The 115,343-nt window shown below is 68.6% G+C and carries 100 protein-coding genes and 3 pseudogenes (2 of these 103 cut by a window edge); 70 read left to right on the forward strand and 33 right to left on the reverse strand.

From position 1 onward, the window contains the following. From CKW28_RS00515 to CKW28_RS00550, 9 genes and pseudogenes are all read left to right on the forward strand, one after another. Positions 1–97 (forward strand): annotated as a pseudogene (locus CKW28_RS00515) (IS256 family transposase); it begins 1,260 nt to the left of the window's first position. 58 nt (positions 98–155) lie between these two features. Next, positions 156–617: pseudogene (locus CKW28_RS00520) on the forward strand (IS21 family transposase); the annotation flags it as partial. 1 nt (position 618) lies between these two features. Further along, the gene (gene istB / locus CKW28_RS00525) at positions 619–1,419 is read left to right on the forward strand and encodes an IS21-like element helper ATPase IstB (protein ID WP_003924592.1); all 801 of its coding nucleotides are present in this window, start codon (positions 619–621) and stop codon (positions 1,417–1,419) included. A 196-nt stretch (positions 1,420–1,615) separates the two neighbouring features. Then, on the forward strand, positions 1,616–1,915 hold the full coding sequence (locus CKW28_RS00530; protein WP_003924591.1) for a PE domain-containing protein: 300 nt from the start codon (positions 1,616–1,618) through the stop codon (positions 1,913–1,915). Positions 1,916–2,359: 444 nt separating this feature from the next. Beyond that, positions 2,360–3,484: an ESX-1 system-associated protein gene (locus CKW28_RS24540; protein WP_494337699.1), complete on the forward strand. Its 1,125-nt coding sequence runs from the start codon at positions 2,360–2,362 to the stop codon at positions 3,482–3,484. A 3-nt stretch (positions 3,485–3,487) separates the two neighbouring features. Continuing rightward, complete coding sequence (locus tag CKW28_RS23995) at positions 3,488–5,824, forward strand: EspK C-terminal domain-containing protein (protein WP_234784975.1); 2,337 nt, start codon at positions 3,488–3,490, stop codon at positions 5,822–5,824. Positions 5,825–5,845: 21 nt separating this feature from the next. Continuing rightward, entirely contained in the window at positions 5,846–6,616 is a 771-nt protein-coding gene (locus tag CKW28_RS00540; RefSeq protein ID WP_003924589.1) for a hypothetical protein, read from the forward strand. A gap of 162 nt (positions 6,617–6,778) precedes the next feature. Next, entirely contained in the window at positions 6,779–7,438 is a 660-nt protein-coding gene (locus CKW28_RS00545; protein ID WP_131588013.1) for an EspA/EspE family type VII secretion system effector, read from the forward strand. A 35-nt stretch (positions 7,439–7,473) separates the two neighbouring features. Then, positions 7,474–7,791 (forward strand): ESX-1 secretion-associated protein, encoded by a 318-nt coding sequence (locus tag CKW28_RS00550; protein WP_040546260.1) that lies wholly within the window; start codon positions 7,474–7,476, stop codon positions 7,789–7,791. Positions 7,792–7,813: 22 nt separating this feature from the next. Here the strand turns inward: CKW28_RS00550 and CKW28_RS00555 are convergent, their stop codons facing one another. Genes CKW28_RS00555 through mycP form a run of 4 tightly spaced genes read right to left on the reverse strand, consistent with a single transcriptional unit; the run spans position 7,814 to position 12,460 of the window. Beyond that, a complete protein-coding gene (locus CKW28_RS00555) occupies positions 7,814–8,155 on the reverse strand; it encodes a YbaB/EbfC family nucleoid-associated protein (protein ID WP_003924588.1) in 342 nt (113 codons plus the stop codon). Next, positions 8,152–9,720: a PPE domain-containing protein gene (locus tag CKW28_RS24285; RefSeq protein ID WP_040546259.1), complete on the reverse strand. Its 1,569-nt coding sequence runs from the start codon at positions 9,718–9,720 to the stop codon at positions 8,152–8,154. Before CKW28_RS24285 ends, CKW28_RS00555 begins: the two co-directional genes overlap by 4 nt. After that, the gene (eccE, locus tag CKW28_RS00565) at positions 9,720–11,117 is read right to left on the reverse strand and encodes a type VII secretion protein EccE (protein ID WP_003924585.1); all 1,398 of its coding nucleotides are present in this window, start codon (positions 11,115–11,117) and stop codon (positions 9,720–9,722) included. Before eccE ends, CKW28_RS24285 begins: the two co-directional genes overlap by 1 nt. Continuing rightward, positions 11,114–12,460, reverse strand: coding sequence for a type VII secretion-associated serine protease mycosin (gene mycP / locus CKW28_RS00570; RefSeq protein ID WP_040546258.1), 1,347 nt, complete (start codon positions 12,458–12,460; stop codon positions 11,114–11,116). The genes eccE and mycP overlap by 4 nt, the downstream gene beginning before the upstream one ends. A gap of 271 nt (positions 12,461–12,731) precedes the next feature. On the opposite strand from mycP, the gene CKW28_RS00575 reads away from it, so the two are divergent. Beyond that, entirely contained in the window at positions 12,732–13,706 is a 975-nt protein-coding gene (locus CKW28_RS00575; RefSeq protein WP_003924583.1) for a pirin family protein, read from the forward strand. Here CKW28_RS00575 and CKW28_RS00580 read toward each other — a convergent pair whose 3' ends face one another. Then, positions 13,707–14,273: a TetR/AcrR family transcriptional regulator gene (locus CKW28_RS00580; RefSeq protein WP_040546257.1), complete on the reverse strand. Its 567-nt coding sequence runs from the start codon at positions 14,271–14,273 to the stop codon at positions 13,707–13,709. 157 nt (positions 14,274–14,430) lie between these two features. Between CKW28_RS00580 and CKW28_RS00585 the strand changes: the two genes are divergently transcribed. The 9 genes from CKW28_RS00585 (at position 14,431) to CKW28_RS00625 (ending at position 23,007) form a co-directional block, all read left to right on the forward strand. Then, entirely contained in the window at positions 14,431–15,069 is a 639-nt protein-coding gene (locus tag CKW28_RS00585) for a TetR/AcrR family transcriptional regulator (RefSeq protein ID WP_040546256.1), read from the forward strand. An 81-nt stretch (positions 15,070–15,150) separates the two neighbouring features. Continuing rightward, the gene (locus CKW28_RS00590) at positions 15,151–16,119 is read left to right on the forward strand and encodes a class I SAM-dependent methyltransferase (protein WP_003924579.1); all 969 of its coding nucleotides are present in this window, start codon (positions 15,151–15,153) and stop codon (positions 16,117–16,119) included. Further along, positions 16,116–17,081 carry a class I SAM-dependent methyltransferase gene (locus CKW28_RS00595; RefSeq protein WP_003924578.1) on the forward strand — a complete coding sequence of 322 codons (966 nt, stop codon included), beginning with the start codon at positions 16,116–16,118 and terminating at the stop codon, positions 17,079–17,081. Before CKW28_RS00590 ends, CKW28_RS00595 begins: the two co-directional genes overlap by 4 nt. Continuing rightward, a complete protein-coding gene (locus tag CKW28_RS00600; RefSeq protein WP_003924577.1) occupies positions 17,078–17,890 on the forward strand; it encodes an SAM-dependent methyltransferase in 813 nt (270 codons plus the stop codon). Before CKW28_RS00595 ends, CKW28_RS00600 begins: the two co-directional genes overlap by 4 nt. Then, on the forward strand, positions 17,887–19,116 hold the full coding sequence (locus CKW28_RS00605) for an alpha/beta hydrolase family protein (RefSeq protein ID WP_003924576.1): 1,230 nt from the start codon (positions 17,887–17,889) through the stop codon (positions 19,114–19,116). The genes CKW28_RS00600 and CKW28_RS00605 overlap by 4 nt, the downstream gene beginning before the upstream one ends. 91 nt (positions 19,117–19,207) lie before the next feature. After that, on the forward strand, positions 19,208–20,617 hold the full coding sequence (locus tag CKW28_RS00610; protein ID WP_003924575.1) for an aldehyde dehydrogenase family protein: 1,410 nt from the start codon (positions 19,208–19,210) through the stop codon (positions 20,615–20,617). A gap of 35 nt (positions 20,618–20,652) precedes the next feature. Next, complete coding sequence (locus CKW28_RS00615) at positions 20,653–21,519, forward strand: SDR family oxidoreductase (protein WP_003924574.1); 867 nt, start codon at positions 20,653–20,655, stop codon at positions 21,517–21,519. 4 nt (positions 21,520–21,523) lie between these two features. Beyond that, positions 21,524–22,492, forward strand: a complete 969-nt coding sequence (locus tag CKW28_RS00620) for an NADPH:quinone oxidoreductase family protein (RefSeq protein ID WP_003924573.1) — start codon at positions 21,524–21,526, stop codon at positions 22,490–22,492. Between the two features lie 32 nt (positions 22,493–22,524). Next, on the forward strand, positions 22,525–23,007 hold the full coding sequence (locus CKW28_RS00625; protein WP_003924572.1) for a DUF456 domain-containing protein: 483 nt from the start codon (positions 22,525–22,527) through the stop codon (positions 23,005–23,007). On the opposite strand, the gene CKW28_RS00630 is transcribed toward CKW28_RS00625, so the two are convergent. The 3 genes from CKW28_RS00630 to CKW28_RS00640 form a co-directional block, all read right to left on the reverse strand. Continuing rightward, positions 23,004–23,909: a type IV toxin-antitoxin system AbiEi family antitoxin gene (locus tag CKW28_RS00630; RefSeq protein WP_003924571.1), complete on the reverse strand. Its 906-nt coding sequence runs from the start codon at positions 23,907–23,909 to the stop codon at positions 23,004–23,006. The genes CKW28_RS00625 and CKW28_RS00630 overlap by 4 nt on opposite strands. Positions 23,910–24,005: 96 nt before the next feature. Beyond that, the gene (locus CKW28_RS00635; protein ID WP_040546255.1) at positions 24,006–24,800 is read right to left on the reverse strand and encodes a tyrosine-protein phosphatase; all 795 of its coding nucleotides are present in this window, start codon (positions 24,798–24,800) and stop codon (positions 24,006–24,008) included. After that, entirely contained in the window at positions 24,797–26,041 is a 1,245-nt protein-coding gene (locus CKW28_RS00640) for an acyl-CoA dehydrogenase family protein (RefSeq protein WP_040546254.1), read from the reverse strand. The genes CKW28_RS00635 and CKW28_RS00640 overlap by 4 nt, the downstream gene beginning before the upstream one ends. A gap of 122 nt (positions 26,042–26,163) precedes the next feature. Between CKW28_RS00640 and cynS the strand changes: the two genes are divergently transcribed. The 4 genes from cynS (at position 26,164) to CKW28_RS00660 (ending at position 28,566) form a co-directional block, all read left to right on the forward strand. After that, positions 26,164–26,634 (forward strand): cyanase, encoded by a 471-nt coding sequence (cynS, locus tag CKW28_RS00645; RefSeq protein WP_061252263.1) that lies wholly within the window; start codon positions 26,164–26,166, stop codon positions 26,632–26,634. Between the two features lie 186 nt (positions 26,635–26,820). Next, positions 26,821–27,408, forward strand: coding sequence for a peroxiredoxin (locus CKW28_RS00650; protein WP_003924567.1), 588 nt, complete (start codon positions 26,821–26,823; stop codon positions 27,406–27,408). A gap of 3 nt (positions 27,409–27,411) precedes the next feature. Next, the gene (gene ahpD / locus CKW28_RS00655; RefSeq protein ID WP_003924566.1) at positions 27,412–27,948 is read left to right on the forward strand and encodes an alkyl hydroperoxide reductase AhpD; all 537 of its coding nucleotides are present in this window, start codon (positions 27,412–27,414) and stop codon (positions 27,946–27,948) included. 123 nt (positions 27,949–28,071) lie between these two features. Continuing rightward, on the forward strand, positions 28,072–28,566 hold the full coding sequence (locus CKW28_RS00660) for a hypothetical protein (protein ID WP_040546253.1): 495 nt from the start codon (positions 28,072–28,074) through the stop codon (positions 28,564–28,566). Between the two features lie 18 nt (positions 28,567–28,584). Here CKW28_RS00660 and CKW28_RS00665 read toward each other — a convergent pair whose 3' ends face one another. Next, on the reverse strand, positions 28,585–29,724 hold the full coding sequence (locus tag CKW28_RS00665; protein WP_003924563.1) for an acyl-CoA dehydrogenase family protein: 1,140 nt from the start codon (positions 29,722–29,724) through the stop codon (positions 28,585–28,587). A 95-nt stretch (positions 29,725–29,819) separates the two neighbouring features. Here CKW28_RS00665 and CKW28_RS00670 point away from each other — a divergent pair, with 95 nt between their 5' ends. The 3 genes from CKW28_RS00670 to CKW28_RS00680 are packed head-to-tail and all read left to right on the forward strand — an operon-like array spanning position 29,820 to position 32,703. Next, entirely contained in the window at positions 29,820–30,959 is a 1,140-nt protein-coding gene (locus CKW28_RS00670) for a Re/Si-specific NAD(P)(+) transhydrogenase subunit alpha (RefSeq protein ID WP_234784974.1), read from the forward strand. Then, positions 30,959–31,282 carry an NAD(P) transhydrogenase subunit alpha part 2 gene (locus CKW28_RS00675; RefSeq protein WP_003924561.1) on the forward strand — a complete coding sequence of 108 codons (324 nt, stop codon included), beginning with the start codon at positions 30,959–30,961 and terminating at the stop codon, positions 31,280–31,282. Before CKW28_RS00670 ends, CKW28_RS00675 begins: the two co-directional genes overlap by 1 nt. Then, positions 31,279–32,703, forward strand: a complete 1,425-nt coding sequence (locus tag CKW28_RS00680) for an NAD(P)(+) transhydrogenase (Re/Si-specific) subunit beta (RefSeq protein WP_003924560.1) — start codon at positions 31,279–31,281, stop codon at positions 32,701–32,703. Before CKW28_RS00675 ends, CKW28_RS00680 begins: the two co-directional genes overlap by 4 nt. A gap of 70 nt (positions 32,704–32,773) precedes the next feature. Here the strand turns inward: CKW28_RS00680 and CKW28_RS00685 are convergent, their stop codons facing one another. Then, on the reverse strand, positions 32,774–33,988 hold the full coding sequence (locus CKW28_RS00685; protein WP_003924559.1) for a TetR/AcrR family transcriptional regulator: 1,215 nt from the start codon (positions 33,986–33,988) through the stop codon (positions 32,774–32,776). Positions 33,989–34,292: 304 nt separating this feature from the next. Between CKW28_RS00685 and CKW28_RS00690 the strand changes: the two genes are divergently transcribed. After that, positions 34,293–34,955 carry an Rv1363c family protein gene (locus CKW28_RS00690; RefSeq protein WP_003924558.1) on the forward strand — a complete coding sequence of 221 codons (663 nt, stop codon included), beginning with the start codon at positions 34,293–34,295 and terminating at the stop codon, positions 34,953–34,955. A gap of 30 nt (positions 34,956–34,985) precedes the next feature. Here the strand turns inward: CKW28_RS00690 and CKW28_RS24005 are convergent, their stop codons facing one another. Continuing rightward, positions 34,986–35,114 (reverse strand): hypothetical protein, encoded by a 129-nt coding sequence (locus tag CKW28_RS24005; protein ID WP_003924557.1) that lies wholly within the window; start codon positions 35,112–35,114, stop codon positions 34,986–34,988. Positions 35,115–35,293: 179 nt separating this feature from the next. On the opposite strand from CKW28_RS24005, the gene CKW28_RS00700 reads away from it, so the two are divergent. Next, a complete protein-coding gene (locus CKW28_RS00700; RefSeq protein WP_040546252.1) occupies positions 35,294–35,968 on the forward strand; it encodes a TetR/AcrR family transcriptional regulator in 675 nt (224 codons plus the stop codon). Here CKW28_RS00700 and CKW28_RS00705 read toward each other — a convergent pair. Continuing rightward, positions 35,952–37,063 (reverse strand): annotated as a pseudogene (locus tag CKW28_RS00705) (alcohol dehydrogenase catalytic domain-containing protein). The gene CKW28_RS00700 and the pseudogene CKW28_RS00705 overlap by 17 nt on opposite strands. A gap of 29 nt (positions 37,064–37,092) precedes the next feature. Between CKW28_RS00705 and CKW28_RS00710 the strand changes: the two are divergent. Both CKW28_RS00710 and CKW28_RS00715 read left to right on the forward strand, forming a co-directional pair. After that, the gene (locus CKW28_RS00710; protein WP_003924555.1) at positions 37,093–37,530 is read left to right on the forward strand and encodes an acyl-CoA thioesterase; all 438 of its coding nucleotides are present in this window, start codon (positions 37,093–37,095) and stop codon (positions 37,528–37,530) included. 33 nt (positions 37,531–37,563) lie between these two features. After that, entirely contained in the window at positions 37,564–38,004 is a 441-nt protein-coding gene (locus CKW28_RS00715) for an SRPBCC family protein (RefSeq protein ID WP_003924554.1), read from the forward strand. Positions 38,005–38,076: 72 nt separating this feature from the next. Here the strand turns inward: CKW28_RS00715 and CKW28_RS00720 are convergent, their stop codons facing one another. Then, positions 38,077–38,772 carry a GntR family transcriptional regulator gene (locus CKW28_RS00720; RefSeq protein ID WP_003924553.1) on the reverse strand — a complete coding sequence of 232 codons (696 nt, stop codon included), beginning with the start codon at positions 38,770–38,772 and terminating at the stop codon, positions 38,077–38,079. 133 nt (positions 38,773–38,905) lie between these two features. Between CKW28_RS00720 and fadD5 the strand changes: the two genes are divergently transcribed. From fadD5 to CKW28_RS00810, 18 genes are all read left to right on the forward strand, one after another. Then, positions 38,906–40,540 carry a fatty-acid--CoA ligase FadD5 gene (gene fadD5 / locus CKW28_RS00725; protein ID WP_040546250.1) on the forward strand — a complete coding sequence of 545 codons (1,635 nt, stop codon included), beginning with the start codon at positions 38,906–38,908 and terminating at the stop codon, positions 40,538–40,540. A gap of 218 nt (positions 40,541–40,758) precedes the next feature. After that, positions 40,759–41,556, forward strand: a complete 798-nt coding sequence (locus CKW28_RS00730) for an MlaE family ABC transporter permease (protein ID WP_003924551.1) — start codon at positions 40,759–40,761, stop codon at positions 41,554–41,556. 1 nt (position 41,557) lies between these two features. After that, positions 41,558–42,433, forward strand: coding sequence for an ABC transporter permease (locus CKW28_RS00735; RefSeq protein ID WP_003924550.1), 876 nt, complete (start codon positions 41,558–41,560; stop codon positions 42,431–42,433). A gap of 4 nt (positions 42,434–42,437) precedes the next feature. After that, positions 42,438–43,649, forward strand: coding sequence for an MCE family protein (locus tag CKW28_RS00740; protein ID WP_003924549.1), 1,212 nt, complete (start codon positions 42,438–42,440; stop codon positions 43,647–43,649). Then, positions 43,646–44,677, forward strand: coding sequence for a virulence factor Mce family protein (locus CKW28_RS00745; RefSeq protein ID WP_003924548.1), 1,032 nt, complete (start codon positions 43,646–43,648; stop codon positions 44,675–44,677). Before CKW28_RS00740 ends, CKW28_RS00745 begins: the two co-directional genes overlap by 4 nt. Beyond that, positions 44,674–46,263 (forward strand): virulence factor Mce family protein, encoded by a 1,590-nt coding sequence (locus CKW28_RS00750; RefSeq protein WP_040546249.1) that lies wholly within the window; start codon positions 44,674–44,676, stop codon positions 46,261–46,263. The genes CKW28_RS00745 and CKW28_RS00750 overlap by 4 nt, the downstream gene beginning before the upstream one ends. Then, the gene (locus tag CKW28_RS00755) at positions 46,263–47,891 is read left to right on the forward strand and encodes a virulence factor Mce family protein (RefSeq protein ID WP_003924546.1); all 1,629 of its coding nucleotides are present in this window, start codon (positions 46,263–46,265) and stop codon (positions 47,889–47,891) included. The genes CKW28_RS00750 and CKW28_RS00755 overlap by 1 nt, the downstream gene beginning before the upstream one ends. Before the next feature lie 35 nt (positions 47,892–47,926). After that, a complete protein-coding gene (locus tag CKW28_RS00760) occupies positions 47,927–49,090 on the forward strand; it encodes a virulence factor Mce family protein (protein ID WP_003924545.1) in 1,164 nt (387 codons plus the stop codon). 3 nt (positions 49,091–49,093) lie between these two features. Further along, positions 49,094–50,644 (forward strand): MCE family protein, encoded by a 1,551-nt coding sequence (locus tag CKW28_RS00765; protein WP_003924544.1) that lies wholly within the window; start codon positions 49,094–49,096, stop codon positions 50,642–50,644. Beyond that, entirely contained in the window at positions 50,614–51,255 is a 642-nt protein-coding gene (locus tag CKW28_RS00770; RefSeq protein WP_003924543.1) for an Rv1363c family protein, read from the forward strand. The genes CKW28_RS00765 and CKW28_RS00770 overlap by 31 nt, the downstream gene beginning before the upstream one ends. After that, complete coding sequence (locus CKW28_RS00775) at positions 51,252–52,235, forward strand: RDD family protein (RefSeq protein WP_003924542.1); 984 nt, start codon at positions 51,252–51,254, stop codon at positions 52,233–52,235. Before CKW28_RS00770 ends, CKW28_RS00775 begins: the two co-directional genes overlap by 4 nt. After that, on the forward strand, positions 52,232–52,795 hold the full coding sequence (locus tag CKW28_RS00780; protein ID WP_003924541.1) for an Rv1363c family protein: 564 nt from the start codon (positions 52,232–52,234) through the stop codon (positions 52,793–52,795). The genes CKW28_RS00775 and CKW28_RS00780 overlap by 4 nt, the downstream gene beginning before the upstream one ends. After that, positions 52,792–53,571 carry a hypothetical protein gene (locus tag CKW28_RS00785; RefSeq protein WP_003924540.1) on the forward strand — a complete coding sequence of 260 codons (780 nt, stop codon included), beginning with the start codon at positions 52,792–52,794 and terminating at the stop codon, positions 53,569–53,571. The genes CKW28_RS00780 and CKW28_RS00785 overlap by 4 nt, the downstream gene beginning before the upstream one ends. A 39-nt stretch (positions 53,572–53,610) precedes the next feature. Further along, entirely contained in the window at positions 53,611–54,303 is a 693-nt protein-coding gene (locus CKW28_RS00790; protein WP_040546247.1) for a YoaK family protein, read from the forward strand. Further along, on the forward strand, positions 54,300–55,085 hold the full coding sequence (locus tag CKW28_RS00795) for a fructosamine kinase family protein (RefSeq protein WP_003924538.1): 786 nt from the start codon (positions 54,300–54,302) through the stop codon (positions 55,083–55,085). Before CKW28_RS00790 ends, CKW28_RS00795 begins: the two co-directional genes overlap by 4 nt. A gap of 454 nt (positions 55,086–55,539) precedes the next feature. Continuing rightward, a complete protein-coding gene (locus CKW28_RS00800) occupies positions 55,540–61,638 on the forward strand; it encodes a magnesium transporter MgtE N-terminal domain-containing protein (protein WP_003924537.1) in 6,099 nt (2,032 codons plus the stop codon). A gap of 472 nt (positions 61,639–62,110) precedes the next feature. Continuing rightward, entirely contained in the window at positions 62,111–64,624 is a 2,514-nt protein-coding gene (locus CKW28_RS00805; RefSeq protein WP_003924536.1) for an alpha/beta hydrolase family protein, read from the forward strand. A 347-nt stretch (positions 64,625–64,971) separates the two neighbouring features. Next, positions 64,972–67,035: an alpha/beta hydrolase family protein gene (locus CKW28_RS00810; RefSeq protein ID WP_081475439.1), complete on the forward strand. Its 2,064-nt coding sequence runs from the start codon at positions 64,972–64,974 to the stop codon at positions 67,033–67,035. Between the two features lie 45 nt (positions 67,036–67,080). On the opposite strand, the gene CKW28_RS00815 is transcribed toward CKW28_RS00810, so the two are convergent. The 3 genes from CKW28_RS00815 to CKW28_RS00825 form a co-directional block, all read right to left on the reverse strand. Further along, entirely contained in the window at positions 67,081–69,477 is a 2,397-nt protein-coding gene (locus CKW28_RS00815) for a PE-PPE domain-containing protein (protein ID WP_003924534.1), read from the reverse strand. Between the two features lie 524 nt (positions 69,478–70,001). Further along, positions 70,002–72,158 (reverse strand): acyltransferase family protein, encoded by a 2,157-nt coding sequence (locus tag CKW28_RS00820; RefSeq protein ID WP_040546246.1) that lies wholly within the window; start codon positions 72,156–72,158, stop codon positions 70,002–70,004. Between the two features lie 83 nt (positions 72,159–72,241). Then, positions 72,242–73,312, reverse strand: coding sequence for a phosphodiester glycosidase family protein (locus CKW28_RS00825; protein WP_003924532.1), 1,071 nt, complete (start codon positions 73,310–73,312; stop codon positions 72,242–72,244). A 293-nt stretch (positions 73,313–73,605) separates the two neighbouring features. Here CKW28_RS00825 and CKW28_RS00830 point away from each other — a divergent pair, with 293 nt between their 5' ends. Further along, a complete protein-coding gene (locus CKW28_RS00830) occupies positions 73,606–73,878 on the forward strand; it encodes a GlsB/YeaQ/YmgE family stress response membrane protein (protein WP_003924531.1) in 273 nt (90 codons plus the stop codon). 80 nt (positions 73,879–73,958) lie between these two features. On the opposite strand, the gene CKW28_RS00835 is transcribed toward CKW28_RS00830, so the two are convergent. Together CKW28_RS00835 and CKW28_RS00840 are read right to left on the reverse strand one after the other, a co-directional pair. Further along, positions 73,959–74,717 carry a pirin family protein gene (locus tag CKW28_RS00835; protein ID WP_003924530.1) on the reverse strand — a complete coding sequence of 253 codons (759 nt, stop codon included), beginning with the start codon at positions 74,715–74,717 and terminating at the stop codon, positions 73,959–73,961. Positions 74,718–74,737: 20 nt separating this feature from the next. Further along, positions 74,738–75,862 (reverse strand): NDMA-dependent alcohol dehydrogenase, encoded by a 1,125-nt coding sequence (locus tag CKW28_RS00840; RefSeq protein ID WP_003924529.1) that lies wholly within the window; start codon positions 75,860–75,862, stop codon positions 74,738–74,740. Between the two features lie 158 nt (positions 75,863–76,020). On the opposite strand from CKW28_RS00840, the gene CKW28_RS00845 reads away from it, so the two are divergent. Then, the gene (locus CKW28_RS00845) at positions 76,021–76,917 is read left to right on the forward strand and encodes a type IV toxin-antitoxin system AbiEi family antitoxin (protein ID WP_003924528.1); all 897 of its coding nucleotides are present in this window, start codon (positions 76,021–76,023) and stop codon (positions 76,915–76,917) included. Positions 76,918–76,978: 61 nt separating this feature from the next. Here CKW28_RS00845 and CKW28_RS00850 read toward each other — a convergent pair whose 3' ends face one another. Further along, positions 76,979–77,986, reverse strand: coding sequence for a sigma-70 family RNA polymerase sigma factor (locus CKW28_RS00850; protein WP_003924527.1), 1,008 nt, complete (start codon positions 77,984–77,986; stop codon positions 76,979–76,981). 43 nt (positions 77,987–78,029) lie between these two features. Between CKW28_RS00850 and CKW28_RS00855 the strand changes: the two genes are divergently transcribed. The 6 genes from CKW28_RS00855 to CKW28_RS00880 all read left to right on the forward strand — a co-directional run bounded on the left by CKW28_RS00855 (position 78,030) and on the right by CKW28_RS00880 (position 83,146). After that, positions 78,030–78,869, forward strand: coding sequence for an alpha/beta hydrolase (locus CKW28_RS00855; RefSeq protein WP_003924526.1), 840 nt, complete (start codon positions 78,030–78,032; stop codon positions 78,867–78,869). After that, the gene (locus tag CKW28_RS00860; protein ID WP_003924525.1) at positions 78,866–79,864 is read left to right on the forward strand and encodes an alpha/beta hydrolase; all 999 of its coding nucleotides are present in this window, start codon (positions 78,866–78,868) and stop codon (positions 79,862–79,864) included. The genes CKW28_RS00855 and CKW28_RS00860 overlap by 4 nt, the downstream gene beginning before the upstream one ends. Before the next feature lie 29 nt (positions 79,865–79,893). Next, on the forward strand, positions 79,894–80,643 hold the full coding sequence (locus CKW28_RS00865) for a DUF2786 domain-containing protein (protein ID WP_003924524.1): 750 nt from the start codon (positions 79,894–79,896) through the stop codon (positions 80,641–80,643). Positions 80,644–80,665: 22 nt separating this feature from the next. Continuing rightward, the gene (locus CKW28_RS00870) at positions 80,666–81,160 is read left to right on the forward strand and encodes a TIGR04338 family metallohydrolase (RefSeq protein ID WP_040546291.1); all 495 of its coding nucleotides are present in this window, start codon (positions 80,666–80,668) and stop codon (positions 81,158–81,160) included. 22 nt (positions 81,161–81,182) lie between these two features. Continuing rightward, positions 81,183–81,842 (forward strand): O-methyltransferase, encoded by a 660-nt coding sequence (locus CKW28_RS00875; protein WP_003924522.1) that lies wholly within the window; start codon positions 81,183–81,185, stop codon positions 81,840–81,842. Positions 81,843–82,054: 212 nt separating this feature from the next. Continuing rightward, positions 82,055–83,146 carry an agmatinase family protein gene (locus CKW28_RS00880; protein ID WP_003924521.1) on the forward strand — a complete coding sequence of 364 codons (1,092 nt, stop codon included), beginning with the start codon at positions 82,055–82,057 and terminating at the stop codon, positions 83,144–83,146. 4 nt (positions 83,147–83,150) lie between these two features. Here the strand turns inward: CKW28_RS00880 and ilvD are convergent, their stop codons facing one another. Further along, the gene (ilvD, locus tag CKW28_RS00885; protein ID WP_003924520.1) at positions 83,151–84,851 is read right to left on the reverse strand and encodes a dihydroxy-acid dehydratase; all 1,701 of its coding nucleotides are present in this window, start codon (positions 84,849–84,851) and stop codon (positions 83,151–83,153) included. A 79-nt stretch (positions 84,852–84,930) separates the two neighbouring features. Here ilvD and CKW28_RS00890 point away from each other — a divergent pair, with 79 nt between their 5' ends. After that, positions 84,931–85,575, forward strand: coding sequence for a DUF305 domain-containing protein (locus tag CKW28_RS00890; RefSeq protein ID WP_003924519.1), 645 nt, complete (start codon positions 84,931–84,933; stop codon positions 85,573–85,575). Then, the gene (gene ricR / locus CKW28_RS24010; RefSeq protein ID WP_003924518.1) at positions 85,575–85,934 is read left to right on the forward strand and encodes a copper-sensing transcriptional repressor RicR; all 360 of its coding nucleotides are present in this window, start codon (positions 85,575–85,577) and stop codon (positions 85,932–85,934) included. The genes CKW28_RS00890 and ricR overlap by 1 nt, the downstream gene beginning before the upstream one ends. Before the next feature lie 6 nt (positions 85,935–85,940). On the opposite strand, the gene CKW28_RS00900 is transcribed toward ricR, so the two are convergent. Further along, the gene (locus CKW28_RS00900; RefSeq protein WP_040546289.1) at positions 85,941–86,240 is read right to left on the reverse strand and encodes an MTH1187 family thiamine-binding protein; all 300 of its coding nucleotides are present in this window, start codon (positions 86,238–86,240) and stop codon (positions 85,941–85,943) included. A gap of 113 nt (positions 86,241–86,353) precedes the next feature. Here CKW28_RS00900 and CKW28_RS00905 point away from each other — a divergent pair, with 113 nt between their 5' ends. Continuing rightward, a complete protein-coding gene (locus CKW28_RS00905; RefSeq protein WP_040546243.1) occupies positions 86,354–87,586 on the forward strand; it encodes an MFS transporter in 1,233 nt (410 codons plus the stop codon). 133 nt (positions 87,587–87,719) lie between these two features. After that, positions 87,720–88,703: a L,D-transpeptidase gene (locus tag CKW28_RS00910; protein WP_003924515.1), complete on the forward strand. Its 984-nt coding sequence runs from the start codon at positions 87,720–87,722 to the stop codon at positions 88,701–88,703. On the opposite strand, the gene CKW28_RS00915 is transcribed toward CKW28_RS00910, so the two are convergent. Then, positions 88,700–89,380 carry a (2Fe-2S)-binding protein gene (locus CKW28_RS00915; protein ID WP_095176410.1) on the reverse strand — a complete coding sequence of 227 codons (681 nt, stop codon included), beginning with the start codon at positions 89,378–89,380 and terminating at the stop codon, positions 88,700–88,702. The two genes, CKW28_RS00910 and CKW28_RS00915, sit on opposite strands and share 4 nt — an antisense overlap. A 74-nt stretch (positions 89,381–89,454) precedes the next feature. Next, the gene (locus CKW28_RS00920; RefSeq protein ID WP_040546242.1) at positions 89,455–91,434 is read right to left on the reverse strand and encodes a M13 family metallopeptidase; all 1,980 of its coding nucleotides are present in this window, start codon (positions 91,432–91,434) and stop codon (positions 89,455–89,457) included. Between the two features lie 48 nt (positions 91,435–91,482). Between CKW28_RS00920 and CKW28_RS00925 the strand changes: the two genes are divergently transcribed. Both CKW28_RS00925 and CKW28_RS00930 read left to right on the forward strand, forming a co-directional pair. Next, complete coding sequence (locus CKW28_RS00925) at positions 91,483–92,109, forward strand: Rv1363c family protein (RefSeq protein WP_040546241.1); 627 nt, start codon at positions 91,483–91,485, stop codon at positions 92,107–92,109. Further along, positions 92,106–92,795, forward strand: coding sequence for a hypothetical protein (locus tag CKW28_RS00930; RefSeq protein WP_003924510.1), 690 nt, complete (start codon positions 92,106–92,108; stop codon positions 92,793–92,795). Before CKW28_RS00925 ends, CKW28_RS00930 begins: the two co-directional genes overlap by 4 nt. A gap of 6 nt (positions 92,796–92,801) precedes the next feature. Here CKW28_RS00930 and CKW28_RS00935 read toward each other — a convergent pair whose 3' ends face one another. The 3 genes from CKW28_RS00935 to CKW28_RS00945 form a co-directional block, all read right to left on the reverse strand. Next, positions 92,802–93,212, reverse strand: a complete 411-nt coding sequence (locus CKW28_RS00935; protein WP_003924509.1) for a CoA-binding protein — start codon at positions 93,210–93,212, stop codon at positions 92,802–92,804. A gap of 121 nt (positions 93,213–93,333) precedes the next feature. Then, entirely contained in the window at positions 93,334–93,852 is a 519-nt protein-coding gene (locus CKW28_RS00940; RefSeq protein WP_050811914.1) for a hypothetical protein, read from the reverse strand. A 244-nt stretch (positions 93,853–94,096) separates the two neighbouring features. After that, the gene (locus tag CKW28_RS00945; protein ID WP_003924507.1) at positions 94,097–97,018 is read right to left on the reverse strand and encodes an MMPL family transporter; all 2,922 of its coding nucleotides are present in this window, start codon (positions 97,016–97,018) and stop codon (positions 94,097–94,099) included. Between the two features lie 273 nt (positions 97,019–97,291). Here CKW28_RS00945 and CKW28_RS00950 point away from each other — a divergent pair, with 273 nt between their 5' ends. Then, the gene (locus CKW28_RS00950; protein ID WP_003924506.1) at positions 97,292–97,816 is read left to right on the forward strand and encodes a hemophore; all 525 of its coding nucleotides are present in this window, start codon (positions 97,292–97,294) and stop codon (positions 97,814–97,816) included. A 177-nt stretch (positions 97,817–97,993) separates the two neighbouring features. Further along, positions 97,994–98,380, forward strand: coding sequence for a heme-binding protein (locus tag CKW28_RS00955; protein WP_003924505.1), 387 nt, complete (start codon positions 97,994–97,996; stop codon positions 98,378–98,380). A gap of 102 nt (positions 98,381–98,482) precedes the next feature. On the opposite strand, the gene CKW28_RS00960 is transcribed toward CKW28_RS00955, so the two are convergent. Both CKW28_RS00960 and CKW28_RS00965 read right to left on the reverse strand, forming a co-directional pair. Continuing rightward, positions 98,483–98,872 (reverse strand): DUF3054 domain-containing protein, encoded by a 390-nt coding sequence (locus CKW28_RS00960; RefSeq protein WP_003924504.1) that lies wholly within the window; start codon positions 98,870–98,872, stop codon positions 98,483–98,485. Positions 98,873–98,916: 44 nt separating this feature from the next. Beyond that, entirely contained in the window at positions 98,917–100,044 is a 1,128-nt protein-coding gene (locus tag CKW28_RS00965; RefSeq protein WP_003924503.1) for a lysylphosphatidylglycerol synthase transmembrane domain-containing protein, read from the reverse strand. Between the two features lie 122 nt (positions 100,045–100,166). Between CKW28_RS00965 and CKW28_RS00970 the strand changes: the two genes are divergently transcribed. Continuing rightward, the gene (locus CKW28_RS00970; protein ID WP_050811902.1) at positions 100,167–101,384 is read left to right on the forward strand and encodes an AI-2E family transporter; all 1,218 of its coding nucleotides are present in this window, start codon (positions 100,167–100,169) and stop codon (positions 101,382–101,384) included. Between the two features lie 34 nt (positions 101,385–101,418). Here CKW28_RS00970 and mmpL3 read toward each other — a convergent pair whose 3' ends face one another. Genes mmpL3 through trmB form a run of 3 tightly spaced genes read right to left on the reverse strand, consistent with a single transcriptional unit; the run spans position 101,419 to position 106,075 of the window. Beyond that, the gene (mmpL3, locus tag CKW28_RS00975; RefSeq protein WP_040546240.1) at positions 101,419–104,526 is read right to left on the reverse strand and encodes a trehalose monomycolate exporter MmpL3; all 3,108 of its coding nucleotides are present in this window, start codon (positions 104,524–104,526) and stop codon (positions 101,419–101,421) included. 54 nt (positions 104,527–104,580) lie between these two features. Further along, a complete protein-coding gene (locus CKW28_RS00980; protein ID WP_003924500.1) occupies positions 104,581–105,306 on the reverse strand; it encodes an NYN domain-containing protein in 726 nt (241 codons plus the stop codon). Position 105,307: 1 nt separating this feature from the next. After that, entirely contained in the window at positions 105,308–106,075 is a 768-nt protein-coding gene (trmB, locus tag CKW28_RS00985) for a tRNA (guanosine(46)-N7)-methyltransferase TrmB (RefSeq protein WP_040546239.1), read from the reverse strand. Positions 106,076–106,281: 206 nt separating this feature from the next. On the opposite strand from trmB, the gene CKW28_RS00990 reads away from it, so the two are divergent. The 3 genes from CKW28_RS00990 to CKW28_RS01000 all read left to right on the forward strand — a co-directional run bounded on the left by CKW28_RS00990 (position 106,282) and on the right by CKW28_RS01000 (position 110,963). Continuing rightward, on the forward strand, positions 106,282–107,262 hold the full coding sequence (locus CKW28_RS00990) for a hypothetical protein (protein WP_003924498.1): 981 nt from the start codon (positions 106,282–106,284) through the stop codon (positions 107,260–107,262). After that, positions 107,259–108,962: a DUF445 domain-containing protein gene (locus tag CKW28_RS00995; protein WP_003924497.1), complete on the forward strand. Its 1,704-nt coding sequence runs from the start codon at positions 107,259–107,261 to the stop codon at positions 108,960–108,962. The genes CKW28_RS00990 and CKW28_RS00995 overlap by 4 nt, the downstream gene beginning before the upstream one ends. 180 nt (positions 108,963–109,142) lie before the next feature. Next, positions 109,143–110,963: a phosphoenolpyruvate carboxykinase (GTP) gene (locus CKW28_RS01000; RefSeq protein WP_003924496.1), complete on the forward strand. Its 1,821-nt coding sequence runs from the start codon at positions 109,143–109,145 to the stop codon at positions 110,961–110,963. A gap of 56 nt (positions 110,964–111,019) precedes the next feature. Here CKW28_RS01000 and CKW28_RS01005 read toward each other — a convergent pair whose 3' ends face one another. Beyond that, positions 111,020–112,207 carry a mechanosensitive ion channel family protein gene (locus CKW28_RS01005; RefSeq protein ID WP_003924495.1) on the reverse strand — a complete coding sequence of 396 codons (1,188 nt, stop codon included), beginning with the start codon at positions 112,205–112,207 and terminating at the stop codon, positions 111,020–111,022. Positions 112,208–112,346: 139 nt separating this feature from the next. On the opposite strand from CKW28_RS01005, the gene fadD4 reads away from it, so the two are divergent. Beyond that, positions 112,347–113,870, forward strand: a complete 1,524-nt coding sequence (gene fadD4 / locus CKW28_RS01010) for a fatty-acid--CoA ligase FadD4 (RefSeq protein WP_003924494.1) — start codon at positions 112,347–112,349, stop codon at positions 113,868–113,870. Beyond that, a complete protein-coding gene (locus CKW28_RS01015) occupies positions 113,867–114,754 on the forward strand; it encodes an enoyl-CoA hydratase/isomerase family protein (protein WP_003924493.1) in 888 nt (295 codons plus the stop codon). Before fadD4 ends, CKW28_RS01015 begins: the two co-directional genes overlap by 4 nt. Positions 114,755–114,799: 45 nt before the next feature. Here the strand turns inward: CKW28_RS01015 and CKW28_RS01020 are convergent, their stop codons facing one another. Next, positions 114,800–115,343, reverse strand: partial view of a GntR family transcriptional regulator gene (locus tag CKW28_RS01020; RefSeq protein ID WP_003924492.1) — the 3' portion only. 173 nt of this gene lie beyond the right edge of the window; 544 of the gene's 717 nt are visible here — the last part of the coding sequence; its start codon lies off the right edge, out of view — the gene reads right to left on this strand; it ends in the stop codon at positions 114,800–114,802.

Raw genomic sequence — 115,343 nt, forward strand, 5'->3', positions numbered from 1 at the left:
CGGACGCCTCGTGGAAGGACAAGTGGTCACCAACTGGAAGAAAGCACTCGAACAACTCTCGCTGGTCTACCCAGACCGCATCGAGCCGTATCTGTAACACCGACGATCGACAGGAAACCAAACAAGCGACTTACACAGAAAACTTGACACGCTCCGGCACGCTGGTGAAAGTCCATCCCCGCCAGCCGGCCGGGGGCCGCAGCACCGACCGTGGGGATCTGCCCGAACACAAGGCCGGCTACGCGTTGCGCGACCTGGCAGCGTTGATCGCGGCGTGCGCGGCGCACGGGCCCAATATCGGGATCTATGCCGAACGCATCCTCGATGACCCGCTGCCCTGGACCCGGATGCGCACCGTCTACCGCCTGCTGGGCCTGGTGCGCCGCTACGGCGCACAGCGCGTCGAGGCGGCCTGCTCACTGTCACTGGACCTCGATGTGGTCTCGGTCACCAAGATCGCCTCCATGCTGGAACGCGCCACCGAAACCTGCGCACCGGCACTACCGCGGGCAGTCGGACAGGAAGCCACCCGGTTCTCCCGTGACCCATCCGAATTCAGCTCCACCCCAACACCATTGACCGTGATATCCCACTCCGAGTCCGAGGAGACCCGCTGACATGACCACCTCCACCAACCGCAAGCCCGCTGAGCCGGTCGGCGCTGACCTGCTGCGACTGCTCAAAACCCTTAAACTCGGCGCCTTGGCCGACACCCTGCCCGAACGCGCCGCACTGGCCCGCCAACACAAACTCAGCCACATCGGGTTCCTCGAAACACTGCTGGCCGACGAGGTGTCACGACGCGAATCCCGGTCCGCGGCACTGAGGGCGGTCAAAGCTGGGCTCGACCCGACAATGCGTTTCGACAGCTGGAATGCGCTCGACGACCTACGCTATGACCGCACCCTGCTCGGCGATCTGACCTCGCTACGGTTCCTCGACGCCGGGCAATCGGCGATCATCCTCGGACCCGTCGGCGTCGGCAAAACACATCTGGCAACAGCACTGGGGCACATGGCCATTCGCCGACGCCATAGTGTCATGTTCGGTCGCGCCGATAAACTGTTCACTCGGCTACGCGCCGCCCGCCTCGACAACACCGTCGACGCCGAGATCCGCCGACTGGCCGCCGTCGACGTCCTCATCATCGACGACTTCGCGCTACGGCCCCTCGACGCCACCAAGACCAGCGACTTCTACGAAATTGTGGTGGAACGCCACCGGACCAAGACAACCATCGCAACCTCCAACCGCGAGCCGGCCGAATGGCTGACCATGACCGCCGACACCCTGCTGGCCCAATCAGCCATCGACCGACTGACCTCCACCGCCCACACCCTGGTCATCGAAGGACCGTCCTACCGCCAACGCACCCGCGACCAACTTGACCCAGGCCACCCCGACCAGCATCCTCAATAACGCGCCACGGTGGTCCCATCCTCGTGGCAATCAGGTGGTCCCATCCCCCTGGCAAGCGACAATAATTGTTGCTTAAGCAGGTGCCATTGGTCAGGTAACATTCGACGTGATCATTGGCGGGTCTTTGACAGCAGAGCGACGCTCGTTGCCATGGCGTTGGCCGCCAGGACGTGGGTAACTGACGAGGGGACAGAGGATGGCTATCCCTGAACTGAAGGTCAATGAGAGCGCGCTGCACTGGGATCCGGCGGAGGTCATGGTGCCGTCTGTTCCGGCAATACCGGCTGGGGAAGACCCCATGAGTCAGGTGGTCGCCGAAGCTCTGCCCGGCGTCGCTGCGAAGGTAACCGAGATGGTTGCCGCGACGCGTGCCCAAGAAGCGGAATTCGCCGCGAATGTAGCAGCCGCCAAGCAGGCCTATCAGCGCACTGATGATACTGCCGATCAGGAGCTGAAGAGTGCTGCAGACGCGGTCTATGTGCCGGGGGCGCTATGAGTGGTTCAGTCGGGGATACGTACGGATCAACCGGACAGAACGGCGCTATCGGTTCCCTTTTGGGAGTGCCCGTGCAGATGGCAGGAGCTGCGGGGTCCGCACCGCAAACTGTATTGCAGGCAGGTCAAGGCGCGCATCAACAAATTGGGCAATTCGCTGGAACTATCGGGGAGAGCCTCTCCGCTAATGCCCTAGAGCGTGCGGATCCTACCGAGCAAGACTCAGGGCTAGGGTTCCTTCCTGAACCGACGAACCAACCGATAGGAGAGCCGGTGTCGGACAAGGATGCCATTTCCGCGGAGGAAAACCGTGGCCGCCGCCCACAGTCGGATGGGCAACATGAGACGTCGGATAGTCGTGCCGAGGGGCCGGAACAGGTGACTCGCGATTCCGCCCTGGTTGACCTGTGACGCGGGGTTTTTCTGCGGTTGGAGGGGCCCGCCGATGAGCGGACCAACACCACCCAATGGTCCAATCCACCCACCACCACCTGGGGGTCGCCCGGGACCGCCGCAGCCGTGGCCACAGTATCCGCACGGACAGTGGTCGACACCGCCACCGAAGCGAGGCAACGGCTGGAAGTGGGTAGTCGGCGCGGTCGCATTGCTAGCTGCTGTGGGAGTGACGGCCGCGGTCACCCTATCGGTCGCGGGTGGCGACGAGGTCGTTGGCGATGAGCCATCACGTGCTGCCCCAAACCAAGCCCATACTTCGAATACACGCATTGCCAGTGCCGACGATACGGGTCCGATAACCGTCATTACCGACGAACCATCGTGCGCTCCGGTCCGGCCGATACTCGAAACTCGCGCCCACGCGCAGCGTAACGGGTGGGATCGTCGGGATCCGGCGGTACCTGCAACCGAGTGGACGCCGGATGTACGGGAGCAATTCGAGGCGGTGGGAGAGTCAATGAGGGTATCCGCTGACCAGCTTGTGCCGATAGCAGAGATGACCCCGCATCGCGTCATGCGCGAACTATACGAACAATTAATAGCGTATTCACGGGCTTATGCAGACGCTATACCCACCTACGTGGCTGTTGACAACAACCTCGCCGTCGTGGCTAACAGTATCTCTGAAGCGATATCGAGCATCTGTGCCGCAATTGATTTCAAATCTGCAGCGGCACGTGCGCCGTTAGTGCCACCACTATCCCCCCCTGACCAGGTGCCTCCGTTGGGTGATTTGTCTCAACCGCAACGATACCTCACAGAACCGAATCCAGTGTGCGAGGACTGGGCTTCTGCTCTAGCCGCCTATCAGAGCGAGATAAAGCCGTGGACGGTGACATCACCAGACATTCCTGCTGGCCAGTGGTCCAATGAGCAGAAACGCCTCACCGATGACGTCATACCTGTGATGCAAGACTTCGCGCGCGAAGTTAACTCGCTCGGTGAGGAAAGCGGCAATGGAACTCTGAGGGACGTGGCTCAACTGTCCGCACAATACCGAAATGCGTATGTTGCTGCATTGCCCACCTATGTGCCAGCAGATAAGTATCTCTTGATGGCGTCGAACTATTTGGTCGGTGTAGTCAACGCAGCCTGTCGAGCAGTTGCGGAATAGATTATGACGAATCCGATTGCCTTGCGGACAGTTCCGCAAGATGTTTGGTCGGTCGCCACGATTCAGCCTGACGACAGCGAATACGGAAGTCAGACAGTAACGGGCAACAGCTGGGTGAACGCCGATGAACAAGCGATCGCTGAGACCGCAAATAGTTTTCAACAATTTGCGGACGATATCCGCAACAATGTGATTCCTGCGCTTCAGAACCAGCGAGACGTGCTAAATAGCAATTGGGAGGGTGGTGCCGCAGCAGCGGCGATAGCGACGGCAGATAAGATTATCGCTTCTCATAGTGCCACAGCTGCCGAGGCTGATGCCGTTGCACGCAGGCTGCGCAAAATTGAGAAAACTATAGCTGATACGAAAAAACTTCTAAATCAAAAAGCTAAGGAAGTTCAGGGCGAGTGCCTTCTGGCTGATGCAGAGACATCCGCGCTCGTTCGAGCCGGCCGCAACGATAACTTGCAGACAATATCTCGAAAATCGGAAGAACTAGCCGCGGAATTCGGTATCGAGGTTAAGTCTGACGCGTCGACGGAATCAGCGACTGACACTGGCGATGGAACGCCTGTATCCGCGGAGTCGGATAAGGCATCAGCCGAAGGCCAGCCTTCGGAGTTCAGCTCAGATACTGTCAGCTTGTGGTCACCGCCGACGCCGCCGGGAGACTCGCCGACGGATGGTCACCCGCACGAATACCAGGCGGAACAAGAAGGTTTATGGACGAACCCGCAATTGCCGCCGCCCGAAAACGAGCCCGCAAATGGTGGTGTAGAGCAACCGATTGGTAACGGCTCGCAACCGGAGGTATATGAAGCGGCGACAACTAGCCCGCCAGCGGCGACGACGCCCACGATGGCTGTCCCGGGTGCGCCCGGCCAAGCGGGTTTTTCGACCCCGGTGCCCCACCACGCAACCCCGCCCGCGTCTTCCCGCGGACCCTCCAGCGGTGTTTCTCCGGCCGGTGGCGGCCTAGGTTCGTCCGGCTCGTCCGGAAGTCCCTCATCGGGCGGCTCAACGAGCACCGGTTCGTCGTTGGGTTCCTTTGGTTCTGGCTCGGAAAGCTCCTCTGCCGTCGATCCGGCCGCCGCGCAAGCAGGACAGGCCGCTGCAACGAACCCCGCCGCTGCGCCCCCGCCGACACCACTGGAAGCGGCTGTTCGCGCCGCCAGCGCTGCGCAGGTTCCGATCGCTCCTCCGGTGCAGCCGTTGGAGGCGCCCGCTCCGGCTCAGCCGGCACCGGCGAATCCGGCTGCCGCTGCGACACCGGCCTCGCCGAACACACCGCCCACCGGGGCCGCCGGCCCGGTCGGCGCCGGAGGGGCAGCTCCAGCGACCCCCATGCCGGGTACCGGCGGTGCAGCCGGTGGCAGCCCAATGCCGTTGGTGCCGGCGCCCACTCCGCCGCCGGCCGCACCGGTACCGCCGGCCGCCCCGGGTCCCGCCCCTGTGGCTCCGCCCGCTGCGGCGGCAACCGGTGCCGCCGGTGTCGCCGCAGCTCCGGTACCGGTCACCAATGCTCGGGCGCAGCGCGACGCCGTCGCCGGGGCAGCGACCGCAGGCGCGTTACGTCGCCTCCAGGGCGGACATGACCCGCTGCGGCTGGCGCGGCAGATCGGTGCGGCACTGAACGCGCCGCCGTCCATCCCGGAGGCACAGTGGGGCTTCCTATGGGCGACCGGGGTCACCGTCGACGGCACCATCGTGGTGGCCAACAGCTACGGGCTGGCGTTCATCCCGGACGGGGTCAATCTGCCCGAGCAGGTGAAGATGGCCACCGCCGACGAATCGATCCCCCCAACCGAGCGCGCGAAGTGGGCGACCTACCCGTTCCTGGCGTTGCAGGGGTGGGCACAGCACACCGGCGCCACGTTGCAGGCCGTGGTCGGCACCGACGAGCAGCTGCGCGGGATCGACCCGGGCGCGCGCAAGGTGTTGATCGATGAGGCGGACATTCCTCAGAACGGCACGATGCAGGGCCGTAGCCGGCTCGAAGTCATCGCTCCGGAGTCTGCCGCCCGCCTCACCGCGATGAGCGATGCCATGCTGCCCGACCTGCTGCCGCCGCCTCCCGTGGACGCCACTGCGCCCGAAGACAAGTCCGATCAACTCTGGTTCGACACGATGAAACCGTTGATGGGCGCGGGAGAAGGCCGAGAACTCGCCCATCTCAAGAGCTTCATCGCCTATACCGAACACCGGCAGGAATTGGCGTTACACCGTGCCCACACCGCGATCGACGCGCAGAGCCTGCGCGAGGCGATCGCCGACTGGGTGTACTGGCAGCACCTGAGCGTGCTGATGGCGGACGCACTGGCAGAATCCGCCAGCACCTGAGTCCGAAGAGGCCGAACCCCGATGGTCGTACTGCGGCGATTCTCGATCACGATACTGGCCATCGCCTTCCTCGTGTGCTTCGGCTGGGCGGTGCACGCGTTTCGCAACGGCCACCACGTCACGATGATCGTCGCCCTGGCGTTGGCCGCCCTGTGGTTTCCTGCGCTGATCGCCTGGGTCATCAAGCCGAAGGTGAAACCCCGAGCAGCGGCTGATCACAACGGCACGGTGATCCGAATCGACTGGCGGGTCGATGCGGGCCTGTACGTATGTCTGACGGCGGGAACCCTCGCGTTCGGCAGCTTTTCGATTCTCGGAGTAACGGGGCGATTGAACATCCCGCTTCCGGAGGATATCGGACGGCACTATGCCGCAATATTTTTCTTGCCCGCGGTGGTCTGTCTGGTACTGCTGCTGCGGATGGTGTACTGCCGGGGAGCCGGCTATGTCCGATTGACGCCGGACGGCTTCACCTTCGTAGAGTCCTTCCGCATCAGAAGCGGTGACTGGTCGGACGTTGTACACATCACCGACGAAGCGCTCGAATACCCGGGCGCGCGAAGCCCAATCGCCGTCGTGACGGCAGACCGCCAGATGCACGTATTGAAGGAGTCGGCGTGGTTCACGCCCGGGGGCCGCGCGCTTCTTGAGCTGATGCGCTTCTACTGGCAGCATCCGCAGGCTCGTCTTGAGCTCACCGACGATCGGGCTCTGGCGCGTTTGGAGCAACTGCATCTGGAGCTCGGCCCGGGGGTTCAGGCGGCGCATGAGAACCCGCCGCCCCCTGGGTGATCGCTCTGATGTCAGCTTCCCGCCGCAAAGACAATCTAGTGCGGTTCGGGGCGTGTACTCGTTGCTAGGCTTTGCATAACGACGAGCGAAAGAGCGCGCATGTCCAGAATGCTAGACGCATACTCGACTCTCAACTGGGGTAAGAGCGTCGTCGAGCACCCGATGAGCGCCAAGGACCATACCGGATGGGGGATAGCCGGTACTGGCGCTGATTTCGTCACACTCATGCAGGGCATGACCGAAGCGGGTAGCGGCCTCGACCAAGGAAGACTCGCCAAGGCGGCCGCCACCCCCATCATTCGAGCAGCGCTCTTGGCGATGATGGTGATGAGCAATACCTGTGGAGTCGGTACCCCGGAGAAGGGAGACCGATTCGAAGAAGGGGCACAAGCTTTCGAGGCTGCAGGCGAGGCCCTCGGTGCGACGAAGTCGCCCGAGAGTTGGCAGGGTAAGGCGTCAAACACCTACACCGACAGGAATGACGAGCAGCGTGCGCGTGCTGAGCGCATGGCCGCCATCGATCGAACTGTGAAGGAAATCCTCGACGCGGAGGCCCATCAAGTCGATGTGGCGCGCAAGATGCTGGACCGGTGTCAGACGGTCTTGAGCCTATCTATCCCAGCCGCGATTGCCGCGAAGGCGATTCCGTTCAAAGGCCCGGCCATTTCCACCGCCATCGAGGTGGCAGCGGTTGCCGGAACTGCACCGCTGGCAAGCCTGCGATACAACGAGCTCACACGGGCCGTGATCCGCAACGCTGCGCGCATGACACAAGCTGCCGGCGAGTACAGCAGCGTTGCGTCGGCGGCGAACCCGTCCTGATCAACCGGTCAAGGACCCAAGAGAGAGGAAGCAGCGTGGGCGGCAACCTGGAAGTCGCGGCCTCGGATCTGACCGGTTTGGCCGGTGGGCAGCGTGATGTCGCAACCACATTGGGATCAGCAGAAGCCGCAACCGACGGGGTGACGGGCAAAGTCCTCCAGACCCACGGCATTGTGTGCGCGCCGACAATAGCCGCACTCGGTGCCGCCCAAATGTCACGCAGTAACGCGGCCAAGGCGATGGAGCGGATCTCCAACGACCTCGCCGAGAAACTGGACACGGCGGCTGCGGAATATACGCGCACGGATCAGCAGGGCCAGCAGACTCTCGATGGGGAGATGCGCCCAGGCTGACGCCGCTGCAGCGCTCACCTCGTCACTGCAGTATTTGTCCGAGATCGTCCGACATCTCAGTCACCAACGCGTCGATCCGTTCACGGTCGGCTTCAATCGACGACATGGCCGACGCAGTCGCCTTCTGCAGCGCCTCGTTCAGTCGCTGCTCGACGGTCGCTGCACCCAGTCGCAGCAGCCCGTCCTCGATACGGATGTCAGCCAACTGCTGGTGACCATCGAGGATGACCTCGACGGACTCGGATTCGTCAGTGCCGGTGAAGGTTTGGGTGTTCATCTTGTGCAGCTGGTCATCCATGATCGACTGCAGCTGCTCGCCGTGCCGCAACACCGCGGCGACCTGGGGATGCAACTCCTCCGTCACTTGGATTCTTTACCTTCCTGCGATTCCTTACGCCGCCGGTTGCCGATGATCCCTTCGGTCCACGGTCGATCTTCTTTGTACAGATCCTCATCGGGTGACAGATTCGCGTCGCGCCGCTTCTCTTTGCCTTGATTCTGTCCACCGCCGGCGCCCATGGGCATGCCGCCCATGCCGCCCATCATGCCCATGCCGCCGCCTGCCATCGGCCCACCGACCGGTGCTGCGCCGGCGCGCCCCGCAGCCGGTGACGCCGCGACGGTCTCGGCGGTCACTGCCGGCTGCAACGGCTGAGGTGCCCCGCCCCCGGCTCCGCCTCCCGCTCCGCCGCCGGCACCTCCACCGGCAGCGGGCTTGACGCTCGGATCGGTAGGCATCTTGGGCATCTCGGGTTTGCCACCCGGCGCGCCGCCGGGAAGCCCGCCTGGCATTCCACCGCCGGGTGCGCCGCCGCCGGATGGGGCGCCACCACCCGGAGACCCACCGCCCGCCGGCGCGCCGCCGCCCTGTTCGGCCGCGGCGGTAACCGGCTCTGGCGAGGCCGGCACGGGAGGTTCGGGTGCTACCGGAGAACCCATCGGGTCCACCGACCCTGTCGGACCCCCGCCCCCGCCAGGTGCACCCCCGCCCGGCGCACCGCCCCCGCCAGGTGCGCCCTCCTGGATGTACTTGGCTTTGAGATCGGCATCTCTGCTGTACCTGCCGCGGGGATCGCCGTTTGTGGTGACGGGAGGAACCATCGCTGCACCCGTGGGGGGTGGTGGAACTTCTATGCCGCTGAGGGCGGAGTCCTTGGCGTACTCGCTGAGGACCTCGTCCGATTTTCGTTGCAACTGGTGGTACATGTCCATCCACCTGAAGTTCTGACGGACGATGTTTTCGACCCGCTCCACTTCTTCTTCGGTCGGATGCTCTTGCACCGCCTTGCGATGCGCATCCGCGAGCTTCTCCGCGTGATCGGCCAGGTTTTCGGCGACTCCCGCCATGGCTTGCAACCACTGCCGATGTTCGGTCATCGCGTCCTGTGCAGACTCTGCACCGGTACCACCCCAGTTGACGTCGTCCAGGTTGAAAGAATTTGCGCGTTCGGACAATTGGGTGCTGTAAGCCCGCCAGTTCGCCGCGAACTCCTGCAACGACGCGGTTTGATCGGGAGCATTGATCTGCGCGGCCGCGGTCTTGACGTCGAGGTATCCGGGCGGACCGGGGCATTGCCCGATAGGCAGACCGGTTGGCTCTGGGGCGGGCGGTTCGATGTCATACCGGGGGAAAACGGGTTCCGACGGGATCGGCTCGCCGGCATCGAGGGCCGCCTTTGCCCGTGCATCGAATTCCGTATAGGCGTTCGCCGCCGCCACCAGGGACTGCGAGAGCCGTCTCGCCTCCACCTCTCCGGCGGCGATCTTCGCGCGGGTCTCCGCCGACGCCGCATAGAGTTGGCTGACCGCGATACCGGCAAGCTCCAGACCGCACGCCGGTTGCGGGTCAGTGGGCATGGGGGGCCACGGAGCAGAAATGACCGTTGCCTTCGCCTGCAATTCCGACGGTTCGACTCTGAGTTCTGTCATCAGCCCTCCAGCGCCATCTGATAGCGGCTTTCTTCTCGCGGGTTGATCAACCGGATCGGCAGCTGACGGTGTCGCGGGGTGTCGATGAAGTTGTGCCGCAGGATGACCCGGCCTATCCCGGGATGCGGCCCGAGGTAGGTGGTGGCATTCGGCCAGCTGATCTTGGCTTCCGGCCCCACCCGGGCATTGATCAGCGAGGCGAACTCCCGGAATTGCGGCAGCAGCGTCACCACCCCGCCGGCCGCGGCCGAACGGACCACGAACTGGGTGAACAACCGCGCATCGCCGAGATTGATGCTCACATCGACGTCGTCGAACGGCATGTAGACCGGGTAGCGGTCGACGGTCTCCCCGACCAGCACCCCGGCCGAACCGATCGGCAGCTCGTGATGTTTGTCGGTCACCGGGCTCAACCCCTCGAGCGCGGCGCGCTGACCACCGAACAGGCAGGAGAACCCGCGCGGCGTGGTGGGATTCGCCAGCGTCGTCAAGAGCACCGTCGAGGTCGGCGGGGCGCCCGGCCGTACCCGCAACCGGGTGATGGTGTGGTCCGCACGCGCCGACCACCACACGTCCGGGCCGCCGGGCGCGCTGTAGGCCGCGGTGAAGGTGCTGCGTCCCTTGATCGACGACCAGGTCTCCCTTTCAAAGCTGATCTCGGTGGCCCGGTCGAGGTCATCGAAACTGCGCGCACACCGGGCGTCGACGCCGTGGCTGGCCAACTGGTCGGCGATCCGGGTGGTGGACGCCACCAGATACCGCGACAACCCGGCCACCCCGACGTCGCGGCGGCGCGCCGACTTCTGGGTGCGTTCCGGATCGGCGCGCAGCACGATCCAGGTCCGCCGGTTGGCCGGCGCCGGATACGGGCCGAGCACCTGCTCATAGAGCGCCAGCAGACTGGCCGGGGCGGTCTTGCCCACCCGGTACCCGGCCGAGACGATGTCGGCCTCCAGATCGGGGCAGTGCGCGGTCAGCAACTGCTCCACCAACCGGGTGTCGAGCAGATCGTCGGTGAACGCCTTGCCGTTGACCAGCACGGTGGGGGTGAACGGGCGGGGCACCAGCTCGATCGCCGACACCAGGTGGTCGCCCTGCCAGCGCACCGCGACGTGATCGCCGGGTGCGACGGTGGCCCCCACCGCGGGCTCCGACGGCCGGGCCGGCGGCACCCGGTGGCGCCGGCGCCAGGAGAACACCGCCGCGACCCAACCGGTCAGCCGGCGGCCCCGGATGGTCAGCACCGAGGCCGGCGCGATGAACACCGCCACCACGACGCCCAGCCACAGCATCTCCAGCCGCTCGAACAGCACGACGACCGCCGGGATGAGCACCGCCGCCCAGATCCCGTGGCCGGTGCTGAACCGCATCCCGAACAGGTTTCGCAGCGACTTCATCGGCGCCTCAACGCCCGTCGGGTCAGCGCTCCGATGCCCAGCGCCAGCGCGACCGCCGCGCTCGACACCACCACCCAGGTGATCGGCCCGCGGTCCGGCGGCGGGATGAACTCCGGTTCGGGAATCTCCTTGGCGCGGTACGGAGCCGTCTCCGGCCCCTCGGGCACATCCCAGGTCAGCGCGGCCACCGGATCGATCACCCCGGCGCCGACGTAGTTGTCCACCCCGCCGCCCGGATGCCGCGCGGTCGCGGTGATCCGGTTGATCACCTGCGCCGGCGTGAGGTCCGGGTAGCGCTGCCGGATCAACGCGGCCAGCCCCGAGACATACGCCGCGGCAAAGGAAGTACCGGCGACCGGGACCAGGCCGTCCTGCCCCTGCAGCGCGTTGACCGGCTCACCTCCGTACCCCAGTGCGGTGATGTTCTCCGCCGGCGCGGCCGCACCGACCCACGGCCCGGACATCGAGAAGTTGCTCGGCTGACCGGTCGGACCGATCCCGCCGACGGTCAGCACCAGCGGCGAATACCAGGCCGGGCTGACGATCGTCTGCACCTGCTGCCAGCCGCGCGGGTCGGACGGCACTGCCGGATCGGGCGGCGGGTTCTGGGTGCAGTCCTGACCGGTGTTGCCGGCCGCCGCGATCACCACCGCGTTCTTGACGTGCACCGCGTAGTTGACGGCCGCGCCGACACCCGTCTCGTCGATCGGGCGGGTCACCTTGTAGCAGGCCGCCTCACTGATGTTGATCACCTGCGCACCGAGGTTCGCCGCGTGCACGATGGCGCGGGCCAGGCTGCGCAGCGAGCCGGCGGTCTGGGTGGTGTTCGGATTGTTCGGATCGGTGCGCGCACCGACCGGCTGGAACGCCGCCGAGGTGTGGCGCAGCGACAGGATCCGGGCATCCGGCGCCACCCCGATGAAGCCGTCGGTCGGGGCGCCGCGCCCGGCGATCACCGAAGCCGTCAGAGTGCCGTGCGCATCGCAGTCGGACATGCCGTTGCCGGCCGCGTCGACGAAATCGCCGCCCGGTTCGGCCGGCACCCGCGGTGACCCGTTCACACCGGTGTCGATGACCGCGACGGTGATCCCCGCCCCGGTGGCGAACTTGTGCGCCTCGGTCAGCCGCAGATAGTCGCTGGCCCACGGTCGGTCGGCGAAGTTGGAGTCCGGGTACACCGTCGGCGCCGCACACACCCGGCGCTGCTCCATCGGATTGTCCGGACCGGTCTCGTCGGGCGGGACCGCCGCCGGGTCGATCACCGGAGGTTCGATCGCCCCGGCGGGCGGCGCGGTCACCACGGCCAGCAGCAGCGCCGTGATCAGCACACCCAAGAGGTGCACGGTTGCTCACCCCCCTGCAGAGCGGATGCGAGGTCGATGCCGGCCGGGAATCCACGCAGCAAACTGTTGACGGCCGAACGAAGGGTACATCCTCTCACGTCGCAGCGAAGGCCTGGTCGCACCAGGAAAGAATACGACGGCTGGTCAGGGCTCGATTCCGCTTTCTTCTGCCGACGAATCCGGGACAGAAGCGAATTAGCTGGTCAGACCGTCCCATACACGGCAATGCCATCCCGGGAATGAATCGGACCGCGGTCCGGTTATAGCCGGTATGCCTGCTGTCACCGCTGATGTTCTGCAACTGCCCCGCATCACCCGGGCCACCCCCGCCGATACGGAACGGCCGGTTCGCCGGATAACAACCGGACGCCCTGGCTATGAAGGCGAGGGGTTCCCGGTGGTCCGCGCCTTCGCGGGGGTTCCCCGCGCTGACCTCGACCCGTTCGTGCACATGGATCAGATGGGCGAGGTCCAGTACCAGCCCGGCGAGCCCCGAGGCACGGACTGGCATCCGCACCGCGGCTTCGAAACCGTGACCTACATGATCGACGGCCGGTTCGCCCATCAGGACTCACACGGTGGCGGCGGCCTGATCGGTGACGGCGCCACCCAGTGGATGACCGCCGGGTCGGGCATCCTGCACATCGAGACACCGCCCGCCGAGCTGGTGCAGAGCGGTGGCCTGTTTCACGGCGTCCAGCTGTGGGTCAACCTGCCCCGCGCCGCGAAGTTCACCCTGCCGCGGTACCAGTCCATCGAAGGGACGCAGGTGGCGCTGGTGGCCGGCGCCGACGGTGGCGCGCTCGTCCGCATCATCGCCGGCGAGATCGACGGCCACCGCGGCCCGGGCGTCACCCACACGCCGATCACCATGGCCCATGCCACCGTCCAACCCGGCGCGCAGTTGAACCTGCCGTGGAACCGCGACTTCAACGCGCTGGTCTACATCCTGTCCGGCCGTGGCACCGTCGGCCCCCAGGGACACCCGATCCACCAGGGCCGGCTCGCGGTGTTCGGACCGGGTGACCGTCTCACCGTCGGTGCCGACACCACGCAGGACTCCCACCGGCCGGCTCTCGAGGTGCTGCTGCTCGGCGGCCGGCCGATCCGCGAACCGGTGGTGCAGTACGGTCCGTTCGTGATGAACACCAAGGCCGAACTGATCGAGGCGCTCGAGGACTTCCAGGCCGGGAAGTTAGGCACCATCCCGCCGGACGCGCTGCGTCCCCACCGGGCGGGTGCCTGATCACTCCCCTCCGGGGATGGTGGCGAACCCGCCCGAATCCAGCGTGCGCAGCACCTGTTCGGCGATCCAGGCCAGCACCCCCGGGTCGCGGGGCAGCGTGGCCTGCTCGTAGCCGACCAGGATGTACATCGTCAACGACGCGAACACGTGCGCCTGGCGTTCATTGCCGAGCACCTCCAGCGCGGACTCGTACATGATGTCGAACCGCTGGCGGTCGACGGCGACCTGCACCTCGTAGACGTCCGGATCGAACGAGCTCCAGACCCGGATGGCGGCCTCGGCGCCGTGTGGCAACTGCAGCGACTCCTGCACCAGCGTGCCGATGCGCCGACGTGGATCCGGTGTGTCGCGCACCGATTCGATGATGGCGGTGGTGCGTTCCCGTCTCCAGAACTCGATCAGCTCGCGGGTATAGGTGGGCCACCCGGAGAAATAGTGGTAGAAGGATCCCGTCGTCACGCCCAGCCGATTGCAGACCTCGGCGAGCTTGAGCCCGCCATATCCGAGATCGGCGAGGACGGCCAGGCCGGTTTCGAAGTAGGCCTCCCGTGTCACGCCGCTTGCCATGGATTCAGACCCTAATTCCCGGCGCGCATGATCGACACCATTCCGGGATGGCGACGGCCCGTTTCGTGTTTCGCCCGGCCCGTCACGGCACCGCGGTGACCGCCCGGAATTCAGTGTTCTGCCTGTTCGCCGGGGTGCCTGTGGCACAATTCGGTCCGTGCCGCCGAACCCTGCTCGTCGAGGTCCGGGACGTCCTCCTGCGGCGAAGGCCGAAGAAACACGCGCCCGCATAGTACGTGCCGCTCGCGAGGTCTTCAGTGAACTCGGTTACGACGCCGCGACTTTTCAGGAGATCGCCGTCCGCGCCGATCTGACCCGTCCCGCGATCAACCATTACTTCCCCAGCAAGCAGGTGCTGTATCAGGAGGTGGTTCAGCAAACCAACTCGCTGGTGGTCGCCGAGGGGATGGAACGGGCCAAACGGGAGACCACGTTGCTCGGCCGGCTGTCGGCCTTTTTCACCGCGGCGATGCAGGCCGAATCCGAGGACCGGTCGACCGCGGCATTCCTGGTGATCTCGGTGCTGGAATCGCAGCGGCACCCGGAACTGACCATCGACGAATTCGACGCGCTGAAGAATTCCCGCGCGTTTGTCACCTGGGCCGTCAACGACGCGATCGAACGCGGCGAACTGACCACCAACACCGACGTCAGCAAAATCGTGGAAATGCTCGTCGCGGTGCTGTGGGGGATGGGTTTCTACGCCGGGTACGTCGGCAGGCAGGAAGACCTGAAAACCGTCGTCGAACAGTTCGAACTGTTGTTGGCCAATAAGCTGTGGCAATTGAAGAGCTGACGCCCTGTTAGCCGGCCAACCACGCTGACCTGCGGTGACATTGCCCACAGGCCGAATAGGCTAGCTAACTTTTTCGTTAGTATGGTCATGATGTTTGACGTGACCGAGGCGGCGTCGGCACGGAGCGAGGGCGACAGCTGGGACATCACCGAGAGCGTGGGCGCGACCGCTCTCGGGGTCGCTGCCGAACGGGCCCTCGAAACCTCGCAGCCGGATCCGCTCATCCGCGACGAGTACGCCTTTCTGCTGGTGTCCGCCGCCGGTCCGCCGTGGACCCAGTTGGCCAGCAGTGATCTGAGCTGGCTCGGCGACGACGAGACAGCCCGGCGGATGCACCTGATGTCACGCGACTACCAGGCCGTCCGCACCCACTACTTCGACCGGTACTTCGCGGCGGCCGCCCGCGCGGGTATCCGGCAGATCGTGCTGTTGGCCGCCGGACTGGACTCGCGGGCCTACCGGCTGGACTGGCCGGCGGGGACCGTCGTCTACGAACTCGACCAGCCCCGCGTGCTGGACTTCAAGAACCGCACCCTGCAGGCGCACGGTGCGGTCGCCAAGGCCGATCGCCGGACGGTGGCCGTCGACCTGCGCGACGACTGGCCGGCCGCGCTGCGGCACGCCGGGTTCGATTCCGCCGCCCCGACGGCCTGGCTGGCCGAGGGGCTGCTCTGTTATCTGCCCGCGGACGCGCAGGACCGGCTGTTCGAGCGGATCACCGCGCTGAGCGCACCCGGCAGCTGGCTGGCGGTGGAGGCGTTCCACCACGATCCGCAACGGGCCACCGAACGGCGCCGCGCCGAATGGCGCGACCGCACCGCCCGGATGAAGGCCGCACTCGACCTCAACCTCGACTTCGAGGCCCTCACCTACGACGACCCGGACCGCGCCGACGCCGGCGAATGGCTGGCCGCCCACGGCTGGCACCCGGACAGCGTCCCCGGCACCGAGGAGATGGCCCGGATGGGCCGGCCGGTGCCGGCGGATCTGCTCGACGTCGCGGTCCCGAGCACCCTGCTGCGCGCCCACCTGAACGGAGCGTCCCGATGAGTTCACTACGCACCGACGACGACACCTGGGACATCGCCACCAGCGTCGGTTCCACCGCGGTCATGGTCGCGGCGTCCCGCGCCGCCGAGACCGAACGGGAGGACGCGCTGATCCGCGACCCGTACGCCAAGGTGCTCGTCGCCGGTGCGGGCACCGGGGTGTGGGAGCTCATCCTCGACGACGACTTCACCGCGAAGATCGAGGCCGCCGACCCCGAGACCGCGGCGATCTTCGATCACATGGGCAACTACCAGGCGGTGCGGACCCACTTCTTCGACACGTACTTCGCCCGGGCCGCCGAGGCGGGGATCCGCCAGGTCGTCATCCTGGCCTCGGGCCTGGATTCCCGCGCCTACCGGCTGCCGTGGCCGGACGGCACCGTCGTCTACGAGATCGACCAGCCCAAGGTGCTCGAATACAAGTCCGCGACGCTGGCCGCCCACGGTGTGCAACCGGCCGCCGACCGTCGCGAGGTGGCGGTGGACCTGCGCCACGACTGGCCGAAAGCACTGCGTGCCAAGGGCTTCGACCCGCAGCAGCGGACCGCCTGGCTCGCCGAGGGGTTGTTGATGTACCTGCCGGCCGACGCGCAGGACCGGTTGTTCGAGAACATCACCGCGCTCAGCGCGCCCGGCAGCCGGCTGGCGGTGGAGACCGCCGCGGAGGAGCCGGTGGACCGGCGCGAGCAGATGCGGGCCCGGATGGAACGCATCGCGTCGCAGTTTGGCCTGGAGAAGGCCCTCGACGTCGCCCAGCTGATGTACGACGACCCGGACCGCGCCGACGTCCCCGAGTGGCTCACCGGCCACGGCTGGCGGACCGAGTGGGTGTCCGCGCCCGACGAGATGCGGCGGCTGGACCGCTTCGTCGCGGCCGCCATGCCGCCCGGCGACGACGCCGACGCCGCGGACCTCGACGACACCGCCTTCTCCAAATTCGTCACCGCGGAGCGTCCCTCATGAGACCGCCCGGCCATCACCCCGGCCTGGCCGAGCGCATCGGCGCCCCGGCGGTGCTGGCGGCCGCCGCCCGCGCCTCCGAGTCGGCCCGGCCCGACGCGCTGATCAGCGACCCGTTGGCCGCGGCACTGGTCAGCGCACCGGAACTGGCCCGGCTGGCCGACGCCACCGCCGAACTCAACGGGCAGGTCCCGGCGCTGGCCGCCGCGCACCGGCAGCTGACCGACTACCTGGCCGCCCGCACCCACCGGTTCGACGCGTTCTGCGCCGACGCCGCCGCGGCCGGGATCCGGCAGATCGTCATCCTGGCGTCCCGCCTCGACACCCGGGCGTTCCGGCTGTCCTGGCCCGACGACACCATCGTGTTCGAGATCGACCGGCCCAACACCCTGCTGTACAAGGCCGCCGCGCTGGCCGGGCAGGCGGCCCGGCCGCGGGCCCGGTGGCGGCCCGTCGGCGTGGAACCGGTCGCCACCTGGCCGCGCGCGCTGTGGAACGCGCGGTTCAACCACAACGAACCCACCGCCTGGCTGGTCGAGGGGCTGGTCCCGATGCCGGCCGCCGAGCAGGATGCGCTGATCACCGAGATCGACATGCTCAGCGCCGCGGGCAGCCTGCTGATCCTCGACGACTCGGTCGGCCCGCATTCCGGCTACAACGATCCCGCCGACTGGCTGACCTCACGCGGCTGGGGCGTCGAAACCATCTGGGCCCGTGACTATCTGGCCGAACTGAACCGCCCCGTGGTCAACACTGGCGACGAGTTGTTCGAGCTGTCGGCCACCTTCGTCACCGCGGAGAAGATCGCATGACCGACCGTCCGCCCCGACCGCGGTCACCCCTGGAGCGGATCCCGGGGCGGGCTCCACTGGACTCCGTGGTCCGGCCGTTCCGGCGCACCGGGCGGTACTACGGCGGCCTGTGGCGGGAGTACCTGCGCAGGACGCCGCAGGAGGAGGAACTGCCGCTGACCCGTCCCACGCTGGCGTTGGCCGCCGAGGCGTTCCGCGACGAGGTGGTGCTGCTCGGGTTGCGGACCCGCCGCCCGGTCAGTGACGTCCGCGCCTTCGAACGGATCACCGCCGAGGTTCGCGAAGCGCTCGAATTCTTCGGCAGCCGAGGCTGTCTCGACGACCCGGAGAAGTTCTTCACCCCGCCGCCGGCGCTGGACGAGGTGACGGTGCTGCCGCGGGAGGGCCGCCGGCGTGACCACGACCGGATCCGCTGGGACAGCGGATACGCCCCGCTGCCGGGCGCGCCGGGCGGCCAGCGGTATGCGGGCTACAGCGCCAACGACCGGTGTTATGCGCTGCTGCTGCGGCACGCCGAACCCCGGCCGTGGCTGATCGGCATCCACGGCACCGAGATGGGTCGCGCCGCGGTGGACCTGGCGGTGTTCCGGGCGCGGCGCCTGCACCGCGAGCTCGGCCTGAATGTGGTGCTGCCGGTGCTGCCCATGCACGGCCCGCGGGGACGCGGACTGCCCAAGGGGGCGGTGTTCCCCGGCGAGGACGTGCTCGACAACGTGCACGCCACCGGCCAGGCGGTGTGGGATGTGCGCCGGCTGATCTCGTGGATCCGCGCCCAGGAGCCGGACTCGGCGATCGGGTTGAACGGCATCTCGCTGGGTGGCTTCGTCACATCGCTGGTGGTGAGCCTGGAAGACGGCCTGACCTGTGCGATCCTCGGCGTCCCGGTGGCCGATCTGATCGAGCTGCTGGGCCGGCACGCCGGCCTGCGGCGCGGCGACCCGCGCCGGGAGACCATGGAGTTGGCCCGGCCGCTGGGCCGGATGATCTCACCGCTGTCGCTGCGACCGCGGGTGCCGCCGCGTGGCCGGTTCGTCTACGGCGGGATCGCCGACCGGGTGGTGCACCCGCGCGAGCAGGTGGTGCGGTTGTGGGAGCACTGGGACCGGCCCGACATCGTGTGGTACCGCGGCGGGCACACCGGTTTCTTCCAGTCCCGTTCGGTGCAGCGGTTCGTCGAGGACGCGCTGGCACAGTCCGGGCTGATCGAGGCGCCCGGACGCGCCTGATCCGAGCCGATTCCGGGGGTTCGCCCGAAGCCACCAGACTGGCCAACCGGTTGGTTACTATGAGGCTTTCCCGGTCAGGAAGGATCACACCATGACCACCGAGTCCGCCACGGCACCCGCCACCAAGACATCCGCCACCCCCGATATCGCCGGCACCGTGCAGCGGCTGCGGCGCACCTTCGCCAGCGGCCGCACCCGCGACATCGCCTGGCGCAAGCAGCAGCTGCAGGCGCTGGAACGGCTGGTGGTGGAGAACGAGACGGCCATCGCCGCCGCGCTCGAGAAAGACCTCGGCCGCCAACCCTTCGAGGCGTGGCTGGCCGACGTCGCCAGCACCGCCGCCGAGGCGAAGACGGCCGCCAAAAACGTCCGCAAATGGGCCAGACGCCGTTACAAGATGCTGGAGTTCTCCCAGCTGCCCGGCCTGGGCTGGATCGAGTACGAACCGTACGGGACGGTGCTGATCATCGGTGCCTGGAACTTTCCGTTCGCGTTGACGCTCGGGCCCGCGGTCGGGGCGATCGCCGCCGGCAACGTGGTGGTGCTCAAACCGTCGGAGGTGTCCCCGGCGTCGTCGGCGCTGATGGCCGAGCTGGTGCCGAAATACCTGGACAACGACGCGATCGTGGTGATCGAGGGCGACGCCGCCGTCAGCCAGGAACTGATCGCCCAGGGCTTCGACAAGATCTGCTTCACCGGCGGCACCGACATCGGCCGCAAGGTGTACGAGAGCGCCGCACCGCATCTCACCCCGGTCACCCTGGAGCTGGGCGGCAAGAGCCCGGTGATCGTCGCCGCCGACGCCGACATCGACGTCGCGGCCAAGCGGATCGCCTGGACCAAACTGATCAACTCCGGTCAGATCTGCATCGCCCCCGACTACGTGCTCGCCGACGCGTCCATCCGGGATCAGCTCGTCGACCGGATCGCCGAGGCGGTCCGCAGCTTCGAGGGCGAGTCGGGCGGCAAGCCGATCGTCAACAAGCGCCATTTCGACCGGTTGACCGCCGCGCTGGCGGCCACCAAGGGCAAGGTCGTCCTCGGTGGGGGATCGGATCCGTCGACGCTGAAGATCGAGCCCACCATCGTCGTCGACCCGGCGCTCGACGAACCGTTGATGACCGATGAGATCTTCGGGCCGATCCTGCCCATCGTGACCGTCAGATCCATCGACGACGCAATCGAATTCGTCAACGCCCGGCCCAAGCCGCTGGCCGCCTATCTGTTCACCAAGACCAAGGCCATCCGGGAACGGGTGGTCAGGGAGGTGCCGGCCGGCGGCATGGTGATCAACCAGTTGCTGTTCCACTTCGCGACCGCCAAACTGCCGTTCGGCGGTGTCGGACCGTCGGGCACCGGCGCGTACCACGGCCGGTACGGGTTCGAGGAGTTCAGCCACCGCAAGACGGTGATGACCAAACCGACCCGACCCGATGTCGTCCAGATGCTCTACCCCCCGTATACAGAGAAGGCGTGGAAGCTGGCCCGCAAGCTGTTCTGACAGCGGCGGCCCGATAGCCAAGAGGAAGGAACGTCATGCCCGGAGTGCAGGATCGCGTCATCGTCGTCACCGGTGCCGGCGGCGGCCTGGGTCGTGAGTACGCCCTGACGCTGGCCCGTGAGGGCGCCAGCGTGGTCGTCAACGACCTCGGCGGGGCCCGCGACGGCACCGGTTCGGGCTCGGCGATGGCCGATCAGGTGGTCGCCGAGATCAAGGAGGCCGGTGGCCGCGCGGTCGCCAACTACGACTCGGTCGCCGAGCCGGAGGGTGCGGAGAACATCATCAAGACCGCGCTCGACGAGTTCGGCAGGGTCGACGGCGTGGTCAGCAACGCCGGCATCCTGCGCGACGGCACCTTCCACAAGATGTCCTACGAGAACTGGGACGCGGTGCAGAAGGTGCACCTGTACGGCGGGTACAACGTGCTGCGGGCGGCCTGGCCGCACTTCCGGGAGCAGAACTTCGGCCGGGTGGTCGTCGCCACCTCCACCAGCGGCCTGTTCGGCAACTTCGGCCAGGCCAACTACGGGGCGGCCAAGCTCGGCCTGGTGGGCCTGATCAACACACTGGCCCAGGAGGGTGCGAAGTACAACATCAAGACCAACGCGATCGCCCCGATCGCCGCGACCCGGATGACGCAGGACATCCTGCCGCCGGAGGTCTTCGAGAAACTCACCCCGGAGTACGTGGCCCCGGTGGTGGCCCACCTGATGAGCGAGGAGATCGAGGACACCGCGTCGGTCTTCATCGTCGGCGGCGGCAAGGTGCAGCGCACCGCGCTGTTCCAGAACGAGGGCGTCACCTTCACCGACGGGGTTCCCACGGTCGCCGACATCGCCGCCCGGTGGAACGAGATCACCGACCTGTCGGACGCCAAGCTGGCCACCTTCAAGCTCGGCTGACACGGTGAAGGCGCTTGTCGCGCAGGAGCTGTCCGGCCCGTCCGGTCTGGTCTACACCGATTGGGAGGACCCGTCGGAGAACGACGACGTCGTCGTCATCGACGTCCGGGCGGCCGGGCTGTCCTTTCCTGACCTGTTGCTGATCCGCGGCGAGTACCAGCTCAGGCTGGACCCGCCGTTCATCCCCGGGATGGAGATCGCCGGCGAGGTCCGGTCGGCGCCGCAGGGTTCCGGATTCCGGCCCGGACAACGGGTGTCGGCGTTCTCCATGATGGGCGGCTTCGCCGAACGGGTCGCCGTCGCGCCGCAGAACGTCATCCCGACCGCCGACGGCATCGACGACGCCTCGGCCGCCGCGCTGCTGGGCAACTACTACACCATGTACTTCGCGCTGGCCCGCCGCGCGGCGCTGCGGCCGGGCGAGACGGTGCTGGTGTTCGGTTCGGCCGGCGGTGTCGGAACCGCGGCGATCCAGATCGCCAAGGCGATGGGCGCCCGGGTGATCGCGATGGTGCGGCGCGCCCGGGGGACCGAGTACGTGGAGTCCCTGGGGCCCGACGTGGTGCTGCCGCTCACCGAGGGCTGGCCGCAGGCCGTGCGCGACGCCACCGACGGGCGCGGCGTCGACGTGGTGGTCGACCCGGTCGGCGGTGACGTGTTCGACGACGCGATCCGGGTGCTGGCCACCGAGGGCAGGCTGCTGGTGCTGGGCTTCGCCGCCGGGCAGGGCATCCCGACCGTCAAGGTGAACCGGCTGCTGCTGCGCAACGTCGGCGTGATCGGGGTCGGCTACGGCGAGTTCGTCGCCCGCAATCCGGGCGCCCAACAGTTGTTCGGGTCCGGGCTGCGGCATCTGGTGGAGGGCGGGCTGCGCCCGCCGCCGCCGGTGCGGTTCCCGCTGTCGGAGGGCCGGGCCGCGTTCGAGGCGCTGGCCGCCGGGGAGGTGCTCGGCAAGGCCGTCCTCGAGCCGTGAGGGCGGCCCGCCGCCGCGGCTAGAGTCGAGCCATGAGCACCGGCGGCGTCATCCTGGTCGCCCTGGCCGTGGCCGTCGGGATCGTGGGCATCGTGGTGCCGATCCTGCCCGGCACCCTGCTGATCTTCGCGGCGATCGGGGTGTGGGCGTTCGTCGAGGCCTCACCCGCGGCGTGGGTGACGTTCGGTGTCGTCACCGCGCTGCTGGGGGCCGGTCAGCTGATCAAGTATCTGTGGCCGATGCGGCGGATGCGCCGCGCCGACGTCAGCACCTCGACCCTGGTGGTCGGCGCGGTGGTGGGCATCATCGGGTTCTTCGTGATCCCGGTGCTGGGCCTGGTGCTCGGCTTCGTCGGCGGCGTCTACCTCGCCGAGTTGGGCCGCCGCGGCGACGCCCGGGCGGCCTGGTCGGCCACCGTGCACGCGATCAAGGGCGTCGCGCTGTCGGTGGGGCTGGAACTGGCGGCGGCGCTGCTCGCCACCGCGGTGTGGGTGGCCGGGCTGTTCGTGACCTAGCTGCGTTGGGCGGGGCTGCGTTGGGCGGGGCTGTGTTGGGCGGGGCTGTGTTCGGCGGGGCGGGACCACGCCGTCTCCAGCCGGCGCAGGAAACCGCCGTCGGTGTCGGCCGCGGTCACCCGCAGGACGGTCCAGCCCATCTCGAGCATGTCATCGTGACGGCGGATGTCCCGGTTGATCGCGCGGCGGCTGGTGAAATGGTGCCGGCCCTCGTACTCGACGGCGATCCTCCGGTCCCGCCACCCCATGTCCACCACGCCGATGAGGACACCGAACTCGTTGTGGATCGGCAGCTGCGTCTCCGGCGGGGGATAACCGGCCCGGACGATGAGCAACCGCAGCGCGGTCTCCCGCGGAGACTCGGCGCCGGGGTCGACCAGCGCGATCGCCTCCCGCGCCCGGCGCAGGCCGTGGCGACCCGGGTGGCGCTGCGCCGCGGCCTCGATGTCGGCCACTTTGAGCCGGGCCGCCCGGGCGAGCGCGTCGATCGCGGCGACGGAGGTGCCGACCGGATACCGGCAGGCCAGGTCGACGGCGGTACGGGCGGGCGTGGTCAGCCGCATCCCGTCGATCTCGCAGATCTCGTCCTCGTCGAGGGTGTGCCCCCAGGTGAGGATGCCGGGGGTGCGGCGCCGGTTGGTGTCGATGACGGTGGCGGGCCGGCGGGGGTCGACGTACTTGGCGCCGTGCAGTGCCGACGCCGAGAAACCCGCGAGCACGCCGTGACCCCGCGACCGCAACCAGCACGCCTTGGCCCGCAGCACAGCGTCGAGTTCGGCGTCGTTCGCGATGTACACGTCGCGGTGGATCGCGCGGTACCGCGTCCGCAACTGGTGGCGGGTGAGGGCGCCGGACGTCAGCGCCTCGCTGCCGAGGAAGGGCTCGGAGAACGGTGCCGCCATGACGGAAGTGTGCCGCGGCGGTCCGACAGCCGATTTGTGTAACGCTGTGGCGGAAAAACGCCCCTCAAACCGCCACAGCGTTACGCAACGCGGACATCAGCCGAGCAGGACGTCGCGCAGTCTGGCGACGTCGTCGGCGCTGACATCGGCGGCGGACAGGAAGTTCGACAGCGAGCCGAACTCCTCGTCGATGGTCCGCCACGAGATGGCCAGGTAATCCTCTTCCACCCCGAGCACCGCATCGGTCAACCGGGCCTCGGCCAGCGTCTCCAGCTCGGGGGTGTCGGCGTACCGGTCGCGGATCCAGCTCAGGATGCGGCCCCGCAGCTGCGGCACGGCATCGTTGCTGCGCAGGTAGTCGGCCATCACCGCGTCCCTGTCCACCCCGGCCGCCGCCAGCACGGTGGCCACGGTGAACCCGGTGCGGTCCTTCCCCGCGAAGCAGTGCGCGATCACCGGCCGGCCGTCGATCAGCAGACTCACCACCTGCTGCACCGCCCGCCGCGCCCCGCGCAGGGTGGGGAACTCCTTGTACGCCGACGTCATGTACCGCCGGGCGGCCGCGGAGACGTCCCCGTCCGCGGGCTGTTCGGACATCATCCTCCGGAACGCCGACTCGTGCGGCGCCTCCCCGTCGACCGACGACTGGTCCGGGAACGGCAGCTGGTGGATGACGACGTCGTCCGGCACCCTGGCCGGCCCTCGCCGCTGCACCTCGGTGGGGGAGCGCAGATCGGCGATGTCGGTGACGCCGAGGCTGCGCAGGATCCGCCGGCCCGTCTCCTCGAGATGGCTCAGTTCACTGGACCGGAAGAACCGTCCCGGCCGGATTCCGGTCTCCTCGGCTGTGTCCCGGAAGTTCCACGCCCCGGGCAGCGGGTCGGTGCTCAGGAGCTGCTCACCTTGATCGCGGCCGCGGCCAGCGGCGACTTCTCCTTACCCAGCTCGGCGCGGGCGATGGTGCGCATGTGCACCTCGTCCGGCCCGTCGAACAGCCGCATCGCCCGGTGCCACGCGTACAGCCGGGCCAGCGGGAAGTCGTCGGACACCCCGGCGCCGCCGTGCACCTGGATGGCCCGGTCGATCACGTTGCACGCCACCGTGGGTGCGACGGCCTTGATCTGCGCCACCTGCACCTGCGCTTCCTTGTGCTTGTTGCCGAGCTGGTCGATGGTCCAGGCGGCCTTGTGGCACAGCATCCTGGCCTGGTCGATCTCATTGCGGGACTTCGCGATCGCCTCGCGCACCACACCCTGCTCGGCCAGCGGCTTACCGAACGCGACACGTTTCTGCACCCGGTCGACCATCAGCGCCAGGGCGCGTTCGGCGGCGCCCAGGGCGCGCATGCAGTGGTGGATGCGGCCCGGACCCAGCCGGGCCTGGGCGATCGCGAAGCCGGCGCCCTCCTCACCGAGCAGGTTCTCGACCGGCACCCGGACGTTGTCGAACACGATCTCGCAGTGGCCGTGCTGGTCCTGCCAGCCGAACACCGGCAGTGACCGCCTGATGTCCACGCCGGGGGTGTCGGCCGGCACCAGGATCATCGACTGCTGCTGATGGCTCGCCGCATCCGGATTGGTGCGGCCCATGACGATGAGGATCTTGCAGCGCGGGTCGGCGGCGCCGGTGATCCACCACTTGCGACCGTTGATGACGTAGTGGTCGCCGTCGCGCAGCATGGTGGTCTCGATGTTGCGGGCGTCGCTGGAGGCGACGGCCGGCTCGGTCATCGCGAATGCGCTGCGGATCTCCCCGTTGAGCAGCGGTTCCAGCCACTGCTTGCGCTGCTGCTCGTTGGCGAACAGGTGCAGGGTCTCCATGTTGCCGGTGTCGGGGGCGGCGCAGTTGATCGCCTCGGGGGCGATCACGGTGCTCCAGCCGGAGATCTCGGCCAGCGCCGCGTACTCCAGGTTGGTCAGCCCGGAGACCGGCGGCAGGAAGAGGTTCCACAGCCCCCGTTCCCTGGCCTTGACCTTCAGCTCCTCCACGATGGGCGGCACCGTGAAGTCGTTGGGGCCCTTTTCCTCGCGGTATCGGTCGTACTCGGGTTCGGCCGGGAACACGAACTCCGTCATGAACTCGGTCAAACGTTCGCAATAATCCTGAGCTTTAGCCGACAACGCGAAGTCCATGACCGTCACGATATGACATCGGCGAAAACGCTTAAGAGCCTGGTCAGGCTAACCCGGGTACGGCCCCGCATCCGGCGGCGAAGTCCGGCGTGCGGTCGCGGTGGTTGGGCATGCTGGAGGGCATGACCAGAGAACAACTCACCGCCGAGATCATCGCCGCCCGCCTCGCCAAGGGGCTGACCTGGCAGCAGCTCGCCGACGCGATCGACAGGCCCGTGGTGTGGACCACGGCGGCGCTGCTCGGGCAACACCCGATCCCCGCCGACAAGGCGCGCGTGCTCGTCGACATGCTCGGCCTGGGCGACGACGCGGTCGCGCTGCTGGGCTCGGTGCCGATGCGCGGCGGGCTGCCGTCCGCGGTTCCGACCGATCCGACGATCTACCGGTTCTACGAGGTGCTGCAGGTGTACGGGCCGGCGATCAAGGAGGTCATCCACGAGCAGTTCGGCGACGGCATCATGAGCGCGATCAACTTCAGCGTGGACGTGCAGAAGAAACCCCATCCGGACGGGGACCGGGTGGTCGTCACGCTGGACGGCAAGTATCTGCCGTACGACTGGACCGCCTCCGAGGAGGAGCCGGGAGCCCGGTAGCTGCGCACCGCAAGCCGCGAAACGTGGCGTGCATCACATTTCTGAAAGCCTGTGGAGCTCCCGGCATTTGGCCACACTGTGGTCATCATCACTGCGGAACCGCTTGTTAACCCCCGGGGTTCGACGCATCATGGAAGAAGCCAAACTCTGGAATGATTCCAAACAACAAAAAGGACGGTGTGACACATGGCGTTGCTGACGATCGGCGATCAGTTCCCCGCTTACGACCTGACGGCCGTGATCGGTGGTGACCTCTCCAAGGTCGACGCGAAGCAGCCGGATGACTACTTCACCCGTGTGACTAGCAACGATCACCCGGGCAAGTGGCGGATCATCTTCTTCTGGCCGAAGGACTTCACCTTCGTGTGCCCGACCGAGATCGCCGCCTTCGGCAAGCTGAACGACGAGTTCGAGGATCGCGACGCCAAGGTTATCGGCGTTTCGGTGGACAACGAGTTCGTGCACTTCCAGTGGCGTGCCCAGCACGAGGACCTCAAGACGCTGCCGTTCCCGATGGCGTCGGACCTCAAGCGTGAGCTGTCGGAGGCCACCGGTGTGCTCAACGACGAGGGTGTCGCCGACCGTGCGACCTTCATCGTCGACCCGAACAACGAGATCCAGTTCGTGTCGGTGACCGCCGGCTCGGTGGGCCGCAACGTCGACGAGGTGCTGCGGGTGCTCGACGCGCTGCAGTCCGACGAGCTGTGCGCGTGCAACTGGAAGAAGGGCGACCCGACCATCAACGTCGCCGAAGAGCTCACCAAGGCGGTGTAGCGCGTGAGTGTTGACACCATCAGGGAAGCGCTACCCGAGTATGCGAAGGACCTGAAGCTCAACCTGGGCAGCATCACCCGGAGTACCGAGCTGTCCGAGCAGCAGCTCTGGGGTGCGCTGGTGGCGACCGCGGCGGCGACGAAGTCCGACCGGTTGCTGCGTGAGATTGCCGAGGACGCGCTGGACATCCTCAGCGAGGAGGCCTACAACGCCGCACTCGGCGCGGCCGCCATCATGGGGATGAACAATGTGTTCTACCGCTCCCGGGGCCAGCTGGACGGCGCCTACGACGACCTGCGGGCCGGGCTGCGGATGAACATCATCGGCAATCCCGGTGTGCCCAAGGAGGATTTCGAGCTGTGGTCGCTGGCGGTGTCGGCGATCAACGGCTGCGGGTACTGCCTGACCGCCCATGAGAAGACGTTGCGCGACGCCGGTGTGGATCGCACGACGATCTTCGAGGCGATCCGGTTGGCGTCGATCATCTCCGGCGTCGCCCAGGCACTGCAGACCGCCGAGGTCCTCGCGGACACCAAGTAGCCGCCGACGAGAAGTACGCACGCCGCCGGGCATCCCAGCACGGGATGCCCGGCGGTTCGCGTTCGGGCCCGGGTTCGCCCATTGCAGCCGTCCGGCCGGGTACGGCGGTTTAACCTCTTAGCCATGCGAGGACTGAAGCGCGGTGCAGCGGTGGCGGCGACGGCCGTGATGATGTCGGCACTTCCGGCTGTGGGGATCGGGGCGGCGACGGCCGCGCCCGGCGACGGCCGGGTACCGTTGTCGCCGATCCAGCGCAACTGCGATCACCAGGTACGCAGCTACTTCGCTCCGTCCGGCACCGCCACCGCGTACGCCATCGTGAACGCCACCGGCTCGACGGTGACCGCTGACATCACCATGGCGACCGCGGACCGCAACACCGCCTACCAGGTGAAGCTCATCCAGACGCCGCGGTCGGCGGCAGCACCGTGCAATCCGGGTGATCCCGGTGTCACCACCGGTGTGCTGCACACCGATTACGCCGGCGGCGGACAGCTGCGGCTGACCGGTGACCGCATGCCGGACAGCACCGGGCTGTGGGTCGAGATCAGCCGGCCGGCACCGCATTCGCTGGTGCCGATGGAGTACTACACCTCCGACGTGATCTCCCGGTTCTGAAAACCGGTTTCCGAGCGGTTATCGGGTGAGGCCGCGGGCGATGACCAGCCGCTGAATCTGGTTCGTGCCCTCGAAGATCTGCATGATCTTGGCTTCCCGCATGTAGCGCTCCACCCGGTAGTCGCGGGTGTAGCCGACCCCGCCGAACACCTGCACCGCATCGGTGGTGACCTTCATCGCGGCATCGGTCGCGGTCAGCTTCGCGATGCTGGCCTGTTGCGAGTACGGCCGGCCCTGGTCGCGGCGGCGGGCGGCGTCCAGATAGGTGGCGCGGGCGGTGGCCACCGCGGCGGCCATGTCGGCCAACAGGAAACCCAGTCCTTGGTGGTCGATGATCTTGCGGCCGAAGGCGGTTCGTTCGTTGGCGTACGCGACCGCCTCATCCAGCGCGGCCTGGGCCAACCCGGTGGCCACCGCGGCGATGCCGAGCCGGCCGGAATCCAGTGCGCTGAACGCGATCTGCAGACCTTGCCCCTCCTCACCGATGCGCCGGTCGGCGTCGATGCGGGCGTTGTCGTAGAAGGCCGAGGTGGTGGGCACCGCGTGCAGACCCATCTTCTCCTCGGGTTTGCCGAAACTCAGCCCGGGCTGATCGGCGGGCACCAGGAAACAGGACACCCCGCGCGAGCCCTCTCCGGTGCGGGCGAAGAGGGTATAGAAGTCGGCCTTGCCGCCGTGGGTGATCCACGATTTTGAGCCATTGATCACATAGCCGCCGTCCGTCGGCGTCGCCGCACACCGCAACGCCGCCGCGTCCGACCCGGCCTGCGGCTCGGACAGGCTGTAGGCGCCGATCTGCTCACCGGACAGCATGCCCGGCAGCCAGCGCTTCTTCTGCTCCTCGGTGCCGAACACCAGCAGCGGGTGGGACGACAGGCTGTGCACGCTCACGGCGACCGCGACGGACGCCCACCGAGCCGCGATCTCCTCCAGAACCTGCAGGTAGACCTCGTACGGCTGACCCCCGCCACCCCATTCCTCGGGCTGTGGCAAACTCAGCAGACCGGCGGCGCCGAGTTGCTCGAACACCCCCTCCGGATAGGTCTCGTCCTTCTCGTGCCGATCCACGATCGGGTCGAGGACCTTGTCGGCGATCTCCCGGGTGAGTTCGATAAGCTCAGCCGCCTCCTGTGAGGGCAGCAGACGGTCCACGGCCATGGGGTGAATACCTTCCTACTAAGGTGTCGGCACAATGCATACCGCAGGATGAATGAACCACATCTGCGGACACCGGGAAAGAAGCGGGTCAATTCATGACAGGAACTGAACCGGGCGCTGCGCGTCCAGGGCAGGAATCCGCAGCTCAGCGGCGCGGGGCGACGATCGGTGTCGTCGCCGAGTCCAACGCCGACGAGCGGCGGGTGGCGTTGGTGCCCAAAGCGGTGGCGACGCTGGTGAAGAGCGGACTGAGCGTGGTCGTCGAGTCCGGTGCGGGCGAGCGGGCGTTGTTGCCCGATGCGCTGTACACCGAGGCCGGTGCGACGATCGGCGATGCGTGGGCCGCCGATGTGGTGGTCAAGGTCGCACCACCGACCGCCGAGGAGGTCAAGCGGCTGCGCAGCGGGCAGACGCTGATCGGGTTCCTCGCGCCGCGCAACGCCGACAACCAGATCGAGGCGCTGAAGTCCGCCGGGGTACAGGCGTTCGCCCTGGAGGCGATTCCGCGGATCTCGCGGGCCCAGGTGATGGACGCGTTGTCGTCGCAGGCCAACGTGGCCGGTTACAAGGCGGTGCTGCTCGGGGCGATGGAGCTGACCAGGTTCTTCCCGATGCTGACCACCGCCGCCGGCACCGTGAAGCCGGCCAGCGTGCTGGTGCTCGGTGTCGGGGTGGCGGGCCTACAGGCGCTGGCCACCGCCAAGCGGCTCGGCGCCCGGACAACCGGCTACGACGTGCGCCCCGAGGTGGCCGATCAGGTCCGTTCGGTGGGCGCGCAGTGGCTGGATCTGGGCATCGAGGCGGCCGGTGAGGGCGGCTACGCCCGGGAGCTGACCGAAGAGGAACGCGCCCAACAGCAACGGGCGCTCGAGGAGGCCATCAAGGGCTTCGACGTGGTGATCACCACCGCGCTGGTGCCGGGCCGCCCGGCGCCGCGGCTGGTGACCGCCGACGCGGTGCGGGGGATGAAGCCCGGCAGCGTGGTCGTCGACCTGGCCGGTGAGACCGGCGGCAACTGCGAGCTGACCGAACCCGGGCAGACCGTCGTCAAGCACGGGGTGACGATCGCGTCGCCGCTGAACCTGCCGGCGACCATGCCCGAACACGCCAGCGAGCTCTACTCCAAGAACATCACCGCGCTGCTGGATCTGCTGATCACCGACGGCGCGCTGGCCCCGGACTTCACCGACGAAGTGGTGGCCGAGGCCTGTGTGACCCGCGGGAAGGATGCCTGATGTACGACGAATTACTCGCCAACCTGGCGATCCTGGTGTTGTCCGGGTTCGTCGGCTTCGCCGTGATCTCCAAGGTGCCCAACACCTTGCACACCCCGTTGATGAGCGGCACCAACGCGATTCACGGCATTGTGGTGCTCGGCGCGCTGGTGGTGCTCGGCAAGGTCGAGAATCCGTCGCTGGCGATGCAGATCATCCTGTTCGTCGCGGTGGTGTTCGGCACGCTCAACGTGGTCGGCGGCTTCGTGGTCACCGACCGGATGTTGGGGATGTTCAAGACCCGCAAGCCCGTTGCGGTCGAGGCTGAGGAGTCGGCCCGATGAACTACGTCGTGTCGATCCTCTACATCGTCTCGTTCGCGATGTTCATCTACGGCCTGATGGGTTTGACCGGGCCGAAGACCGCGGTGCGCGGGAACTGGATCGCGGCCGCCGGTATGGCGGTGGCGATCATCGCCACGCTGATTCTGATCCGCGACACCGACAACTGGCCGTTGATCATCGCCGGGTTGCTGATCGGTGTCGTGCTCGGCGTGCCGCCGGCGCGGATGACCAAGATGACCGCGATGCCGCAGCTGGTGGCGCTGTTCAACGGTGTCGGCGGTGGCACGGTCGCGTTGATCGCGCTCGCCGAATTCATGGACACCGAGGGCTTCTCGGCGTTCAAGCACGGTGAGGAGCCGACCGTGCACATCGTGGTCGGATCACTGTTCGCGGCGATCATCGGCTCGATCTCGTTCTGGGGCTCGCTGATCGCGTTCGGCAAGCTGCAGGAGATCCTGCCCGGCCGGCCGATCGGCTTCGGAAAGGTCCAGCAGCCCTTCAACATCCTGCTGCTGATCGGCTCCGTCGCCGCGTGTGTGGTGATCGGTCTGGACGCCCATCCGGGCACCGGTGGTGCGTCGCTGTGGTGGATGATCGCGGTGCTCGTCCTCGCCGGGGTGCTCGGCCTGATGGTGGTGCTGCCGATCGGCGGCGCGGACATGCCGGTGGTCATCTCGATGCTGAACGCGTTGACCGGATTGTCGGCTGCGGCAGCGGGTATGGCGCTGAACAACCAGGCGATGATCGTGGCCGGCATGCTCGTCGGCGCCTCGGGTTCGATCCTGACCAATCTGATGGCCAAGGCGATGAACCGGTCCATCCCGGCGATCGTGGCCGGCGGGTTCGGCGGCGGCGGTGGGGTCGGCGGTGACGGTGACTCCGGCGAGAAGGTGGTGAAGTCCACCTCGGCGGCCGACGCGGCGATCCAGATGGCCTACGCCAACCAGGTGATCATCGTGCCCGGTTACGGGCTGGCGGTCGCCCAGGCCCAGCACGCGGTCAAGGATCTGTCCACGCTGCTGGAAAGCCGCGGTGTGCCGGTGAAGTTCGGTATCCACCCGGTGGCCGGCCGGATGCCCGGGCACATGAACGTGCTGCTGGCCGAGGCCGAGGTCGACTACGACGCCATGAAGGACATGGACGAGATCAACGACGAGTTCGCTCGTACCGATGTCACGGTCGTCATCGGCGCCAACGACGTCACCAACCCCGCGGCCCGCAACGATCCGAGCTCGCCGATCCACGGCATGCCGATCCTCAACGTGGATCAGTCCAAGTCGGTGATCGTGCTCAAGCGGTCGATGAGTTCCGGATTCGCCGGTATCGACAACCCGCTGTTCTACGCCGAGGGCACCACCATGCTGTTCGGCGATGCGAAGAAGTCGGTCACCGAGGTCATCGAGGAGCTCAAGGCCCTCTAGCCCCGGTTCCGTCGTCTGGCGATTTCGGCGTGCGGACGTTCGCTGAGCGACCGTCTGCACGCCGAAATCGCTAACCGCCGAGCAGGACCACTTCCATCAGGTGCTGGACGGCGGCCTGGGCGGACGGGCTGGCGTGCGAGTCGGTCAGCCGGCCGAGGTCGGTGACGAGAGCGAACGCGCAGTAGACCGCGTAGCGGGCGGTGGCCACGGTGAGCTCTGGCCGCTGCTCGGTGACCAGCCGCGCCCAGGAGTCCACCAGCGACTGCTCGATGCGTTCCACCACCCGCGCTTCGCTCTCCGGCAGGTTGCGCCGTTCGGTGTGCTGCACATAGGCCAGTGCCGGCCGTTCCCGGAACTGGTCGAGGTAGGCCCGGACCAGCTGAGTCAGCGCGGTGTGCGGATCCGCGGTGGCGGCGGTGATGCGCGCCAGATCCTGGGAGGTGCGGTCCACCGCGCGCCGCAGCGAGGCGGCCAGGATGTCGGCCTTGCCCGGGAAGTAGCGGTAGATCCCGGTGGTCGGCACCCCGACCGCGGCGGCGATGTCGTCCATCCCGGTGTCGCGGAACCCGCGTTCGTGGAACATCTGGATCGACTCGTGCAGCACGCATTCGTAGATGCCGGCCGCCAGGGTCACCCGGGGTGGCGGGGGGTCCGGCGCCCGGCGGCGACGGGGTGTCGGCAGATCGGCGGCCAACAGGTCTTCGACCACCGAGGCCAGAAACGAGCGGATGCCCGGCACCGACAGCGGTGCGGAGTGGTCGGCGATGCTGCCGATCGCGCTCAACGCCGACGCGGTCAGCGTCCACCGCTGCCGTGACCCCAGCTCGGGCCGCATCACCCGCAGCGGCCGCTGCAGCCGCCGGTTCACCAGCTGGATCTGACGTTCCAGGATGTCCCGGTCGGGCTCGCGCAGGTAGCGGCCCTCCCACCGGTACAGGCCGCCGGCGGTGCGGTTGGCGATCGTGACGTTGATCAGCGCGTCGACCAGCGCGGCGAGCAACCCGTGCGGGTCCTCGGCCGGGTCGACGTCGTCGCCGAAGTCGGTGGCGTCCACCAGCAGCTGACCCAGGCCCAGCACCGAGTCCCGGAAGAGGTCGTACTTGCCCTGGGAGTGCCGGTACAGCGCGGCAGGGGAGATACCCACCCGGGCGGCGATCTCCTCCATGCTGACCGCGTGGTACCCCTGTGCGCCGAACGCGTCTGCGGAGGCCCGGGCGATCAACGCCTTGCGGTTCTTCGGGCGGTGCCGCCCATTGCGGTGTGCGTCGGAACCGGCGGCGGACATGGCACGTACGCTAGCGCCCGCGGGCCACTCAAGGCGAGCGAGGCAGCGATGTCCTGACCGCCGGCACCGGGCGCCACACCCGGCGTTCTGTCCTCAATGGGCTCTAAGTCGTTGGGCTACAGCGACTTCAGGCCCTCAGTCCATGGGGAGACGACGTGAATCGGGTGCGCGAATATGTGAACGCGGATACCGCCCGCGGGAGGTCCGGATGCCGGGATTACCGGGTATCCACTACCCAGAGCCGGTCATGTACACCTACTGTCGCGTTGAGCCACGACGGTGAACACGCCGCTAGGAGACGAACGTGACCCTGACCGACGAAGACCGCGACCGAACCGACCGCGACGAGACCCCGGAGCCGGAGAGCTCGGAGCAGGTGGTCACGGAGACATCCGCCGAGGAGGCCGGGGAGACCGGGGAGACCGGGGAGACGGGAGAGACCGAGAAGACCGGGGAGCCCGGGGAGCCCGGCCCGGCGGCGCGCAGCCGGCGGGCCGGGTGGCTGCGGGTCGGGGCGGTCACCGCGGTGTTCGTGGTGCTGCTGGGCCTGTGCGGATTTCTCGGTTGGCAGGTGTGGCAGCAGCGGCAGCTGGACCGGGCGGCCGACGAAGCCCGGCAGGCGGCCGTCGAATACGCCAGGATCCTGACCAGCATCGACGCCGACAAGGTCGACGAGAACTTCGCGCAGGTGCTCGACGGCGCGACCGGGGAGTTCAGGGACATGTACTCCGCGTCGAGCGCACAGCTGCGTCAGCTGCTGATCGACAACAAGGCCTCGGCGCGGGGCGTGGTGCTGGAGTCGGCGGTCCAGTCGGCCGGCGAGGATGAGGTGGTCGTGCTGCTGTTCATCGACCAGACGGTGTCCAACGCGCACGTGCCCGAGCCGCGCATCGACCGCAGCCGGGTGAAGATGACGATGCGGCACGTCGACGGCACGTGGCGGGCCTCGAAGGTCGCACTGCCGTGAGCAGCCGGTGGAAGTGGATCAGATCGCGGATCAGACCGGTGGATAGGCGGGCGGGGGATAGCCGCCGCCGGGGCCGGAGATGCCGCGCAGCCCCCAGGCGAACCAGTTGAAGAAGTACTCGATCTCGTCACTGGCGTCGTAGTCCGGGTTCGGATCCATCACAACCTCCTGTAGCGACGAGCCTCTGCGGGAAGTCTAGCGTCATCGGCGCGGGCGGCGGGACCGGATGAGCATGCCCATCTAAACTATCCAACCAGTTGTTTGACACCCAGTGTTCGACCATGTGAGGGGCCCGGTTCACCCGGGGCCGTTTCGGAACAGCCGATAGTGAGTTGCCCATGTCTACCGATCGCACATCTTCGCCCAACGGGATGACCCGGCGCGAGGAGCTGCTGGCCGTGGCCACCAGGCTCTTCGCCGCCCGCGGTTATCACGGCACCCGGATGGACGACGTCGCGGACGCGATCGGTCTGAACAAGGCGACGGTGTACCACTATTACGCCAGCAAGTCGCTGATTCTCTACGACATCTACCGGCGCGCCGCCGACTCCACCGTCGCGGCGCTGCACGATGATCCGAACGCGTCCGCGCGGGAGATGATCTATGAGTTCACCCGCCGGTTGCTGGTCGGCATCGCCGGTGACATCGAACGGGCCGCGGTGTACTTCCAGGAGGCGCCGTACATCACCGAGTGGTTCACCGAGGAGCAGGTGGCCTACATCCGCGAATCGGAGGCCAAGGTGTACGAGCACGTGCGGGATGTGATCGACCGCGGCATCGCCTCGGGTGAGTTCTACGAGTGCGACTCACATGTGCTGGCGCTGGGCTACATCGGGATGACGCTCGGGTCCTATCGGTGGCTGCGTCCGGACGGCCGGCGCACCGCCGAGGAGATCGCCGAGGAGTTCAGCACCGCGCTGCTGCGCGGGTTGATCCGCGACGAGAAGATCCGCGCCGATTTCCCGCACGGCACCGGCGAGTCCGAAGCCGAACCGGCTAACCCGGCAGGGTGATGAGCTGACGCACCGCGGCGCCGTCGGCGAGCCGGTCCAGGCCCTCGTTGAGTTCGTCGAGCGTGATCGTCGACGAGACCAGTTGCTCCACCGGTAGCCGGCCCGAGCGCCACAGGTCGACGAACCGCGGGATGTCGCGGGCCGGGACCGCCGACCCGAGGTAGCTGCCGATCAGCGACCGCCCTTCGGCGACCAGTCCCAACGGGGACACGGTGAGCCGGGCGTCGGGCGGGGGCAGCCCGACGGTGATCGTCCGGCCGCCGGGCGCGGTCAGCTGGATCGCCGTCGCCAGCGCGTCGGGATGTCCGGCCGCCTCGATCACCACCTGGGCCTTCAGGTTCGCGTCGACGGCCTGGTCCGGGGTGTAGGCCTCATGTGCGCCCAGCGTGCGGGCGGTGTGCAGTTTGTCGGTGCGCTGATCGACCCCGACGACCCGGACGTCGGGGTGGGCCAGCGCGGTCAGCACCGCCGCCAGTCCGACACCGCCGAGGCCGACCACGATCACCCGTTGTCCGGGTCGCGGCCGGCCGACGTTGAGCACCGCCCCGCCGCCGGTGAGCACCGCACAGCCGAGCAGCGCCGCGACGGACGGCGGCACATCGGAGTCCACCGGCACCACCGAGCGGCGGTCCACCACGGCGTGGCTGGCGAAGCCGGAGATCCCGAGGTGGTGGTGCACCGGTTGCCCGTCGCGGGTGAGCCGGATGGCGCCGCTCAACAGGGTGCCGGCGGTGTTGGCGGCGCTGCCCGGTTCGCACGGGGTGAGGCCGTCGGTGGCACACGCCGGGCAGTGCCCGCAGCGCGGCAGGAAGGTCATCACCACCCGCCGGCCGGGGCGCAGGTCGGAGCGCCCGGGCCGAGTTGTTCGACGACGCCGGCGGCTTCGTGGCCGAGCAGCATCGGCACCGGGCGGACCCGGTTGCCGTCGACGACCGACAGGTCGGAGTGGCACAGCCCGGCTGCCTCCATCCGCACCAGCAGTTCGCCGGGCCCGGGTGCGGACAGCTCGAGGTCCTCGATGGTGAGGGGGGCGGATTCGCGGTAGGGGCGCGGCAATCCGATCTGGTCGAGCACCGCACCCCGGATGGTGGTCATGACCTCAGCATGCCTGCGAGACTGCAGCCATGACCAGCGATGAGCGGACGTTGACCGGGCGGGATTTCAAGGTGCACTGGCCGGTGCAGACCCGGTGGGCCGACAACGACATCTTCGGGCACCTCAACAACGCCGCGTATTACGCGTTGTTCGACACCGCGATCAATGCCTGGATCAACACCACCGTCGGCATCGACCCGCTGGCCGCCCCGTGGCTCGGGGTGGTCGCGGAGTCGGGTTGCCGGTATTACGCCGAGCTGAGGTTCCCCGACCCGCTGGTGGTCGGTCTGAAGGTGACCCGCCTGGGCAACAGCAGCGTGACGTACCGGCTGGCGCTGTTCACCGGGGACGGGACCGCGCCGGTGGCTGCGGTGGGGCATTGGGTGCACGTGTATGTCGACCGGTCCTCCCGCCGCCCGGTGCCGATCCCCGACGCGATCCGGGAGCTGCTGGAAACGGCGCGCTGAATCGGCCGGGCGGTCGGTCGATATGCTCGGCTGATGCCAACCGTGAGCAAGACCGTGGAGGTGGCGGCGCCGGCCGACAGGATCATGGCCATCGTCGCCGACTTCGAGTCCTATCCGTTGTGGAATCAGGAGATCAAGGGCTGCTGGGTGCTCGCGCGTTACAACGACGGCCGGCCCAGTCAGCTGCGCCTCGACGTCGTCGTGCAGGGTCAGTCCGGCACGTTCATCACCGCCGTGTACTACCCGGCCCCGAACCAGATCTTCACGATGCTGCAGCAGGGTGACCACTTCGAGAAGCAGGAGCAGACGTTCTCGGTGGTCGCGATGGGGCCGAACTCGTCGTTGTTGACCGTCGACCTCGACGTGGAGACCAAGATGCCGGTCCCGAAGTCGATGGTGAAGAAGCTGGCCGGCGACACGCTCGACTATCTGGCGGACAACCTCAAGACCCGCGCCGAACAGCTGGCGTCCTGAACCCCGTCCGGCGTCGCGGCGGTTGACGGGCACAGCATCCCGGCGAGGCGGCCCACGGGTGAATCCCGGATGTCAGGTCCAGATGCCGACCTTCTCGAGTTGGGCGATCAGCCGCTGCGCCGAGTCGGTGAACAGGTCGACGGTCACCCGCGTGGCCGTCTCGGTGTCGCGCCGGCGCAGCGCCGCGATCAGCTCGCGGTGCCGCGCCACCGTCGCGGTGCCCCACTGCTGATCGGTGGCGTAGATCTGCGGCGGCATGTAGCGGGCCACGTGGTAGAGGAACCACGCGAGCTTGATGCGCCCGGTGGTGCGGTGGAGCACGCGGTGGAACGCCGACATCGCGGCGGCCACCTCGCCGACCACCCCGCGGTCGACCGCCGCCGCCAGCGCCTCGTTCAGCGCGGTCAGCTCGTCGAGTTCGGCGTCGGTGATGCGGTCCACCGCGGCGGCGGTCAACTTCCGCGCGATGGTGGCCTGCAGCCAGAAGATGTCCTCGATGTCGCCGCGGGTCAGCGGTGCGACGACATGCCCGCGGTGCGGTTCCAGCTGCACCATCCCCTCGCCGCGCAGCGTGCGCAGCGCCTCCCGGATCGGGGTGATGCTGACGCCCAGCCGGGCCGCGGTCTCGTCCAGCCGGATGTAGGTGCCCGGCCGCAGTGCGCCGGACATGATCTCGGCCCGCAGCTGCGCCGCGACCTCGTCGGACAGCTGATCGCGGCGGCGCCCACCGCCGTTCGGGCCGAGACGGGAGGTGATCGGTGCGTTCATGGCCGAGGCGCAGTCCTTCGGTGATCGACAGTGGGCTTGTTCCCGCGCGGCCCAGGCCATAGTGTGACCGTGGCTACACCATGTTTGATCAAATATAAACATCACGCAAGCACCACCCGGGGAGCCCGATCCATTGACTGAGACGTTGCAGCAGCCCTACCTCGCCAGGCGCCAGAACTGGGTCAACCACCTGGCCCGGCACGCCCTGATGCAACCCGACGCGACCGCGCTGCGGTTCATGGGCCAGACCACTACCTGGGCCGACCTGCACCACCGGGTGAACCGGCTGGCCGGCGCGCTGCGGCGGCGCGGTGTCGAGTTCGGCGACCGGGTGCTGATCCTGATGCTCAACCGCACCGAGTTCATCGAGACCATGCTGGCCGCCAACCGGCTCGGCGCCATCGCCGTCCCGGTGAACTTCCGGATGACCCCGCCCGAGATCGCCTTCCTGGCCAAGGACTGCGAGGCCAAGGTCATCGCCACCGAGCCGGTCCTCGCCGGGGTGGCCACCGCGGTGCGTGACCTCGCCCCGAGCCTGAGCTCGGTGATCGTGGCCGGTGCCGCGGACGGCTCCGACACCCCGGACGTGCTCGACTACGAGGCGCTGATCGCCGAACCGGGAGAGGACCCGCCGCCGGTCGACATCCCCGACGATTCGCCGGCGCTGATCATGTACACGTCGGGCACCACCGGCAACCCCAAGGGCGCGGTGCTGACCCACTCCAACCTCACCGGACAGGCGATGACCAACCTGTTCACCATCGGCGTCGACCTCGCCAACGACGTCGGGTTCATCGGGGTGCCGCTCTTCCACATCGCCGGGATCGCCGGCAACGTGCTCAGCGGGCTGACCCTCGGCTTGCCGACGGTGCTCTACCCGCTCGGCGCGTTCGATCCGGGCGGTCTGCTCGACGTGCTGGAGGCGGAGAAGGTCACCGGCATCTTCCTGGTCCCGGCCCAGTGGCAGGCGGTGTGCGCCGAGCAACGCGCCCGGCCCCGCGACCTGAGGTTGCGCGCGCTGTCGTGGGGCGCGGCCCCGGCGTCGGACACCCTGCTGCAGGAGATGACCGAGGTGTTCCCGGGCACCAAGATCTTCGCCGCGTTCGGTCAGACCGAGATGTCGCCGGTCACCTGCATGTTGTTGGCGGAGGACGCCGTTCGCAAACTCGGCTCGGTCGGCAAGGTCATCCCGACGGTGGCCGCCCGCATCGTCGACGACACCATGAACGACGTGCCCGTCGGCGAGGTCGGTGAGATCGTCTACCGCGCACCCACACTGATGGCCGGTTACTGGAACAATCCACAGGCGACCGCGGAGGCGTTCGCCGGCGGGTGGTTCCACTCCGGCGACCTGGTCCGGCAGGACGAGGAGGGCTACATCTGGGTGGTCGACCGCAAGAAGGACATGATCATCTCCGGCGGCGAGAACATCTACTGCGCCGAGGTCGAGAACGTGCTCGCCGCCCATCCGGCTGTCGCCGAGGTCGCGGTCGTCGGTCGGCCCCACGAGAAGTGGGGTGAGGTCCCGGTCGCGGTGGTCGCGCTGAACCCCGACGCCGAGCTCACGATGGCCGAGTTGGAGGAGTTCCTCGCCGACCGCCTGGCCCGCTACAAGCATCCGAAGGTGCTGGAGATCGTCGATGCTTTGCCTCGAAACCCTGCCGGCAAAGTCCTCAAGACCGAACTGCGGGCCCGCTTCGCGGCCGGCCCATCCGCTGAAAAGGAGCAAAGCTCTTCTGGGGCAACCACATCAGCAGGGAGCTCGTAGAGGCAGCTGAGGGTGACGGGTTTGCTAACGGTTCGAAACACAATCCGCCGGATGCCGTGTGCCGCCGCCATCTCATCGGGTACAGTCCTGTGGTCCCACTTACTACCCACCAGTAAGAAAGCGGAAGTCACGAATAACGGGCTGGACCAAGGAGGAGGCGTGCGACAGGGGATGCCGATGCGCCACGCAGATCGCGGCTCCGGGGCAGGAGGCAGCCGGTGACGACCACCGACGGGCTGGTCGGCTACGTCCGTGGTCAGGCCAAGCCGGTACTGGAGTCGGTCGGCGGCTTCGTCCGCATGACGGTGCTCACCGGCAAAGCACTGTTCAAACCCCCGTTCCAGTGGCGCGAGTTCATCCTGCAGGCCTGGTTCCTGTTCCGGGTGTCGTTCCTGCCCACCATCGCGGTGTCCATCCCGCTCACCGTGCTCATCATCTTCACGCTGAACATCCTGCTGGCGGAGTTCGGCGCGGCCGACGTGTCCGGGGCGGGCGCGGCGCTCGGTGCGGTCACCCAGCTGGGCCCGCTGGTCACGGTGCTGGTGGTGGCCGGCGCGGGCTCCACAGCAATCTGTGCGGACCTCGGCGCGCGCACCATCCGCGAGGAGATCGACGCGCTCGAGGTGCTCGGCATCGACCCGATCCACCGGCTGGTCGTCCCCCGCGTGGTCGCCTCCACGTTCGTGGCTCTGCTGCTCAACGGCGCGGTGATCACCATCGGCCTGGTCGGCGGCTTTGTGTTCGGCGTGTACGTCCAGAACGTGTCGGCCGGTGCCTATCTGTCCACGCTGACGTTGGTCACCGGCCTGCCCGAGGTGGTCATCTCGATCGTCAAGGCCACCACGTTCGGGTTGATCGCCGGCCTGGTCGGCTGTTACCGCGGGCTGACGGTGTCCGGCGGCGCCAAGGGCGTGGGCACGGCGGTGAACGAGACGCTGGTGCTCTGCGTCATCGCGCTGTTCGCCGTCAACGTCATCCTCACCACCATCGGTGTTCGGTTCGGAACGGGGCGCTGATATGACGGTAGAAACCGGTACTGTTCTCCGCCAGCGGTTCCCGCGCGCCTATTCGACCGGTCAGCGTTGGGTCGGCGCACCGGCCCGCGGGCTGAACTCGGTCGGCCACGTCGCCTGGTTCGTGGTGCAGGCGGTCGGGATGATCGGCCACGCCCTTCGGCATTACCGGCGTGAGCTGCTGCGGCTGGTCGCCGAGATCGGTATGGGCACAGGGGCGATGGCCGTCGTCGGCGGCACCGTCGCCATCGTCGGGTTCGTCACCCTCTCCGGCGGCTCGCTGATCGCCATCCAGGGTTTCGCCTCGCTGGGCAACATCGGCGTCGAGGCGTTCACCGGCTTCTTCGCGGCGCTGGTCAACGTGCGCATCGCGGCGCCGGTCGTGGCCGGTCAGGCCCTGGCGGCCACCGTGGGCGCCGGCGCCACCGCCGAGCTGGGCGCCATGCGGATCAGCGAGGAGGTCGACGCGCTGGAAGTCATGGCTATCCGGTCGATCTCGTATCTGGTGTCGACCCGGATCATCGCCGGCTTCATCGTCATCATCCCGCTGTACGCGATGGCGATCATCATGAGTTTCCTGTCCGCGCAGGTGACTACGACATTCTTCTACGGCCAGTCGGTCGGCACCTACGACCACTACTTCCGGACCTTCCTGCGCCCCGACGACGTGATGTGGTCGTTCGTGCAGGCGATCATCATCTCGGTGATCGTGATGCTGAACCACTGCTACTACGGCTACTACGCCAGCGGCGGCCCGGTGGGCGTCGGCGAGGCGGTGGGCCGGTCGATGCGGGCGTCCCTCGTCGCGATCGTGCTCGTGGTCCTGTTGGCCTCGTTGGCGCTGTACGGCACCGACCCGAACTTCAACTTGACGGTGTGATCTGATGACGGCACCTCTGAACGCACCCAGGACACCGCCCTACAAGATCGTCGGGGTGGTGCTGTTGTTGGTCGTCGCGCTCGTCGTGACGTTGGTGTGGATGCAGTTCCGCGGCGCGTTCACGCCGCGCACCCAGTTGACCCTGCTCGCCGACCGGGCCGGTCTGGTGATGGACCCCGGTTCGAAGGTGACGTTCAACGGCGTGGAGATCGGCCGGGTGGCCCAGATCCACGCCGACACCTCCGACGACCGCACCCGGGCGAACATCGTCCTCGACGTCGACCCGAAGTACGTCGACCTGATCCCGTCGAACGCGGACGTGGAGATCAAGGCCAGCACGGTCTTCGGCAACAAGTACGTGGCTTTCGCCTCCCCGCCGGATCCGTCGCTGACGCCGATCACCTCGGCGGCCACCATCGACGTGACGAAGGTGACCACCGAGTTCAACACGCTGTTCCAGACCGTGGTCGACATCGCCCGGCAGGTCGACCCGATCAAGCTGAATCAGACGTTGACGGCGACGGCGCAGGCGCTCGACGGGCTCGGTGACCGGTTCGGTGAGTCGATCATCGACGGCAACGCGATCCTCGACGACCTGAACCCGCAGATGCCGCAGATCCGCTACGACGTGCAGCGGTTGGCGGATCTGAACGCCGTGTACGCCGCGGCCGCTCCGGATCTGTTCGACGGGCTGGAGAACGCCGTCACCACCGCGCAGACCCTGTACCAGGAACGCGGCAACCTCGACCAGACGCTGTTGGCGTCCATCGGATTCGGCAACACCGCGGGCGAGGTGTTCGAACGCGGCGGTCCGTATCTGGTGCGTGGCTCCGAGGATCTGGTCACCGTGACCGAGATCCTCGACTACCACAGTCCGGCGCTGTTCTGCATGATCCGCAACTACCACGACGTGGCGCCGAAGGTCGCGGCCAGCCTGGGCGGCAACGGCTACTCGCTGCGCCAGCACGCGTTCCTGGTGGGTCCCGGTAACCCCTATGTGTATCCGGACAACCTGCCGCGGGTGAACGCCACCGGTGGGCCGGGTGGACGGCCGGGCTGCTGGCAGCCGATCACCCGCGACCTGTGGCCGGCACCGTATCTGGTGATGGACACCGGGGCTTCCCTCGCGCCGTACAACCACATCGAGCTCGGAAAGCCGTTCGCCATCGAATACGTCTGGGGCCGCCAGATCGGGGAGTACACGATCAACCCATGAAAATCACCGGTACTGCGATCAAACTCGGCGCCTTCTCAGTGGTGCTGCTGGTGTTCACTGCGCTGATCGTCGTGGTGTTCGGGCAGGTGCGGTTTGACCGGACCACCGGGTACACCGCGGTCTTCTCCAGCGCCAGCGGGTTGCGGGCCGGACAGTTCGTCCGGGCCGCCGGGGTGGAGGTCGGCAAGGTCTCCAAGGTCGAGCTGATCGACGGTGGGCAGCGGGTCCGCGTGGACTTCAACGTGGACCGGTCGCTGCCGCTGTTCCAGGACACCACCGCGACCATCCGCTACCTCAACCTGATCGGTGACCGCTATCTGGAACTCAAGCGTGGCAACAGCAATGAGCGGCTGCCCGCGGGCGGTGAGATCCCGCTGGAACGCACCCAGCCCGCGCTGGACCTCGACGCGCTGGTCGGCGGGTTCCGGCCGCTGTTCCGGGCGCTGGACGCCGAGAAGGTCAACACCATCGCCCAGTCGATCATCACGGTGTTCCAGGGGCAGGGCGGGACCATCAACGACATCCTCGACCAGACCGCGCAGTTGACGGCGACGCTGGCCGACCGGGACCAGGCCATCGGTGAAGTGATCCGCAACCTCAACACGGTGCTGGAAACCACGGTGCGCCACCAGAAGGAGTTCGATGAGACCATCCACAACTTCGAGGTGCTGATCACCGGGTTGCGCAACCGGGCCGATCCCATCGCGGAGTCGACCGCCAACATCTCCAACGCCGCCGGCACCCTCGCCGATGTGCTGGCCCAGAACCGGCCGCTGCTGGACAACAGCATCGATCATCTGGAGGCCGTGCAGGGGCCGCTGGTGGAACAGAGCGCCGAACTCAACAACATCCTGGTGCAGCTGCCGACGGCGCTGAAGACGATCGGGCGTGCCGGAGGTGTGTACGGAGACTTCTTCAACTTCTATGCCTGTGACATCTCGTTGAAACTCAATGGTCTGCAGCCGGGCGGCCCGGTCCGCACGGTGAAGATCACCACGCAGCCCTCGGGTAGGTGCACACCGCAATGAGGACTTTGGAAGAGTCGGACCGGCTCCGCAACGGCCTGAAGGGCATCATCATCCTGCTGCTCGTCATCGGTGTCGGGCAGAGCTTCGCCAGTGTGCCGATGCTGTTCGCCACGCCCACCTACTACGCGCAGTTCTATGACACCGGCGGCATCAAGGCCGGTGACAAGGTCCGCATCGCCGGGGTGGACGTCGGCCTGGTGCGGTCGGCGACCATCAACGGCGACAAGGTGCGCATCGGCTTCACGCTGGGCGGGGTGCAGATCGGTACGGACAGCCGGGCGTCGATCCGCACCGACACCATCCTGGGCCGCAAGAACATGGAGATCGAACCACGCGGCACCGAACCGCTGCGCACCAACGGGGTGCTGCCGATCGGGCAGACCACCACGCCGTACCAGATCTACGACGCGTTCTTCGACGTCACCAAGGCGGCCACCGAGTGGGACACCCGCACGGTGCGGGAATCGCTGAATGTGTTGTCGGAGACCATCGACCAGACCTATCCGCACCTCAGCGCGGCGCTGGACGGGGTGGCCCGGTTCTCCGACACCATCGGCAAGCGCGACGAGCAGATCACCCAGCTGCTGGCCAACGCCAACAAGATCGCCGAGGTGCTCGGCGACCGGGGCGGCCAGATCAACGCGCTGCTGGTCAACGCCCAGACGCTGCTCGGCGCGATCAACGAACGCACCCAGGCCGTCGACCTGCTGCTGCAACGGATTTCGCAGGTGTCCACGCAGGTTCGCGGGTTCATCGACGACAATCCGAACCTCAACACCGTGCTCGAACAGCTCCGGCAGGTCAGCGACATCCTGGTGGAACGCCGTTACGACCTGGTCGACGTGCTGTCCTCGTTGAGCAAGTTCACCGCGTCGCTGGCCGAGGGCCTGGCTTCGGGCCCGTACTTCAAGGTGATGCTGGTCAACCTGGTGCCGTACCAGATTCTGCAGCCGTTCGTCGATGCCGCCTTCAAGGAACGCGGCATCGATCCGGAGAACTTCTGGCGCGGTGCGGGTCTGCCGGAATTCCAGTGGCCCGACCCGAACGCCGAGCGGCACGCCAACGGTGCGCCGCCGGCGGCGCCGAGGCCGATCGAGGGCACCCCGGAGCATCCGGGTCCGGCCGTGCCGCCCGGGCATCCGTGCTCGTACACCCCGGCGGCCAACGCCGCGCCGCGGCCGGGTGATCCGCTGCCGTGCGCCGACGCCGGAGTCGGACCGTTCGGCGACAACCCGTACGGCCCGAACTACGCGCCGCCGAACGTGGTTGGTGAGCCGCACAATCCGGACGCCCAGCCGTCGCCCGGTCTGCCCGCGGCCGCGGTTCCCGGTCAGGTGTCGCCCAACGTTCCCGGGGCGCCGGGGCCGGGGGTGGCACCCGGACCGCCGGGCGCCCGCACCGTTCCGGTGGGCCCGCCGCCCGGGCCGCCGGCTGACTTCACCCCGGCGATCGCGCCGCCGGTCCCGCCGGATTCCGGGCCGCCGCCACCGGGTCCCGGTCAGCAACTGCCCCCGGTGGATCGGGCGCCGCTACCCGGTAACCCGCCATTCCTCCCGCCCGGTGCGCAAGAGGGGACGTTCTACTGATGTCGACGATCTTCAATGTGCGAAACCTGCGGTTGCCGAGGCTTTCCCGGACCGCGGTGATCCTGGGCGCGCTGGTGGTGGCGCTGGCGCTGGTCGCGGCGGTCGTCGGCTACCAGCTGTACAAGCGGATCACCACCAACACCGCGGTCGCCTACTTCGAGCAGACCCTGGCGCTGTACCCGGGCGACAAGGTGCAGATCATGGGGGTCCACGTCGGCAACATCGACACGATCGAACCGGCCGGCGACAAGATGAAGGTGACCTTCCACTACGACTCGAAGTACAAGCTGCCGTCCGATGTCAGCGCCTCGATCCTGAACCCGAGTCTGGTGGCGTCGCGCAGCATCCAGCTGTCGCCGCCCTACACCGGCGGGGACACGTTCCCCGACGGCGGGGTGATCCCGATCGAGCGCACCCAGGTGCCCGTCGAGTGGGATGAGCTGCGGAACTCGATCGACCGCATCCTCACCGATCTCGGTCCCACCGACGAGCAGCCGATGGGTCCGTTCGGCGACGTGGTCGACTCGTTCGCCGACGGCCTGGCCGGCAAGGGCCAACAGATCAACCAGACCCTGACCAGCCTGTCCGAGGCGCTGACCGCCCTCAACGAGGGCCGGGGCGACTTCTTCGGCGTGGTCAAGAGCCTGGCGTTGTTCGTCAACGCGCTGCATCGCAGCGATCAGCAGTTCGTCGCGCTCAACCGCGATCTGGCGCAGTTCACCACGTCGTTCGCCAACACCGATCAGGAGCTGGCGAACGCGGTGCGCGACCTCGACGAGCTGCTGACCACCACCCGGCAGTTCCTCGACGAGAACGCCGAGGTGCTCACCTACGACATCAACAACCTGGCCGAGGTGACCAACGCGATCCTGCAGCCGGAACCGCTGGACGGTCTGGAGACGGCGTTGCACGTCTTCCCGACCATGGGCGCCAACATCATGAACATCTCGTCGCCGAACAGCGGTGGGATCGTGAGCCTTCCGGTGGTCACCAACTTCGCCAACCCGCTGCAGTTCATCTGCAGTGCGATCCAGGCCGGAAGCCGGCTGGGTTATCAGGAATCCGCCGAACTGTGCGCGGAGTATCTGGCGCCGATCCTCGACGCGATCAAGTTCAACTTCCCGCCGTTCGGGTTCAACCAGATCACCACCGCGTCGGTGCTGCCGAAGCAGGTGGCCTATTCCGAGCCGCGGCTGCAGCCGCCGCCGGGCTACAAGGACACCACGGTGCCCGGCATCTGGTCCCGCGACACCCTGTTCTCGCACGGGAACCACGAGCCCGGCTGGATCGTGGCGCCCGGCATGCAGGGCATCCAGGTGCAGCCGGCCACCGCGAACATGCTCACCCCGGATTCGCTCGCGGCGCTGCTGGGCGGGCCCGACCCGGTGAACCCGCCCGCGCCGCCGGCGTTCGGCACCACCCGGGACGGCAACCTGCCCGGGCCGCCGAACGCGTTCGACGAGCGCAATCCGCTGCCGCCGCCGTGGTATCCGCAGCCGGGACCGCCGCCGGCGCCGGCGCCCGGGGTGATTCCCGGTGATCCGTTGGGGGCGATGGCGCCGGGGCCTGCCCCGGCACCGGCCGGTCCTGCGCCGGCAGCGCTGCCGGCTGAGGCGGGAGCGGGGTGATGAGTGTGCGTGCACTAAGGACGACGGTGACGACGGTGACGACGGTGACGACGGTGAAGCGGACGGTCACGCGGGCCACGCGCCGATCGCTGGCCCTGTTGACGATTGCGCTGGTGCTGACCGCGTGCGGGTCGTGGCGCGGTATCGCCAACGTGCCGTTGCCCAGCGGGCCGGGCACCGGCGGCGGCATGACGATCTATGTGCAGATGCCGGATACGTTGGCGCTCAACGTCAACAGCCGCGTGCGGGTGGCCGACGTGGAGGTCGGCACGGTCCGGCGGATCGAGCTGAGGGACTGGACGCCGGTGCTGACGCTGGCGCTGGAACCCGGTATCGAGCTGCCCACGAACACCATCGCCCGGATCGGGCAGACCAGCCTGCTGGGCTCCCAGCACGTCGAACTGGACCCGCCGGACGACCCGTCGCAGCAGATGCTGCGCGACGGTGACACCATCCCGCTGGATCAGGCCGAGGCGTTCCCCACCACCGAGCGGGTGCTGGCCAGCGTCGGCACCATCCTGACCGGCGGCGGGATCCCGAATCTGGAGGTCATCCAGACCGAGGTCTACAACATGCTGTCCGGCCGGGCGCCGCAGATCCGCGACTTCCTGACCAAACTGGACACCTTCACCGCGGAACTCAACGCCCAGCGTGACGACCTGACCCGCGCCATCGACAACAGCAACGAGCTGTTGACGATCGTGGCCAACCGGGAGAGCACCCTCGACCGGGTGCTGACCGAGTTCCCGCCGCTGATCGAGCATTTCGCCGAGACCCGCGATCTGTTCGCCGACGCGGTGCTGGCGCTGGGCCGGGTCAGCGAGGCCACCGACACCTACCTGGGGCAGGCCAGCGATCCGCTGCACACCAACCTGCAGAACCTGCAGCGGCCGCTGCGCGAGCTCGGCCGGGCGTCGCCGTACCTGATCGGTGCGCTCAAGCTGATGCTCACCGCGCCGTTCAACATCGAGAACGTGCCGAAGGTGGTGCGCGGCGACTACATCAACGTGTCGCTGATGCTGGACCTGACGCTGTCGGCCATCGACAACGGGTTTCTGTCGGGCACCGGTGTGGCGGGCATGCTGCGCGCGCTGGAGCAGGCGTGGGGCCGCGACCCGGCGACGATGGTCCCCGACACCCGGTTCACCCCGAACCCGAACAATGTGCCGGGCGGACCGCTGATCGAGAGGGCTGAGTGAGCCATGCTGACCCGCTTCATCAAGATGCAGCTGGTGATCTTCACCGTCCTCACGGTGATCGCGCTGGTGGCGCTGGGGTGGTACTACCTGCGGGTGCCGTCGCTGATCGGCATCGGGCAGTACACCCTGCACGCCGAGCTGCCGCGCTCCGGCGGGCTGTACGCGACGGCCAACGTCACCTACCGGGGTCAGACGATCGGCAAGGTGACCGCGGTGGAACCGACCCCGCGCGGGGCCCGGGCCACCATGAGCATCGGCAGCGAGTACAAGATCCCGATCGACTCGACGGCCAACGTGCACTCGGTGTCGGCCATCGGTGAGCAGTACCTGGATCTGGTGCCCGCCGGCACCACGGACGTGTACTTCTCCGACGGTGACACCATCACCGAGAGCACGGTGCCCAGCGAGGTCGGTCCGGCGCTGGACGCCGCGAACGAGGGTCTACAGGCGCTGCCCGCCGAGAAGATCGACTCGTTGCTGACCGAGACAGCCGCCGCCGTGGGTGGTCTGGGCCCGTCGCTGCAACGGCTGGTCGACTCCACCACCGCGATCGCCCGGGATTTCCGGGACAACCTGGAACCGGTCGGCGACATCATCGACAACTCGGCGCCGATCCTCGACAGCCAGGTCGACTCCGGTGACGCGATCGCGCGGTGGTCGCGCAACGTCAACATCCTGGCCGCGCAGGCCGCACAACAGGACGCGGCGCTGCGCAGCGGTCTGCAGCAGGCCGCGCCGACCGCCGATCAGCTGAACGCGGTGTTCGGCGGGGTGCGGGAGTCGTTGCCGCAGGTGCTGGCGAACCTCGCGGTGGTCAGCGACATGCTCAAGCGCTACCACAAGGGGCTGAACCAGTCGCTGGTGATCCTGCCGCAGGGCGCGGCGATCGCCCAGACCACGACGGCGCCGTTCCCGGGCGAGGCGCTGCTGCACCTCGCGCTGGGCATCAACATCCCGCCGCCGTGTCTGACCGGGTTCCTGCCGCCGTCGCAGTGGCGCTCGCCGGCCGACACCTCACCGCAGCCGCTGCCGGAGGGTACCTACTGCAAGATCCCGAAGGACACCCAGGGCAATGTGGTGCGCGGTGGCCGCAACTATCCGTGTGTGGATGTGCCGGGTAAGCGGGCGGCGACGCCGCGGGAGTGCCGCAGCGACGAGCCGTACGTGCCGCTGGGCACCAACCCCTGGTACGGGGATCCGAACCAGATCCGCAACTGCCCGGCTCCCGGCGCGCGTTGTGATCAGCCCGTCGATCCCGGCAAGGTGATCCCTGCGGAGTCGGTGAACAACGGCATGAACCCGTTGCCGGCCGACCGGCTGCCCGGTCCGGTCCCGCCGGTCAGCGATCCGCTGACCCCGCCTGGGCCGTCGGGCATGGTCGAGTGCAGTGGACAACAACCCAACCCCTGCATCTACACTCCCGCACCAGGGACGGCCATCTACAACCCGGCCAGCGGTGAAGCGGTCGGCCCGGACGGTGTGAAGTACTCCGTCAGCAACTCGAGCAACCCAGGAGACGACGGATGGAAGGAGATGCTGGCACCCGCCGGCTGAACCGCACCACCGATGCTGATGACGCGCCTGGCGAGTCGCTGGCAGGAGACCCGACCGACGTAACCGAACCGAGCACCCAGACACCCGAACCACCCGCCGAGGAGCGGCGGCCGTCCCGGCTGAGCGGCACCTGGGTCGCCGGCATCTGCGCGGCGCTGGTGGTGGGGGCCGCGGGCCTGGCGGCCGGCGGGTATCTGGCGTGGCGGTCCCATGAGCGCAGCGTCGACATCGCCCGCATCGAGGCGGCGGCACTGGAGGCCGCCAAGGACTGTGTCGCCGCCACCCACGCCCCCGACGTCGAGTCGATGGCCACCAGCCAGGCCAAGATCATCGAGTGTTCCACCGGCGACTTCGCGGTGCAGGCCAACCTGTACAGCGGCATGCTGGTCGATGCCTACCGCGTCGCCGACGCGTCGGTGCAGGTGTCGGACATGCGGGCCGCGGTGGAACGGCACCATGACGACGGCGTGGTCGACGTGCTGGTGGCGATGCGGGTGAAGGTCACCAACACCGCGGCCGCCGATCAGGAGCACGGCTACCGGCTGCGGGCGCAGATGGCGCCGGAGGACGGCACGTACAAGGTCGCCAGATTGGACACGGTCACCTCGTGACGGCGGTGCTGGACTCGTCGACCGACAACCGGCCGGTGGAGCCCGCGGCCCGGTTGGCGTCCTGGCCGGCCCGGGCCGGCGCGCTGGCGGTCGACGTGCTGCCCGGCCTGGGGGCGGTGGCGTCGCTGCTGCCGTGGATCCTGGCCGGCCCGCGGATCGGCTGGCCGTGGTGGGTCTGCACGGTGGCGGCCGCGGTGGTGACGGTGGCGGTGCTGGTCAACCGGTGGTTGCTGCCGACCCTGACCGGATGGAGCCTGGGCCGGGCGCTGCTGGGTGTGCGGGTGGTCCGCAGCCGGGACGGGGCGGCCGCCGGGCTGGGCCGGTTGGTGCTGCGCGACCTGGCGCATCTGCTCGACACCGGGGCGGTGTTCATCGGGTGGCTGTGGCCGCTGTGGGACCGTCGCAACCGCACCTTCGCCGATCTGCTGGCGCGGACCGAGGTGCATCAGCTGGAGCGGCCCCGCGCCGCGGGCCGGCGGGATCCGCGGCGGTGGACCGTCGTCGTGCTGGTCGCCACGGTGCTGCTGTCGGTGGCCGGGGCGGTGTTCGGGTACCTCACCGTGTACCGCCCGCAGCAGCAGACCGACGCGGCGCGGGCCGAGATCGCCGAGCAGGGCCCGCGCATCGTCGAACAGATGCTGAGCTATCAGGCCGACACCATCGACGAGGACTTCACCCGCGCCCGGTCGCTCACGACCGAGCGCTACCGCGAACAGTTGGCCGCCGAACAGCAGGCGGTGAAACTGACCGAACCCACCACCAACGACTACTGGGCGGTGAGCAGCGCGGTGCTGTCGAACACCCGGGACGAGGCGGCCATGCTGCTGGCCATGCAGGGGCAGCGCGGCGCCACCCCGGAGGAGCAGAAATTCATCACCGCCACGGTGCGGGTGGAGTTCAAGAAGTCCCCGGAGGGGCAATGGCAGGTCGACGCGCTGACGGTGCTGAAGCGCCCGTACCTCGGTGAGGATCAGCCGTGAGTCCACGCCGCCGCATCACGGCCGACGAGCACCGCGATGTCCTCGACCTCTCCCACGCCCGGCCGCGTCCCCGGTGGCGCTGGGGGCCGGCGGTGTTGTCGGCGCTGGCGGGCCTGCTCGTGGTGGCGGCGATCGCGGCCAGCACCTACATGGTGGTCCAGTACGAGAGTGACCGCCGCGCCGCGCTGCGCGACGCGTCCGCGCTGGGCTACGTGCGGGGTTTCATGACGGCGTACACGTCGCTGGATCCGTTCAACGCCAACGACTATGCGGACCGCATTCTGGAACACGGCACCGGCGAGTTCGCCGCCATGTACCGGGAGAAGATGAACCAGATCGTGATCCGGGTGGCGCAGTCCGAACCGACGACCGGTGAGGTGCTGGAGGCGGGCGTGCAGCGCTGGTACGAGGACGGCAGCGCCGACGTCCTGGTCGCCACCAAGATCAGCAGCACCATGCCGGACGGGGAGACCACGGTGGAGAGCGGAAGCCGTTGGGTCGTCACGGTTATCGAGGAGGGGCAGCAGTGGAAGATCAGCAAGCTGATCCAGGTGTATTGACACCAGATCCGGGGCCCGGCGCCGACTCGGATGACACGTCGACCGCCCGGCGGGTACCGGTCGGGAAACGCAAGCGCGCCCGGGGCTCCGAGACCGCTCCGGTGGATGACGACGCCGCCGCCGAGGCCGTCGAGGAACTCGAGGCGGCGTTGGCGGTCGACCTCCCACCGGGCGTGGAGGAACCGGAACCAGGCCCAGAACCCGCCGACTCCCCGGACTCCGCCGACTCCGGGGAGGGGCCGGTGCCGGGTGTGCACCGCCCGGCCGGCCGGCGCTGGTTGATCGCGGCGGCCGCGGCGGCCGTGGTGTTCGTCGCGGCGGGCGGTTTCGCCGGCGCGATGGTGCAGCCGTACCTCGCGGACCGGGCGCTGGTGGCCACGAAAATGGAGGTGGCCCGCACCGCCGCCGAGGCGATCACCACGTTGTGGACCTACACCCCCGAGGACATGGAGGATCTGCCGAACCGGGCAGACAAGTACCTGTCCGGGGACTTCTCCGATCAGTACCGCCGGTTCATCGACGCGATCGTGGTGTCGAACAAACAGTCGCAGGTGACCAACAACACCGAGGTGGTCGGCACCGCGGTGGAGTCGATCTCGCCGACCGAGGCCACCGCGATCGTCTACACCAATTCCGTCGCCACCAGCCCGGTCACCAAGAACATCCCGTCGCTGCGGTATCTGTCGTACCGGCTGACGATGGAGCGCAAGAACTCCGAGTGGCTGATCAACCGCATGACCGCGATCACCCAGTTGGACCTGACCCCGCAGTTGTAGGTGTTCCACGTGGAACCGCGGGGCTAGCGGAGCCGAGCGATGGCCGTCGCATCACCTGTCACGCCGCGGCTCACCGTGCTCGCCCTGCTGCTGATGACCTTCGCCACCGGGCTGGTCGACGCTGTCAGCGTGTTGGTGCTGGGACATGTGTTCGTCGCCAACATGACCGGTAACGTGATCTTTCTGGGGTTCTGGTTCGTCCCGACCTCCGGGGTGGACCTGACCGCGGCGGTGGTCGCCTTCCTCGCGTTCCTGGTCGGGACCGTCATCGGCGGACGGCTGGCCCGTCACCTCGCCCACCATGTCCGCGGTTGGATCACCTCCGCGCTGTGCGTGGAAACCGTTCTGCTGCTAGCGTTGTCGGCGCTCGCCGGAGCAGGGTGGCTCGACTATCACAACGACCAGAAATTCATCCTGATCGCCGGGCTGGCCGTCGCGTTCGGATTGCAGAACGCCTCTGCACGCAGGTTCGGCATCCAGGAGCTGAGCACCACGGTGTTGACGTCGACGATCGTCGGCATCGGTTTCGACAGCCGACTCGCCGGCGGCACCGGGAAGCGCGAAAAGCTCCGCTACACCGTGGTTCTCACCATGCTGGGGGGAGCGATGGTGGGCGCCACGATGACCCTGGTGACCGTCGCGCCGGTGATCGCCCTGGCCGCGGCGTTCGTGGCCGTCAGCGCCGCGATCTTCTGGTCGGGACCCTCGCCGACCTCGGAGAATGATCTGTGACACACCCGGCATCAACGGAATTCGTCAAACATCATCCCTCGGCGCCGCCCGGGTACTTCGCCTGGGAGGCAGCCGGCTTGCGGTGGCTGGCCGTGGACGGCGGGGTGCGGTGCGCACGGGTCATCGATGTCGACGACGAGTCACTGACGCTGGAGCGGCTGACCTCGGTGCCGGCGACCCGTGCGGCAGCGCGCGAATTCGGCGCGCGTCTCGCCCACACGCACCACGCCGGTGCCGACGCGTTCGGTATCGGACCGGAAAACTGGTCGGGCCACGGGTTTTTCGGCCCGCTGTCGCAGCCGTTGCCGATGTCGTTGACGGCTCACGACAGTTGGGGTGAGTTCTATGCCCTCGAGCGGCTGGAACCCATGGTCGGCATGGCGGCGGCGCGGTTGAGCGGTGCGGCACGGGACTCCCTGGACCGGGTGACGGCGTGGTGTCTGGACGGGCGCTTCGATGACGATGACCCGCCGGCGCGGTTGCACGGGGACCTGTGGAGCGGGAACGTCATGTGGACCCCGGACGGGGTGGTGCTCATCGATCCGGCGGCGCACGGCGGCCACCGGGAGACCGATCTGGCGATGCTGGCCCTGTTCGGCTGCCCCTATCTGGACGAGGTGCTGGCCGGCTATCAGTCGGTGCGGCGGTTGCGCGACGGTTGGCCCGACCGCGTCGCGCTGCATCAGCTGTTCCCGCTGCTGGCCCATGTGGTGTTGTTCGGTGGCGGGTACGCCGAGCAGGTCGAGGTTGCATCCGCAAAAGTCGTGCGTACGTTCAGCTAACATAAGCGTGCTTAGCATCCGATGCGCTTCAGGAGGCTTCCGCGCGCCCGCGGCGGCTCGCCGTGTCCGGGCCGCCGCGGCCCGCCCTTCCCCCGACTGCCGGCGTGCCGGAATGATGAGGATGCGCTCACGGCAGGTCTCGCAACGCCACTGGCCAATGGCGGAACACCATATATAGAAATCACCGCAGTTCGCAGCGGTTCCACGCGAAGGCAGAGCGGCTACCGGCCTGGTAGGGCAAAAAGTCGAGCCGTTGCTTGAGAAAAGGAGATCGTTGCTTTCATGAAGTAATTAGCTCGGGCTCGGCATCGCGGCAGGATGGCGGCGGTGGACGCCATAGCTGTTATCCGGGTCACAATCTGACGCGTAGGGATATTTACTCGGCAAGACTTTCAGCAACGTCACAAAGCTGCTACCTTCCCTGAGACCAAGCTGAGAATCCGGGGAGGGTCCGATGTCGAAGCACCGCAGACGGAGTCGCCGGTCGAAAAAGGTCGCGGCGCTGGGAGCGGCCACCGCAACCGCCACCGCGTTGACCGTCACGGTCACACCGGCCCCCGAACCGCGCGCAGCGGTGCGGACGATGGCCGACGGCGTCAATCCGGCGGCGCATCCGCTGCTGCTGATTCCCGAGGTGGAGCTCGTCGAGCTCACCCCCGAGGTCCTCGACACGCTGAAGAACGCCGACCCGGAACAGCAGAAGCGGGCACTCAGCGCGCTCAACCCCGAACAGCTCGGTGCGGTGGTCGAGGCGCTCGGACCCGACGCCGCGGGCGTGGTGGGCAACCTGGCGATCTTTCCCGGCATCGACCTGATCGGCGGTCTCCTCGACCTCATCAAGGACCTGACCGGTCTGGATCTCTTCAACGAGCTGAAAGACCTGAATCCGCTCGAGCTGGCGGGTGTCCTGCTCTCGCTCGAACCGGGCGATCTGCTGTCCAAGTTGGGCTCCATGGAGGTGGCGCAGCGGTTCGAGGTGCTCAGCAACCTGAATCCCGCGCATCTGGCAGATTTGCTCCGCAATCTCAACCCCGGGGACCGGTCCACGCTGCTGGGCCAACTGCTGCCCGAGCAGGTGGGTCAGCTGCTGGCCACGGTCGCCCCGGCCGATCTCGCCAGCCTGATCGGCGGGCTGACGGAATCGCAACTCATCGAAGTGGTCAGGGAACTGGCGGACACCTCCCGCCTGGCTCCGCTGCTCGCGCAACTGACCGCCCTCGACCTGCTGGGCATGCTGAATCAGCTGACCGGACAGGACCTGATCGAAGTCGTGCAGGCGGCGCCGGCGGACACCTTGTCGGCGGTCCTCGCCGACCTCGACGCGGCCCTGCTGTTCCAGGTGCTCTCCGCGCTCGACCCCGTGCCGCTGGGGGATGTGTTGCGGCGGCTCGAAACCGCGCAGCTTGCTCAGGTGCTGGGCACTCTGGACAACGCGGGCGATCTGTTCGCCGTGCTCGCTGTCCTGGAGTCGGCGGATCTTGCGACACTGCTCAACCGGCTCGAGCCCGAGGATCTGACCGACCTGCTCAACAGCCTGGACTCCGTCCAGGTCGGGCAGCTGCTGTCCGGACTGTCCGCACCGGCGCTGGCCGGACTGCTGAGCACGTTGACACCGGAACAGCTGAACGCGACCGTCGGCGCGCTCGGCGACGGATTGCCCGCGCTGGTCGAAGCGCTGACCCTGGTGCAGCTGCGGCACCTGCTCACCACGCTCGACCCGGAACTGCTGCCGGACGTCCTGGCCCGCGTCGCACCCGTCGACCTCGCCGCGGTGCTGCCGAATCTCGACGCCCTGCAGCTGAACAGGGTGATCGGCGCGATCGACCAGGACTCCCTGCCCGGTCTGCTCAACCTGCTGAGCCAGGCACAACTCGTCGGGGTGCTGGCCGACGCCGACCTGGAATACGTTGCGCGGCTGGTCGGGGCGGCCCAGCCCGGCGCGCTGGCCGGTGCCCTGACCGGGCTGACCGACACCCGGTTGGCCGCTGTGCTCGCCGAGCTGATCGACACCGACCGGCTGTCGGATGTGCTCCTCCGGCTCGACGGCGACGGGCTCACCCAGCTGTTGACCACGGTGGGGGAGGGACAACAGCTGGCGGCCGTCGTCGAGGCGGTGCGGCCCGCATCCCTCGCCGCCGTGCTGTTCGATCTCGACAGCCAGCACCTGAACCGGGTGCTGGCCGCCGCCGGTGCGACCCAACTGGTCGACCTTCTCGATCTGCTCACCCCGGCCCAGTTGCGGGATCTGCTCAGCACCGCCGAGATCGAGCAGCTGCAACGCCTCATCGACGCCGCCGACGACGGTGCGCTCGCCAACACGGTGGCCCTCCTCGACAGCGTGGCCCTTCTCCACGTGTTGGAGCGGCTCGACGACCGCCGGCTCGACGCCGTGCTGCGCGGTCTGTCGACCACCGAACTGGCCGCCGTGCTCGCCACGGCCGAAGACGTGCAGCTGACCCGCGTCCTCGGGTTGGCCGGCCCGGCAGCGCTGGGCGCGGCGCTCGGACAGCTCGACAGCGACCGGCTGGCGTCGATCCTGAACGCGATCGGTGACAACGAACTGGCGGCGGCGCTCAACACGCTGACCGCCGAACAGCTGAAGACGTTGCTCGGCAACGTCTCGGAGGGCGACCTGGAGCGGGTGCTGGACGCCGTCAGCCCCGGTGGCCTGGCCGAGCTCATCGCGGGCTGGCCCATCGGTGACCTCCCCGGTCTGCTGCGGGGCCTGGACGACGCCGAACTGGTCGGGGCGCTGGCCGGCCTGACCGTCGAGGAGCTGGCCAGGGTTCTGGGGATCGGGGATGAGGCCGAACTCGCGCGCGTCGTCGCCTTGGCCCAGGTGGGCACCCTCGCGTCGGCGCTGGGCCTGCTGGACGAGCAGCAACTCAGCGGGGTGATCGCCGAACTCGCCGCCGGCGATGCGCTCGGCGACGTGCTGCGCAGCCTCAGTGTCGACGAGCTCACCGATCTGGTCACCCGTATCGAGGGCGGAACGCTGCAGACCGTGGTGAACGCCGTCGCCCCGAATGCGCTCGGCGCGGTCCTGGTCGAACTCGACGCGGGCGAACTACGGCAGGTGCTCGACGCGCTCGGCGACGCCGAACTGACCGCTGCGGTGAAGTCCCTCAGCACCGCCGAACTGGTCGGGCTGCTCGACGTTGTCGCATCCGACCAACTCGGCACGGTGCTCGGGGTCGTCGAACCGGCCGCCCTGGCCGCCGCCCTCGCCGAACTCGACGGGCCGTTGCTGGGTGCCGTGCTCGGCGGGATCGACGCCGAGGAGCTGCCGGCTGTCCTGGGCAATCTCACCACCGATGCGTTGGCCGGTGTGCTCACCGCCGTCGACTCGCAGCTGCTCCCGACGGTGCTCGACGCGGTCGCCCCCGAAGCGCTCGCCGGCGTCCTGGGCAGCCTGTCCGCCGACGAGCTCACCCGGGTGCTCGACAATCTCGACGACCTCGAACTCGGCCGGGTGCTCGACGAACTCACCCGCACCGAGCTGACCCAGCTGCTGCAGACCGCCGAGGGGGACGTGCTGACGCGGCTGGTCACCACGGCCGCGCTCGACGACCTCGCGTTCGCCCTGGTCGGCCTGGATCCCCAGCAGCGGGTGGCGGTGGTGTCCGAACTCATCGGCACCGGACGTCTGATCGACGTGCTGGGTGTCCTCAGCGCGGCCGAGTTGACCGACGTGTTGACCAAGTTGCCGGACGGCGAACTGGAGTCGCTGCTGAGCGGACTGACCGGCACCGAGCTGCTCGGGGTGTTGGGGCAGCTCAACCCGGCGCAGCTGGCCGATGTGCTCGACAACCTCGACCGCGGTGTCGTCGCCGAGCTGCTCGCCACCCTGCAGCCGGGCGACCTGGCCGGGCTGCTGCCCGATCTGGTGCCCGACGTCCTGGACGCGGTGGTGGAGCAACTGCAGCTCACCGGCCAGCTGGGCGCGGTGCTCGGCGAACTGCCCATCACCGATCTGCAGTACGTGCTGAGCCTGGTGGACGAGGATCTGCTGGCCGGGGTCGTCGAGGTGATCGATCCGGCTGTCCTGGCCGGCACGCTGCTCGGCCTGGACGAGGGGCTGGTCGCCCAGATCTTCGCCACACTCGACAACGCCGACATCGCCGCGGTGCTGGCCGCACTCGATCCCGCGGATCGACTGGAGATCATCACCGGCCTGACGGGATCGATCCTCGAGGGGCTGACCGGTGACGAGCTGGCCGCGGTGCTCGCCGGCCTGGACGCGGACCAACTCGAAACCCTGTTGGGCCTCATCGATCTCGACCTGATCCCCGATCTGATCATCGGGCTTCCGCTCGATGAACTGATCGACCTGCTGCCGTTGTTGGATGCGGTTCAGCTGGCCGAGGTGCTCGGACAGCTGAAGCTCGACGAGCTGGTGCAGGTGCTCGGCGCGCTGGATCCGCTGGACCTGGTCGCTGTGCTGACCCGACTCGACCTCGAGGATCTGACCGATCTGCTGGCCACGCTGGGCGCCGACACGTTGACCGACCTGCTCGGCGGGCTCGGCGCCGACGCCCTGGCGGACCTGTTGAGCGGGCTCGACCCGTCTGCACTGGTGGATCTGCTCGGTGCGCTCGATCCGCGCGACCTCACCGATCTGCTGGGCATCCTCGATCCGGGCATCCTCACCGACCTGCTGGACGGGCTGGATCTGTCGGTGATCACCGAGGTGATCGACCTGCTCAACCTGGCCGGGCTGGTCGAGTTGCTCGACAATGTGGGGTTGACCGATCTGCTGGATCTGATCGGTGGGGATCTCGGCGATCTGCTCGACGATCTGCTCGGCCTGCTGCCCGGTCTGACCGATGAACTGGGCGTCAACCTCATCACCACCGGGCCGCCGTTCAGTCTGCTGAGGCTCGTGGGCGTGGACGTCGGCTGGGTGCCGGCGTTCCCGAGCCAGATCGCCGACGCGATCAACGGCACCGATTACCTTTCGGTGCTCGGGCTGGCCAATGTGCGGATACCGATCGTCGTCGGGTTCGGGCTGGGCGCGTTCGCCGCCGGCCTGGCCTACGGGTCGGTGGTGAACGCCCTGCCGTCGCAGCCGGGCGGCCTGCAGGATTCCAATCCACTGGCTTCCAGCGTCACGCTGCTGCCGATGATCCTGCTGCGCAACCCGGGCCGCGCCAACGGCGGTCTGTTCGCCCGGCTGGATCCGCTCGCGCAGCTGTTCGGGTTCTCCACCCGCACACCGGATTTCGAACTGGAGAACTCCGACGGTCTGCTGACCGGTGCGACGCTGCTGCCGATCAAGATCGACGCGGCGGTGGAGTACGACATCCTGTCGGACTTCCCGGCCTGGCCGAATCCGTTCTCGTTGCTCAACTCGCTGATGGGCATGCTGTTCCCGACCTACATGCTGCGGGGACTGGACCTGGGCGCGTTGCTGCCGCAGCTGGGGGTGACCCTCGAAGAGCTGCTGGACGACCCGGCGGCGATCAACCGCTACACGACGATGCCGGCGAACACGTTGCCGCTGCTGGAGCCGCTCTATCTGTTCACCGACGTGCTCAGCATCGTGTTGGGCCGGCCGATCGCCAACCCGCTGGCCAATGCGCTCGCGCCGGCGCTGAGCATCCTGGTCAACCTCGGCTACACCGATGTGGACCCGGAGGACGGTTACGACCGCTTGCTCGATCAGGCCGGGGTGCCGACGGGTTTCTTCACCCTGCCCAACCTCACCCTCGAACAGTGGCTGCGGGTGCCGTTAGACGTGTTCAACGCCCTGGTCGCCGGGTTCTACAAGGAGTTCTTCAGCGGTAACCCGACACCGGCCACCCCGAACGCGATCGAGGGTCTGCTCGGTGTGCTCGACCTGGTGGACGATCTGCCCGGCCTCGGCGATCTGCCCATCGGCAACGTGTTCGCAACGGAGGACGGTGGGGTGCAGACGCTCGGTGACATCGCGGAATCCCTGGTCAGCGGCGAGGACGCGGATCTGAGCGGCGAGTTGCCCGATCTCGGCCTGCCCGATGTCGCCGGGAAGCTGCCCGAGCTCGATGAGGCGCAGCTGCTGAGCCTCGACGATCCCGGCGTCGAGAGCACACTCGACCGCGAGCTCACCCTGACCGCGGAGGCGCCCGACGGCGACCCCGGCGGCGACTCGGCTCCGGCTTCCGGTGAGGAGGGTGTCGTCGAGGGCTCCGACGGTCTGGACCTCACCGACGGCGGCCTCGACACCGTCGAGACCGACATCGACGATGCCGCTGCGGGTGACGACGACGCTTCCGACACCGACGGGGAGCTCGAATCCCTTGAGCTGGTGGATATCTCACCCGGGCCCGATACCGGCGGAGCGGCGATCGGCAACGGCCGCCACACCCGGGGTGTCAATCGCAACCAGGCCAACGACGCGACCCGCCAGGCCGCGGAGGCGATCGCGGAAACCCGCGACGCGCTGCGGCAGCGCAGTGGCACCGATGACGAGACCGGTCCGGCCGGTACCGGGGCGGACGCGCCCTCGTCGCTCGCCGGTGCCGCCGCAACCGGGACATCCGCCAATGCCGGTGCCGGAGCGGAGACGGAATAGATCGCCGTCTTCCACATCGGGAAACTGGAAAGCGCAGCTAGCTAACAATATGGGCCGGGCACGGCATTCGGCAAAGTTCTGACCGCGCAGCATAACCGCGTTTACGAACATCCGAAGGATATTCGCGGAATTTCACCCGGTCGACATTGCGTGCACCGGTTCGGCGCCGGGAGTCTCGAAGCCCTCGTCACGGACTCGGCGTGCCACATGACGTCGAAAGACTCCTGCTGAGCAGGCGCTTAGCGTCGGGTCGCCGAGTCGTGTGCCTCGTGCGGCTGGAGATTTCCTACGGTTCCGTAACCCTCCCGTTCCGGTGTGGCGGGAGGGTGTGCGCATAACGCGCGCCCATGTGCTTGCAGAGGCAAAAAATTGACGACGGCGTAGGGGTTCTTTGAGGGCGCTATTCCGCAAACAACGGCGATGCTAGTCTCCGGCTGAGAACAAGCTGAGAGCTGTCAAAGGAGACGGTCAGATGGCGAAGCACACGAAGACCACGCGCCGCTCGAAGAAGTTGGCGACCCTCGGTGTCGCCACCGCCACCGCGACCGCGACCGCCCTGACCGTCGGCGCCGCCCCGCCCGAGGTCGAGACGTCGGCGCTCCGCAACGCCGACGTCGACCTGCTGGCCGGCATCCAGTTCTATCCCGAACCCGAGCACATCCCCGACCTGACCTTCGGGCTGGGAGCGGTCGGTTACGGCCTCTCGCAGGATTTCGCCGAGATGGCGATCCGCGGCCTCGTCGACAACATCAGCTTCGCCGCGCTGGCCGAAGCGCTCGGCCTCGATCTGCAGAGCCAGCTCGAGAACGTTCTGAACAATGCGCTCGCCATGCTGCTGGGGCCGGTGTTCGGCACGCTCGGCCAGATTCCGCTCGATCTCGACCTCGTGGGCTTGGTGGGAGGCCTGCTCGATCAGAAGATCACTGCGGAACTCGCGGACACGCTCCGCCCTGTTCTTGAAGGGCTGGAGGACCTGCCGTTTCTCGGGTCGATCCTGGGCGACATTCTCGGTCCGATCCTCGGCGGAAACGGAAACAATGGCCTGGTGGACATGGTGCTCGGCGAGCTCCTGGGCGACATCATCGGCGGAATCCTCCCCGGCGCGGAGCTTGACCTCGACTCGCTCGGCGGACTTCTCGGCCTCCTCGGCCTGGACCTCAGTCAGCCGCTCAACCTGTCCAATCTCAACCTCGGTCTGAACCTCGTCACCACCGGTCCACTCTTCACGGCGCTCAAACTGTTCGGAGCCGACTTGGGTTGGGAGCCTGCGCTTCCCAACGCGGTGGCGCGGGAGATCAACGAAACCGAATACCTCAACGTCGGTCTCCTCAGCCTGCTCAACACCCTCGGGCTGGAAGATCTCAGTGCCGCGCTCGGCGACCTGCCGATCGTCGGAGATCTGCCCGACCTGATCGCGCTCCGCGTACCGATCGTGATCGGTGTCGGCCTGGGCGCTTTCGCGGCCGGCGCTGCGTACAACCAGGTCGTCGCGGATCTCGCCAATCAGCCGGGCGGGGTGAACGGCGCGGAATCGCTCTTGGGTAGCTACACCATCCTGCCGATGATCTTGTTGCGTAACCCCGGACGGGCGAACGGTGGACTGTTCGCCCGGATGTACCCCCTGGCCGGGCTCTTCGGGATTGACACCGTGACACCGGAGACGAGTGCCCAGAGCAGCGGTGGCACGGTGCCCGTGCTGGGTACCGGGCTGACCGTCGGCGGCGCGAATCTGATTCCCGTCAAGATCGACGCCACCGCGGAATACGACTTCCTGTCGGACTTCGCAGCCTGGCCCAACCCGTTCAGCATGGCGAACAACGTTGCGGCCCTGCTGTTCCCGACATATCTGCTGCGCGGTCTCAGCGCTCTGGACCTGGTGGATTCGTTGGGTGAGCAGCTGACGCCGCAGCTGGCTCAGATTCTGGACAATGTCCTCCAATTGGACGAGGCCCTCGCCATCAACCTCTACCTGACCCTCCCGATGAATACGTTGCCGCTGCTGGAACCGCTTTATCTGGCAACGGATTTCATCAACCTGTTCACCCCGGGTTTCGATGTCAACAATCCGATCGCGACAGCGCTGAACCCGGTGCTCACCAGCTTGGTGAATCTCGGCTACACCGACGTGTACTGGGACGACGCCAAGGGCCAGTACGACCGGACGCTTCTCGAAGCCGATATCCCCACCGGTTTCGGCACCCTTCCGGCCGACGTCAACTGGCTCGAGGTGCCGGGCAACCTGTTCGCCTCGCTGATGCGCGGTGTCCAGGACGCCTTCGAAGAGGGTCTGATCGGCCCCGAGGGTTCCAACGTGCTGCGCACCCTGCTCGGCCTCATCGGCCTCGACCTCGGCGGGCTCGGCGCCGGCGCCGCCGGCCTGAGTATGGATGGTCTGCCCGAATTGCTCAGGGACGCCGTCGAAGACGCTGTCGGCGGGCTGGGCGAGCTCGGAGGGGTCTCGCCGCTGTCGTCGTCGCAGCCCGAGGCGGCGGCGGTGCCCGACCTCGGGGCCGACACCCTCACCCTCAAGACCGGCCAGCGCGCGGCCGCGCTGAACGAGTCCGATGGTGCGGGGCTGAAGGAGAACTCCGAACAGCCGCAGGACGCCGCCGGTGAGAAGACCGTCATCGACACCTCGACCGGCGACGAATCCCCGCAGCCGACTCCGGACGCACCACGCGAGGACGCGATCAAGCCACCGTCCAGCAAGCTGCGCACCGGCAGCAACGGTCGGGGTGAGGTCCGGACGGGTCTCGGCGCCCCGGGCAAGCACCTGCAGCAGAGCACCGAACGGCTCGGCCAGCGGCTGCAGGACCGCGCCGACAAGATCAACGACGGTCTTCGGAACGCGGGCGCCGGCCTTCGCAACGGCTTGACCGCCGGGCCGTCGAGCAAGTCCCAACCCAAGTCCCAGCCCAAGACGGCGGCCAAGGTCGGTGCGGGCGTCGGCGCCACGTCGGACTCCGAGTCAGGCGGGGACGAGTAGTGCCCGTCCTGCGAGCGGGCCGTTCCATCCGGGAGATGGGGCGGCCCGCTTGTGGTTTGACGGGCGTCAATAGTTTGCGAAATCTGCACATCGGTGCAGCAATCGGGGCTTGCTGACTCCTGACATCTTTGTCATGCAGAACAGTCGTCTTCGGGACGGTGCTGGCTGCCGTCCCGGTTTTCGCAGCTACGTCCGGTTTTGATGTCTGTGCCTGACAGATTTCGGCTTCTGACGAGACCGGGAGATGCTGCTGAACGCAAGCTTCAGGATGGCTGTGAAGATGCTTAACGAGTTTGCTAAAGTTTCGCCGTCGTGAATGGGTTCGAGTAGCTCACGAAAGGTCGTCGATGCCTGAACACCTGGCTCCGTCTCCTCCCGGTCGCGCCAGAGCCGCCGCGATGGCGCTGGCGACCACCGCGGCCCTCACCGTCGGTGTCACCGCTCCCAGCCTGCAGAATCAGGCCGCGCCGCAGGTCGTCGACATCGACGAACACCGCATCGTCGACGACGCCGAGGTCGCGCTGTCCGCGATCGCCGGTTTGTACGGGGTGGGGCCGATCTTCTGGGCCGCCGAAGCGTTGGGCATCACCCCGGAGAACGTGGTCCGCTCGGCGGTCGGCACGCTGGGCAGCCCCCTGCTCGACGACACGGTGGAACTGCTCTTCGACGCGCTCGGGCTGGTGTTCGACACCGGCGCTCCGGGACCGCTTCCCGGCGATGTCTACGGCCGGGTGAACGGGCTGAATTACACGACCGATCTCATCCTCGAGCTGGTGCCGGAGGGTCTGCGGAATCTCCGGGTGGGCCTCGTCGGTGCCGGCGCATTGAACCTGCTGTTCGGGGCGGATGTCATCGCCCCTGGACAGACAATCGGCCAAGCGGCGCAGGCCGTCTTCGACCGGCTGCCGATCCTCAAGCAGCGGCGTGCCGTCATCCTGTCCGAAGGGCTCGGCGGGCTGACCACCTCGCTCGCGTATCGCGACATGATCAAGGCGGTCACCTCGGACGACCCCGATTGGGAGCCGGGCGTCACCGGGCAGTGGCTGATCTTCGTCAACAACCCGGGCCGCCCCGGTGGCGGCCTGTTCGCGCTGGCCACCCCGCTGACCAGCCTGGTCGGGTTGAACCTGACCACACCGGCCGGTGGCAGCTACGTCAATGACCCCGACGATCCGACCAAGGTCCTCAACACCTCGGTGCTCGACATCGGCTGGGCGTACAACGTCATGTCGGACGCGCCGACCACGCTGAGCCCACTGGCCTGGGCCAACGCCCTGGCCGGCGCGATCTTCCTGAGCCACCTCATCCCGGACGATCTGAACATCGCCGACACCAATCTGTTGGAACAGGCGCTTCCGCTGACAGTAGGACTCGCCAACGGGGTGGCGGTTCTGCTCGACCCCACCGGTGGACAGGGCAGCAAGGTGGTGCCGATCCTCGGTGACCTGATCGACGCGCTGAACAAGATCCCGCTGGTGGACCTCCCGCATGTCCCGGGGCTGAACGGCACCTCCACCTACATCACCTACGACTCCGGCAACCTGCCGCTGCTGGAACCGTTCGACGTGCTACCCCGGATGCTGGGGATGGTCGGGCTGAATGTTCCTCAGCCGGTGCTGAATTCGGTGGAGAACGCACTGCGGCTGGCGATCAACACCAGCTACCAGGATGTGGACCCGGTGACGCTTGAACGCCGCTTCGACATGGCCGGCCGGCAGGCGGTGTTCGGGCAGTCCCCGCTGACACCCAGCCAGCAGTTCGACGCCGGATGGCTGATCGCCAACACGCTGATCAACGACATCCAGGACAATCTGCTGAACCCGGTGGCCTGGACACCGAGCGTCGCCGGGCAGCCGGTGTTGAACGAGGCGTTGCGGGCGTTGATCCAGAACGCGGCCGCGATCGCGGTGTCGCAGCTGATCAATGCGGGCATCGACGTGGTCCAGGACATCGGCGAGGCCGGGTTCGGTCAGGTTCGGACCGCGCTGACCCCGGTGCTCGACGTCGCCGACGAGTTGAACCGGCAGACCCGGGCCACCACCACGGTGACGCTCCAGGTCGACCAGCCCGCGACCGCGGCGAAGACCAGCGAAAAGCCTGCTGCCGCCGCGACTTCAGCGCTGCAGACCTCCGCTGCCGACACCGCGCGTACCGCGCCGGCCATCGACACCGACGGTGACGACGAGCCCACGGCCGAGGCCGGGAAGCCGGTCGAGAAGACGTCGACCCAACGCCGGGCCCGCACACAGCCGGGTGGTCAGCCGGACAAGGCCGGACATTCGGGGACGTCGGCGGTCGACCGGCCCGCCAGCAAGCCGAAGCCGCCGAGCATCGGCAAGAGCCCGGCCGAGAAGGCCGGAAAGTCCGGCCAGCGCGACGGGCGCGACAAGCGCGACCGGAACGCCGCCTGATCGGTTCCCCCGCATCCGGGCGGATTTTCCGCGGAGGCGGCGGGCTCAGTCCTCAGGTGACGAGTCGGCGGACGTCTCCTCCTTGACCGTCGTCCGACCCGTCGAATCACCCTGCCCGGCAACTGTCGTCCGGTCGGCATCGGTCACCGCAGTGACACCGACGAGTTCCCGACCGGTGTTGTCGTCGGCCTGCACACCGCTCGACCATGTGGGCGACCCGGCGGGTGACGCGTTGAGGTCGTTGCGTCGCAGGGTCGGCTTCAGCCGCTGCACTTTGGTGTTCTGGACGCTGTCCCCGAGATTGTTCCGGGCGGTGTTCTGGGCGTAGTTCTGGGTGTTGTGCTCGAGTTTGGTGTCGAGCTCGGCCGCCGGCGTCGGCTCCGGTTCGCTCGCCTGCGGCACCGGGGCATTGTTCGGCTCAGCAGGCGGGAGTGGGTCATTCGTCCCGAATGCCGTTGCGGTCAGCGGCTGTTCGGGGACCTGTACGAACTTCGCCTCGGCTGCCGTGGCGTTCTCGGTGCCGGTGGCGAGCAAGGTGGTTGTTCCGCCGCCGGCGAGGCTTTCGAACAGGCCCCGGATCACGTCGCCGAGGGCATCCTCGGCGGCGGCGATGATCGGTGAGCCGATGGCGTCGGCGGCCTGCAGGACCGGCGCGACCACGGGGGCCAGCGCGCTCTGGCCTTCCCGGAGCTGAGACTGTGTGAAGGCCGGCAGGTCCGGGATCACCGGTTCGAGGGCGTGCAGGAGCTCGGAGACCCCGGTGCCGATTTCCCGGCTCACAGTCTTGATGACCTCACCGGGGAAGCCGAGCAGTTCGCCGAGCTGCTCGACCTGCGCCTGCGGAACCTCGATCCCGAAGAGGTTGAGGAACTGCACAACCCGGGACAGTGTGCGGGTCAGCACATCGGTGAGTTCGTCACCGATGCCTCTGCCGAGCGCGGCGATCAAGTCGCCGGGCAGATAGAGCGCCTGATCCTTGGTCAGCGTCCGGGTGCCGAACAGCGCCGCCTCGTGAAAACGGTCGAGGGTGCGTTCCCACGAACCGTCCGGGTTACGCACCACATCGTCATAGGCGATGTTGGTGAGGATCCGCAGGAACGGTTCGAGCGCGTCCGACACCGGGGTGTTGATGTCCTCGCCGGTGACCAGGCTCAGCAGTTGAGCCGGTAACCGGAGCGGAGCCAGCAGCGGTAACTGGTTCGGGGCATAGGTGAGGTAGACCGTGCCCGCGTCCCGTTCGCCGACCGGCACCACGTACATGCTGAGGGTGAATCCATCCGGCGCCCCACCCGGATTGGTCGGGTCGATGCCCGTGAGCAGATTGGTCAGAAAGATTCCCGACGCGAGCGAGTTCAGCCATGCCACCGGATTCGCCGTCGCCGGAGCATCCGAGAGGATGTCGTACGCCCACGTCGCGTCCACCTTGGCGGTGACGACGGTCGGCTTACCGTCACCATCGGTGGCGAGGGCTTCCAACAGAGCGCCCAGGTCGTCCGCGGTGAGCCCGGAAGTGTCTCCGGTCAGCAGTCTGGCGATGAGATCGGGATCGACACCGGCCGGCAGCGCATCGATCCGTTCCGGTGAAACCGGGTCGACTCCGCGCACCGCTTCGTAGATCGGGGCGAACCGCGCGTAGAGCCCCCCGTTCGGCCGGCCGGGATTGCGGAGAAGGATCAGCGAGAGCAGCGAGATATCAATGACACCACCCGGTTTGACGACACGCCAGACCGGCTCCCCCCGGGGGCTCATGCCGGGATCCACCCACCCGGGGTGAATCTGTTGGTGGATCGGGTTCCGGAAATCGGGATCGTCGGGATCCGGGCTGGACGCGCCCGGCACGAGGATGTCGCGAGGGTCGGTCAACGGGACGCCGACCACCCAATCGCCGGCGCCGACCGCGTCGATGATCGCCTGATACGCCAGACCGGCGGCAATGGCTCCGTCGCCGTAGGCGATCAGGTTGGCGTTCTGCAGATACCACGTCCAATTGAGCGCGGGAGCCACCTCGAGCGCGAGGCTCTCCGCCAGGTGAAACAGAGGCTCGCGCCGCGGGTCGATCCACTGGCCCCTGACGACGGTTTCAAAATTGAAAAAGTCTGCGCGCCATTCGAGCGAGGTGTGCCAGACGGGACCGATCGCCACACTCGGTGTCGCCGGTAAGCCGAGGAGTTGCGTCGGCAACCCCGTGATCGGGTCGGTGTCGCGCAGCGCGGCCACGGCGCCGTTGATCGCGGCCGGGTCGGCAGGCAGCAGGTTGACGCCCGGGATGTCGATCGGTAACCAGCCGGGCAGGCCGATCACTTGGGTTTCGCTCACCGCGGCGTTGGCCATGAACGGTGTCAGCCCGACCGCCACCGCGGTCGCCGCGCTCGCCCCGGCAAGGGCGACCTTCGTGGCCTTCAGCCGCCGGATACGCCGGCGTCGCGCCCGGGCATTCTGCATTCTCGTTCGATCCGACGACATCTGAGCAGACCCCCCTGTGCAGCTTCTCAGCGAACGCTCAGGAAGTTAGCACTCAAGATCAGCGAATACAGCAAATTTTCAAGCCAGCGTCAGCAACTGATTGCGAAACCAACAAATCCGCCACATCGGGGTGAGTGCCCGATTTGCCAGGGCATTTCGGTGTGAAATATCAATCGTTCGGATGAATGAGATCGCCCCTGCGGAGTCGAAATTAGCACAGTCGTCAATGCATGGGGCCCGTCCGGTGTCCGCATCAGGCCTGTTACCCAGCTGAAAAGGCCCGTGTATGCCAGTCCTCGCCACCCTGCCCCGGGAAGTTGCTGCGTGACTGCGAATCGTGAACGCGACGCCCGTAGATCGTTCTCCGCGAAAATATCCGGGCTTATGGAAAGCCGTGATCAGATAGCCATGTGAACGCCGAAATTTCATCGACCTTGGTGGAGGCGAAACCCGTACTTACCAACGAGTAAACTTCTGGCAAACCCATCCGCGCGACGCCCGATTCAGGACCGGGCCAGCGTCTGATCCACCAGTTCGGCCAGCACCGGGGCGAGCACCGCCGCGTACTCACTGGTGATGTGGTTGTCGTCGCGGAACACCAGGGTGTCGCCGATGACCACCGGGCAGCGCCGGTCGGTGCAGAACAGCTCGGACAGGTCGGCGTAGACGCCGCCGGCGGCCGTCGTCGCCGCCGCCTCCGCGGCCACCCCCTCACCGTTGATACCGACCCGGCGGGTGGGGGAGCAGGCCAGCACATCGTCCATGTTGTCCGACAGGCAGTTCGGCACCGTGCCGTGCGGATCGGGAACCGGGCCCAGCACCAGCACCTGGGAGCCGAGACCGCGCAGCGTGGACACCAGTTCGGCCAGCCCCCGCAGCCATGCCTCGTCGTAGGAGGTGAATCCGAAGTCCGCCCCGTAGCGGCGCACCATGTCCACGATCACCAGCTGTGGCGGGTTCTGCCTCAACCGGGACAACACCTGGGTACGCCACCGCCCGCACTCGGTGAACGTGCGGCCCAGATACGGGCTGAAGATCGGCAACTCCTGCGGCGGGCAGGTCACCTTGCCCATCGTCTCGAGCCGCCAATGCCGCTGCTGGGCGACAGGGTTCAGAGCGGACTCCCACATCGCGGCGTGCGAGTCGCCGAACAGCGCCACCCGCACCGGGGAGCGGACGTCACCGGAGGCGCACTCCGGCTGATCGACGTCCCGCCACGACCGCACACAGCCGTTGACGAACATCTCCGGTTTGGCGTTGGGCGCCTGCGCCAGCGAGGGTTTGAGATTCGCCGGAACCGGCCGCGGCTGGGTGGAGGCCGCCACCGCCGCCCGGATCTGTTCGCGCGGGGTCAACGGGCGCGGTTCGGGGACGGGAGCCGAGATCGCCGCCGGGGCCGCCGCCTCACCCGCGCCGACCGGGACCGGCCGGATCGCCAACAGCACCAACGCCGCGCACACCGCCGTCGCGGTCGCCACCGCACCGACCGCCAGGCTGCGCACCGTCGAGGACCGCAACGCCTCGGCGAACCGCGCCGGATTCTCGACGAGGTGCAGCGTCATGATCGCCAACCCCAGCGACACCAGCACCATCGCCAGGTTGCCGGCCAGCCCGATGTCCCTGCCGAACAGAGCCGGCGCCAGGATCAGCACCGGCCAGTGCCACAAATACCACGAGTACGACACCCGGCCGATCGACCGCATCACCGGTGTGGACAGGAACCGTCCGGCGCCCAGATCGGGGGTGGCGCAGCCGGCGATGATCACCAGCGCGGTCCCGAACACCGGCAGCAGCGCCGCGGTCCCCGGATACGGGGTGGCCTCGTCGACCTGCGTGCAGGTGAGCGCGATGAGCGCCAGCCCGCCCCAGCCGACCACCGCCGCCGACACCGCCGGCAGCCGTCGCCACCACGGGATCGTCAACGCCACCAGACCGCCCACCGCCAGTTCCCAGGCGCGGCTGGGCAGCCCGAAGAACGCCCACGACGGCGACGACTCGGTCAGCGTCAGCGACACTCCGAACGACACCGCGCCGACTGCGGTGAGTGCCACCAGATACGGCGTCGCCGACCGCATCGCCGCCACCCCGGCCAGCCGGGTGGTGCGGCCCAGCAGCCACACCGTCGCCAGGATCAGCGCCGGCCACACCAGGTAGAACTGCTCCTCCACACCCAGTGACCAGTAGTGCTGCAGCGGTGAGGGCTCCGTCGTCGACAGATAGTCGGTGCCCTCGATCGCGAACCGGTAGTTGCCGACGTACAGGGCGGCGGCGATGCCGTCGCCGATCACGCTGCGGGCCTGCAGCGGGGGCAACAGCAGCACCGACAACACCACGGTGGCGGTCAGCACCGTCGCCGCGGCGGGCAGCAGCCGGCGCGCCCGGGCCGCGTAGAACCGCGCCAGCCGCACGGTGCCGGTGTTGGCGGCCTCCCGCCACAGCAGCCCGGTGATCAGGAAACCGGAGATGACGAAGAAGACGTCGACGCCGATGAACCCGCCGCCCATACCGGGCAGCCCGGCATGGAACAGCACCACGGCGATCACCGCGACCGCGCGCAGCCCCTCGATGTCGGGGCGGAAATGCCAGTCCGGCCGACGTCGTCCGCTCGCGGGAGCTCCGCGTCGGGCCGCTGAACGGGGGACGGTGGCGACTCTGTTCACTCGAACAGGGATCGTCTCACGTCAGCTACCCGAACCGTGGTATTTGACGTCGCGTCCGGAACGCGTCGGCTATCCGCCCGGCACTAGTTGAACGCCAGCCAGCTGGGCAGCGCCCGTTCCCGCGAATTGCACAGCACCTGACGGGTGTCGCAGTTGCCCCGCGGGGCGCCCGCGCCGCTCCACATCCCGCCGGTGTCGCGGCGCAGCACGATCGCCGACGACCCGCCGCCGTCGAGCAGGATCGCGCTGTCCGCGCCCATCCCGCGGAACAGGTCCTGGATGTTGTCCGGGGTGTAGCTGCCGCCCTGGAACACGTAGAACTGGTCGAGTTGACGGTTGTAGCCGATCGCCGTGCGTGCCGCCGCGGGCCCGCCGTCATTGAGCTGCTCGGTCTTCCCCGGCCCGAGCAGCCCGATGCCGGCGACGGCCACGAAGCGGGTGTTGCTCTCCAAGAGTCTGAGGATCTCCGGTGACGCCGCGTCGTAGTCCGACGGATGCTTGGGCATCACCACGTACGGTTGGCCGCCGACCGGCAGGATCATCGTCGCCAGCGCCGACCAGTGCTCATTGCCGCCGGACAGGCCCTGCTTGCCGGCGTAGACCGGGGTACCGGTCACCGCGGCGTTGGCCCGCCCCAGCCCCCGGGTGTTGTCGACGTACGCGCCCAGCGGCGAGCTGCAGTTGGTGTCCCGCCAGGAGCCGCCCTTCTGCGGCCGCACGTCGAAGAAGTTGGCGTTGATCGCGACGACCGGCTGGCCGAGCACCTGCCAGGCCTGCAACGGCGGATACGTCTCAGCTGCCTGGAACAGCCCCTCGCTGGTGCGGGCCCGTGGGTCACGCTCGCACCGGGCCTGATATCCACGGTGGGTGTCGACGAGCAGCCGCGGCGCCAGCCGGGCCGAGGCGTTCTTGATGGTCAGGAAGTGGCCGCCGTTGTTGAGCGTGTACTCGCGGCCGTCGGCGGCGCGGAATGGAGCGGCGAACTTCCCGCCGAAGTTGTACACCAGGTAGGAGCCCTTGGTGTTGGCGATCGCCCCGAGCAGCAGGGCCCGGGCGTCGGGGTTGGCGCCGGCGGTCGGGACACCCACCGTCGCCGACACGGCAGCCAACGCCGACGCGGCCAGACCAGCCGCTGCTCGGCGCAGCACCGCCATCGTCCCCGGCACCGGTTTCCTTCCTGTGGCCCGTCGGATCGCTCCCGGCAAATCACAGTAATCACACCAGCCACACTGTCAATTTGTATAACGGGCTGATCACGAAAACGTTCCAGTCGAATCGCGTTATCCCGCATCGCCTTACGAGCAACGTCCGACGGGCGTTCCATACGGATGTCACCGCAAGTTTCGGCTGGATCCAGACGGCCGACCGATTCGGAGATTAGGAAATCTCTTTGACGGGCACTGTGTCCTAGGACGGCGCGACCGCGCCGAGACAGAAGGAGTCAGATATGGGAACCATCATCGTTGCACTCATCGTCGGCGCATTGCTCGGTGCGTTGGCCCGGCTGATCCTTCCGGGCAAGCAGAACATCGGCATGCTCATCACGGTCCTGCTCGGCGCGGTCGGCGCGCTGCTCGGGTCGTGGATCTCCAACGCCATGTTCGGCACCGGCGACAAGATGTTCTCCCCGATCCCCTTCGTCATCGGCCTGGTCGTGGCGGTTCTGCTGATCGCGATCTACGCCGGCGTCGCCGGACGACGCGGCGCACCCAGGGCCTGATCGAACGGCCTGATCGAACCCCCCGATGGCGGATCGTACCCCTCGCGACCCGCCATCGTTTCCGTCTGCCGGGGCCCGGTTCAGCCGCCGAGACCGGTGTGCATCTCCCACACCAGGATCTCCGCCGGCCCGGTCGCGGTGACCCGGTGCCCGCCCGAGGCGGTGAACCGCACCGCGTCCCCCTCGCCCAGCGCCCCGGCACCCTCCAGGGTGACCGCGCCGCGCGCGATGAACAGATGCAGATAGCGGGCCTCGGGTAACCGCACACTGTCGCCGGGCGCCATCCGGGCGCCGTGTAGGGCGGCGTGGCGGTTGCCGATGGTGATGGCGGTCTCGCCGCGGTACCGCGGCATCCCCGAGGCGATCGGGATCAGCCCGCTGCGCAGCCGCGCGTCCTCGATCTCGAGCTGCTCGTAGCTCGGCGTCACACCGTACTCGTCGGGCAGCACCCACATCTGGATGAACCGCACCGGCTCGCGGTGCGGTTGCTCACCGGTCAGCGTCCAGGAGTCGTTCTTCTCCGAGTGCAGGATCCCGCTACCCGCCGACATCCGTTGCGCCAGCCCGGGGTAGATCACCCCGGCGTTGCCCTCGGAGTCCTGGTGCACCAGCGAACCCTGCAACACCCACGTCACGATCTCCATGTCGCGATGCGGGTGGGTGTCGAATCCCGTGCCCGGCGCCACCCGGTCGTCGTTGTTGACCAGCAGCACACCGTGGTGGGTGTTGGCCGGGTCGTAGTGGTCGGCGAACGAGAACGAATGCCTGGAGTCCAGCCAGTCGATCGTCGTCGCGAACCGGTCCCCGGCCCACCGGATGTCCATCGTCTCGGCCGGCATGACGCCAGCCTACCGGCGGTCTACCAGTCCGATTCGTCGTAGACGATGACGCCGCGGATGTTCTTCCCGTCGAGCATGTCCTGGTAGCCCTGGTTGATGTCCTCAAGCCGGTAGGTGTTGGTCACCATCTCGTCGATCTTGAGCAACCCGGACTTGTACAGCGCCACCAGCCGCGGCGTCTCCACGTGCGAGCTGCCGCCACCGAAGATGTTGCCCTTCAACGTCTTCTGCAGCATGGTGAACAGGAACAGGTTGAGCTTGACGTCGACGTCGGTCATCGCGCCCATGCCGGTGACCACGCAGGTGCCGGTCTTGGCGGTCAGCGTCATCGCCTCTTCGATGTACTCGCCGCGCATCTCGCCGACCGCGATGATGGTCTTCTCGGCCATGAACCCGTGGGTCAGCTCCAGAACCGGGTTGATCGCCTCGGCCATTGACGAGAAGACATGGGTGGCACCGAATTTCAGCGCGGTGTCGCGCTTGAACTCCACCGGGTCGATCGCGATGACGTGCTTGGCGCCGGAGATCACCGCGCCCTGCAGCGCGCTCAGGCCGATCCCGCCGACACCGACGATGACGACCGTCTCACCCGGCTGGACCTGCGCGACGTTGGTGGCCGACCCGAAGCCCGTCGGCACCGCGCAGCCCATGATCGCCGCGGTCTCGAACGGCACCTCCGGGTCGATCTTGACGACCGAGTCCTTGTGCACGGTCATGTAGGGGGCGAAGGTGCCGAGCAGGTTCATCGGCGACACCTCGGTGCTGCCGGCACGCACCCGGGAGGTGCCGTCGGCGATCGCCTTGCCGCCCAGCAGCACCGCGCCCCGGTCGCACAACGAGCGGTGGCCGCGCAGACACGGCTGGCACTGGCCGCAGGACGGGATGAACGCCAGGATGACGTGGTCGCCCTCCTGTAGGCCGGTGACGTTCTTGCCGACCTTGGTGATGACCCCGGCGCCCTCGTGCCCGCCCAACGCCGGCAGGCCGATCGGGGTGGCGCCGGTGGTCAGGTGGTAGTCGGAGTGGCACATGCCCGCGGCATGCAGCCGGATCTGCACCTCGTCCTCGACGGGGTCACCGACGTCGATCTCGTCGACCCGGAACGGCGAGTTCAGCTCCCACAGCAGTGCGCCTTTGGTCTTCATGACCGGCGATCATAGAACACGTTCCAAAACACGTGTCAACTAGCTTTGTGACCTGCTTGTTCACCAGTTATGCACCGTCGGCCCCTTTATCGGCGATGCTGTGGACAAGCTGATGGCCGGGGCGCCCGGTTGTCGGAACGGGCCGCGACGGTGGCGGCATGGCTGAAGGTCCGTTTCTCGGCAGTGAGGCCCGCGCGGCCGGGCTGGTCACCCGACGCACCCTGCGCAGCCGGCACCGACTGATCTATCAGAACGTCTATCTGCCGGTGGGCGTGCAACTCACCGCGCAGACCCGAGCGGTGGCGGCATGGCTGTGGGCCCGCCGTGACGCCACGGTGGCCGGCCTGTCGGCCGCCGCGCTGCACGGCACCAAGTGGATCGATCCGGCGCTGCCCGCCGAGCTGATCCGCCCGTCGCCCGGCAGCCCCGACGGCATCGTGATCCACCGCGACCGGTTGGAACCCGGCGAAGTGTGCACCTTGCGGGGCATCCCGGTCACCACACCCGCGCGCACCGCCTACGACATCGGCCGCCGCCAGACCCTCACCAGGGCGGTCGTCCGGCTGGACGCGCTCGCCAATGCCACCGGCCTGACAGCCGACGCGGTCACCGCTGTGATCGACCGGCGCCGCGGCGCCCGGGGTTTGGTGCGGTTGCGCCGCGCGGTCGGCCTGATGGACGGCGGTGCGGCGTCCCCGCCGGAGACCCGGACCCGCCTGCTGTTGCTGGCGGCGGGTTTTCCGCGGCCCCGCACCCAGGTCGTCGTGTGTGATCCGTTCGGCTACTTCATCGGCCGCATCGACATCGGGTGGCCGGAGTACAGAGTCGGCGTGGAGTACGACGGCGCCTGGCACTGGGCGGACGCCGCCGCCCACGCGCAGACCATCGACCGGGTGGCCGACCTCGAGGAACAGGGCTGGATCATCATCCGCATCAGCCGCGACATCCTGCGCTACCGCCCCGGCGTCTTCCTCGCCCGGGTTCGCAACGCGCTGCGGGCCCACGGCTGGCCGGACCACGCATCGGTTCGGCTCGACGCGCGCCTCGAACCGTGAGTGTCGGGTTTTGTCACGGTCGGGGCGGGCGGAGCGTGACAAACCCCAACACTCGGCGAACCTAGAGCGAGTCCGGCAGGCCGAACGGCGCGAAGGACGGCATGTGGAACGCCACCACGTGCGAGATGCCCCCGGGCCCGATCGCCAACACGTGCATCTGGAACGCCTCGTGGGTCCCGGTCTCGGGGTTGCGCAGGTACATCGCTCCGGCGGGCTGGCCGTTGGCGGTGGTCGGGATCAGCCGCATATCGCCGGGCCGTTCGGCCGGGCAGTGCGTTTTGGACAGGGTGACGATGTTCTGCGGGCCCTGATACCAGCCGTCGAACGGCGGCATCTCCCACACCGCGTCCGCGGTGAACAACTCGACCAGCTTGTCGATGTCATAGCTCTCGAACGCGTCGATGTAGCGGGTCAACAGCTCCTGGGCCTCCGGCGACTCGGGCGGAACCAGCTCGTCGTCCTCGCTGGGGCCGACCTGATCGAGCTGCGCGCGGGCCCTCTGCAACAGGCTGTTGACCGCGGCGGTCGAGGTGTTCAGCACCTCGGCCACCTCCGCGGCCCGCCACTGCAACACCTCCCGCAACAACAGCACCGCACGCTGCCGCGGCGGCAGATGCTGCAACGCCGCCACGAACGCCAGCCGCACCGACTCGCGGGAACCGACGATCGTCGACGGGTCGGCCGCGTCGTCGGGCAGCGGCTCCAGCCACGGCACCTCCTCACGCGCGACGATGTCGTCGGTGGGATCCGAACTCGGCGCGCCCAGCCCGGTCGGCAGCGGCCGGCGCTGACGGCCGTCCAGCGCGGTCAGGCAGGCGTTGGTGGCGATCTTGTACAGCCAGGTGCGCACCGACGCCTTGCCCTCGAACTTGTGGTGGGACTTCCAGGCCCGCAGGAAGGTCTCCTGCACCAGGTCCTCGGCGTCGTGCAACGACCCGGTCATCCGGTAGCAGTGCGCCAGCAGCTCACGGCGATACTGCTCGGCGTCGGCCAGAAAGGCGTCGGAGCCGCCGTCAGGGGGTGCGGTGAGCACAGTCACGTGTAGGAGCGTACGCAGCATCACCGACATCCGGCACCCCGCAATCTCCGGCCCGGCCCGCTAGTCTCGCTGCGTGGCCAGTACCCGTACCGAGCGCACCTTCGACGGCGTCGGCGGGGTGCGCATCGTCTATGACGTGTGGACCCCGGACACGGCGCCACGCGGGGTGGTGGTGATCGCGCACGGCTTCGGCGAACATGCCCGCCGCTACGACCACGTGGCGCAGCGGTTCGGCGCTGCCGGTCTCGTCGTCTACGCCCTGGACCACCGCGGACACGGCCGGTCCGGCGGGAAGCGCGTCTACCTCAGGGACATCTCCGAATACACCGACGACTTCCACACCCTGGTCGGCATCGCCACCTCCGAACAGCCCGGGCTGCCGGTGGTGGTGCTCGGCCACAGCATGGGCGGTGGCATCGTGTTCGCCTACGGGGTCGAACACCCCGACGACTACACCGCGATGGTGCTGTCCGGCCCTGCGGTCTCGGTGTCGGCCGAGGTGTCGCCACTGCTCGCGGGGGCCGCCAAGGTGTTGGGCAGGCTGGCCCCCGGGCTGCCGGTCGAGCAGCTGCCCACCCATCTGGTGTCGCGCGACCCGGACGTGGTGGCCGCCTACCAGGCCGACCCGCTGGTGCACCACGGCAAGATGCCCGCCGGGATCGCCCGGGCGTTGCTGCTGGTCAGCGACACCATGCCGCAGCGTGCGCCCGCGCTCACCGCGCCGCTGCTGGTGGTGCACGGCGATCAGGACAAGCTCGTCGGCGTCGACGGCAGCCGCCGGTTCATGCGGCACGTCGGCTCCACCGACGCCGAACTCAAGGTCTACCCGGGCCTGTACCACGAGGTCTTCAACGAGCCCGAACGGGAGCAGGTCCTCGACGACGTGGTCGCATGGATCACCGAACGGCTGTGAGCCCGGCTGTGCTGCTGCGGATCTGGCTGCTGTGCCTGGCCGTGGTGGCGGTCGGCTGCACCGCGGAGCCGGCCGAGCAGCCGGCGCCGTTCACCGACACCGACGTCACGTTCGACGCTGACGGGCTGACCATCCACGGCAGCTACCGCGCCGGCCCCGAACCCGGCCCGGCCGCGCTGCTGATCTCCGAGAGCGGCCCCACCGACCGCAACGGTGACAACGCCGTCGTCGGGCCGATCGGCAACATGCGCCAGTTGGCCGATCTGCTGTCCGAACGCGGGGTGGCCAGCCTGCGCTACGACAAGGTCGGCACCGGCGCCACCGGGCTCGGACCCTACGAGCAGAACCCGCAGGACGTCGGCAGCGCCGTCTACACCACCGGCGCCCGCGCGGCTCTGACCTTCATGGCCGATCAACCGGCCACCGACCCGGACCGCATCTCGGTGTACGGGCTGGGGGAGGGCGCCGTGCACGCGCTGCGCCTGGCCGACGGTGCGGACGAGGGGACCCCGAGGGTGCATTCGCTCGGCCTGCTGCAACCCCCGCCCCGCCGCTACCTCGACATCATCACCGAACGGGTCCGCGCCGACAGCAGTCCCGAGACGCTCGCCGCCTGGCTGGCGGCGGTCGACCAGGCCCGCACCCGGGGCACCGCCCCCGACCAGTTGCCCGACGGGTTGGGCGCGATCCTCAACCCGGGCAACGTCAAGGCCGTCGTGGAGGCCGACAGCGTCGATCCGCTCGCGCTGGCCGCCCGGGTCCCCGCCGGCACCCCGGTGCTGCTGACCTGCTCGGACACCGACGCCCAGTCCGACTGCGCGGAGATCCAGCCGCTGGCCGACGCGCTGGCGCACACCGACCTCACCGTCGTGTACCTCGGCGGGGTCAACCACGTGCTGCGCGACGACCCCACCGACAACGTCGCCAACTACGCTCAACAATCGCCGCTTTCTCCACAACTGGAGGCCGCGGTCGACCGGTTCGTGCGGAAGTGACGTCGGGTCCCTGCCATACCGTGACTGTCATGAGTGACGACAAGATGCTGTCCCGCATCGCGGCGCTGCTGCGCCAGGCGGAGGGCACCGACAACCCGCACGAGGCGGAGGCGTTCATGGCCGCCGCGCAACGGTTGGCCACCGCGACGTCGATCGACCTGGCGGTGGCCCGCGCCCACTCCGCCGAACGCACCAAGGCCCAGATGCCGGTGCAGCGCACCATCACCATCGGCGAGGCCGGCACCAAGGGGCTGCGCACCTATGTGCAGCTGTTCGTGCTGATCGCCGCCGCCAACGACGTCAAATGCGACGTCGCCTCCAACTCGACGTTCGTCTACGCCTACGGGTTCCCCGAGGACATCGACGCCACCCACGCGCTGTACGCCAGCCTGGTCACCCAGATGGTCAAGGCGTCCGAGGCCTACATCGCCTCCGGCGCGCACCGGCCCACCCCGACCATCACCGCCCGGATCAACTTCCAGCTGGCGTTCGGCGCCCGTATCGGCCAGCGGCTGGCGCAGGCCCGCGAGGAAGCCCAGCAGGCGGCCACCGAGGACCGTGACACCGCTCCCGGCACCGCGATCGCGCTGCGGGACAAGGACCTCGAGTTGCAGGACTTCTACCGGCAGACGTCCAAGGCGCGCGGCACCTGGCGGCCCACCAGCGCCACCGCCGGCTATTCGTCGGCGGCGCGGCGGGCCGGGGACCGGGCCGGCCGGCGCGCCCGGCTGGGCCCCAGCCCGGAGTTGGCCGGCCCGCGCGCCGCACTGGACAAGTGATGCGCCCGGAGTGGTCACCGAGGTGACGGTCCGTGACACCCAACGCGCCAAGGTCTACGCGGCCGAACAGTTCGTGCGCACGATGTTCGACCGGGCCGCCGAACACGGCAACCGCGCCGTCGACTTCTTCGGCACCCGGTTGACGCTGCCGCCGGAGGCGCGGTTCGGGTCGGTGGAGTCGGTGCAGCGCTACGTCGACGAGGTGCTCGACCATCCCGCGGTGCGCGAACAGTGGCCGTCGGCCGGGCCGTTGGCGGTACGGCCGCGGCGCGGGGTCACCGCCGCCCACTACGAACGCCGGGGCACCTCGGCGGTGATCGCCGTGCCCGAACGCCGCGACACCTGGGCGCTGCGCGAACTGGTGGTGCTGCACGAGATCGCCCACCACCTGTGTGACGCCGAACCTGCGCACGGCCCGGAGTTCGTCGCCACCTTCTGCGCCCTGGCCGGCGCGGTGATGGGACCGGAGGTCGGGCACGTGCTGCGCGTCGTGTACGCGAAAGAAGGTGTGCGATAGCCGAACGGCTAACGTGAGGTCTGTGACCGAAGCCGATCCGCGCGCCCTCGACGCCTTGTTCACCGAACTGCTGCGCACCGAAGACGAGGCGCTGATCGCCGCCCGGGAAGCGGGGAAGGCGGCCGGCATGCCCGCCATCGAGGTGTCGGCCCAACACGGCAAGCTGTTGTCGCTGCTGACCCGGATCAGCGGGGCACGCCGGGTGCTGGAGATCGGCACCCTGGCCGGCTACAGCACCATCAACCTCGCCCGCGGGGCCGGCGCCGACGGCCACGTCGTCACCCTGGAGTACGAACCGGCCCACGCCGAGGTGGCCCGGGCGAACCTGGAGCGCGCCGGGGTGGCCGACCGGGTCGAGATCATCGTCGGCGCCGCCCTGGACACCCTGCCCACGCTGGCCGGGCGGGACCCGTTCGATCTGGTGTTCATCGACGCCGACAAGGAGAACAACAGCGCCTATGTGCAATGGGCGATCCGGCTCGGCCGGTCCGGCACCGTGATCGTCGTCGACAACATCGCCCGGATGGGCCGGGTGCTCGACCCCGCCCCCGACGATCAGCAGGCCCGCGCCGTGCGCGACATGCTCGCGATGATGGGGGAGCATCCGCGGCTGGACACCGCCGCCATCCAGACCGTCGGCGCGAAGAACTGGGACGGCTTCGCCGTCGCCGTCGTGCGCTGAGCCCGTGTCTGGATGTGGACATGCTGGGCGCCCACGCGCCGCCGACGCACATCTGCGGTGACGACTTCTGCTCAGTGGTCGTGAATCTCGCGGTCGCGCGACCCTCCTGCAGAACTCGGCGCCTTCTACCGAGTCCCGGGACAGTGCACCGGGTTTCGCATAGGGTGTGCTGCCGGGAAAGGGAAGGATGAGAGATGGAGAGCTCAGGGCCCGTGTGGAGGCAGCCCGTCGACCGGTCCAGGGATCCGCACCGCGAACCGGGCCCGATCAATCTGCAACGGCACCAGTTCACCCCGGCCTACTCCGGCATCGCGACGCTGTTCGGTCTGCCGTTGTGCCTCAACCAGGACGATCTGCGGGCCGGTGCGGTCGACGTGGCGGTGGTCGGCGCGCCGGTCGACGTGTCGCTGGGCCACCGCGGCGCCGCCTACGGGCCCCGCGCCATCCGCGCCGATGAGCGGGTGTTGCCGCACACGCCGACGATGCTGATCAACGACAGCACCCGGGTGAAACCGTTCGAGGTGCTCAACGTGGTCGATTACGGTGACGCGGCGGTCGACCCGTTGAGCATCGAGAACTCGATGGGCCCGATCCGCGAGCTGGTCCGGGACGTCGCCGAGGTCGGCGCGGTGCCGCTGGTGCTCGGCGGGGACCACTCGATCCTGTGGCCCAACGCCGCGGCGATCGCCGACGTGTACGGCGCCGGCAAGGTCGGGGTGGTGCACTTCGACGCCCACCCGGACTGCGCGGACGACGTTGTCGGACACCACGCTTCGCACGGCACCCCGATCCGCCGGCTGATCGACGACGAACACATTCCGGGCCGCAATTTCATCCAGGTCGGCCTGCGCAGTGCGATCGCACCCGATGAGGAGTTGTTCGCCTGGATGCGGGACAACGGGTTGCGCACCCACTTCATGGCCGAGATCGACCGGCGCGGTTTCCACACCGTCCTGCAGGACGCCATCGACGAGGCGCTCGACGGGCCGGAGTACCTGTACCTGTCGATCGACATCGACGTGCTCGACCCCGCCTACGCGCCCGGCACCGGAACCCCCGAGCCGCCCGGGCTGACCAACCGCGAGTTGCTGCCGGCCATCCGGCGGATCTGTCACGAGACGCCGGTGGTCGGGCTGGAAATCGTCGAGGTGGCACCGCATCTGGATCCGGGCTACACCACGACCATGAACGCCCGCCGGGTCATCTTCGAGGCGCTGACCGGGCTGGCGATGCGCCGGCTGGGGCTGCCGGGCCCCGACTACCTCCATCCGGATGTGGCCGGGCCGCCGAGCAATCGGGTGTGAGCCGCTAGGTGCAGACCGCGCCGGTCGCGGCCGAGCCCACCAGCTTGGTGTACTTGGCCAGCACACCGGTGGTGTACCGCGGCGGCAACGGTTCCCAATCCTTCTTGCGGGCCTCGAATTCGGCCGGATCGACCAGCACGTCGAGGGTGCCCTTGGCGACGTCCAGGCGGATCCGGTCGCCGTCGCGCAGGAACGCGATCGGCCCGCCGTCGACGGCCTCCGGTGCGACGTGGCCGACGCACAGCCCGGTGGTGCCGCCGGAGAACCGGCCGTCGGTCAACAGCAGCACATCCTTGCCCAGGCCGGCGCCCTTGATCGCACCGGTGATCGCCAGCATCTCGCGCATTCCCGGCCCGCCCTTCGGGCCCTCGTAGCGGATCACCACCACGTCACCGGCCTGGATGGTGCCGTCCTCCAGCGCGTCCATCGCGGCCCGTTCCCGGTCGAAAACCCTTGCGGTGCCTTCGAAGACGCTGGTGTCGAAGCCCGCCGACTTGACCACCGCACCCTCGGGCGCCAGCGAGCCGTGCAGGATGGTGATCCCGCCGGTCGGGTGGATCGGATTGCTCAGCGCCCGCAGCACCTTGCCGTCCGGGTCCGGCGGGGCGATGTGGGCCAGGTTCTCGGCCATCGTCTTGCCGGTCACCGTCAGGCAGTCGCCGTGCAGCAGACCGGCATCCAGCAGCGTCTTCATGATCACCGGGACGCCGCCGATGTGGTCCACGTCGAACATCACGTGTGCGCCAAAGGGTTTCACGTCGGCCAGGTGCGGCACCTTGTTGCCGATCCGGGTGAAGTCCTCCAGCGTCAGCTTGACGTTGGCCTCATGGGCGATCGCCAGCAGGTGCAGCACCGCGTTGGTCGACCCGCCGAACGCCATCACCACCGCGATCGCGTTCTCGAACGCCTCCTTGGTCAGGATGTCGCGGGCGGTGATACCGCGGCGCAGCAACTCCACCACCGCCTGACCGCTCTTGCGGGCGAACCCGTCGCGGCGGCGGTCGGTGGCCGGGGGAGCGGCGCTGCCGGGCAGGCTCATCCCCAGCGCCTCGGCCGCGCTGGCCATCGTGTTGGCGGTGTACATCCCGCCGCAGGCGCCCTCGCCCGGGCAGATCGCCCGTTCGATCGCGTCGACGTCCTCCCGCGGCATCAGCCCGCGGGCGCAGGCGCCCACCGCCTCGAACGCGTCGATGATCGTGACCTCGCGTTCGGTGCCGTCGGACAGTTTCGCGATGCCGGGGAGGATCGACCCGGCGTAGAGGAACACCGCGGCCAAATCGAGCCGTGCGGCGGCCATCAGCATGCCGGGCAGCGACTTGTCGCAGCCGGCGAGCAGCACCGACCCGTCGAGCCGCTCGGCCTGCATCACCGTCTCGACGCTGTCGGCGATCACCTCGCGGCTGACCAACGAGAAATGCATGCCCTCATGGCCCATCGAGATGCCGTCGGACACCGAGATGGTGCCGAACTCCAGCGGATAGCCGCCCGCGGCGTGCACCCCGTCCTTGACGGCTTTGGCCAACCGGTCCAGCGACAGGTTGCACGGCGTGATCTCGTTCCACGACGAGGCGACGCCGATCTGCGGTTTGGCGAAGTCCTCGTCGCCCATGCCTACCGCGCGCAACATCCCCCGGGCTGCGGCCTTCTCCAGGCCGTCGGTGACGTCGCGGCTGCGGGGTTTGATGTCCGGTTGGTTCTGGGCCATTCGTTCAGTATGCCCCGGCTGTTTGGGCACGCCAAAACGGTTATAGATACCCCGGTAGGGTATCGGGTACGCTCGGGGCATGACGACCACCACCGCCCGCATCGTCGCACTGCTCGCCGCCCTGGCCACCGCGGCGTTCCTGGCCGGCTGCTCGAGCACGGACACCGGGTCCACCCCGGAGACGTCGACTCCGGAAACCGGAACCGACACCACGCAGGGGCAGGCCGCCGCGCACAACGACGCCGACATCGCCTTCGTCACCGACATGATCCCGCACCATCAGCAGGCACTCGAGCTGTCCGCGCTGGTGCCGGACCGCTCCGAGAATACGCAGCTGATCGAACTGGCGGCGGGGATCGCCGCCGCCCAGGACCCGGAGATCCAGGCCATGCGCGCCCTGCTGGTGCAGTGGAACGCCGACGACCCCGACGGCGAGCACGGTGACCACGCCGTGCCGGGAATGCCGCCCGGCATGGGCCCCCACCACGACATGCCGGGCATGGTCGACCCGGCGACGATGGCGCGGCTGGAGTCGCTGCGCGGCACGGAGTTCGACCGGCTGTGGCTGGAGTCGATGATCGCCCACCACGAGGGCGCGGTCGAGATGGCGCAGACCGAACTCGCCGAGGGGGAGAACGTCGACGCCAGGACCCTGGCCCAGCAGATCATCGACGCCCAGCAGGCCGAGATCGACCAGATGCGGCAGATGCAGGAGGCCTCGTGATGACCCAGGCGAAACCGGACGGGGCGAAACCTGAAGGGGCGAAACCGGGCGGGGCGAAACCGGACGGGCACGCCGGCGCCCACGGCTATTCGGCGCAGAAGGAGAACTACGCCAAACGGTTACGGCGTATCGAGGGACAGGTGCGCGGCATCGCCAAGATGATCGACGAGGACAAGTACTGCATCGACATCCTCACCCAGATCAGCGCCGCCAACAGCGCCCTGCAATCGGTGGCGCTCGCCCTGCTCGACGAGCATCTCGGGCACTGCGTGACCCAGGCCGTCGCCGAGGGCGGGGAGGCCGCCGAGGCGAAACTCGCCGAGGCGTCCGCCGCGATCGCGCGTCTGGTGCGGTCCTGACCGGGGTCAGTCCCGCAGCCTCTCCTCGATGCTGCGCACCTTCGCGGTGAGCTGATCGGTGTAGCCGGGCCGGATGTCGGCCTTGAGCACCAGGCTGACCCGGGGTGAGGCGGCGGCCACCGCGTCGACGGCGCGTTTCACCACGGCCATCACCTCATCCCATTCGCCCTCGATGTTGGTGAACATCGCGTTGGTCTCATTCGGCAGACCCGATTCCCGCACCACCCGGACCGCTTCGGCGACGGCATCGGCCACGCCGCCGGTCTCGTCGCCGCCCATCGGGCTGACACTGAACGCCACGATCACCGCTGCCCCTCCTGTCTTCACATCGGCCGGGTAACCATCCGGAACCGCGAGCATCTCGATCCGCGGCACCGGCCCGCGCCGTCGATACCAGGATCTACCGTGGTGACGGCGTCATGACAGTGGAGAGCCGCGTGCAGCGCACCGCCTGGACGCCGCGCATCGCCGTGCAGCTGACGGTGCTCGCCGCGGCGGCGTTCAGCTATGTCACCGCCGAGATGCTGCCGGTCGCCGCGTTGCCCGCGATCGCCGCCGACCTCGAGGTGAGCACCGCCGCGGTGGCGGCGCTGCTGGCCTGCTACGCCCTGGTGGCCGCCGTCGCGACCGTGCCGCTGGTGCGGCTCACCGCGCACTGGCCGCGCCGCCGGGTGCTGCTGGTCACCCTGGTGTGCCTGACCGGATCGCAGCTGGTGTCGGCGCTGGCGCCGGATTTCACCGTGCTGGCCGCGGCCCGGATGACCGGGGCGCTCACCCACGGGCTGATGTGGTCGGTGATCGCCCCGATCGGCGTCCGGTTGGTGCCGGCCAGCCACGCCGGCCGCGCCACCACCGCAGTGTACGTCGGCACCGTGCTGGCGCTGGTCGTCGGCAGCCCGCTCACCGCGGCGGTGAGCGCGACGTGGGGCTGGCGCGCGGCGGCCGCGATGGTCACCGTCGCCGCCGCGATCCTCACGGCGGCCGCCCGGGCGACCCTGCCCGACCTGCCGGTTTCCGCCGGCAGGTCCGGCGGCCCGGCGGACCGTGGCATCCGGCGGTTCCGGGATCGTCGGCTGCTCACCCTCAGCGCCCTGACCTGTGTCGGGGTCGCCGGGCACTTCATCTCCTACACCTTCATCGTGGTGATCGTCGGGGACGTGGTCGGGGTGCGCGGCGCCCCGGTGGCCTGGCTGCTCGCGGCGTTCGGCATCGCGGGGCTGGCGGCCATGACGGCACTGGCCCGCCCGCTCGACCACCGGCCCAAGGCCGCCACGATGGGTTGTCTGGCCGCGTTGGTCGCGGCGTTCGCCGTGCTGCTCGCGCTGGCGGTCCTCGGCCGCGGCGGCCCGCTGGTGGGGGCGGCGGGGGTGGCGGCGATCGTGGTGTGGGGTGCCGCGTCGACCGCGCTGCCGCCCATGCTGCAGGCCGCGGCGATGCGCACCACACCGCAGAACCCCGACGCCGCGTCGGGGCTGTACGTCACGGCGTTCCAGGTCGGCATCACGGCCGGCTCGCTGGGCGGCGGGCTGCTCTATGAACAATGGGGACCGACCGCGGTGATCGCGGCGTCCACGCTGCTGATCACCGTAGCGATGCTGCGGTTGGCCGGCACCCGGGATCTGCTCCCCGAACCGGTGTCCACCAGCGGGTAGTAACAACCGGGCCGGCAGTCCGATGAACATTGCAGGTCATCGCGGGAATGGCGGTGCGTGCTGGTCGTCGGCGGACGGGCCGACGGCGCCGCTGTGCCAGACTGGATTGAGTTTTCGACTGGAGGGATGACGTATGCGGCGGACGACGAGCAGACTGCTCACCGCACTCATCGGGGCCGGTTTCACCGCCGGACTGGTGCTGAGCCCAGCGGTGTCGGCCCAGCCTGCCCCGCCCGCACCGCCGGCGCCGGCGCCCGAACCGGAACCGGCGCCGCCGGCGGCCGCCGAGTTGCCACCCGATCACCCGGCCGCGGTGTCGGCGCCCGCACCGTTCAACCCGTTCGCGCCGCAGCCGACGATTCCGCCGGACACGCCGGCCGGCCAGAACCCGCTGCCCTACACCGGGGAGCCGGTGTTCCTGCCGCCGTCGTTCAACCCGGTCAACGGCGCTCTGGTGGGCGTGGCCAAGCCGATCAGCATCAAGTTCCAGCGGCCGATCGCCAACCGCAAGATGGCCGAGGACGCCATCCACATCTCGTCGGAGCCGCCGGTGCCCGGCAGGTTCTACTGGATCAGCGACACCGAGGTGCGGTGGCGCCCGCAGGACTTCTGGCCCGCCCACACCGTCGTCAACATCGACGCCGGCGGCACGAAGTCCAGCTTCCGGGTCGGCGAGTCCCAGGTCGCCACGATCGACGACAAGACCAAGCAGATGGAAGTCGTGATCAACGGCGAGCTGGTCAAGACCATGCCGGTGTCGTTGGGCAAGAAGGGGTACGAGACCAAGAACGGCACCTACTACGTCCTGGAGAAGTTCAAGGACATCGTGATGGACTCCTCGACCTACGGGGTCCCGGTCGATGATCCGGAGGGCTACAAGATCAAGGTCAAGGACGCGGTGCGCATCGACAACAGCGGCATCTTCGTGCACGGGGCGCCGTGGTCGACCGCCGCGCAGGGCTCGCGCAACGTCAGCCACGGCTGCATCAACCTGAGCCCGGAGGACGCCGAGTGGTTCTTCGACACCTTCGGCAGCGGTGACCCGGTCGTCATCAAGAACACCGAGGGCGGCTGGTACACCCAGCAGGACGGTGCCCACGACTGGCAGCTGTTCTAGGCGGTCTCGATCGCGCCCCGGGCGGCGGGTCCGGTGGCTGGTTTGGTGGTGAACACACAGTCGCCGCAGACCCCGCTGCCCGGTGTGCGGTAGTAGAGACAGCAGCTGGTGCGGCGGTAGCCGGCGCCGTCGAAGACCACTGCGCCGGCGAGCCGCTCGTCGGCGCACAACCTCCGGGCCAGCCGCCAACCCCGGCCGTCACCGGCCGTCGCGCGGTCGAAAACCATTGCCGCGCTGAGCAATCCTGATGCCGAGTTGCCGCGCAGCAGCCCTTCGGCGATCGGGCCGCCGCGGCGCAGCGCCGCCGTGAGCGGGGTCAGGTGCTCCTCGATGACCATGTCGGCGAGCAGCCCCTCCAGGTCGTCGCCGTGCCGGCCGACGGGGTGTTCGATGTGCAACCGGATGTGCCCGCCGGTCTCGCTGAACAGCAGCCGGTCACCGGTGAGGTCGGGCAGCGCGCCGTGCCCGGCCAGCGCACCCAGCCCGACCGACCACAGCCGGGCTGCCATCCCGAGGAACAGTGTGGACACCGCCACCCGGCGTTCGGCGGCGTTGATGCGGGCCCGCACCCGGCCGACGACGCCCTCGAGCAGGTCGGCATCGGTGTACAGCCGGCGCACCGGCAGCCAGCCGGTCTCGGCGAGCGTGCCCGTCGTCACCGTGAAATACGGGCTCACCTTCGCGATTTCAGCCAGCGTCCTGGCGATTTCGGCGTGCGGGCGATCGCTGAGCGACCGTGAGCACACCGAAATCAGTTCCAGATCCGCACGCGACGTTCCGGCTCGAGGTACAGCTCGTCGGACTCGGTGACGCCGAACGCCTCGTAGAACGCGTCGATGTTGCGCACCACCCCGTTGCAGCGGAACTCCGGCGGCGAGTGCGGGTCCACCGCGAGCCGCCGAATCGCCTCCTCCGGGCGGTACTTCGTCCGCCACACCTGCGCCCAGCCGAAGAACACCCGCTGCTCACCGGTCAGCCCGTCGATCACCGGCGCCTCCCGGCCACCCAACGACAGCCGGTAGGCCAGCAACGCGATCGACAGCCCGCCCAGGTCGCCGATGTTCTCCCCGACGGTGAACGCGCCGTTCACCCGGTGCTCACCGGACAGCTCACGGGGCGAGTACGCGTCGTACTGCTCGATCAGCGCCTTCGCCCGGGCCTCGAACTCGGTGCGGTCCTCGTCGGTCCACCAGTCGACGAGGTTGCCGTCGCCGTCGTACTTGGAGCCCTGATCGTCGAAACCGTGCCCGATCTCGTGGCCGATCACCGCGCCGATCCCGCCGTAGTTGGCGGCGTCGTCGGCCTCGGCGTCGAAGAACGGGGGCTGCAGGATCGCCGCCGGGAACACGATCTCGTTCATGCCCGGGTTGTAATAGGCGTTCACCGTCTGCGGGGTCATGAACCACTCGTCGCGGTCCACCGGCCCGCCGAGCTTGGCGATGTCCCGGTCGAACTCCACGGCGTACCCGCGCCGGTAGTTGCCGTACAGGTCGTCGCGGCGGATCTCCAACGCCGAATAGTCCCGCCACTTGGCCGGATAGCCGATCTTCGGGGTGAACTTGTCCAGCTTGGCCAGCGCCTTCTCCCGGGTCTGCGGGGTCATCCAGTCCAGCTGGGAGATGCTGACCCGGTACGCCTCGCGCAGGTTGGCCACCAGTTCGTCCATCCGCGACTTGGCCTCGGGCGGGAAGTGCCGCTCCACATACAGCTTGCCCAGCGCGAACCCCATCAGGTTCTCCACCACCGACACACCCCGCTTCCAGCGTTCCCGGATCTCCTGGGTGCCGCTGAGGGTGCGGCCGTAGAACTCGAAGTCCTCGGCCACCAGCTCATCGGTGAGAAGAAACGCGCGGGCATGGATGACCCGCCAGCGCAGCCACGCCTTCCAGTCCTCCAGATCCGCCGACGACCACAACTCGGCGAACGCGGTCAGATAGTCGGGCTGCCGCGCGACCAGCTCGGCGGCCTGCTCCGGCGTGGTGCCCAGCGCGGTGATCCAGCCGGTCCAGTCGAAGCCGGGCGCCTCGTCGGCGAGGTCGGTGAAGGTGCGCAGGTTGTAGCTCAGCTCGGCGTCACGGCGTTTGACGACGTCCCAGTGCGCGGCGGCCAGTTTGGTCTCCAGCGCCAGGATCCGCTCGGCGGTGTCGCGGTGGTCCCCGTCCCTGTACACCAGCGCGAACATCCGGGCGATGTGGGCGGGATAGGCGGCGAGCACCTCGGCGTGCGCCTCGTCGCGGTAATACGACTCGTCGGGCAGCCCCAACCCGGACTGATTGAGATACAGCAGGTACCGGCTCGAATTCTTGGCGTCGGTGTTGACGTAGGCGCCGGCCCCGCCGCCGACACCGGTGCGCTGAAGCGCGCCCAGCACGGCGGCCAGCTCGGTGCGGTCGGCCGCGGCGTCGATCGTGGCCAGTTCGTCGAGCAACGGTCGCACCCCGAGCCGGTTCACCGTCTGCTCGTCCATGAAGGACGCGTACAGGTCGCCGATTCGCTGCTGATCGGTGCCGGCCGGGGCGCCGGCCTGCGCGGCCTCCTCGATCAGGTCGCGGATCTGCTGCTCGGCGCGATCGTAGAGTTCCCGGAACGCACCGTCGGCCGCACGGTCGGCGGGAATCTCGTGCTCGGCCAGCCAGCGGCCGTTCACATGACCGAACAGATCGTCCTGGGGGCGCACCGCGGGGTCGACGAAACTCAGGTCGACGCCGGATCGAATCGCTTCAACCGTCACTCCCACATGCTGCCAGAAGCCGGCAAGTGCCCAGGTAACCTCACGGCCATGTCCGACGAAGCCACTGCCGAACCGGCCCCGGAGCAACCGGAGGACGACCGCGAGGAGGACCGTGTCCTCTCCGGGTTCGGCATCGCCTCCACGCTGCTGGCGCTGATCGCGGTCGGGGCGGTGGTGCTGGGCGTGATGATCTGGTCCGGCCACACCACCGAGGCCGACGAGCGCCGGCACCAGACCGAGGCGCTGGCGGCCGCCGCCGACTGGACCACGGTGCTGGTGAACATGAACACCGACAACGTCGAGACCAGCCTGCGGCAGTTGCAGGAGGGCACCGTCGGCGCGCTCAACGCCGACTTCGAAGCGGCGATGCAGCCCTACACCCAGTTGGTGCAGAAGCTGCGGTCCCGCACCCGCGGCCAGGTCGAGTCGGTGGCCATCGAATCCGTGCACCGCCAGCTTCCGCCCCTGCCCGGCGCGCCGCCGCCGCGGCAACGGGAGCCGCAGCCCGAACTGGAGGAGGCCGCGTCGCGTACCGACACCGTGATCGTGGTGGCCACCTCGATGACCGAGAACGTCGGCGACACCCCGCCGCAGACCGTCCGGTGGAATCTGCGCCTGGACGTGACCGACGTCGACGGCCGCAAACTGATCAGTCGGCTGGAGACGATCCGATGAGAAATCTGTGGCGGGTCTTCGCGTTCGACCTCGCGGCGCCGGCCGCGGCGATCGCCGGCCTGGTGGGGATCGGCGTGGTGCTCGGCTGGCCGCTCTGGTGGGTGTCGCTGTGTTCGATGCTGTGCCTGCTGATCGTGCAGGGCATGGTGGTCAACTACGTGCTGTACCGGCGCGACGGCGTGACCATGGGCACCGACGACGACGGGCCGGGGCTGCGGCTGGCGGTGGTCGCGGTGGCCACGGCGACGCTGGTGGCCGCGGTGCTCGTCGGGTATGCGCGCTGGACCACCGCCGATCGTGACCTGCGCGCCGACAAGGCCGAGGTGCTCGACATCGCCACCAGGGTCGCCGAGGCGTCGGCGACCTTCACCCCGGCCGACCCCAACGCCCAGATCGAGAAGGCCACCGCGTTGATGACGCCGCAACGCGCCGAGGCCTACCGCCAGGAGTTCACCGCGGTCGCAGAGGACCTGACCAACCGGAACATCTCCGGGCAGGCGCAGACCGTCTCGGCGGGGGTGGAGGCGATCGGCCCGGAGGTGGCCAGCGTGGCGGTGATCATGCGGGGCACCCAGAACGCGCCCGCCCGGCCACCCGACCATGCGGTGCTGGCGCTGCGGGTGGCGCTGGTCAAGACCGACGGCCGCTGGCTGGTCGAGGATGTGCTCCCGATCAACGCACGCTGACCGGCGCTAGCCCATCAAGCGGGCGTATTCGACCTTCAGGCAGCGGTCCATCACGACCTGCAGACCCGCCGCGGCCGCCTCGCGGGCGATCTGCTCATCGGCCAGCCCCAGCTGCAGCCACAGCGTCTTGGCGCCCACCGCGATGGTGTCGTCCAGCACCGGGCGCAGCTGGTCCCTGCGGCGGAACACGTCGACCAGGTCCGGCACCACCGGCAGCGCCGACAGGCTGGGATACACCGGTGTGCCGTCCACCTCGGTGATGGTCGGGTTGACCAGGTAGAGCTCGAAGTGGCTGGCCTCTTTGAGGTATCGCCACACCTCGTAGCTGGCCCGTTCCGGGTTGGCCGAGGCGCCGACGATCGCCACCGTGCGGGTGTCCCGCAGAATCCGCTGCAAATCTTGGGTTTCGGTCATCATTGACTTCCGCAGAGCCGTTCGTTGAATTTTGCGTCCAGGGTTGTGCCGCGATCGAATGAACAGCCCTGTCGGCGAAAACGACGATACGGCGTGCCGACAGCGGGCCCGGTCCGGGGTCGGCTCAGCCGGACCGCTTGGACCGCTGTTCGCGCATCTTGGCGAACCGGTCGGACAGCCGCCGCATCCGGATCATCAACGACGCCGGCGGGCTGACACTGCCGTCCAGATAGGCGGCGAACTCCTCGCCGGTCGCACCGATCCGGGAGGCGAATTCGCGGGCCGCCAGCCCGGACCGGTCCAACAGCAGCCGCACATGCTTGGCGACCTCGGCCCGTTCGCTCTGCTCCAGCGCCTCGCGCGCCCGGGCCAGCACCTCGTTGATCGCCTTGGAGACGCCGTATGGCTGTGCCGTTTCGATCACTTCCTCGACCTGGCGGGCGGTTCTGCCGTAGGGGTCCCGCTTGATCGCGGCCGCGATCTGCCGCCACACCGGCAGGTCGTCGTTCTCCAACGCGGCACGGATCTCCGAGGTGGGCCAGAACTCGACCGGACGGTTGTCGTGGGGCCGGCGGCGCGCCTCGCCGGATTGACCGGACCGGTCGTGACCACCCTGACCGACCCGGCTTTCACCACCGGGCACGGCCCGGCCTTCATGACCCCCCGGCACGGCCCGGGTCTGGCCGGCACCCTGACCGGGGCGTCCTTCACCGGGCCCACCGGTCGGGTTGTTGGGCCCACCGGTCGGGTTGGGCCCGCGGGTCGGGTCGGCGCCACCGGCCCGGCCCTGAGGGGCGCGGAGTTGACCATTGCGGGGTTGGCGGGGTGCGCGGGACTCGCGGCGGGGGCCGTAGCGGTCGGCGGCGCGGTGCAGTTCGGCGGTCATCTCACCTCGCCTCCTCGAGCATGGCTACTGCCACGGACAGGCAGCGCTTCCTGACTTCGTCCCAGTCGGCGACTGCCGACGATTCCGTTTCGCCGTCATCGTCCACATCGGATGGATGCGGATCGGCCAGGCGACGCACCAGTTGGGTGGCCACCCAATGTTGTCTTGGGTACTGCCCACAGTAGTACCGGTCCATCCGGGCCAACACGGCCGCCGCGGTCTCGGCGTCCATGCATTCGACCAGATCGGCGAACTCGGCGTAGTCCCGCGCGCTGTTGCGGCACATGATCAGATAGCCCATCAACCGCACCGTCTCCGCGCCGGTGGGGATCTGCAACCGATCCCCGGTGGGCAGCTGCACCGTGGTGGTCTCCATCGGGCTGCGCCGTTCGACCGGGGCGCCGTCGAGGTCGGCGGCGGTGTGCAGCGCGTCGAGCGCGACCTCCAACCGGTCCAGCCACAGCGTGACCGGATGAACCGCGGGCCTGGTGGCCACCGCGGTGCCGGCCCTGCGGCCGCCGCCACCGGTGCGCACCGGGACGGTGGTGCCGTCGTCGCCGCCCTTGATCCGCGGGCCGAGCGGTTCACCCGACCGCACACACCCACTGAACGCCAACGGGTCGGCCACCGTGATCGTTTCGGGGGCAAGGCTTTTCAGCTTTGCTGCGGATCTGACGACGGACCGCAGCTGCGAGCCCGGCGGCATCAGCGCGGAGATGTCGTCGGGGATGATGACCAGATCGCCGATGTCGGTGTGGGGCAGCGGCTTCTCGAAATCCACCGACGGCAGCAGACGGTCCAGCCACGGCGGCAGCCACCAGTTCCACTTGTCGAACATCGCCATCAACGCCGGCACCAACACCAGCCGGACCACGGTGGCGTCCACCGCGATCGCGACCGCGCACGCCACCCCGAGCTGGGCGACCAGCGGCATGCCGGCGAACGCGAACCCGGTGAACACCGCGATCATGATCAGCGCGGCGCTGGTGATGGTGCGGGCGCTGGTGCTCACCCCGTAGGCGACCGCGTCACGGGTGTCCTGGGTCTGCAGGAACCGCTCCCGTATCCGGGTCAGCAGGAAGATCTCGTAGTCCATCGACAGCCCGAAGGTCAGCGCCAGCACCAGCGGCGGGATCGTGCTGTCCAGCGACGAGATCGGTTCGAAGCCCAGCGGAGCCAGCCAGCCCCACTGGAACACCGCCACCAGGCTGCCGTAGGCCGCGGCCACCGACAGCACCGTCATCAGCACACCCTTGAGCGCCAGCACCGGTGAGCGGATCGCGATGAGCAGCATCACGAACGCGATCACCGCGACGAACACGAACACCAGTGGCTGGGTGGTGGCGACCTCGTCGTCGAAGTCCTTGATCAGCGCGGTCGGGCCGCCGACGTCGGTGCGTGCGCCGTCGCCGGCCGCCGCGGGCAGATGTTCGCGCAGCCAGTCGATGGTGTCGCGGGCCCGCATGTCCTCGGGGTCGACGGACAGCACCGCGGACAGCAGCGCGCTGCTGTCGTCGTCGGCGAACACCGGCGGGGACACCGACACCACGTTCGGCGCCCGGGAGATCTCCTGCCGCACGGCGTCCAACGTGCCCGCGTTGGCCGGTTGTGACGCCGCACCGTCCGGGAACGACACCATCACCCGCACCGGTCCCAGCGCACCCGGACCCAGCGCCTCGGCGGCCGCGTTGACGCCGCCGCGGATCTCGTGCGTCGGCTCGAACTGGCGCTGCATGCTGTTGCCCAGTTCCATCGCCACCGTCGGCGCGGCCATCACCAACAGCACCGCGGACGCGGCCGCGGCCGACACCCACGGCCGGCGCATCACCTGACCGGTCCAACGTGTCCAGAACGGTGACTGGGTGGTCTCCGGCCGGCGGGACCAGTGCAGGTACGACGACCGCCGGGCCGCCGCGCGGCCGAATGTGGCCAGCACCGCCGGGGTGAGGGTGGTCGCCGCCAGCACCGCGACGGCCACCGCCAGCACCGCGCCGGTGGCCATCGACCGCAGCACCGGGGTGTTGATCAGGTACAGCCCGGTGACCGATGCGATCACGGTCAGCCCGGACAACACCACCGCCAGGCCGGATGTCGCCATGGCGGCGTCGGCGGCCTGATCGACGTCGCGGCCGGCGCGCAGCTCCTCCCGGAACCGCATCAGGATGAACAGCGAGTAGTCGATGGCCAGTGCGATACCGAGCATCGACACCGTCGAGGCGACGAACACCGACATGGTGGTCACCAGCGATAGCAGATAGACCACGCCCATCGTCACCACGACGGTGCAGACACCGAGCACCAGCGGCACCGCCGCGGCGGCCAGCGAGCCGAACACCGCCAGCAGGATGATCAGCACGATCGGCAGGTTCCACCGTTCGGCCTGGGCGATGTCGTGTTTGGTCGCCTCGGAGGCGGCCGCGCCCAGTGCGCCCTGGCCGACGACGTAGAGCCGGACCCGGCCGTTGTCGGTCTCACCCGGCCGGTCGCCGTCGATGCCGACCTTCTCCCGCAATTGGTTGCTGACGTCGACCGCGCCGGTGTTGTCGAAGTCGAGCTGCAGGGTCAGCACATACGGCCGGTCCGGCCGCGGCGGCGGTTGCTGTGGATTCGGTTTGATCCGGACGTCGTCGGACACCTCGGCGGCGACCTGCTCGAGAAACGCCACCGCGGCGTTCATGTCCTCGAAGGTGGCGTCGGCGCGCGGGGCGGCGACCAGCGCCAGGGGGGACGCGCCCTCGTCGGGGAAGTGGTCCTCGAGTTCGTGTTGGACCCGTAACGACTGGGAGCCGGCAACCTCGAAGCCACCGCCGGTGAGCTGTCCGGTGCCGCTGAGTGCCAGCCAGATCGAGGGCAGCAGGAGCAGCACCCATCCCGAGAAAACCGCCCAGCGGTAGCGCCGCAGGGCGTTACTCAGGCGCATCATGAACTGCTGGATAGCGAACTCCCGTCCTGCCCGGCGTTGCGTTACGGAGCCTACCGCAGCATGAGGTAGGCTTCCCGGCCCTCAGATCGCCCGGACCGGCGCAGACGTTACCCCGATCCGGTGAAACTGGCCTGTGGTCGACGGGAATGGCACTATGGCCCGGTGGTCGTCCCGGACGGCCGCGCGAGTCGGGGATCAACTACAGCCGGAATCTGTCACTGATCGCAGATGCTCGCGGGCCGGGGTGCGGCTCGCGAGCCGTGAGGAGCACCTATGCCGCCGACCCGCCCGGAATCCACTGTTCTGCGTCGCGGGCTGTTCACCGCCTTCGCCGTCACCACTGCCGGAGCGGCGACGGTGATCGGCCTCGCACTGACCGCCGGTCCCGCGGCCACCGCCGCGCCGGACCCCTGCGCCGCCAGCGAGGTCGCCAAGACCATCGGCAGGGTCGCCAACTCGACCGGCCAGTACCTGGAGGAGAACCCCGAGACCAATCAGGCGCTGACCACGATCTCCAAACAGCAGGCCGGACCACAGTCGCTGGGCACGCTCAAGGCGTACTTCGACGCCAATCCGGAGGTCGCCGAGGACATGCAGCGGCTGCAGCAGCCGCTGGCGACGCTGTCCTCCCGGTGCAAGCTGCCGATCACGGTGCCCCAGTTGATGGGCCTCATGCAGGCCGCCCAGGGCCAGGCCGGCCCGGGGCTGCCGGGCGGCCTGCCGGGCGCGCAGAATGTGTCGGTGCCGGTGACGGGCCCCGGACCGCTGCCGGGGCCGTCGCCGCGGGCCATCCGCTGACGGGCCTCCCGCGATCCGGCCCCGGACCTCGGCCGGCGAACGGTCACGGATTTGCCGGGGTTTTTTACGCCGGGGCCGGTCCTTCGGCGAGAAGAACTCCCGAACTTCTGCTTAGCTAGGCTGTGGCGGGTAACCGCCGGTGGTTACCGTCTTCCATATCGGATGAAGGAGCTTCATATGGTGCTCTCGGCCCGTACCGTGCGACGCGCGGTAGCCGGCACGATCGGAGCCGGCGCAATTGCCGGTGCCACGCTGTTCAGTTCGATCCCGTTCGCGTTCGCCGATCCCGAACCCGAGCCGCCGGGCTGCACCGCGGCGGACCTGGCCGGTGTGGCGGCGGGTGTGTCGGCTGCGACCTCGGCGTACCTGTTCACCCATCCCGAGGTGAACGACTTCTTCACCGGCCTGGAGGGCCAGCATCGTGCGGATGTCCGTGACACGGTCGCCGAGTACCTGGACGCCAACCCCCAGGTGAAGGCCGAGCTGACGCACATCCGCCAGCCGCTGGTGGACATCAAGAACCGTTGCGGCGGTCCGGATCTGGCGACCGACGACATTCCGTAACCACCAGAGCCCCGGTTCGGCAGGTCGGGCGCGCCCGACAGCGGGTCCGGCCTGCCGAAGCTGATCTCCCCGTACCGCCGGTCCGGCCGGACCGGTCGAGTCTCAGCCGTCGCCTCGGCGCCGCGCCACCACGGCGGCGACACCGCGCCAGCCGAGCAGCAGCGCGCCGGTCACCAGCGACGCCACCACGATGAAACTCGGTGCGATGCCGCGGGAGGTCGCAGCCCGCAACAGCATCCCGACCACGATGGTGGCGGCCCACACCGCCACCCCGGTGGGCGCCAGGGTCAGCGGCCGGCGCCAGGCCCGCACCAGCAGCCAGCCCACCAGCGTGCCCACCAGAAACGGCCAGGCGGTGGTCGCGATTCCGGTTGCGGTGAGCCCCTCGGCGTGGCTGCGCCGCCCGAGCGCCGCGAACACCACCACGCACACCAGATCGGCCGCCAACGCCGTGCCGGCCGCCCGCGCCGGCAGCCGACTGTCCACAGTCATGCCCTACCCACATCCAATCCCATTGCCGTAAGCCGGATTTGAGTCTAGCTGTCGGGTTCGTGCCGGACTTCGGGGTCCGGGCTGAACACCGGCGCGACCCGCTCGGATTCCATGCCCGCGTCGGGGTCGATGTCCTTCTCGGTGCGGAACATGAAGAAGAACACCACCCAGCCGATGGCGGCCAGGAAAACCCAGCTGATCAGCCGGTAGACCAGCATCGCCGAGATGGCGCCGGCCAACGTCATCCCGCTCGACACCAGACCCGGCACCAGCACCGCCTCCACCACCAGCAGCCCGCCCGGCATCAGCGGGATGGTGCCGACCGCGCGGGCGGCCGCGTAGGCGACGGTGACCCCGGCCAGGGACGGGCTGCCGCCGGCGGCGTAACAGGCGAATGCCAGGCAGGCCACATCGGCGACCCAGTTGAACAGCGACCAGCTGAACGCGTTGGACAGGTCGCGGCGGCCCAGGTTCACCGACTTGAGCTGGCTGAGCAGCTCCCGCCACTTGTCCAGCCCGGTGGTCGCCGGTTTCCCGCGCAGCGCGTTGAACCGGGTCAACAGCCGCACCCCGATACCGTCGATCAGTTCGGGCCGGCTCGCGACCGCCTGGGCGAGCACCAGCAGCGCCAGGAACCCGCCCAGGGTGAAGATCAGCGACAGCGGATTCTTGCTGGCGCCCAGCAGCACCGCGCCGCCCAGCCCGAGCAGCGCCAGGCCCACCCCCTGCAACACCCCTGACATCACCAGCTGCCAGGACGCGATCAGCGGGGTGGCGCCCCAGATCCGCTGCTGCCGGTACAGGAATGTGGTCGCGATGACCGGCCCGCCCGGCATCGTCGTCGACAGCGCGTTGCCCGCGTAATAGGCGGCCTCGGACCGCCATTGCCGGATCTTCACGCCGGCGGAGCGCAGCAGGGTGCGCTGGATCTGCGCGAAGCTGTGGATGGAGGCCAACGCGGCCAGCGCCGCGGCGAACACCCACCAGTAGTTGGCGGCGGTCAGGCTGTGCCACGCCTTGGCGAGCTGATCCCAGACCAGCACCACCTCGACGGTGAGCACGGTGACCGCGACGGCGATCACCGCCCAGCGCAACCACCAGTACCTGCCCCGGGCGCGCCGCTGCGGTCCCAGCTGGCTGGGCGCCTCCGTGGCCGGCGCGTCATGCGACACGCCCTACAGGGTAGCCGCGGCCCTACCAGGGACATTGCCGCGTCGGCGGCCCGTGCCGAACTCGTTACCGAAGCGTGTGCAGGGTCCGGTCCGCAGGCCGCGGGCGGTTTACGCTTACCCGCATGCCTGCGGTCCTCTCAGCCGATGACGAAGCCGTCGCACCGTTGGTGCGCAAGACAGCCGCCTGGGCGTGGCGCCTGCTGGTGATCGGGGCGGCCGGCGTCGGCCTGCTGTGGGTGATCGCCCGCCTGCAACTCATCGTGGTGCCGGTGCTGCTGGCCACCATCCTGGCGGCGCTGCTGCTGCCGGCGGTCGACTTCCTGCACCGGCGCGGCGCGCCGCGCGCGGGCGCGGTGGCGCTGGTGCTGCTCAGCGGGCTCGCGGTGGTGGGCGGTGTGCTCACCTTCGTGATCGCCCAGTTCATCAACGGCGCCCCGGATCTCGCCGCGCAGGTCGAGCGCAGCATCATCGGCGTGCAGGACTGGCTGATCGAGGGCCCGTTCAAGCTGAGCCGCGATCAGATCGATCAGGCCGGCACCGCCGCGATCGAGGCGCTCCGGAACAACCAGGAGCGGTTGACCAGCGGGGCGCTGTCGACCGCCACCACCATCACCGAGATCCTGGCCGGCGCCGTGCTGGCGCTGTTCACGCTGATCTTCCTGCTGCACGGCGGCCGGAACATCTTCGCGTTCATCACGCTGCCGTTCCCGCCGGAGGTGCGCGAGCGGGTCCGCGATGCCGGCCGGGCCGGATTCCGCTCGCTGGTCGGCTTCGTGCGCGCCACCTTCGCCGTCGCCCTGGTCGACGCGATCGGCATCGGCGCCGGCCTGGCGATCCTGGGGGTGCCGCTGGCGCTGCCGTTGGCCTCGTTGGTGTTCCTCGGCGCGTTCATCCCGCTGATCGGGGCGTTCGTCACCGGATTCCTCGCGGTGGTGGTGGCCCTGATCGCGAAGGGCTTCATCTACGCGCTGATCACCCTGGGGTTGATCGTCGCGGTGCAGCAGTTGGAAGGCCATGTGCTCCAACCGCTGATCATGGGCTACGCGGTGCGCATCCATCCGCTGGCCATCGTGTTGGCCATCGGCGCCGGTGGCGTGCTGGCCGGGATCATCGGCGCGCTGCTGGCCGTGCCGATCATGGCGTTCGTCAACAGCGCGGGCCGGGTGCTGCTGGCACCCGATCCGGCACGGGAGGAAGCCGAGCTGGAGGCCGAGGAGGGACCGCTCATAGGCGCCGAACCCGACCCGGTGGATGATGCCGAACCGGTCCCGGCGGGGGATGCCGAACCGGCCCCGGCGGGGGATGCCGAACCCGATCCGCCCGAGCGGGCCGGGGACTGACGCCCGCCCGCGGGCTGGAGCCGGGCCGACCGGGCTAGAGCCGGCCCTCCCGGCGCAGCAGATCCTGCGCGCTCAGCCCGCCGCCGCGGCGCGGCCGGTTCTTCTCCGGCTTCTCGGGGGTGTCGAGCTTCTCGGTGCGTTCATCGCCGCCCGGCTGGTCGGACTTCGGCTGCTGCCCCTCGGGGGACCGGCCCGCCGGCGGGGTGGACAACGCGGTGGTGGCGTCCTCGACATCAGAGCTGCCGGGCCGGCCACCGGCCGGGATCGCCGTCGTGGGGGCGTCGTCCCCGGCCCGCTGCGCCGGGGGAGGACCGCTCGGCGGCGCGGGGCGGGGCCCCTGCTGGCGCATCGCGCGGGTGGCATCGGCCGACGGCTGACCACCCGACGGCTGACGACCCCCGGCCGGGCCTGCGGCCGAACCCCCGGCGCCGCCACGCAGTTCGCCCAGCCAGGACTCGATCTCCCGTTCCTCGCGGGGCTTCTGCGGCGGCCGTGCCGGTGACGGCGGATGCGACGGCGGCGGGGTGGCGCCCGACCGGCCACGCTGAATCCGCCCGGTCGCCGCAGCGGCGTTGTTCACCGCGTTGCGGACCGCGTTCTTGGCCATGGACAGCCGCGTCGTCGCCGGTTCGGACGGCTGCTGCTGCGGAGGCGGCGGACCACCCGGCGTCGGCATCCGCGTCGTTCCGGCCACCGACGGGCCGCCGGCCCGTTGCGGCGGTATCCGTCTCGGCCCCGGACGCACCGGCGTCACCGGCCGCGGATGGGTCGGATCGTGTGGCGGGCGCGGCCGCGGGGGCACCGGCGCGCCGGCGCCCACCAGCGCCTGCTCGTCACCGGGCTCGGCGAAGGCGGGCCGCTTGCGCTCGTCGGGCAGCTCGGTCTCACCCAGGCCGAGCTTGTCCTGGATGCGCTTCATCCACAGCGGCGCCCACCAGCAGTCGTCGCCGAGCAGCTTCATCACCGACGGCACCAGGAACATCCGGACGATCGTCGCGTCCAGCAACAACGCGATCAGCAGCCCGAACGCCAGGTACTTCATCATCACCAGGTCGGAGAACACGAACGCGCCCGCGACCACGGCCAGCACCAGCGCGGCCGCGGTGATCAACCGCCCGGTGGTGGCGGTGCCGATCCGGATCGCCTCCGCGGTGGACATGCCCCGCTCCCGGGCCTCGACCATGCGGGCCACCAGGAACACCTCGTAGTCGGTGGACAGACCGTAGATCACCGCGATGATCAGCCCGATCATCGGCGCCATCAGGGGCTGCGGGGTGAAGTTCAGCAGCCCGGAGCCGTGCCCCTCGACGAACATGAACGTCAGCACGCCCATGGTGGAGCCCAGCGTCAGCGCGCTCATCAGCGCGGCCTTGATCGGCAACACCAGCGAGCCGAACGCCAGGAACATCAGGATCGTGGTGGTGGTGATCAGCAGCACCACCATCAACGGCAGCCGGTGGAACAAGCTGCGGATGCTGTCCTGCTCCAGCGCCGGGGTGCCGCCGACCAGCACCTCCACCCCGTGTGGCGGGGTGAGCGCCCGCAGCTCGTCGATCTTCTTCGCCGCGTCGTTGCGTTCGACCAGGCCGTTCTGCAGCACCCGCACCGACGGGTCACCGCTGCCCTCCTCGGTGGCGCTGCGTTCCTGCCACATGTTGGCCGGATCGTTGTCGTCGACGGTGAACCCGGACAACGTCATCGCCTTGGCCCGCATCTCGGCGATCTGCTGATCGGTGATCGGCTCACCGTTGGTGCTGCGCATCACCAGCGTCAGCGGTTCGGTGCGGAAGGTCGGGAAGTCGCGGTCGAAATGCTCCTGTGCCTGGCGCACCGAATTGTTCGGCGGCAGATACTTTTCGCTGATCCCGCCGAGGGACAACTGCCCGATCGGGATGATCATCAAGATCATCAGGATCAGGATCGGCACCATGAAGGTGACCGGCCGCTTCATCACGACGTTGACAAGCTTGCCCCAGAAACCCCGCTCCACCTCTGCGCGGGTCTTGGTCTTCTGGGTCTTCTCGGCGAACCAGTCGATGATGCGCCGGGAGAACGGCCAGTCCCGCAGGAACGGCACCCGCAACAGCGTCCGCACCCCGAGCGCGTCCACATTGGGCCCCAGGATGCCCAGGATCGCGGCCAGCACCGTGATCGACAGGATCGACGACAGCATGACCGACGCGATGATCGCGTAGGTGATCGACTTCAGGAAGCCCTGCGGGAACAGCAGCAGCGGCAGCGCCGACGCCACGATGATCACCGCGGAGAAGATCACCGTCCGGCCCGAGGTCATCACCGACCGGCGCACCGCCTGTTCGGTGTCATAGCCCTCGGCCAGCTCCTCCCGGAACCGGCTGACGATGAACAGGCCGTAGTCGATCGCGATGCCCAGACCGATCAGCGTCACCACCGGTTGGGCGAAGAAGTGCACCGGCCCGAACTCGGCCACCAGCCGCATGATGCCCAGCGCGCCGGCGATGGACAGCCCGCCGATCAGCGCCGGCAGCAGCGCCGCGACCACACCGCCGAACACGAAGAACAGCAGCACCGCGACCAGCGGGATCGCGGCCACCTCGGCGCGCCGCTGGTCCACCGCGATGGTCCCGGTCAGCTCGCTGGCCAGCGGGTTGAGCCCGGCCAGTTCGATGTTGCCGTCGTTGAGCGAGCGCAGATCCGGCTCGATGGCCTGATAGTTCAGCAGGATCTCGTCGTCGTCGTCACCCTTGAGCGGGATGCTGATGAAGGTCTGGGAGTAGTCCTCCGAGCGCATCCGCTGGACGACCTCGTTGTCGACGTCGGGGGCCTTGAGCCAGCCGACCCAGTCGACGATCCGGTCGGATTCGGCTTCGACGAGGCCGTCGAGCTCCTCGATGGTCCGATCCATCCATTCCGGATCGTTGACCTTCTTGCCCTCCGGCGGGGTGAGGATCGCCACCACATGGCTGGCCCGGTCACGTCCGTACACCTCGTCGGCGAGCACCGACGCCGCCACCGATTCGCTGCCCTCGTCATAGAATCCGCTCTGGGTGACGTGGTCTCCCAGGCTGATCCCGTACACGCCGCCACCCAGGCACAGTGCGACCATGACACCGATAACGATGTATCGGTATCGGTACACCATCCGACCCCACCAGGCGAACACGTAAGCTCCTAACTGCTCTTGGTTCTTCGCAACCCGCGCATCTCTGCAGTTTTTCTAAACGCGCGATGTCAGGAGCGAGGACAGCGGCCGGAACGGCTGCAGCCAGGCACCCTCTTCGGGCAGCGAATCGAGCCCGATCCGTGGCAGCGGCTCCCGGAAGACACCAGGGATGTCCTCCAGGTCGACAAATTCCAAGGTATCCGACGCTAACGCCCAACTGGCATGTTCGCGAAATCCGAGAACGTAAACCGGAATGCCGGTGTCGGCGATCTCCTCCAGCGGCCGGCGGAACGCCTGACCATCCGCCGAGGCGACCAGCAACCCGGCCAGCCCCTCCCGTTGCCGGAGCTCGATGTGCCGGAGCATGTCGCCGTCGACGTCGCTGTCCTCGTCGATCTTGGGTTTGGCGAACACCGCGAACCCGACATTGCGCAACGCCTCCACCCACGGCCGCACCACATCGGCGCTGCCGGGCGCGATGTTGGTGAACACGGTGGCTTCCGGCTCCAGCGATACGCCCTGGTCAGGCCCCGCTTCCCGGGACAGGTCGGCGGTGCGGGCCAGCAGCCAGCGGCCCAGCGCGTCGAACCGGGGCCGATGCGCGGCCGTCGGGCGGCCACCGAGGATCGAGCCCAGTCCCATGTCGAGGTTCGGCGCATCCCACACCAGCAGCACCCGCCGGACCGTCACGGTCGCCGGCTCGGTGTGGGGGGCCTCCACCTCGGCGGTGAACTCGGCCCCGATCTCGTCGATGTCTTCGGTGTCGTCGGTCACGCTCATGTCAGGCCTTTCTGCTCCACAGCAGGTCGGCGACGGCCCGGTTGGCCTCCCGGGCTTTTCCTTCATACTTGGTGACCGGCCGGCGCACCGAGATGGGGAGCGCGCTCAGATCCCCGGTCACCCGCTCCAGCCGTGGTTCGGCGTCCCCGGTCTCGGCGATGAACTCGGCGTAGCCGGCGTGGTCGGTCGCCACGTGCAGCACACCGCCGGGTTTCAGCCGGTCGGCGATCAACGCCACCGTGGCCGGCTGCAACAGCCGGCGCTTGTGGTGGCGGGCCTTGGGCCACGGATCCGGGAAGAACACCCGCACCCCGATCAGCGACTCCGGTCCGAGCAGGTGCTCGAGCACGTCGACCCCGTCACCGCGGATCAACCGGATGTTGCTCACCCCGGCCCGGTCGATCGCGCTGAGCAGTTGCGCCAGGCCACGTTTGTAGACCTCGACGGCGATGAAGTCGAGATGCGGCTCCTGCTGGGCCATGGCCAGCGTCGACACCCCCGAACCGCAGCCGATCTCCAACACGACCGGCGCGGACCGGCCGAACCACTCCTCGAGGTCCAGCCGCGGCGCCGGGCGTCCGTCGGCGTCCCGCGCTTGGCGGCCCAGCACCGGCCACAGCCGTTCCCAGGTCTCCTGCTGGCCTCGGGACAGCGTCGTCCGGCGGGTGCGGAAACTCGTCACACGACGGTGCAGATGCGATACGCCCGGGGAGTCCGTTACGCCGGCAGCCTCGATTCTGCGCGTATGCATCCGTCCATGGTGTCTCATTGCAGCTGGTGTACCCGCATCGCGGTGCGGATTGATATCCAACAGTTGTCTTGAGTCAATACTGCCGACCGGCGGCGACGCCGTGCTGAACAACTGTGTTCGGGGTTTTGGGGCAGATGTGAGGATCAGTGATAGGACATTGGTCACCACCTGCATGAGATGGAGAGAGGCCGCACATTTCTGTCCGGGATGATTTCGTCGACGAGTTGATCCGGTTCGCCGAGCGGACCGGTGACGCCGCGGTGCCGGCGATCATCGACCGGCTCACCGCCCCGGTGACCGTGGCGGTCCGGGGGCGGGCCGGGGTGGGACGTCGCACCGTCGCCGGCGCGCTGTCCGCGGCAGGGGTGCCGGTCACCGCCGATGCCGCCGACGTCACCGTGCTGGTGACAGCCGAAACACTGAAACCCGAGGACCGCGCCGTGCTCGCCGGCCTCGACGGCCCCGCGCTGGTGGTGCTGAACAAGGCCGACCGCACCGGGTGGGGCGGCGCCGGGCCGATCGATCAGGCCCGCCGCCGGGCCGGCGAGCTGCAGACCCTGACCGGGGTGCCGACCGTTCCGCTGGTCGGACTGCTCGCCGCGGTGCGGTTGGACGCCGGGCTGACCACCGCGCTGCAGGTGTTGGCCCGGGAGACGTCCGACATCCGGACCTTCTCGTCGACCGACGCGTTCCTGACCGGCGGGCATCCGCCGGCCGCCGAGACCCGGGCCAGGCTGCTGCGCACGCTGGACCGGTTCGGCATCGCCTGCGCCGTGCTCGCACTGAGCGGCGGCGCCGACCCCGCCGCCCTGCCCGGGGTGCTGCGCCGGGTGAGCGGCCTCGACGAGGTGCTGCACCGGCTGCACACGGTGGCCGCCCCGGTGCGCTACCGGCGGATCCGGGCCGCCGTCGCCGATCTGCAGGCCGCCGCGGTGCGCCGCGACGACACCCGGTTGGCGCGGCTCCTCACCGGTGACGCGGTGGTGCTGGCGACGATGAGGGCCGCCGAGGAGGTGATGCGGGCGGCCGGGCTGGCGACGCCCGACGGCGCCGACCGGGCCGCCCGGCTGCGCCGGGCCGTGCACTGGCACCGCTACAGCAGGGGGCCGGTCGGTCCGCTGCACCGCGCCTGCGCCCGGGACATCTGCCGCGGATCGCTGCGCCTCGCCGGTGCCCGTGCCGGTGTCGGAAGCCCGGACTCATGACCGATCCGATCGCGGCGGCGGACGCGGTGGTGGCGGCGGTCGAGCCGGGGTTGCAGCCACCCGGGGTGCAGATCCGGGACGCCGTGCTGGTTACCGGCCCCTGGCTGGCCGGCACCACCAGCGTGCTGACCGCGCTGCAGGAACGGCTGCCGGACCACACCTTCGTCGAGGCCGAGGCGCTGTCCGCCGCCGAAGCGCCGTCGGCGGTGCTGTTCGTCGTGTCGGCGGCCGCGCCGATCACCGAATCCGATTGCGCCCTGCTCGAATTGGCTGCCCACTACACCGATCTGGTGATCGGGGTGGTGTCGAAGATCGATGCCCACCAGGACTGGCGGGAGGTGCTGGAGACGAACCGGGCCACCGTCGCCGGGCGGTCACCCCGCTTCGCGCGGATGGCGTGGGTGGGCGTCGCGGCGGCCCCCGACCTGGGCGAGCCGATCCTCGACGACCTCGTCGAGTTGCTCAGCGAGCGCCTCGCCGATCCGGACGTGCAGCGACGGAACCGGCTGCGCGCCTGGGAGGCCCGGCTCGGCGCGGTGATCGCCCGGCATGAGGCCGACGCCGCCGGGGAGGACCGGCGGGCCCGGGTGCAGGCGCTGCACGCCCGACGCGACGAGATCCTGCGGGAACGCCGGATGGCGAAATCCGAACGCACCATCGCCCTGCGCAGCCAGCTCCAGCAGGCCCGGGTGCAGTTGGCGTACTTCGCCCGTAACCGCTGCACCTCGGTGCGGGCCGAATGGCAGGAGGACGTCGCCGAGTTCAACCACCTGCCGTGGCCGTCGGCCCGGCGGCGCCGGCTCATCGAGTTCGAGTTCTACGTGCGCAGCCGCGCCGGCGAGGTGGTCAACGAGGTCGACGACGGCATCACCACCCACCTGCGGGACATGGCGCGGGAGCTCGACCTGCCCGCACCCGCCGAGGCCGGGGAACCGGCGGGCCCGGAGCTCCCCGGTCCGCCGCTGCGCTCCCGGCAGCTGGAGAACCGGTTGATGATGCTGCTCGGCGCCGGTTTCGGTGTCGGGGTGGCCGCCGCGGCGAGCCGGCTGTTCAGCGGGCTGTCTCCGACGTTGACGGCGGCCGGCATGGTGGTCGGCGGGCTGGTCGCGCTGGCCGTGACGGTGTGGATGGTCGGGCTGCGCAATGTGCTGCAGGAACGCGCGGTGCTGGACCGCTGGGTCGGCGAGGTGGCGGCCGCGCTGCGTTCGACGGTGGAGGAGCTCGTCGCCACCCGGGTGCTGGCCGCCGAACGGGAGCTGACCGCCGAGCTGGCGAACCGTGAGGAGGAGGAAGGTGCGGCGGCGGCCGCGCAGATCGCCGAGATCGACGCCGAACTGCGTGAACACGCCACCGCCCGGGCCCGAGCCGCCGCGATCCGCGATTCCCGGGTGCCGATCCTGCAGGCCGCGCTGGACGCCGTGCGGGCCGAACTGTACGGGCCCGACGGTAGCGAACCCGAGACCGAAGAGCCTGAAGAGACCGGCGAGCCTGGAGAGGCTGCCGAGGTCGATGAGACCGACGGGCCTGCCGAGGTCGATGAGACCGGGGTCACCGAGGGGGTCACCGAGGAGGGCACCGAGGGGGTCACCGAGGTCACCGACGCGGGCACCGGGGACGGCGAGGCCGAACCCCCCGCTGAGCCCGACATCGCCGAACCGGACGCCGAGGAGCGGGAAAACGGCCCGCAAACACAAGTCTGACACCCGTCGAGGCCGGGCCGGGGCCGTTCAGGCAGTCCCGACGCCACCAGAATGTGTCGGCCACGTTAACCTCTAGGAATAAACCTCACTGAATAAGGGACGAACCGCACTCCACCCCTCGGGGCAGGCCGGGCGGCATGCGCCCCGCGTCCTCCGACGAACACAACGCAGGAGAGCCACATGACCGCGACCATTCCGGGTTTGGACACCGCACCGACGAAGCATCAAGGTCTGCTCGCCTGGGTTCAGGAGGTCGCAGAGCTGACACAACCGGATCGCGTGGTGTTCACCGACGGCTCCGAGGAAGAGGCGGCCCGGCTGACCGAGCAACTCGTCAAGGCCGGCACCTTCACCAAACTGAACGAGGACAAGAAGCCCAACTCCTACCTGGCGCTGTCCGACCCCTCCGACGTCGCGCGGGTCGAGTCGCGCACGTTCATCTGCTCCGAGCGGGAGATCGACGCCGGTCCGACCAACAACTGGATGGATCCGACCGAGATGCGCCGGACCATGACCGACCTCTACCGCGGCTGTATGCGGGGCCGCACCATGTACGTGGTGCCGTTCTGCATGGGGCCGCTGGCCGCGGAGGACCCCAAGCTCGGCGTGGAGATCACCGACTCCGAGTACGTGGTGCTGTCCATGCGGATCATGACCCGGATGGGCAAGCCCGCCCTGGAGAAGCTGGGTGACGACGGCTTCTTCGTCAAATGCCTGCACTCGGTGGGAGCCCCGCTCGAACCCGGCCAGAAGGACGTGCCGTGGCCGTGCAACGACACCAAGTACATCACCCACTTCCCGGAGACCCGGGAGATCTGGAGCTTCGGCTCCGGCTACGGCGGCAACGCGCTGCTGGGCAAGAAGTGCTATGCGCTGCGGATCGCCTCGGCGATGGCCCACGACGAGGGCTGGCTCGCCGAGCACATGCTGATCCTCAAACTGATCTCCCCGGAGAACAAGGCCTACTACATCGCCGCGGCGTTCCCGTCGGCCTGCGGTAAGACCAACCTCGCGATGATCCAGCCGACCATCCCGGGCTGGCGGGCCGAGACCCTCGGCGACGACATCGCCTGGATGCGGTTCGGCAAGGACGGCCGACTGTACGCGGTCAACCCCGAGGCCGGGTTCTTCGGCGTCGCGCCGGGCACCAACTGGAAGTCCAACCCGAACGCGATGAAGACCATCGAGGCCGGCAACACCGTGTTCACCAACGTCGCGCTGACCGACGACGGTGACGTGTGGTGGGAGGGCCTGGAGGGCGACCCGCAGCACCTGATCGACTGGAAGGGCCGCGACTGGACGCCCGACTCCGACGAGAACGCGGCGCACCCGAACTCGCGCTACTGCACCCCGATGTCGCAGTGCCCGTCGCTGGCGCCGGAATGGGACGACCCGCAGGGCGTGCCGATCTCGGCGATCCTGTTCGGCGCCCGCCGCAAGACCACGGTGCCGCTGGTGACCCAGGCCAACGACTGGCAGCACGGGGTGTTCATCGGCGCGACCATGGGCAGCGAGCAGACCGCCGCGGCCGAGGGCAAGGTCGGCACCGTGCGCCGTGACCCGATGGCGATGCTGCCGTTCCTCGGCTACAACGTCGGGGACTACTTCCAGCACTGGATCGACATCGGCAAGAACTCCGACGAGACCAAGCTGCCGAAGATCTTCTTCGTCAACTGGTTCCGCCGCGGCGACGACGGCCGGTTCCTGTGGCCCGGGTTCGGCGAGAACAGCCGGGTGCTCAAGTGGATCATCGAACGCGTCGAGGGCCGCGCGTCCGGGCAGACCACCCCGATCGGCACCGTCCCCACCGCCGAGGATCTCGACCTCGACGGGCTGGACGTGGACCCGGCCGACGTGGAGGCGGCGCTGGAGGTCAACGCCGAGGAGTGGCGCGAGGAGCTGCCGCTGATCGAGGAGTGGTTCGAGTTCGTCGGCGAGAAGCTGCCCACCGGCGTCAAGGACGAGTTCGAGGCTCTCAAGCAGCGGCTGGGTTCGCAGTAACCCCCGGTTTTCCGCGAGCAGTCACACGATCGCACCCCGGCGTCGCCCGGGGGCCGTCATCCGGCGGGGCCTTCGAACGTGCGGGCCCGCTGCTGGGCCTCGGCGCTGCCGGAGAACAGCCCCTCCCCGCTGGGACGGCGTGAATAGGCGAGCCCCCGCTGCGGCCCGCCCGCTGGGGCGGCCGTGGCCGGCTCGAACCGCCAGCGCGGCAGCGCCCCGGTGCCCTGCCGCTGCAACCACTTGACCATCGCCTCACGCACGGCCGTGCGCAGACCCCACAGCGCGCTGGAATTCGGGGCGCTGAGGGTGATCCAGACCCGTACGTGGCCGCCGGTGGCGTCGGTGACCTCCAGCACGCCGAGCCGGCCGTCCCACAGATCGTCGTTCGCGGCCAGGATGTGGTCGAGTTCGGCGCGCATCTCGTCCAGCGGCACGGTGAAGTCCACGTCGAGTTCCACCAGCCCCATCACCTCGGTGGCGTTGCGGGTCCAGTTCTCGAACGGGGTGGTGGTGAAGTAGGTGCACGGCAGGATCAGCCGGCGTTCATCCCAGATGGTGACCACCACGTAGGTCAGCGTGATTTCCTCGATACGGCCCCACTGTTTCTCGATGACAACGACATCGCCGACCCGGATCGCGTTGGAGAAGGCGATCTGCAGCCCGGCGAACATCGCGCCCAGCGAGGTCTGGGCGGCCAGACCGGCGACGACCGACAGCACTCCGGCCGAGGCGAACAGCGTGGTGCCGATGTCGGCGAACGACGGGAACGTCATCAGCGCGGCGGCCGTGCCGAGCACCACCACGATCGCCACCGTCAGCCGGCGCAGCACCGTCACCTGGGTGCGGACCCGGCGGCGGTGCAGGTCGGCATCGGTCAACCCGGTGTCACCGCCGGCGAAGCGGGCGATCACCCGCCGCTCGGCTACCTGTACCAGCGTGGCGATCATCCAGGTGATCGCCCCGATGAGCAGGATGCGCAGCAGGTGGTCGGCCCCGCCGCGCCACGGCGCTTCGGTGTCGGCGCGTTGCAGCGCGATCCCGGCGGCGATGATCATCAGGATCACCCGGACGGGGTGGCGGGTCAGCAGCGCGATGTCGGCGAGGACGACGCTGCGCCGGCCCACCCGGTGCAACACCCAGGACAGGCCCATTCCCAGGAAATAGGCGGCGGTGACGGCGCCGGCCACCCAGGCGAGGGTGACGGCGAGTTCGGTTGCGGACGTGAGTTGGGACTCCTCGGGCATGACTGCTTTCGGGTCGGGTGCATTCCGGGCCACGGCTACCCGTTCCCACCTGGGCGTCAATCCTTTCGGTCATCACGCGTCGGCGGCGTGATCCCGCACCGGTTGACAGGTGTCAAGTGACGCATCGTAAAGTCATGGCATGCAGATCCGCGAGCATGCCGAAGCGACGCCTGACAAGCCCGCCGTCATTCTGTATCCGTCCGACAAGGTCGTGACGTTCGGCGAACTCGAGGCCCGCGCCAACCGGCTCGCGCACTTCTTCCGCGAGAACGGGCTGCGCGAAGGCGACACCGTCGCGATCCTGATGGAGAACAACGACCACATCTTCACCGCGATGTGGGCGGCCCGTCGCAGCGGCCTGTACTACGTGCCGATCAACACCCATCTGACCGCCGCCGAGGCCGCCTACATCATCGACAACAGCGCCGCCAAGGCGATCATCGGATCCGCCGCGCTGCGTGACACCCTCGCCGATCTCGGGGAGCATCTCCCGGGCGGGCTGCCCGAGCTGCGGATGATCACCGACTCGGATCTGCCCGGCTGGCAGCGCTACCCGGAATGCGTTGCCGGTCAGCCCGATACGCCGATCGCCGACGAACTCGAGGGCGACCTGCTGCAGTACTCGTCCGGCACCACCGGCCGGCCCAAGGGTATCAAACGCGAACTGCCGCACGTCCCGCCGTCGGAGGCGCCCGGCATGCTGTCGATGCTGGTGAACGTCTGGATGCAGCCGCCCGACTCGGTGTATCTGAGCCCGGCGCCGCTGTACCACACCGCACCGTCGATGTGGTCGATCAGCGCGCAGGCGGCCGGCGTCACCGTCGTGGTGCTGGAGAAGTTCGACCCGGAACGCTGCCTGGAGGCCATCCAGAAGTACCGGGTGACCCACGGGCAGTTCGTGCCGGTGATGTTCACCCGGATGCTGAAACTGCCCGAATCGGTGCGCAACTCCTACGACGTGTCGAGCCTCAAGCGGGTCATCCACGCCGCCGCGCCCTGCCCGGTCGAGATCAAGAAACAGATGATCGACTGGTGGGGCCCGATCATCGACGAGTACTACGCGTCCTCCGAGGCGCACGGGTCGACGCTGATCTCCGCCGAGGAGTGGCTGCAGCACCCCGGCTCGGTCGGCAAGCCGATGCTCGGTGCGGTGCACATCCTCGACGAGGACGGCAACGAGCTGCCGCCCGGTCAGCCCGGCGAGATCTACTTCGAGGGCGGCAACAGCTTCGAATACCTCAACGACCCGGAGAAGACCGCGGCGTCGCGGCATCCGAAGGGCTGGGTCACCGTGGGCGACGTCGGCTACGTCGACGAGGACGGGTACCTGTACCTGACCGACCGCCGGCACCACATGATCATCTCCGGCGGGGTGAACATCTACCCGCAGGAAGCCGAGAACATGCTCGTCACCCATCCGAAGGTGATGGACGCCGCGGTGTTCGGGGTGCCCGACGAGGAGATGGGCGAGCGGGTGAAAGCGGTTGTGCAGCTGGTCGATCCGTCGGAGGCGTCCGATGAGCTGGCCGCCGAGCTGATCGAGTGGCTGCGCGACCGGCTGGCGCACTACAAGTGCCCGCGGTCGATCTCCTTCGAGGAGCAGCTGCCCCGCACCGACACCGGCAAGCTCTACAAACAGGAGCTGATAAAGAAGTATTCGTGAGCATCCTGCAACTGGCCGACGGTGTGGTGATCGGGCTCGGGGAGCCGGTCGACGACGCGACATTCACCCTGACCGAAAAACCGACCGACGACCGCCGCGCCGTCACCGTCGAGTCGGTGCAGGACACGCTGGACCTGCTGCGGGAACGCTGCGGGAAGTGGCCGCAGACCGCGGCGGTGTGCGACGACGTGCTGCGCTCGATCGATCCGGACGGGCCGACGCGGTCCGGGGTGATCACCGAGTCGCTGGCCTACTCGACGCTGCAGTCCGGATCGGAGTTCGCGCGCTGGCTGGCCGAGCGGGGGCCGAAGACGGTGCCGCAGCTGCCCGACCCGGTGCTGGCCACCCGCGACGGCGACACCCTGCGGGTGGTGTTCAACCGGCCGCAGCGGCACAACGCGTTCTCCACCGATGCCCGGGCCGCGTTGCTCGAGGCGCTGGAGGTGGCGCGGCTGGACCCGTCGGTCACCGAGGTGGTGCTGACGGGTAACGGGCCGTCGTTCGGAAGCGGCGGGGATCTGGCCGAATTCGGGTCGTTCGACGATCCGGCCGGCGCGCATCTGGCCCGCACCCGCCACAGCCCGGCGCTGGTGCTCGCCGAGCTGACCGAACGGCTGGGGCCGCGGTGTCGTGCCGAGGTGCACGGCCTGGTGCTGGGCAGCGGGCTGGAGATGGCGTCGTTCTGCGGGCATGTCACCGCGCATCCGGACGCCGTGTTCGGGCTGCCCGAGTTGGAGTTGGGGCTGATCCCGGGGGCCGGCGGGTGTGTCAGCATCACCCGCCGCATCGGCCGCTGGCGGACGGCGTATCTGGTGCTCACCGGCCGCCGCATCGACGCCGTCACGGCGCTGCGCTGGGGTCTGGTCGACGCCGTCTCCTCGTGATTTCGGCGTGCTCACGTTCGCTCAGCGATCGTCAGCACGCCGAAATCACTCTCGGCGCAACGTCACCCGGTAGGTGTACTGCTCGGGCAGGAAGTGGCTCACCGACAATTCGACGGGCCGGCCGGTGCGGTCGCTGTACAACCGGTCGATCCGCAGCATCGGATGACCGGGTTCGACGCCGACCGCGTCGGCGGTGTCGTCGTCGGCCGGGGCGACCGTGATCGACTGCGCCGCCTGGTCGATCGGCTCCTCCAGATGCGGCTCCAGCAGCCCGATGACGGTGTGGGTGCTCACCGCGCCGGTCCTCAGTTCCGCGCAGCCGTGCAGGTGGTGGGCCGCCCGATCGGGCAGATGCACCACCGTGGACACGAACGGCGCCCCGGCGTGCAACCGGCGGAACACCACGGTGTGGACGACGTCGTCGTCGAGCCGTAACCGGCTGGCGGCGTCCACGTCCACCCGGCGTCGCAGCCCCGACCTCACCTCCATCGTGGTGTCGTCGGACAGGGCCATCAGATCCTCGATCGACCCGAACTGCCGCAGATACCGGTCGGCGGCGTAGGTGCCGCGCCCCGGCACCCGGTACACG

Origin of the sequence: Mycolicibacterium thermoresistibile (assembly GCF_900187065.1) — a bacterium.
Lineage (GTDB): Bacteria > Actinomycetota > Actinomycetes > Mycobacteriales > Mycobacteriaceae > Mycobacterium > Mycobacterium thermoresistibile.

Bases quoted from the DNA above. Each gene is read 5' to 3' on its own strand.
- CKW28_RS00540 (WP_003924589.1), top strand. From the start codon at position 5,846: ATGGTCGTACTGCGGCGATTCTCGATCACGATACTGGCCATCGCCTTC.
- CKW28_RS00850 (WP_003924527.1), bottom strand. From the start codon at position 77,986: ATGTCGGTGATGCTGCGTACGCTCCTACACGTGACTGTGCTCACCGCA.
- CKW28_RS00935 (WP_003924509.1), bottom strand. From the start codon at position 93,212: ATGATGACCGAAACCCAAGATTTGCAGCGGATTCTGCGGGACACCCGC.
- CKW28_RS23995 (WP_234784975.1), top strand. From the start codon at position 3,488: ATGACGAATCCGATTGCCTTGCGGACAGTTCCGCAAGATGTTTGGTCG.
- CKW28_RS00925 (WP_040546241.1), top strand. From the start codon at position 91,483: ATGTCCGACGAAGCCACTGCCGAACCGGCCCCGGAGCAACCGGAGGAC.
- CKW28_RS00805 (WP_003924536.1), top strand. From the start codon at position 62,111: ATGGCGAAGCACACGAAGACCACGCGCCGCTCGAAGAAGTTGGCGACC.
- CKW28_RS00810 (WP_081475439.1), top strand. From the start codon at position 64,972: ATGCCTGAACACCTGGCTCCGTCTCCTCCCGGTCGCGCCAGAGCCGCC.
- CKW28_RS00735 (WP_003924550.1), top strand. From the start codon at position 41,558: ATGACGGTAGAAACCGGTACTGTTCTCCGCCAGCGGTTCCCGCGCGCC.
- CKW28_RS24285 (WP_040546259.1), bottom strand. From the start codon at position 9,720: ATGACAGAACTCAGAGTCGAACCGTCGGAATTGCAGGCGAAGGCAACG.
- cynS (WP_061252263.1), top strand. From the start codon at position 26,164: ATGACCAGAGAACAACTCACCGCCGAGATCATCGCCGCCCGCCTCGCC.
- fadD4 (WP_003924494.1), top strand. From the start codon at position 112,347: ATGCAGATCCGCGAGCATGCCGAAGCGACGCCTGACAAGCCCGCCGTC.
- CKW28_RS00610 (WP_003924575.1), top strand. From the start codon at position 19,208: ATGACCACCGAGTCCGCCACGGCACCCGCCACCAAGACATCCGCCACC.
- CKW28_RS00865 (WP_003924524.1), top strand. From the start codon at position 79,894: ATGAGTGACGACAAGATGCTGTCCCGCATCGCGGCGCTGCTGCGCCAG.
- CKW28_RS00650 (WP_003924567.1), top strand. From the start codon at position 26,821: ATGGCGTTGCTGACGATCGGCGATCAGTTCCCCGCTTACGACCTGACG.
- CKW28_RS00740 (WP_003924549.1), top strand. From the start codon at position 42,438: ATGACGGCACCTCTGAACGCACCCAGGACACCGCCCTACAAGATCGTC.
- CKW28_RS00980 (WP_003924500.1), bottom strand. From the start codon at position 105,306: ATGAGCGTGACCGACGACACCGAAGACATCGACGAGATCGGGGCCGAG.
- CKW28_RS24540 (WP_494337699.1), top strand. From the start codon at position 2,360: ATGAGCGGACCAACACCACCCAATGGTCCAATCCACCCACCACCACCT.
- CKW28_RS00710 (WP_003924555.1), top strand. From the start codon at position 37,093: ATGACCAGCGATGAGCGGACGTTGACCGGGCGGGATTTCAAGGTGCAC.
- CKW28_RS00660 (WP_040546253.1), top strand. From the start codon at position 28,072: ATGCGAGGACTGAAGCGCGGTGCAGCGGTGGCGGCGACGGCCGTGATG.
- istB (WP_003924592.1), top strand. From the start codon at position 619: ATGACCACCTCCACCAACCGCAAGCCCGCTGAGCCGGTCGGCGCTGAC.
- CKW28_RS00720 (WP_003924553.1), bottom strand. From the start codon at position 38,772: ATGAACGCACCGATCACCTCCCGTCTCGGCCCGAACGGCGGTGGGCGC.
- CKW28_RS00835 (WP_003924530.1), bottom strand. From the start codon at position 74,717: ATGCCGGCCGAGACGATGGACATCCGGTGGGCCGGGGACCGGTTCGCG.
- CKW28_RS00665 (WP_003924563.1), bottom strand. From the start codon at position 29,724: ATGGCCGTGGACCGTCTGCTGCCCTCACAGGAGGCGGCTGAGCTTATC.
- CKW28_RS00845 (WP_003924528.1), top strand. From the start codon at position 76,021: ATGGCTGAAGGTCCGTTTCTCGGCAGTGAGGCCCGCGCGGCCGGGCTG.
- CKW28_RS00995 (WP_003924497.1), top strand. From the start codon at position 107,259: ATGACCGATCCGATCGCGGCGGCGGACGCGGTGGTGGCGGCGGTCGAG.
- trmB (WP_040546239.1), bottom strand. From the start codon at position 106,075: ATGAGACACCATGGACGGATGCATACGCGCAGAATCGAGGCTGCCGGC.
- CKW28_RS00970 (WP_050811902.1), top strand. From the start codon at position 100,167: ATGCCTGCGGTCCTCTCAGCCGATGACGAAGCCGTCGCACCGTTGGTG.
- CKW28_RS00600 (WP_003924577.1), top strand. From the start codon at position 17,078: ATGAGACCGCCCGGCCATCACCCCGGCCTGGCCGAGCGCATCGGCGCC.
- CKW28_RS00615 (WP_003924574.1), top strand. From the start codon at position 20,653: ATGCCCGGAGTGCAGGATCGCGTCATCGTCGTCACCGGTGCCGGCGGC.
- CKW28_RS00755 (WP_003924546.1), top strand. From the start codon at position 46,263: ATGTCGACGATCTTCAATGTGCGAAACCTGCGGTTGCCGAGGCTTTCC.
- CKW28_RS00750 (WP_040546249.1), top strand. From the start codon at position 44,674: ATGAGGACTTTGGAAGAGTCGGACCGGCTCCGCAACGGCCTGAAGGGC.
- ricR (WP_003924518.1), top strand. From the start codon at position 85,575: ATGACCCAGGCGAAACCGGACGGGGCGAAACCTGAAGGGGCGAAACCG.
- CKW28_RS00930 (WP_003924510.1), top strand. From the start codon at position 92,106: ATGAGAAATCTGTGGCGGGTCTTCGCGTTCGACCTCGCGGCGCCGGCC.
- CKW28_RS00675 (WP_003924561.1), top strand. From the start codon at position 30,959: ATGTACGACGAATTACTCGCCAACCTGGCGATCCTGGTGTTGTCCGGG.
- CKW28_RS00685 (WP_003924559.1), bottom strand. From the start codon at position 33,988: ATGTCCGCCGCCGGTTCCGACGCACACCGCAATGGGCGGCACCGCCCG.
- CKW28_RS00630 (WP_003924571.1), bottom strand. From the start codon at position 23,909: ATGGCGGCACCGTTCTCCGAGCCCTTCCTCGGCAGCGAGGCGCTGACG.
- CKW28_RS00640 (WP_040546254.1), bottom strand. From the start codon at position 26,041: ATGGACTTCGCGTTGTCGGCTAAAGCTCAGGATTATTGCGAACGTTTG.
- CKW28_RS00765 (WP_003924544.1), top strand. From the start codon at position 49,094: ATGCTGACCCGCTTCATCAAGATGCAGCTGGTGATCTTCACCGTCCTC.
- CKW28_RS00890 (WP_003924519.1), top strand. From the start codon at position 84,931: ATGACGACCACCACCGCCCGCATCGTCGCACTGCTCGCCGCCCTGGCC.
- CKW28_RS00590 (WP_003924579.1), top strand. From the start codon at position 15,151: ATGGTCATGATGTTTGACGTGACCGAGGCGGCGTCGGCACGGAGCGAG.
- CKW28_RS00830 (WP_003924531.1), top strand. From the start codon at position 73,606: ATGGGAACCATCATCGTTGCACTCATCGTCGGCGCATTGCTCGGTGCG.
- CKW28_RS00745 (WP_003924548.1), top strand. From the start codon at position 43,646: ATGAAAATCACCGGTACTGCGATCAAACTCGGCGCCTTCTCAGTGGTG.
- CKW28_RS24005 (WP_003924557.1), bottom strand. From the start codon at position 35,114: ATGGATCCGAACCCGGACTACGACGCCAGTGACGAGATCGAGTACTTC.
- CKW28_RS00625 (WP_003924572.1), top strand. From the start codon at position 22,525: ATGAGCACCGGCGGCGTCATCCTGGTCGCCCTGGCCGTGGCCGTCGGG.
- CKW28_RS00700 (WP_040546252.1), top strand. From the start codon at position 35,294: ATGTCTACCGATCGCACATCTTCGCCCAACGGGATGACCCGGCGCGAG.
- CKW28_RS00545 (WP_131588013.1), top strand. From the start codon at position 6,779: ATGAGCGCCAAGGACCATACCGGATGGGGGATAGCCGGTACTGGCGCT.
- CKW28_RS00800 (WP_003924537.1), top strand. From the start codon at position 55,540: ATGTCGAAGCACCGCAGACGGAGTCGCCGGTCGAAAAAGGTCGCGGCG.
- CKW28_RS00770 (WP_003924543.1), top strand. From the start codon at position 50,614: ATGGAAGGAGATGCTGGCACCCGCCGGCTGAACCGCACCACCGATGCT.
- CKW28_RS00670 (WP_234784974.1), top strand. From the start codon at position 29,820: ATGACAGGAACTGAACCGGGCGCTGCGCGTCCAGGGCAGGAATCCGCA.
- CKW28_RS00825 (WP_003924532.1), bottom strand. From the start codon at position 73,312: ATGGCGGTGCTGCGCCGAGCAGCGGCTGGTCTGGCCGCGTCGGCGTTG.
- CKW28_RS00960 (WP_003924504.1), bottom strand. From the start codon at position 98,872: ATGACTGTGGACAGTCGGCTGCCGGCGCGGGCGGCCGGCACGGCGTTG.
- CKW28_RS00790 (WP_040546247.1), top strand. From the start codon at position 53,611: ATGGCCGTCGCATCACCTGTCACGCCGCGGCTCACCGTGCTCGCCCTG.
- CKW28_RS00945 (WP_003924507.1), bottom strand. From the start codon at position 97,018: ATGATGCGCCTGAGTAACGCCCTGCGGCGCTACCGCTGGGCGGTTTTC.
- CKW28_RS01000 (WP_003924496.1), top strand. From the start codon at position 109,143: ATGACCGCGACCATTCCGGGTTTGGACACCGCACCGACGAAGCATCAA.
- CKW28_RS00680 (WP_003924560.1), top strand. From the start codon at position 31,279: ATGAACTACGTCGTGTCGATCCTCTACATCGTCTCGTTCGCGATGTTC.
- CKW28_RS00840 (WP_003924529.1), bottom strand. From the start codon at position 75,862: ATGAAGACCAAAGGCGCACTGCTGTGGGAGCTGAACTCGCCGTTCCGG.
- CKW28_RS00605 (WP_003924576.1), top strand. From the start codon at position 17,887: ATGACCGACCGTCCGCCCCGACCGCGGTCACCCCTGGAGCGGATCCCG.
- CKW28_RS00575 (WP_003924583.1), top strand. From the start codon at position 12,732: ATGCCTGCTGTCACCGCTGATGTTCTGCAACTGCCCCGCATCACCCGG.
- ilvD (WP_003924520.1), bottom strand. From the start codon at position 84,851: ATGGCCCAGAACCAACCGGACATCAAACCCCGCAGCCGCGACGTCACC.
- CKW28_RS00530 (WP_003924591.1), top strand. From the start codon at position 1,616: ATGGCTATCCCTGAACTGAAGGTCAATGAGAGCGCGCTGCACTGGGAT.
- eccE (WP_003924585.1), bottom strand. From the start codon at position 11,117: ATGAAGTCGCTGCGAAACCTGTTCGGGATGCGGTTCAGCACCGGCCAC.
- CKW28_RS00595 (WP_003924578.1), top strand. From the start codon at position 16,116: ATGAGTTCACTACGCACCGACGACGACACCTGGGACATCGCCACCAGC.
- CKW28_RS00815 (WP_003924534.1), bottom strand. From the start codon at position 69,477: ATGCAGAATGCCCGGGCGCGACGCCGGCGTATCCGGCGGCTGAAGGCC.
- CKW28_RS00950 (WP_003924506.1), top strand. From the start codon at position 97,292: ATGCCGCCGACCCGCCCGGAATCCACTGTTCTGCGTCGCGGGCTGTTC.
- CKW28_RS00955 (WP_003924505.1), top strand. From the start codon at position 97,994: ATGGTGCTCTCGGCCCGTACCGTGCGACGCGCGGTAGCCGGCACGATC.
- CKW28_RS00910 (WP_003924515.1), top strand. From the start codon at position 87,720: ATGCGGCGGACGACGAGCAGACTGCTCACCGCACTCATCGGGGCCGGT.
- CKW28_RS01005 (WP_003924495.1), bottom strand. From the start codon at position 112,207: ATGCCCGAGGAGTCCCAACTCACGTCCGCAACCGAACTCGCCGTCACC.
- CKW28_RS00905 (WP_040546243.1), top strand. From the start codon at position 86,354: ATGACAGTGGAGAGCCGCGTGCAGCGCACCGCCTGGACGCCGCGCATC.
- CKW28_RS00580 (WP_040546257.1), bottom strand. From the start codon at position 14,273: ATGGCAAGCGGCGTGACACGGGAGGCCTACTTCGAAACCGGCCTGGCC.
- CKW28_RS00715 (WP_003924554.1), top strand. From the start codon at position 37,564: ATGCCAACCGTGAGCAAGACCGTGGAGGTGGCGGCGCCGGCCGACAGG.